The 115343-nt window shown below is 36.0% G+C and carries 105 protein-coding genes, 1 tRNA gene and 1 pseudogene (1 of these 107 running past the window's edge); 53 read left to right on the top strand and 54 right to left on the bottom strand.

Annotated features, from left to right (window positions below):
* From FW781_RS00520 to FW781_RS00455, 14 genes are all read right to left on the bottom strand, one after another.
* Positions 1 to 453, bottom strand: partial view of a GNAT family N-acetyltransferase gene (locus FW781_RS00520; RefSeq protein WP_149385630.1) — the 5' portion only. 39 nt of this gene lie to the left of the window's left edge; the window shows 453 of its 492 coding nt (coding positions 1-453); the start codon lies at positions 451 to 453; its stop codon lies off the left edge, out of view.
* 151 nt (positions 454 to 604) lie between these two features.
* A complete protein-coding gene (locus FW781_RS00515) occupies positions 605 to 2020 on the bottom strand; it encodes an efflux transporter outer membrane subunit (protein WP_149385629.1) in 1416 nt (471 codons plus the stop codon).
* 91 nt (positions 2021 to 2111) lie between these two features.
* Positions 2112 to 5258: an efflux RND transporter permease subunit gene (locus FW781_RS00510; RefSeq protein ID WP_149385628.1), complete on the bottom strand. Its 3147-nt coding sequence runs from the start codon at positions 5256 to 5258 to the stop codon at positions 2112 to 2114.
* The gene (locus FW781_RS00505; RefSeq protein WP_149385627.1) at positions 5258 to 6445 is read right to left on the bottom strand and encodes an efflux RND transporter periplasmic adaptor subunit; all 1188 of its coding nucleotides are present in this window, start codon (positions 6443 to 6445) and stop codon (positions 5258 to 5260) included. The genes FW781_RS00510 and FW781_RS00505 overlap by 1 nt, the downstream gene beginning before the upstream one ends.
* Position 6446: 1 nt before the next feature.
* Positions 6447 to 6902, bottom strand: coding sequence for a transcriptional regulator (locus FW781_RS00500; protein ID WP_149385626.1), 456 nt, complete (start codon positions 6900 to 6902; stop codon positions 6447 to 6449).
* Positions 6903 to 7017: 115 nt separating this feature from the next.
* The gene (locus FW781_RS00495) at positions 7018 to 7530 is read right to left on the bottom strand and encodes a GNAT family N-acetyltransferase (protein ID WP_149385625.1); all 513 of its coding nucleotides are present in this window, start codon (positions 7528 to 7530) and stop codon (positions 7018 to 7020) included.
* Positions 7531 to 7698: 168 nt separating this feature from the next.
* Complete coding sequence (locus FW781_RS00490) at positions 7699 to 7929, bottom strand: DUF2007 domain-containing protein (protein WP_149385624.1); 231 nt, start codon at positions 7927 to 7929, stop codon at positions 7699 to 7701.
* A gap of 61 nt (positions 7930 to 7990) precedes the next feature.
* The gene (gene lat / locus FW781_RS00485) at positions 7991 to 9316 is read right to left on the bottom strand and encodes an L-lysine 6-transaminase (protein WP_149385623.1); all 1326 of its coding nucleotides are present in this window, start codon (positions 9314 to 9316) and stop codon (positions 7991 to 7993) included.
* Between the two features lie 113 nt (positions 9317 to 9429).
* Positions 9430 to 10980: an L-piperidine-6-carboxylate dehydrogenase gene (gene amaB, locus FW781_RS00480; RefSeq protein WP_047422806.1), complete on the bottom strand. Its 1551-nt coding sequence runs from the start codon at positions 10978 to 10980 to the stop codon at positions 9430 to 9432.
* 474 nt (positions 10981 to 11454) lie between these two features.
* The gene (locus FW781_RS00475) at positions 11455 to 11643 is read right to left on the bottom strand and encodes an Arc family DNA binding domain-containing protein (protein WP_149385622.1); all 189 of its coding nucleotides are present in this window, start codon (positions 11641 to 11643) and stop codon (positions 11455 to 11457) included.
* 86 nt (positions 11644 to 11729) lie between these two features.
* Positions 11730 to 12596: an SPFH domain-containing protein gene (locus tag FW781_RS00470; RefSeq protein ID WP_149385621.1), complete on the bottom strand. Its 867-nt coding sequence runs from the start codon at positions 12594 to 12596 to the stop codon at positions 11730 to 11732.
* A 354-nt stretch (positions 12597 to 12950) separates the two neighbouring features.
* A complete protein-coding gene (ccsA, locus tag FW781_RS00465; protein ID WP_149385620.1) occupies positions 12951 to 16226 on the bottom strand; it encodes a cytochrome c biogenesis protein CcsA in 3276 nt (1091 codons plus the stop codon).
* 293 nt (positions 16227 to 16519) lie between these two features.
* A complete protein-coding gene (locus FW781_RS00460; protein ID WP_149385619.1) occupies positions 16520 to 17095 on the bottom strand; it encodes a Crp/Fnr family transcriptional regulator in 576 nt (191 codons plus the stop codon).
* Positions 17096 to 17382: 287 nt separating this feature from the next.
* On the bottom strand, positions 17383 to 18021 hold the full coding sequence (locus FW781_RS00455) for a cysteine hydrolase family protein (protein WP_149385618.1): 639 nt from the start codon (positions 18019 to 18021) through the stop codon (positions 17383 to 17385).
* Positions 18022 to 18396: 375 nt separating this feature from the next.
* Here FW781_RS00455 and FW781_RS00450 point away from each other — a divergent pair, with 375 nt between their 5' ends.
* The 5 genes from FW781_RS00450 (at position 18397) to FW781_RS00430 (ending at position 24579) form a co-directional block, all read left to right on the top strand.
* On the top strand, positions 18397 to 20958 hold the full coding sequence (locus FW781_RS00450; protein ID WP_149385617.1) for an FtsK/SpoIIIE family DNA translocase: 2562 nt from the start codon (positions 18397 to 18399) through the stop codon (positions 20956 to 20958).
* An 18-nt stretch (positions 20959 to 20976) separates the two neighbouring features.
* Entirely contained in the window at positions 20977 to 21438 is a 462-nt protein-coding gene (locus FW781_RS00445; RefSeq protein ID WP_149385616.1) for a hypothetical protein, read from the top strand.
* Between the two features lie 141 nt (positions 21439 to 21579).
* The gene (locus tag FW781_RS00440) at positions 21580 to 22248 is read left to right on the top strand and encodes a LolA family protein (protein WP_172625632.1); all 669 of its coding nucleotides are present in this window, start codon (positions 21580 to 21582) and stop codon (positions 22246 to 22248) included.
* A 110-nt stretch (positions 22249 to 22358) separates the two neighbouring features.
* Positions 22359 to 23816, top strand: a complete 1458-nt coding sequence (locus FW781_RS00435) for an LptF/LptG family permease (protein WP_149385615.1) — start codon at positions 22359 to 22361, stop codon at positions 23814 to 23816.
* Positions 23817 to 23937: 121 nt separating this feature from the next.
* A complete protein-coding gene (locus FW781_RS00430; protein ID WP_149385614.1) occupies positions 23938 to 24579 on the top strand; it encodes a hypothetical protein in 642 nt (213 codons plus the stop codon).
* 88 nt (positions 24580 to 24667) lie between these two features.
* On the opposite strand, the gene FW781_RS00425 is transcribed toward FW781_RS00430, so the two are convergent.
* From FW781_RS00425 to FW781_RS00395, 7 genes are all read right to left on the bottom strand, one after another.
* The gene (locus FW781_RS00425) at positions 24668 to 25729 is read right to left on the bottom strand and encodes a 3-oxoacyl-ACP synthase III family protein (protein ID WP_149385613.1); all 1062 of its coding nucleotides are present in this window, start codon (positions 25727 to 25729) and stop codon (positions 24668 to 24670) included.
* Positions 25730 to 25956: 227 nt separating this feature from the next.
* Positions 25957 to 26511 carry a ribosome recycling factor gene (frr, locus tag FW781_RS00420; RefSeq protein ID WP_047422796.1) on the bottom strand — a complete coding sequence of 185 codons (555 nt, stop codon included), beginning with the start codon at positions 26509 to 26511 and terminating at the stop codon, positions 25957 to 25959.
* A 272-nt stretch (positions 26512 to 26783) separates the two neighbouring features.
* Positions 26784 to 26966, bottom strand: coding sequence for a hypothetical protein (locus FW781_RS00415; RefSeq protein WP_149385612.1), 183 nt, complete (start codon positions 26964 to 26966; stop codon positions 26784 to 26786).
* 191 nt (positions 26967 to 27157) lie between these two features.
* Positions 27158 to 27397: a hypothetical protein gene (locus FW781_RS00410; protein WP_149385611.1), complete on the bottom strand. Its 240-nt coding sequence runs from the start codon at positions 27395 to 27397 to the stop codon at positions 27158 to 27160.
* Positions 27398 to 27557: 160 nt separating this feature from the next.
* Positions 27558 to 27932, bottom strand: coding sequence for a hypothetical protein (locus FW781_RS00405; protein WP_149385610.1), 375 nt, complete (start codon positions 27930 to 27932; stop codon positions 27558 to 27560).
* Positions 27933 to 28031: 99 nt separating this feature from the next.
* Complete coding sequence (locus FW781_RS00400; protein WP_149385609.1) at positions 28032 to 29123, bottom strand: nucleotide-binding protein; 1092 nt, start codon at positions 29121 to 29123, stop codon at positions 28032 to 28034.
* Between the two features lie 56 nt (positions 29124 to 29179).
* Positions 29180 to 29431 (bottom strand): hypothetical protein, encoded by a 252-nt coding sequence (locus tag FW781_RS00395; protein WP_149385608.1) that lies wholly within the window; start codon positions 29429 to 29431, stop codon positions 29180 to 29182.
* Positions 29432 to 29889: 458 nt separating this feature from the next.
* Here FW781_RS00395 and FW781_RS00390 point away from each other — a divergent pair, with 458 nt between their 5' ends.
* Positions 29890 to 31248 (top strand): lipase family protein, encoded by a 1359-nt coding sequence (locus tag FW781_RS00390; RefSeq protein WP_149385607.1) that lies wholly within the window; start codon positions 29890 to 29892, stop codon positions 31246 to 31248.
* An 81-nt stretch (positions 31249 to 31329) separates the two neighbouring features.
* Here the strand turns inward: FW781_RS00390 and pyrH are convergent, their stop codons facing one another.
* Positions 31330 to 32037, bottom strand: coding sequence for a UMP kinase (pyrH, locus tag FW781_RS00385; protein WP_047375127.1), 708 nt, complete (start codon positions 32035 to 32037; stop codon positions 31330 to 31332).
* Positions 32038 to 32203: 166 nt separating this feature from the next.
* Here pyrH and porQ point away from each other — a divergent pair, with 166 nt between their 5' ends.
* The 5 genes from porQ (at position 32204) to FW781_RS00360 (ending at position 35294) form a co-directional block, all read left to right on the top strand.
* On the top strand, positions 32204 to 33196 hold the full coding sequence (gene porQ / locus FW781_RS00380; RefSeq protein ID WP_149385606.1) for a type IX secretion system protein PorQ: 993 nt from the start codon (positions 32204 to 32206) through the stop codon (positions 33194 to 33196).
* A gap of 85 nt (positions 33197 to 33281) precedes the next feature.
* Positions 33282 to 33956 carry a (d)CMP kinase gene (gene cmk, locus FW781_RS00375; protein WP_149385605.1) on the top strand — a complete coding sequence of 225 codons (675 nt, stop codon included), beginning with the start codon at positions 33282 to 33284 and terminating at the stop codon, positions 33954 to 33956.
* Between the two features lie 95 nt (positions 33957 to 34051).
* Complete coding sequence (locus tag FW781_RS00370; RefSeq protein ID WP_149385604.1) at positions 34052 to 34402, top strand: YtxH domain-containing protein; 351 nt, start codon at positions 34052 to 34054, stop codon at positions 34400 to 34402.
* A 79-nt stretch (positions 34403 to 34481) separates the two neighbouring features.
* Entirely contained in the window at positions 34482 to 34790 is a 309-nt protein-coding gene (locus FW781_RS00365) for a phage holin family protein (RefSeq protein WP_034694332.1), read from the top strand.
* Between the two features lie 3 nt (positions 34791 to 34793).
* Positions 34794 to 35294, top strand: a complete 501-nt coding sequence (locus tag FW781_RS00360) for a phosphoribosyl-ATP pyrophosphatase (protein ID WP_149385603.1) — start codon at positions 34794 to 34796, stop codon at positions 35292 to 35294.
* 79 nt (positions 35295 to 35373) lie between these two features.
* Here the strand turns inward: FW781_RS00360 and FW781_RS00355 are convergent, their stop codons facing one another.
* On the bottom strand, positions 35374 to 36099 hold the full coding sequence (locus FW781_RS00355; RefSeq protein ID WP_149385602.1) for a TrmH family RNA methyltransferase: 726 nt from the start codon (positions 36097 to 36099) through the stop codon (positions 35374 to 35376).
* Here FW781_RS00355 and tamL point away from each other — a divergent pair.
* Positions 36085 to 38694: a translocation and assembly module lipoprotein TamL gene (tamL, locus tag FW781_RS00350; protein WP_149385601.1), complete on the top strand. Its 2610-nt coding sequence runs from the start codon at positions 36085 to 36087 to the stop codon at positions 38692 to 38694. The genes FW781_RS00355 and tamL overlap by 15 nt on opposite strands.
* Here tamL and FW781_RS00345 read toward each other — a convergent pair.
* Positions 38691 to 39248, bottom strand: coding sequence for a SanA/YdcF family protein (locus tag FW781_RS00345; RefSeq protein ID WP_149385600.1), 558 nt, complete (start codon positions 39246 to 39248; stop codon positions 38691 to 38693). The two genes, tamL and FW781_RS00345, sit on opposite strands and share 4 nt — an antisense overlap.
* 56 nt (positions 39249 to 39304) lie before the next feature.
* Positions 39305 to 40429: a ferredoxin--NADP reductase gene (locus FW781_RS00340; RefSeq protein ID WP_149385599.1), complete on the bottom strand. Its 1125-nt coding sequence runs from the start codon at positions 40427 to 40429 to the stop codon at positions 39305 to 39307.
* Between the two features lie 33 nt (positions 40430 to 40462).
* Between FW781_RS00340 and FW781_RS00335 the strand changes: the two genes are divergently transcribed.
* The 15 genes and pseudogenes from FW781_RS00335 (at position 40463) to FW781_RS22595 (ending at position 53743) form a co-directional block, all read left to right on the top strand.
* Complete coding sequence (locus FW781_RS00335) at positions 40463 to 41023, top strand: TlpA family protein disulfide reductase (protein ID WP_149385598.1); 561 nt, start codon at positions 40463 to 40465, stop codon at positions 41021 to 41023.
* Between the two features lie 25 nt (positions 41024 to 41048).
* Positions 41049 to 42020 (top strand): FecCD family ABC transporter permease, encoded by a 972-nt coding sequence (locus tag FW781_RS00330; protein WP_172625631.1) that lies wholly within the window; start codon positions 41049 to 41051, stop codon positions 42018 to 42020.
* A 416-nt stretch (positions 42021 to 42436) separates the two neighbouring features.
* Positions 42437 to 42814, top strand: a complete 378-nt coding sequence (locus FW781_RS00325; RefSeq protein WP_149385596.1) for a GxxExxY protein — start codon at positions 42437 to 42439, stop codon at positions 42812 to 42814.
* A gap of 88 nt (positions 42815 to 42902) precedes the next feature.
* The gene (locus tag FW781_RS00320; RefSeq protein ID WP_149385595.1) at positions 42903 to 43826 is read left to right on the top strand and encodes an ABC transporter ATP-binding protein; all 924 of its coding nucleotides are present in this window, start codon (positions 42903 to 42905) and stop codon (positions 43824 to 43826) included.
* A 165-nt stretch (positions 43827 to 43991) separates the two neighbouring features.
* A complete protein-coding gene (locus FW781_RS00315) occupies positions 43992 to 44444 on the top strand; it encodes a MarR family winged helix-turn-helix transcriptional regulator (protein WP_105703816.1) in 453 nt (150 codons plus the stop codon).
* A gap of 54 nt (positions 44445 to 44498) precedes the next feature.
* Complete coding sequence (locus tag FW781_RS00310) at positions 44499 to 46892, top strand: 3-hydroxyacyl-CoA dehydrogenase/enoyl-CoA hydratase family protein (RefSeq protein WP_149385594.1); 2394 nt, start codon at positions 44499 to 44501, stop codon at positions 46890 to 46892.
* Positions 46893 to 46974: 82 nt separating this feature from the next.
* Positions 46975 to 47439 carry an IS200/IS605 family transposase gene (gene tnpA, locus FW781_RS00305; RefSeq protein WP_149385593.1) on the top strand — a complete coding sequence of 155 codons (465 nt, stop codon included), beginning with the start codon at positions 46975 to 46977 and terminating at the stop codon, positions 47437 to 47439.
* Between the two features lie 102 nt (positions 47440 to 47541).
* Positions 47542 to 48720 (top strand): acetyl-CoA C-acyltransferase, encoded by a 1179-nt coding sequence (locus tag FW781_RS00300; protein ID WP_149385592.1) that lies wholly within the window; start codon positions 47542 to 47544, stop codon positions 48718 to 48720.
* Between the two features lie 36 nt (positions 48721 to 48756).
* Positions 48757 to 49114, top strand: a pseudogene (locus FW781_RS00295) (four helix bundle protein).
* A gap of 50 nt (positions 49115 to 49164) precedes the next feature.
* A complete protein-coding gene (locus FW781_RS00290; protein WP_149385591.1) occupies positions 49165 to 50943 on the top strand; it encodes an acyl-CoA dehydrogenase family protein in 1779 nt (592 codons plus the stop codon).
* 149 nt (positions 50944 to 51092) lie between these two features.
* Positions 51093 to 51407, top strand: a complete 315-nt coding sequence (locus FW781_RS00285) for a hypothetical protein (RefSeq protein WP_149385590.1) — start codon at positions 51093 to 51095, stop codon at positions 51405 to 51407.
* Positions 51408 to 51436: 29 nt separating this feature from the next.
* Positions 51437 to 51772, top strand: coding sequence for a YegP family protein (locus FW781_RS00280; protein ID WP_149385589.1), 336 nt, complete (start codon positions 51437 to 51439; stop codon positions 51770 to 51772).
* 80 nt (positions 51773 to 51852) lie between these two features.
* The gene (locus FW781_RS00275) at positions 51853 to 52299 is read left to right on the top strand and encodes a phosphohydrolase (RefSeq protein WP_149387324.1); all 447 of its coding nucleotides are present in this window, start codon (positions 51853 to 51855) and stop codon (positions 52297 to 52299) included.
* A gap of 11 nt (positions 52300 to 52310) precedes the next feature.
* Complete coding sequence (locus FW781_RS22600; RefSeq protein WP_228720100.1) at positions 52311 to 53096, top strand: M48 family metallopeptidase; 786 nt, start codon at positions 52311 to 52313, stop codon at positions 53094 to 53096.
* A 329-nt stretch (positions 53097 to 53425) separates the two neighbouring features.
* Positions 53426 to 53743, top strand: coding sequence for a hypothetical protein (locus FW781_RS22595; protein ID WP_228720099.1), 318 nt, complete (start codon positions 53426 to 53428; stop codon positions 53741 to 53743).
* On the opposite strand, the gene FW781_RS00265 is transcribed toward FW781_RS22595, so the two are convergent.
* Together FW781_RS00265 and FW781_RS00260 are read right to left on the bottom strand one after the other, a co-directional pair.
* Positions 53740 to 54456 carry a DUF2490 domain-containing protein gene (locus tag FW781_RS00265; RefSeq protein ID WP_149385588.1) on the bottom strand — a complete coding sequence of 239 codons (717 nt, stop codon included), beginning with the start codon at positions 54454 to 54456 and terminating at the stop codon, positions 53740 to 53742. The genes FW781_RS22595 and FW781_RS00265 overlap by 4 nt on opposite strands.
* A 71-nt stretch (positions 54457 to 54527) precedes the next feature.
* The gene (locus FW781_RS00260; protein WP_149385587.1) at positions 54528 to 56339 is read right to left on the bottom strand and encodes a TonB-dependent receptor plug domain-containing protein; all 1812 of its coding nucleotides are present in this window, start codon (positions 56337 to 56339) and stop codon (positions 54528 to 54530) included.
* Between the two features lie 598 nt (positions 56340 to 56937).
* Here FW781_RS00260 and uvrA point away from each other — a divergent pair.
* Positions 56938 to 59730 (top strand): excinuclease ABC subunit UvrA, encoded by a 2793-nt coding sequence (gene uvrA / locus FW781_RS00255; RefSeq protein WP_149385586.1) that lies wholly within the window; start codon positions 56938 to 56940, stop codon positions 59728 to 59730.
* A gap of 126 nt (positions 59731 to 59856) precedes the next feature.
* Positions 59857 to 60624, top strand: a complete 768-nt coding sequence (locus tag FW781_RS00250) for a methyltransferase domain-containing protein (protein WP_149385585.1) — start codon at positions 59857 to 59859, stop codon at positions 60622 to 60624.
* 169 nt (positions 60625 to 60793) lie between these two features.
* Here FW781_RS00250 and FW781_RS00245 read toward each other — a convergent pair whose 3' ends face one another.
* Complete coding sequence (locus FW781_RS00245) at positions 60794 to 61435, bottom strand: NAD(P)-dependent oxidoreductase (RefSeq protein ID WP_149385584.1); 642 nt, start codon at positions 61433 to 61435, stop codon at positions 60794 to 60796.
* 341 nt (positions 61436 to 61776) lie between these two features.
* Here FW781_RS00245 and FW781_RS00240 point away from each other — a divergent pair, with 341 nt between their 5' ends.
* From FW781_RS00240 to FW781_RS00225, 4 genes are all read left to right on the top strand, one after another.
* A complete protein-coding gene (locus tag FW781_RS00240; RefSeq protein ID WP_149385583.1) occupies positions 61777 to 62886 on the top strand; it encodes an epoxide hydrolase family protein in 1110 nt (369 codons plus the stop codon).
* Between the two features lie 9 nt (positions 62887 to 62895).
* Positions 62896 to 63666, top strand: coding sequence for an alpha/beta hydrolase (locus FW781_RS00235; RefSeq protein ID WP_149385582.1), 771 nt, complete (start codon positions 62896 to 62898; stop codon positions 63664 to 63666).
* 117 nt (positions 63667 to 63783) lie between these two features.
* The gene (locus FW781_RS00230) at positions 63784 to 65214 is read left to right on the top strand and encodes a S41 family peptidase (RefSeq protein ID WP_149385581.1); all 1431 of its coding nucleotides are present in this window, start codon (positions 63784 to 63786) and stop codon (positions 65212 to 65214) included.
* Positions 65215 to 65645: 431 nt separating this feature from the next.
* Positions 65646 to 65720: transfer RNA gene (locus FW781_RS00225), tRNA-Arg, on the top strand.
* On the opposite strand, the gene FW781_RS00220 is transcribed toward FW781_RS00225, so the two are convergent.
* Entirely contained in the window at positions 65680 to 67251 is a 1572-nt protein-coding gene (locus FW781_RS00220) for a recombinase family protein (protein ID WP_149387323.1), read from the bottom strand. The two genes, FW781_RS00225 and FW781_RS00220, sit on opposite strands and share 41 nt — an antisense overlap.
* A gap of 96 nt (positions 67252 to 67347) precedes the next feature.
* Complete coding sequence (locus tag FW781_RS22240) at positions 67348 to 67521, bottom strand: hypothetical protein (RefSeq protein WP_167498790.1); 174 nt, start codon at positions 67519 to 67521, stop codon at positions 67348 to 67350.
* A gap of 749 nt (positions 67522 to 68270) precedes the next feature.
* Between FW781_RS22240 and FW781_RS00215 the strand changes: the two genes are divergently transcribed.
* Positions 68271 to 68714: a JAB domain-containing protein gene (locus FW781_RS00215; RefSeq protein WP_149385580.1), complete on the top strand. Its 444-nt coding sequence runs from the start codon at positions 68271 to 68273 to the stop codon at positions 68712 to 68714.
* Positions 68715 to 68899: 185 nt separating this feature from the next.
* On the opposite strand, the gene FW781_RS00210 is transcribed toward FW781_RS00215, so the two are convergent.
* The 11 genes from FW781_RS00210 to FW781_RS00160 are packed head-to-tail and all read right to left on the bottom strand — an operon-like array spanning position 68900 to position 77847.
* Complete coding sequence (locus tag FW781_RS00210; RefSeq protein ID WP_149385579.1) at positions 68900 to 69346, bottom strand: DUF3872 domain-containing protein; 447 nt, start codon at positions 69344 to 69346, stop codon at positions 68900 to 68902.
* 12 nt (positions 69347 to 69358) lie between these two features.
* The gene (locus FW781_RS00205; protein ID WP_149385578.1) at positions 69359 to 69919 is read right to left on the bottom strand and encodes a conjugal transfer protein TraO; all 561 of its coding nucleotides are present in this window, start codon (positions 69917 to 69919) and stop codon (positions 69359 to 69361) included.
* Position 69920: 1 nt separating this feature from the next.
* Positions 69921 to 70820, bottom strand: coding sequence for a conjugative transposon protein TraN (traN, locus tag FW781_RS00200; protein ID WP_149385577.1), 900 nt, complete (start codon positions 70818 to 70820; stop codon positions 69921 to 69923).
* Positions 70821 to 70835: 15 nt separating this feature from the next.
* Positions 70836 to 72125 carry a conjugative transposon protein TraM gene (gene traM / locus FW781_RS00195; RefSeq protein WP_149385576.1) on the bottom strand — a complete coding sequence of 430 codons (1290 nt, stop codon included), beginning with the start codon at positions 72123 to 72125 and terminating at the stop codon, positions 70836 to 70838.
* Positions 72126 to 72128: 3 nt separating this feature from the next.
* On the bottom strand, positions 72129 to 72398 hold the full coding sequence (locus FW781_RS00190) for a hypothetical protein (RefSeq protein ID WP_228720098.1): 270 nt from the start codon (positions 72396 to 72398) through the stop codon (positions 72129 to 72131).
* A 10-nt stretch (positions 72399 to 72408) separates the two neighbouring features.
* Positions 72409 to 73032 (bottom strand): conjugative transposon protein TraK, encoded by a 624-nt coding sequence (traK, locus tag FW781_RS00185; RefSeq protein ID WP_149385574.1) that lies wholly within the window; start codon positions 73030 to 73032, stop codon positions 72409 to 72411.
* A 12-nt stretch (positions 73033 to 73044) separates the two neighbouring features.
* Complete coding sequence (traJ, locus tag FW781_RS00180) at positions 73045 to 74037, bottom strand: conjugative transposon protein TraJ (RefSeq protein ID WP_149385573.1); 993 nt, start codon at positions 74035 to 74037, stop codon at positions 73045 to 73047.
* Between the two features lies 1 nt (position 74038).
* Positions 74039 to 74671, bottom strand: a complete 633-nt coding sequence (locus FW781_RS00175; RefSeq protein WP_149385572.1) for a DUF4141 domain-containing protein — start codon at positions 74669 to 74671, stop codon at positions 74039 to 74041.
* Between the two features lie 21 nt (positions 74672 to 74692).
* On the bottom strand, positions 74693 to 77203 hold the full coding sequence (locus FW781_RS00170; RefSeq protein WP_149385571.1) for a TraG family conjugative transposon ATPase: 2511 nt from the start codon (positions 77201 to 77203) through the stop codon (positions 74693 to 74695).
* Entirely contained in the window at positions 77200 to 77532 is a 333-nt protein-coding gene (locus tag FW781_RS00165) for a DUF4133 domain-containing protein (protein WP_077416207.1), read from the bottom strand. Before FW781_RS00165 ends, FW781_RS00170 begins: the two co-directional genes overlap by 4 nt.
* Positions 77533 to 77541: 9 nt before the next feature.
* Positions 77542 to 77847 (bottom strand): DUF4134 domain-containing protein, encoded by a 306-nt coding sequence (locus tag FW781_RS00160; protein ID WP_077416170.1) that lies wholly within the window; start codon positions 77845 to 77847, stop codon positions 77542 to 77544.
* 187 nt (positions 77848 to 78034) lie between these two features.
* On the opposite strand from FW781_RS00160, the gene FW781_RS00155 reads away from it, so the two are divergent.
* Complete coding sequence (locus FW781_RS00155; protein WP_149385570.1) at positions 78035 to 79009, top strand: PDDEXK nuclease domain-containing protein; 975 nt, start codon at positions 78035 to 78037, stop codon at positions 79007 to 79009.
* 33 nt (positions 79010 to 79042) lie between these two features.
* Here FW781_RS00155 and FW781_RS00150 read toward each other — a convergent pair whose 3' ends face one another.
* The 3 genes from FW781_RS00150 to FW781_RS00140 are packed head-to-tail and all read right to left on the bottom strand — an operon-like array spanning position 79043 to position 80821.
* Positions 79043 to 79648, bottom strand: coding sequence for a hypothetical protein (locus FW781_RS00150; protein WP_149385569.1), 606 nt, complete (start codon positions 79646 to 79648; stop codon positions 79043 to 79045).
* 9 nt (positions 79649 to 79657) lie between these two features.
* Positions 79658 to 80050, bottom strand: coding sequence for a DUF3408 domain-containing protein (locus tag FW781_RS00145; RefSeq protein ID WP_149385568.1), 393 nt, complete (start codon positions 80048 to 80050; stop codon positions 79658 to 79660).
* Between the two features lie 3 nt (positions 80051 to 80053).
* On the bottom strand, positions 80054 to 80821 hold the full coding sequence (locus FW781_RS00140; protein WP_149385567.1) for a ParA family protein: 768 nt from the start codon (positions 80819 to 80821) through the stop codon (positions 80054 to 80056).
* Positions 80822 to 81001: 180 nt separating this feature from the next.
* Here FW781_RS00140 and FW781_RS00135 point away from each other — a divergent pair, with 180 nt between their 5' ends.
* The 4 genes from FW781_RS00135 to mobC all read left to right on the top strand — a co-directional run bounded on the left by FW781_RS00135 (position 81002) and on the right by mobC (position 85236).
* Positions 81002 to 81226 carry a hypothetical protein gene (locus tag FW781_RS00135; protein ID WP_149385566.1) on the top strand — a complete coding sequence of 75 codons (225 nt, stop codon included), beginning with the start codon at positions 81002 to 81004 and terminating at the stop codon, positions 81224 to 81226.
* A gap of 200 nt (positions 81227 to 81426) precedes the next feature.
* Entirely contained in the window at positions 81427 to 81861 is a 435-nt protein-coding gene (gene mobA / locus FW781_RS00130; protein WP_077416162.1) for a conjugal transfer protein MobA, read from the top strand.
* Positions 81858 to 83111, top strand: a complete 1254-nt coding sequence (gene mobB / locus FW781_RS00125) for a conjugal transfer protein MobB (RefSeq protein WP_149385565.1) — start codon at positions 81858 to 81860, stop codon at positions 83109 to 83111. The genes mobA and mobB overlap by 4 nt, the downstream gene beginning before the upstream one ends.
* A 124-nt stretch (positions 83112 to 83235) precedes the next feature.
* Entirely contained in the window at positions 83236 to 85236 is a 2001-nt protein-coding gene (mobC, locus tag FW781_RS00120; RefSeq protein ID WP_149387322.1) for a conjugal transfer protein MobC, read from the top strand.
* 51 nt (positions 85237 to 85287) lie between these two features.
* On the opposite strand, the gene FW781_RS00115 is transcribed toward mobC, so the two are convergent.
* Positions 85288 to 86133, bottom strand: coding sequence for an RteC domain-containing protein (locus FW781_RS00115; protein ID WP_149385564.1), 846 nt, complete (start codon positions 86131 to 86133; stop codon positions 85288 to 85290).
* 46 nt (positions 86134 to 86179) lie between these two features.
* The gene (locus tag FW781_RS00110) at positions 86180 to 87883 is read right to left on the bottom strand and encodes a helix-turn-helix domain-containing protein (protein ID WP_149385563.1); all 1704 of its coding nucleotides are present in this window, start codon (positions 87881 to 87883) and stop codon (positions 86180 to 86182) included.
* A 277-nt stretch (positions 87884 to 88160) separates the two neighbouring features.
* Here FW781_RS00110 and FW781_RS00105 point away from each other — a divergent pair, with 277 nt between their 5' ends.
* Genes FW781_RS00105 through FW781_RS00095 form a run of 4 tightly spaced genes read left to right on the top strand, consistent with a single transcriptional unit; the run spans position 88161 to position 90398 of the window.
* The gene (locus FW781_RS00105; protein WP_149385562.1) at positions 88161 to 88397 is read left to right on the top strand and encodes a hypothetical protein; all 237 of its coding nucleotides are present in this window, start codon (positions 88161 to 88163) and stop codon (positions 88395 to 88397) included.
* Between the two features lie 12 nt (positions 88398 to 88409).
* The gene (locus FW781_RS22235; RefSeq protein ID WP_172625630.1) at positions 88410 to 88577 is read left to right on the top strand and encodes a hypothetical protein; all 168 of its coding nucleotides are present in this window, start codon (positions 88410 to 88412) and stop codon (positions 88575 to 88577) included.
* Between the two features lie 18 nt (positions 88578 to 88595).
* Positions 88596 to 90116 (top strand): MauE/DoxX family redox-associated membrane protein, encoded by a 1521-nt coding sequence (locus tag FW781_RS00100; protein WP_228720097.1) that lies wholly within the window; start codon positions 88596 to 88598, stop codon positions 90114 to 90116.
* A gap of 12 nt (positions 90117 to 90128) precedes the next feature.
* The gene (locus FW781_RS00095) at positions 90129 to 90398 is read left to right on the top strand and encodes a DUF6520 family protein (RefSeq protein ID WP_076597476.1); all 270 of its coding nucleotides are present in this window, start codon (positions 90129 to 90131) and stop codon (positions 90396 to 90398) included.
* A 14-nt stretch (positions 90399 to 90412) separates the two neighbouring features.
* Here the strand turns inward: FW781_RS00095 and FW781_RS00090 are convergent, their stop codons facing one another.
* From FW781_RS00090 to FW781_RS00080, 3 genes are all read right to left on the bottom strand, one after another.
* The gene (locus FW781_RS00090) at positions 90413 to 92905 is read right to left on the bottom strand and encodes an alpha/beta hydrolase family protein (RefSeq protein WP_149385561.1); all 2493 of its coding nucleotides are present in this window, start codon (positions 92903 to 92905) and stop codon (positions 90413 to 90415) included.
* Positions 92892 to 94211: a RagB/SusD family nutrient uptake outer membrane protein gene (locus FW781_RS00085; RefSeq protein WP_228720096.1), complete on the bottom strand. Its 1320-nt coding sequence runs from the start codon at positions 94209 to 94211 to the stop codon at positions 92892 to 92894. The genes FW781_RS00090 and FW781_RS00085 overlap by 14 nt, the downstream gene beginning before the upstream one ends.
* 64 nt (positions 94212 to 94275) lie before the next feature.
* Complete coding sequence (locus FW781_RS00080; protein WP_149385559.1) at positions 94276 to 97266, bottom strand: SusC/RagA family TonB-linked outer membrane protein; 2991 nt, start codon at positions 97264 to 97266, stop codon at positions 94276 to 94278.
* A 643-nt stretch (positions 97267 to 97909) separates the two neighbouring features.
* Between FW781_RS00080 and FW781_RS00075 the strand changes: the two genes are divergently transcribed.
* The 9 genes from FW781_RS00075 (at position 97910) to FW781_RS00035 (ending at position 109500) form a co-directional block, all read left to right on the top strand.
* Positions 97910 to 98218, top strand: a complete 309-nt coding sequence (locus FW781_RS00075; protein ID WP_149385558.1) for a helix-turn-helix domain-containing protein — start codon at positions 97910 to 97912, stop codon at positions 98216 to 98218.
* A gap of 116 nt (positions 98219 to 98334) precedes the next feature.
* A complete protein-coding gene (locus tag FW781_RS00070) occupies positions 98335 to 101283 on the top strand; it encodes an HsdM family class I SAM-dependent methyltransferase (RefSeq protein ID WP_149385557.1) in 2949 nt (982 codons plus the stop codon).
* The gene (locus FW781_RS00065) at positions 101283 to 101906 is read left to right on the top strand and encodes a hypothetical protein (RefSeq protein WP_149385556.1); all 624 of its coding nucleotides are present in this window, start codon (positions 101283 to 101285) and stop codon (positions 101904 to 101906) included. Before FW781_RS00070 ends, FW781_RS00065 begins: the two co-directional genes overlap by 1 nt.
* 1350 nt (positions 101907 to 103256) lie before the next feature.
* Positions 103257 to 104099, top strand: a complete 843-nt coding sequence (locus tag FW781_RS00060; RefSeq protein WP_149385555.1) for a DUF4868 domain-containing protein — start codon at positions 103257 to 103259, stop codon at positions 104097 to 104099.
* A 41-nt stretch (positions 104100 to 104140) separates the two neighbouring features.
* Positions 104141 to 105343 (top strand): phospholipase D family protein, encoded by a 1203-nt coding sequence (locus FW781_RS00055; protein ID WP_149385554.1) that lies wholly within the window; start codon positions 104141 to 104143, stop codon positions 105341 to 105343.
* 42 nt (positions 105344 to 105385) lie between these two features.
* Positions 105386 to 106531 (top strand): hypothetical protein, encoded by a 1146-nt coding sequence (locus tag FW781_RS00050; RefSeq protein WP_149385553.1) that lies wholly within the window; start codon positions 105386 to 105388, stop codon positions 106529 to 106531.
* An 82-nt stretch (positions 106532 to 106613) separates the two neighbouring features.
* Complete coding sequence (locus tag FW781_RS00045) at positions 106614 to 107699, top strand: phosphoribosyltransferase-like protein (protein ID WP_149385552.1); 1086 nt, start codon at positions 106614 to 106616, stop codon at positions 107697 to 107699.
* A 116-nt stretch (positions 107700 to 107815) separates the two neighbouring features.
* A complete protein-coding gene (locus FW781_RS00040) occupies positions 107816 to 108859 on the top strand; it encodes a phosphoribosyltransferase-like protein (protein ID WP_149385551.1) in 1044 nt (347 codons plus the stop codon).
* A 23-nt stretch (positions 108860 to 108882) separates the two neighbouring features.
* Positions 108883 to 109500, top strand: coding sequence for an NADAR family protein (locus FW781_RS00035; protein ID WP_149385550.1), 618 nt, complete (start codon positions 108883 to 108885; stop codon positions 109498 to 109500).
* Between the two features lie 152 nt (positions 109501 to 109652).
* On the opposite strand, the gene FW781_RS00030 is transcribed toward FW781_RS00035, so the two are convergent.
* From FW781_RS00030 to FW781_RS00020, 3 genes are all read right to left on the bottom strand, one after another.
* Positions 109653 to 111737, bottom strand: a complete 2085-nt coding sequence (locus tag FW781_RS00030) for a type IA DNA topoisomerase (protein WP_149385549.1) — start codon at positions 111735 to 111737, stop codon at positions 109653 to 109655.
* A gap of 20 nt (positions 111738 to 111757) precedes the next feature.
* A complete protein-coding gene (locus tag FW781_RS00025) occupies positions 111758 to 113209 on the bottom strand; it encodes a DUF3945 domain-containing protein (RefSeq protein ID WP_149385548.1) in 1452 nt (483 codons plus the stop codon).
* Positions 113210 to 113307: 98 nt separating this feature from the next.
* Positions 113308 to 113589: a helix-turn-helix domain-containing protein gene (locus FW781_RS00020; protein ID WP_002980966.1), complete on the bottom strand. Its 282-nt coding sequence runs from the start codon at positions 113587 to 113589 to the stop codon at positions 113308 to 113310.
* 152 nt (positions 113590 to 113741) lie between these two features.
* Between FW781_RS00020 and FW781_RS00015 the strand changes: the two genes are divergently transcribed.
* A complete protein-coding gene (locus FW781_RS00015; protein WP_149385547.1) occupies positions 113742 to 114008 on the top strand; it encodes a hypothetical protein in 267 nt (88 codons plus the stop codon).
* 23 nt (positions 114009 to 114031) lie between these two features.
* On the opposite strand, the gene FW781_RS00010 is transcribed toward FW781_RS00015, so the two are convergent.
* Together FW781_RS00010 and FW781_RS00005 are read right to left on the bottom strand one after the other, a co-directional pair.
* Positions 114032 to 114637 (bottom strand): alpha-ketoglutarate-dependent dioxygenase AlkB family protein, encoded by a 606-nt coding sequence (locus FW781_RS00010; protein WP_149385546.1) that lies wholly within the window; start codon positions 114635 to 114637, stop codon positions 114032 to 114034.
* A gap of 124 nt (positions 114638 to 114761) precedes the next feature.
* On the bottom strand, positions 114762 to 115343 hold a 582-nt coding region (locus tag FW781_RS00005; RefSeq protein ID WP_149385545.1), incomplete at its 5' end, for a S24 family peptidase.

The raw sequence follows: 115343 nt of genomic DNA, 5'->3' as shown, positions 1-115343 counted from the left end.
ACCCATCAATGGAAATTGAGCCGGAAGTTTTTCTTTCTCAATCTTTTCAAAATCGTTCCGTTCGTAAAACCGTTGAGCAGCTTTCAATACTGTGATGGTTCCCAAATATAAATCATCTATTCCGTTTTCTCGACAGAAAGAAATTAAAACATCCAGCAATTCCTGTGCGATATTCAGTTCTTTTCCCCGGAATTCTTTTTTCACAAACATTTTTCTGATCGCTCCTGCCCTTTCATCAAATTTGACCAAAGCAATAGTTCCTACCAGTTCTCCGTCTATAAAAGCTCCCCAAAAGTTACCTCCTGCTTCCTTATAAAAACTTTCAATCTGTAAAAGATCCGGTTGGTCATGGATTGTAAGCGGAACATTAAACTCTTTTTGCTGAATCGTAAGAATGAGATCGATAGCCTGCTCCGAATAAGAATTTCCTATAGAATGTATTTGCAATTTCATAGTGTTTAAATTTTAAAGTACAAAACTACGTAGTTGAATACATATATACAAATTGATTTTACCTATTAAATTATTTTAGCATGATCAATAATTAAAAAAAACGTATGCCATTACTGACATACGTTTTTATGATATTAGATTACAAAATACATTACTTCCAGCCTCCGCCTAAAGCCTGATAAAGCTCTACAGCTGCTTTCATTTTACTGTATCTTGCATTAGAGATGTTCAGTTCTGCATTCAATGAATTCACACTTGCATTCAATACTTCAAGATAGTTTGCCATACCGTAGTTCACCAATTCTTGAGAGTAGTCAACTGATTTTTTGTAGGCATCCAGTTCTTTTTGTTTTAATTCAATAAATGAATCCTGTACAGAGAAAACTCTGATGGCATCCGAAACTTCTTTTCCGGCAGTAAGAACTGTTTTTCTGAAGTTCAGATAAGCTGTTTCCTGATTGGCAAGACTTACATCATAGTTGGTCTTGATCTGTCTTTTATTCAAAATCGGCTGAGCCAGTCCTGCTACTACATTCGCGAATAATGAATTTACACTGAATAAGTGATCAATATCCACAGACTGAAGACCACCGCTGCCTGTCAATTTTAAAGTTGGGTAAAACTGAGCTTTGGCAGAATTCGTCAGTTCAAAAGCATTCATTAAGCTGTATTCTGCTCTCATGACATCCGGACGGTTAGCCAGCAGCTGAGTCGGATATCCTAATTTTAAATCAATCGGAAGGTTCTGGCCTTCTAATGTAGATCTTTCAATAGAATGAGAAGGCTCTCCCATTAAAAGACTCATTGTATTTTCAAGAAGCTGGATCTGTGTATCAATATCAATCAGTAATGATTTCGCATTGAACACAAGAGCTTCACTTTGCTGTACAGCAACTTCAGTAACTGTTCCAGAAATTTTTAAAGCCTTTGTTGCTTCCAGGTTTTTCTCTCTTACCGCAATGGTTTCGGTAATAATTCTTTTCTGCGCGTCAAAAGTCAGCAATTGATAATAAGCAGAAGCAATGGAAGATACCAAACTGCTTTTAACCGCTTTATGTGCCGCAACAGTTCCTAAATAAGTAGCCAGCTGTGCTTTTTCCTGTGCTCTTAATTTCCCCCAGATATCTGCTTCCCATCCGATACTTGCCGTAATGTCAAACTGGTTTACATAACGTCTTTCTCCAATGATCTGTCCAAACTGGGTGTTGATAGACTGGGTCTGGAAGGTATAGTTGGGCCCGATAGAAAGTGTCGGCTGATAGGCAGCTTTACTTTGCTTCAGATATGCTTCTGCAGAATTAATGCTTTCAAGGGCAATTCTGATATCAAGATTGTTCTCTAGCGCCTTAGAAATATGCCCCTGCAGTATCGGATCTGTAAATATCTCTTTCCATGAAATATCTGCAATATTGGTACTGTCTGAAGGAAGCATATCTGTACGAAATAGTTTTTCGTCCACAACGTTCTTCGGTCTTTCATATTCTTTTCTGGCCATACAGGATGAAATGGCTCCGAGTATGAAAACTGAAAAAGTGATTCCTTTTATGATGTTTAATAAACTCTTCATTATTTTTAATTAGAAGTTAGAGTTTAGAAGTTAGAAGTTAGTTTTTAGACTCATCTCTAATTTCTAACTTCTAATTTCTTAAATCTTAATTTTATTCTGCTAAATTGATTTCTTCTTTTTTGATAGGTTTAATTTTTTCCTGCAGTGTTTCAAAGATCACATACAGAACCGGAATTACAAATAATCCCAAAACAGTTCCTATCAATAGTCCGATTGCCGCACCCGTAGCGATGGATCTGTTACCTACTGCACCAATTCCACTTGCCAGCACTAACGGCAATAAACCGAAGATAAAGGCGAATGATGTCATTAAGATAGGTCTCACTCTGGCTTTTGCTGCATTGATGGCTGACATTACAATGGTTTCTCCGTGATGTCTTCTCTGAACAGCAAATTCAACAATAAGAATCGCATTTTTCGCCAGTAATCCCACAAGCATGATCAGGGCAATCTGGAAGTAAATATTATTTTCCAGTCCCATGATCTTCTGTCCGAAATAAGCTCCCATTACCCCGAGAGGAAGAGAAATGATAACGATCAGCGGAAGGATGTAGCTTTCATACTGTGCAGAAAGGATGAAATAAACGAAGATCAAACTTAGCCCGAAAATCAGAAGGGTCTGAGATCCTGAATTTAATTCTTCTCTGGTCAGCCCTGTAAATTCTACAGCATAGTTTTGATTCAGGGTTTCATCAGCTACCTGCTGTACTGCAGCAATCGCATCCCCGGAGCTGTATCCGTCATTGTTTGCTCCTGTCACCTTTACTGAGGTAAACAGGTTATAACGGCTTACAGATTGTGGTCCGTATGCTTTTGTCAATGTTACAAACTGTGAAATCGGAGACATGATACCTGATCCTGTTCTGACATAAAGCTGGTTCAGATTTTCGATGTTCTTTCTGTTTTCAGGAAGAGCCTGAACCATCACTCTGAACTGTTTTCCATACTTGGTAAAGTCGGCAGTATAAATACCTCCGATATATCCCTGCATGGTAGACAGGATGTCATTTACAGAAACCCCAAGCTGCTTGCTCAGAGGAACATTAATTTCCATCTGATACTGAGGATATTTAGTATTGAATGAAGTCTGCGCAAACTGAATTTCCGGTCTCTGCATCAGCTTACCGATGAATTCATTGGTCTTAGCATCCAGATCAGCATATTCTCCACCTGACTTGTCCAGCAATACCATTTCAAAACCTGCACTGTTACCAAACCCAGGTACACTTGGCGGTTGGAAGAATACCACTTTAGCATCAGGAACAGATCCTACAATTCCAAATAATTTTTTGGTGATATCTTCAGAAGTCTGTCCGTCTTTTTTTCTTTCCTCAAATGGTTTCAGCTTAACAAAGGCAAGACCGTTGTTACTTCCGTTTCCGGATAAGAACCCTCTTCCCGTAGAAATCGTTACATTCTGTACTCCCGGAACTTTCAATGCCTTAGCCTGAAGTGTTTTCAAAGCGTTGTAAGTTCTTTCCATAGAAGCTCCCGGAGGAAGCTGGACATCGGTAAAGATAATCCCTCTGTCTTCTGTAGGTACAAACCCTTTCTTCATACTGCTGCTTGCCCAGAATAAGATTCCTCCTGTAATAGCAAAAATAATCAGGGTAACCCATTTATGTCTTAAAAGGAATACAAATCCTCTTCCGTAACGTTCAGTAGTTGTTTTAAAAGCAATATTAAACTTGTAGAAAAACTTCTGTAAAATATTTAAATTCTTATACTCTTTATGATGCTCGGCGTGAGGTTTCAGGAATAATGAACATAAAACCGGACTCAGCGTTAATGCATTAATAGCAGAAATGATAATGGCTATAATCAGCGTAATACCAAACTGCTGGTAGAATACCCCTGTAGGTCCTGTAATGAACGTTACCGGTATAAATACTGCTGCCATTACCAAAGTAATAGAAATAATAGCTCCCGTAATCTCATCCATCGCTTCTACCGTTGCTTTTTTAGCATCTGAAATACCATGCTCCATCTTGGCATGAACAGCCTCGACGACGACGATGGCATCATCCACTACAATACCAATCGCCAGCACCAGTGCAAATAAGGTTAAAAGGTTCAATGAATATCCGAAGAGATTCAGGAAGAAGAAAGCTCCCACAATAGATACCGGAACCGCGATGGCCGGAATCAGCGTAGATCTGAAGTCCTGTAGGAAAATATATACGACAATAAATACCAGAATGAAGGCTTCAATCAGGGTATGTACTACCTTTTCAATAGAAGCTTCCAGGAATTCGTTGGTATCAAAGTTGAAAGTATACTTTACGCCTTTTGGAAAAGTTCCCTCAGCTGATTTCAGATAGGCTTTGATATTTTTAATAATCTCCTGTGCATTGGATCCCGGAGTCTGGAAGATCCCCATACTGATGGAAGGATTGTTTCCGTTTTCCCCGATTCCTGTATAAGACTGTCCTGCCAGTTCTACTTTAGCAACGTCTTTCAGCATCAGGTTTTGCCCGTTTGCAAGAGATTTGATGATGATATTATCGTATTGTTCTTTATCGTTGAATTTACCTACATATTTGATGATATATTCAAAAGAACTACCGCTGTTTTGTCCGATAGAACCCGCTGCGGCTTCTCTACTCTGCTCGTTGATGGCATTGGTAACATCGGTAGGAGTTACGCTGTAAGCAGCCATTTTTGCAGGATCCAGCCAGATTCTCATCGAGTAGTTTTTACCTCCGAAAACGTTGGCATCCCCTACACCATTTACCCTTTTCAGGTTTGGAATAATATTAATATTCAAAAAGTTCTGAAGGTATACGTCATCAAGATCTTTATTTTCAGAATAGAAAGACATATACATCAGGGCACTCGTTTGCTGCTTCTGAGTTACAACCCCTGAACGCGTCACTTCAGACGGCAAAAGAGGTGTTGCTCTGGCCACACGGTTCTGTACGTTTACCGCTGCAATATCGGGATCTATTCCTTGTTTGAAGAAAACCTGGATCTGAGCAGAACCGTCATTTCCGGCACTGGAAGTAATATAATCCATACCTTCCACCCCGTTGATCTGTTCTTCCAAAGGTACTACTACACTTTTCATCACCGTCTCAGCATTGGCTCCCGTATAGTTTGTGGAGACACTTACTGTAGGTGGTGCAATATCCGGATACTGCGTAACCGGTAACGAGATCAGTCCCAACACACCGAGAATCACAATCAGGATTGAGATTACGGTAGATAAAACCGGTCTGTTAATAAAGTTTTTTATCATTAGAATTTCGGTTTTATTGATTGAACAAGACTATCCATTTTAATTGGTTTTGGTTTTACTGCTGTTCCCGGTTTCAAACTTCCGATACCAGCTGCGACAACTGTTTCACCTTTATTAACTCCAGATTTGATAAGCGCCAGATTGTCGATTCTGTCAATAACATTCACAACCACGTTTCTGGCAGTATCTCCTTTTTCTACTTTGTATACGTACACAATACCTTGCTGCTCATAAGTAGCACTTTCAGGAACTACAAGAACATTATCATAACGCTGAGGGAATCTGATGGTTCCACTGTTACCATTGCTTAATAATTTCTGAGCATTGGAAAACGCAACTCTGAACTGAATGGTCCCTGTTGTAGGATCAATCTGACCGGTAATGGCTTCAATTTTCCCTTTTTCAGGATAAAGACTTCCATTGGCCAGCTGAAGCTCCACCATTGGCAGGTTTTTGATTTTCTCAGGCATAGAAGCTCCCGGAGACTTTTCAAGGAAATCAAAATACTCTTTTTCATTCATTGCAAAGTAAGCATAGATCTCAGACGTATCAGAAATCGTTGTCAGAGCAGTCTGATCAGACGGTCCTACCAGACTTCCTACTTTTAACGGCAGTCTTCCGATCACCCCTGAAATAGGCGCACGAATGATAGAATATTCAATATTGGCTTCTACACCTTTATAATTGGCTTGTGCTTGTCTTTTGGAAGCATTGGCCTGTTGTAACTGAGCCTGCGCCTGAGCAAGCTGAGCCTGAGCAGTCTGCAGCTGTACGTTGCTGATAATATTTTTCTGAACCAGAGGCTTTAATTTGTTTACTTCAACCTGAGCAGCATTTACAGAAGCCTGAGCAGCGGCAATATTGGATTCCGCTGCACCGATTCCTGCTTTGGAAGCGGCAGCATTTTCGTTCAGGATATTGGTTTCCAAACGGAACAAAGGCTGTCCTTTTGTAACATATTGTCCCTCATCTACCAATACCTGGGTAATATATCCCTGTATTTTTGCACGTACATCATTGTTTACCCTACCTTGGATGGTAGCCGGAAACGTCTGATAACCCACTATATTTTTTGACTCCACGGAAACCACAGGATACGGCTTGGCACCATCCTGTTTCGGAGCTTCTTTTTTGCAGGCAGTCAGTGAAAGCGCTGCAATGGAAAGTATAACTAGCTTATTATTCATTTTATAGTTTATTAAGAGATTCCTGAATATTTTCTATGTTTTTGTTTAAGAGTGCTTTGTAAACTTCTATTCTTTCATTGTATCCATCGTCTTTACTTTTTTTAAAATTGTTTAAATCATCTAATAGTTTCAATTCGTCCTGCATTTTCTGGACAATTTTCTCGAATCGTATTTTTTTGTATTCATCATTGATGAAAAAATACCGTTTCCGTTCATCCATTTTGTTATGATCAACTATAAGCTGAGCATTTAACAATAATGAAATACTGGTAGAAACGGAGCTTTTGCTCGCGGAGAGCACTTCCACAAATTCGTCAAAAGTAATTCCTACTTTCTCATAGTCAAAAAGAAGGTAGGAATAGATTTTTGATGCTAAAGGAGGTAAGCTGAACACGGTGCCATAAAATCTTACGGCATCCTGAAAAATTTTCTCATCAATTTCTATACTCTGGTGCATATATAAAAATTTGAACAAAAGTAAAAATTAGTTCAGAACCAAACGAACAAACCCGATAGAGTTTATAAATACAGCCCGGTTTAAAAATTCAATGAAAGATGATTTAACTTTTTGCTTAAATTATAATCTTCTCAAAAGCTTTTCTCATTCCGTCTCTTAAAAGAACCTCTCCACAGTAGGAATACCCTCTGCCTTCAAGGATTTTCAACATGGCCATATTATCATGGTTGGTATCTACTTTAATACTCTGAATACCATGGGATTTGGTGAATTCTTCGATATGATCAAAAAACTTCTTCACCATTCCCTGTCCAGCAAATTTCTCATCCACAGCCACTCTATGAACCACTACGAATTCACCGTCGCTTAACCATGCTCCTTCAATGGTACTGTAAGCTGGTTCATCATTCAGAATAAGGGCTCCATATACCGCAATTTCTCCGTCTACGGTTAAAACATGTCCAAAACCTTTAGCAATATCACTTTCTACCGTCCCCAGATTAGGGTATCCGTTCTGCCATTGGGTGCTTCCGTCTTGTCTTCTTCTTTCAATAGATTGCTGGATAATTTCCCAAATCCTGTCTCTGTCTTCAATTTGCGATTGTCTTAATTTGATCTCTGGGTTCATTTTGTAACGTTTGATTTAAAAAATTAAAAGATTGAATGATTAAAAATTAGATAACTAATAATAATTGAATGGATAATCTTTTAATGGTTCGTAATTAATTAAAAAACCGAAAATTAATTAAGATTAATTTTCGGTTCGAAGTAGTAAAATTTAAAATTATGAAATTGTTTATTGATTTTCACTTTGTTGAAGGTAAGCATCAATAATTTCAAATGCTTTTGATTCATCTTCCAGATCTACCATTACCTTCAGCGAAGTTGCCGTGGGGGTTGTAGTAAACGTAAGATAATTATTTTCAACGGTGTTTGTAATTTGCGCATCATCCAATTTAGACTTAACCAACTGAATTTCTGAAGGGTTATCACTTACATAAACCGATACTCTCGTACTTCTTTCCATATCCTATTGTTTGAGTATCTAAATATACGATATTTTTTTTAAAATTACAAATTCCTGAGTTTTAAATTTTATTAATATTGCCTTCTATTTTGTCCAGAGCAAGTTGAATTTCTTCCTTTGTCACATTCAAATGAGGTCTGAAACGAAGAGACTGATCTCCACACGGAAGAATGATTAATCCATCTTTGAAAAGCTCATTCATAAGGTGATTTCTCTGTTCTGCAGATGGCAAGTCAACAGCACACATCAGGCCTCTTCCTCTTGCATTTGAAATTTTTTCAGGATATTTTTCAGCAAGCGCTTTCAGGCTTTCCAATAAGAAATCTCCAACAACTCTTGCATTTTCCACAAGGTTTTCTTTTTCAATAACCTCCATTACCAACTGGAAACGAAGCATATCTATAAAGTTTCCTCCGAATGTAGAATTGATTCTTGAGCTTTCTCTGAAAACGTTATTCGGAACTTCATCAAACTTTTCTTTATTGGCTAAAACACCACAAACCTGAGCTTTTTTCCCGAAAGAAATGATATCCGGTTTTGCTGTAAAGTGCTGGAATGCCCACATTTTTCCTGTAATGGCAATACCTGTCTGAACTTCATCAAAAATAAGTAAGATTTCGTTGTCATCGCAGATTTTTCTTAATCCCAATAGGAATTCGTCTCTGAAATGATTGTCACCTCCTTCGGCCTGAATAGGTTCTATGATGATACAAGCCACTTTATCAGGGTGCATCAGAATAGCCTCTTCAATCTGAAGTAAAGCAAGGTTTTCATTTTTGATTGTTTCTTCAAGGTTTTCTTCTGTAATCGGGAACTTTAATTTCGGATTTAAAATTCTCGGCCAGTTGAACATTGGGAAATATTGGTACTTTCTTGGATCCGAAGTATTGGTTAAGCTCAAAGTATAACCGCTTCTTCCATGGAAAGCCTGTTTGAAGTGAATACAGATTCCTGCTTCTGTTTCTAATCCTTTTGCAAAGTTTTTGCGGGTTTTCCAGTCGAAGCATGCTTTCATCGCATTTTCAACACCCATAGTTCCGCCTTCGATAAAGAAAGCGTATTGTAATTCTTCAGGAATCACTACTCTTTCAAATACTTCAAGGAAATGGGCGTATTCTTCTGAGTAAACGTCAGCCAAAGTAGGTTTATTTACAGCCATTCTTCCCAACCATTCTGATCTTTCCAGAAGATAAGGGTGATTGTATCCGATAGATGCTGATGCAAACATAGAGAACATATCCAGGTACTCTCTGTCTGTAAGTTTATCATAAAGCCATGATCCATGTGATTTTTCAATATCCATCACAAAATCGAAACCGTCTGCCAGCACATGTCTTCCTACTGTTTCTTTTACTTTATTTGCTTTTATATCTAATGTCTGTTCCATAATAAATTGTTGTGTGATTTAATAAATGAATGATTAAATGATCCAGAGAATGAGGCATTTAATCATTCAGGTTATTAAGTTTTTATGTTTTTTGAGTGCTTTAAGTAAAGCTTTTATAAATCGAATTTAATACCCTGTGCTAAAGGAAGTTGCGCGGTATAATTGATAGTATTGGTTTGTCTTCTCATATAGTATTTCCAAGCGTCTGATCCTGACTCTCTTCCTCCTCCGGTTTCTTTTTCACCACCGAAAGCTCCTCCAATTTCAGCACCGGAAGTTCCGATATTTACGTTGGCAATACCACAGTCTGAACCTGCATGAGAAAGGAATAATTCTGCTTCTCTTAAGTTCTGAGTCATGATCGCTGAAGATAGTCCTTGTGGAACATCATTCTGAATGGCGATGGCTTCTTCCAGTGTTTTGTATTTGATCAGATATAAGATCGGTGCAAATGTTTCATGCTGAACGATCTCATAAGAGTTCTTCACTTCTGCAACACAAGGCTTCACGTAGCATCCGGATTCGTATTCTTTTCCGGTTAAAACTCCGCCTTCAACAACGAATTTCCCGCCTTCTTTTTTACATTTCTTGATGGCTTCTTCGTATTGGTTTACAGCATCCGTATCAATCAGAGGACCTACGTGGTTGTTCTCATCCAATGGATTTCCGATTTTCAGCTGCCCGTAAGCTTTTGTTAATCTTGTTTTCACTTCGTTATATACACTTTCGTGGATAATCAGTCTTCTTGTTGAAGTACATCTCTGGCCTGCAGTTCCTACCGCTCCGAAAACAGCTCCAATGATAGACATATCAATATCAGCTTCTTTTGTAATGATAATTGCGTTGTTTCCGCCTAATTCAAGGATAGATTTCCCGAATCTTTCTGCTACTTTAGAAGAAACCATTCTTCCTACTCTTGTAGAACCTGTGAAAGATACCAGCGCTACTCTTTTATCATCCACTAATTTCTGTCCGATTTCGTGATCTGATACCAATACACTAGAAACCCCTTCAGGAAGATTGTTTTCCTTTATAACTTCCATCATGATATTCTGGCACGCAATGGCACAAAGCGGTGTTTTTTCAGATGGCTTCCAGATGGTAACGTTACCACAGATCCAAGCCAGTGCTGTATTCCAGGACCATACGGCTACCGGGAAGTTGAATGCAGTAATGATTCCTACTACTCCCAGCGGATGGTATTGCTCATACATTCTGTGACCAGGTCTTTCAGAGTGCATCGTGTACCCCTGAAGCTGTCTTGAAAGTCCTACAGCAAAGTCGCAGATGTCAATCATCTCCTGAACTTCTCCAAGTCCTTCCTGTAATGATTTACCCATTTCGTAAGAAACAAGTTTACCAAGATCATCTTTATATTCTCTTAATTTTAAGCCCAGCTGTCTTACGATCTCTCCTCTTTTGGGAGCCGGGATCAGTCTGAATTCCTGAAACGCCTTTTGAGCCGTTTCAATTACTTTGTCATAATCACTTTCTCCGGAAGTCTTCACTTTAGCGATCAACTTTCCGTCCACAGGAGAAATGCTTTCTATCACCTTTCCTGAAGCGAAATATTTGCCGCCTGTTGAGGTACCTTTGTTCTCTTCTTTAATACCTAAATTTTTCAGCGTTTTTTCGATTCCGAAATCCTTTACTTTTTTTGACATAAAATCTTACTTTTCGTTCTCTCTAAAGATAAAAATATTATGTGAACCTCAAAACTTTAATTTTTAATGTGTTTTTTATTTGGACTAATTATAAACATGCTTATCTTTGCAGGGTAATCATTTTGATAATCACCAATGGAAAATTCACAAGAAAATAACTCAAAGCTTAAGAAGTGGTTCAAGCGTGTGGGATGGGCAGGACTTGCTTTCTTTACCATTAAAGGCTTGATTTGGCTCGTCATATTCTACGTTGGAGCAGATAGTCTTCAGAGTTGTATAAAATAAAAAAGCAGAGAAAATTTCTCTGCTTTCTTTTTGGTATAAGGTTAATTGAATTGTTATTTATTTATTGAAAAGCTAAAAAAAGAATCCTTTTTTATATTTTCTGTAATTTAAAAAAGAGAAGGAGCAGTATCTTTTGACAGCTATATTCCCTGAAAAAAGCATTTATCCTCCCCGATTATTTTTTTTAAACTACTCTTTCTTCTTCCTCCCTGCGTTGACCAGCCCCTGATGCAACAGGTATTCTATCTGTCCGTTCACACTTCTGAAGTCATCATTGGCCCACTTTTCAAGGAGTTTATAAGTAGACTCATCTATCCTTATTACAAAAGATTTCTTGCTTTTGCTTTCTGAAGAGTTCTGAGCTTTTTCTGATTTCATTTTCTAAAATTCTCTAACATTATTTCTGACTATTCTAGCGCAAAGAAGACCTGCACTAAAATCTACTTGTTAATTTTTTTCACTTTTTAATTATAAAGTGTTCCTGCATTTAATATCGGTGTCGCTGCCTTTTCTCCGCAAAGAACCACCATTAAATTGCTTACCATTGCCGCTTTTCTTTCGTCATCAAGCTCAACGATATTCTCTTCTGAAAGTTTTTTCAAGGCAAGATCTACCATTCCTACAGCTCCTTCCACAATCTTGGTTCTTGCCGCTACAATAGCCGTTGCCTGCTGTCTCTGAAGCATAGCTCCTGCAATTTCCGAAGCATAAGCCAAATGCGAAATCCTTGCTTCCTGAATCACAATTCCTGCTTTTGAAAGACGGTCTGTAAGTTCCTGTTCCAAGATAGAATTGATCTTATCTCCTCCTTCTCTCAGGGTAATCGGAGCATGATCGTCTTCTAAATTATCATAAGGAAAGCTCATCGCCAAATGACGTACTGCCGCCTCACTCTGCATTTTTACGAAATCAGAGTAACGTTCCACATCAAAAGCAGCTTTGTAAGTATCACCTACTTTCCATACAATGACTACTGCAATTTCAATAGGATTACCCATTTTATCATTAACCTTCAAAGTCTGTCCCTGTAAATTTTCGGAACGCAAAGATATTTTCTGTGACGAATACAAAGGATTGATAAAGAATAATCCGTTCTCTTTTACACTCCCTACATATTTTCCAAAAAAGTTCAGTACTCTTGAGTGGTTGGGCTGAATAATCATTAGCCCCTTCAAGAAAAAGCATGAAACAAGAAAGCAAAGCATAGCGATCACCACATAAGCGATACTTTGATCTACTCCGCTAACAAAGAAGTAAACTGCTGCCACAAACAAGGCAAGGCAGATGACCAGTGTAAGATAACCCGACATGGGTTTTAATGTTTTTTCCATGATTTAATTTTAATTTGATATTGTTTTGATATCATAAAGATGGTGATAAATTTTGAATTATGAGTGATGAATTATGAATTTTTTAAAGGCTTCATGATTCGAGGTGATTAACTAAGCGCAAAATTCACGAAGTTCATTTATATTAGCGCTTTACTTTTATTTGCAAAGGCACTTCGTCTAGCTAAGGACATTATTTTATTTGCTGAGTGAAACGCCTTTGCGAACGATCAGTTACCACAATAAAAAAATCATTCCGAACTTACCGTTAAAACAGCTCATCCCAATACCAAAAACAATAGGAATAAAAAAATCCCGGAAGTGAATTCCAGGATTTTAATTTTTATGTTCAGATCTTTATTTCTTTGTTAAAGCTTTAAATTTCATAAAAGAAACAGCTGATAAGATGATCATTGTAGAGATTCCGATGTATACCCAAGCTGGTACCGGTACCGGATCTCCTGCTGCATAGGAGTGAAGTCCGCTTAAGTAGTAATTCACTCCAAAATAAGTCATTACCATTGAACAGAATGCAAACATCGTTGCTACGTGGAATGCCCATCTGCTTCTCAAACCTGGCACTAATCTCATGTGTAATACAAAGGCGTATACCATGATGGAAATGAAGGCCCATGTTTCTTTCGGGTCCCAGCTCCAGTATCTTCCCCATGATTCGTTTGCCCAGATTCCTCCTAAGAAGTTTCCTACTGTTAATGCAAACAATCCGATGGTTAGTGACATTTCAGAAACAATTACCAATTCTTTCAATGTCGTATCGTGGTGAATTTTATAAGTTTCTTTATTGGATATAATATAGAATACCAATGAGATTACAGCAATGATCATCGACAGTGCGAAGAATCCATAACTTGATGTAATAATCGCTACGTGAACAATTAACCAATAAGATTTCAGTACAGGTACAAGCGGAGTAATCTGCGGATCAAGAGCTGAACCACCGTGAGCAAATCCCATCATAATAACTGCCACCATAAATCCGGCTGCAGGAATTAATGCATTGGAATTTCTATATAATAATAAACCTGCTGTAATACCTACCCAAGAGATGAAGATAATGGCTTCATATCCGTTACTCCATGGTGCGTGTCCTGAGATATACCATCTTGCAACAAGGCCTAAGAAATGACAAAGGTATCCTACTAAACCAAGCGCTATAATTACTTTAATGATTTTATTTAAAACTTTGCTGGATTTAAACAGCTCAACAAATCCTAAGATTAAAAGAAGCCCTCCAATAAGAGTATAGAAAATTAATAGCTTAAAGTTAATATCTGCTTTATTCATGAAAACCTCAAGATCAACTTTAGATTTTGCAGGAACTACTGCTTTACCCCATTTCTGCTGGTATTCTGAAAGCTTCGCCAATTCTGTATCTGCTTTGCTCCAGTCTCCTGTTTTCTGTGCATTAAGCGCTTCAGCAAAATAAGGTCCCATCACCTGCTGAGATTCCATGTCCGGTTCAAATTTCTGATCTAACCATGAATGCCATGTGTGGTTGGCATCATTTTTCACAGGAACAATTCTCATAAACTGACCGCTGAAAAATTCATTGAAGATCTGTACCCTTTCGTTTACAGCAATTACTTCTTTATCGTAGTTCGTTTGTTCAGCCGGTTTTTTACGGAATGCCGTATTGTAATCATGCTCTAAGATATAGGCTAGATTTCCATTGGCATCTGCCGGGAAAAGGTTCATCAATGAAGTATACCCTTCTTCATCTGCCTTTGTTTTATTTTTCAGTTCATCACCTCCTTTTGTTCCTACTTTGATCATCGGAACCATAGTCCAGCTTGGTGTATCTGTATTGATTGAAAGAAACCATTGGTTGGCAGTCAGATACTTTCCGTCTGTACCTTTGAATTTATCTTTCTTGTATAATTTTCTCAGAACATCCAACGCTTCTGTATTGATAGGAACAATTCTTCCTTCAAAACTTTGAACCAAAAGATATCCGAATTTATCTGCATGTTCTTCACTGATCTTGTTTCTGGCAATGATTTCATCCGGAGAGATCGATCTCATTTTCCCCATCGGGGTAGCCACAGAGTTCTGCTTTGGAGCAGCACCATCAAGAGGCTGAACAGCCGGAGCCGGAGCGTGAGTATGATTATCACCTTCTACATGAATGTGTTCTCTGCTTCCGTCCGTAGTTCCGTGAGTTTCGATTTTTTGTGCATTTAAACCTAAGCTTAAAAACACTAAAAGTATTGCTGCTGCTTTTGTCTTCTTTTTGTTTGCATCAATCAGCATTTTATTTAATTTCCAGAAGTGAGTTCCTTTCCAGAAGAAGATCACAAACATTCCAAAGAATAAAAGTCCATATCCGATATAAGAAATCAAAGTTCCCCAGTAATCGTGGTTTACAGAAAGAACAGTTCCCATTCTGTCCGGATCAAAACTTGACTGGAAGAAACGGTATCCTTTATGGTTAAGAACGTGGTTCATATAGATTTTATAAGGAGTTTCTTTACCTTCATCAATGATTTTCACATGACTTTCGTAAGCACTTGGAGATGAACTTCCAGGATAAGTTTCCATCACGAAGTCATCCAGTTTCAAAGCGAAAGGAGTATTGTAAACTTTAGGTCCGAAACCTACCATGATATTTAAGCCATCCATAGTAACCTGCTTGTAAGCGTTAGGATTCCCCTTTTCCACAGAAAGATCTACAATTTGTTTAGTTTTGGGTCCCTGAAGCTCAATCTGAAGCATATCCGGAACATTAGCATCTTTCTTTCTGTCGCCTTCAATAGCCAACAGTCTTCCTTTTTTAAGACCTTCAGGAACTACAAGCTTCAGTTCATTGATGGTGTATAAACTTCTTAATGCCAAAGGTTGGAATTCATCTTTCACTGTGCTTCCCGTTGCCTGGGTAGCCATGGTCATATAGCTTGCATCTACAGGTGTTTTGATGAATAATTTTCCTCCTTCATTTTTGAATTCAACCGCTCCTTCAATCGCTCTGTTGAATGTCACCAAAGTCCCGTTGATCGATTTTGTCTCTCCCGGTTTGATGTAAATATTCTGTCTTCCTGTGTTTCCGGTAGATACCAAATGAAGATATTCTGCACCGTTGGGCTCAGCTACAAGGCTGTCTTTTTTTCTTTGAATGTATTCCTTAGCAAACACTTTCACTTCTTTTCCGTGGAAGTCATAAGTTGCATTGAAATCTTTGTGCAGTGGAGACATCATATAAGGAACATCCTGATAATTAAGAACATCCCCTTTTTCTTCGATCTGGATTTTAAAGAAATTTTTATCCGTTACGATTTCGTTGGAAGTTTCACCTTCTCTGATGTGCATCGTTCCTTCAAAACTGATGTATCTTGTGATGGCACCACCAATAAAAATAAAGATAAAGGCAAGGTGAAAAACAAGAACCGGCCATTTCTCTCTTTTCCATAGTCTGTATCTTCCGATATTTCCTATGAAATTAAGAATGAGCAGGACCATGATCAGTTCGAACCACTTGGCCTCATAAATTAGTGCTTTTGCTGTAGGAGTTCCGTAGTCGTTTTCTAAGAACGTTGCATAAGCCATCGCAAATGCGTACACCAGCAACAATACAGCCATTGTCCTGGTTGAGATAAGAATATCTTGGAGCTTCTTCATGATTTATTGTACTTGACATGCAAAAATAAGCATGATAAACTACAAAGAGCTTAAAAAAAGCTGTTTTTTGTCACTTTGGTCTCCGTTTTGCTTATTTTGAAAGATTCTTAATAAGCACGGAAATATTGGGAAAAATTCAATTTTAAAAATCGTCCAAATCCAGATTCATAATACCTATATCAGCAATTGAATCCTTCTATTTAAAAATACAAGAAAAGCAATCAATCATCTGATTTTCAACAAACAAAGTGAAATCACATTTCTAAGAAAAAGGAGAAATAATAAAATGATTTCTAAAATGATATTTTTTTCCTGATTTTACTTAAAAATTCATGAGTAATTCCTAAATAAGATGCAACCTGCTGCTGGGTAAGTCTCTGTTCCAATCCAGGGTATTTTTCAAGAAATTCAAGATAGCGTTTATCTGCCGTTTTACCTGTTAATGAAAGTATTCTTCTCTGCAATGCTACTGAAGACTTCTGGTTCATGATCCTGAAAAGCTTTTCTATCTGAGGCAAAGTCTCATACAAATGTTCTTTGTCTTTTTTGGAAATCATCAATACTTCGCTGTCTTCAAGGGCTTCAATATTCAGAATACTGGGTACATTATTGATCAAACTGTCAATATCTGTAATCCACCATCCTTCTACCGCGAAATATAAGGTTTGTTCAAACCCGTTTTCATTCAGGTAATAGATTTTAAAACATCCATTCAGAACAAATCCTTCAAATAAGCAGTACTCTCCTTCCTTGAGAACAATCTCTTTCTTTTTAAAATTTTTGTATTCAAATGGCTTTACAAACTGTTTAAAATCCTCCTGCGAAAGGTTTATATATTGACTGATATTTTTAATAAGTAAATCGGACATTGTTCTATTTAAGCAAAATAAAGGTATCAAAATTATTGACACCTTTATGGAATTAAGTTATGTTAAGTTATTTTGTTTCTAAGCATTGGAACTTCAATTTTTTGTTGGGTAAACGCAAAGGCGCAAAGAATTTTATAATCGTGCTGTTTTAAGGCGCAAGAAAATCGAAGATTTTCAGCAAGGTGAACCTAATAAATTTTATCGGAGATAAAATCCTTGCGCCTTATAGCACAATTTTTAATATCATTTTGCGCCCTTGCGTATCCAAAACACACTCACTTTTAAGCCTATTTATTTAAAAATTCATTGGTATTAACTACACGGGCATAAAGGTTTCCAAGAGCGGAAATCCCCGCTAAAAAGGATCTTTGAACTTCTGCAGCTTTTACTACTTCCCCATTCAGCTCACGGTTTCTGGTCGCCGTAGCATCTCCAATAATTGTATTATTAAACCCAAAATCGAAAGCGGCCCTCGTAGTTGCCTCTACACAAACATCAGTCATCATTCCTGTAATGACCAGATTTTTGATTTTATTTGACTGAAGATAGTTTATAAGATCCGTTTCCCTAAAGCTGTTGGGAAAATGTTTGGTAATTATTTTTTCATCTTTTTCAGATAAAACCAACTGATTGATCTTTGCTCCTTCTGTATCCGGCAGAAAAAAAGTGGCTCCTTCATTCGTTGAGATATGTTTGATATGAATAACAGGAAGATTGCTGCTCCTGAAATATTCTAAAATTTTCTTGGTATTTTTTCCAGCCTGCTCAGCATTTTCCAATGTCATTTTTCCTCCCGGGAAATAATCATTTTGTACGTCGATAATTAATAGTGCCGTGTTTTCCATTTTTTGTTTTTGTGCGTTCATTGTAATCAGTGAAATAAATATCAGACCTAAAGTCAGAATAGTTTTGAATCTGTTTTCCATGTGTGAAATTTTCTGAGACAAAATTATAACGGTTTTAAATCCTGACCTTTGAACTAGTTCAAAAAACACTTCTGATCTTAAATAATATCAATCATAATTATTAATATTATTATTTTTTTCATTCCTCTAAATTTAAATCAGAAATTTCATTATCTTTTTTAAAGAAAAACAAATATGATTAGTTAATATAATTTAACAGCATCAGATTTGCATAAACAAAAAAAATAGCCCTATTTTTATTTTATAATTGCAAACAATATTTTTTAATCAAATTTTTAAATAATCGTTGTAAAAAGCGGGATTTCCAAAATATTTTTTGGAGAAAAAAGATTCTTTTTAGTGTTGAAAAAACATTAAATTTGCGACATTGATATTATGGATAAAAAGACACAAAAAAAACAGACTGAATCGCCTGAAACAGGCAAAATTTTATCTAAGCCACGTATTTTTTCCGGGCTTACATTTATACTTTTATCGGCTGTTCTTGCATTCTCATTCATTTCTTATTTAATGAACTGGAAAGCAGATCAGAGCCAGGCAGGAACAATGTTGGACAAGAGTATAAAATCTTCCAATATCTTTGGCAAGGCAGGTGATTGGCTGGGGAATATTTTCATTTTCGAAAGTATTGGTATTGCTTCATTCATCATTGCATTTTTATTTCTTGTAGTCGGCACACTGATTCTTAAGAAGAAAACCTTCAAACCATGGAAAACCTTCGGCCACTCTTTATTTTTTATCTGCTGGCTTCCCATTTTTATGGGAGCCCTTACTAAAGGACAAGGTGTTTTAGGAGGAGTCTATGGATACCAGATCATGGATTACCTTAATTCTATTATTGGAACGGTAGGCCTATGGACTGTTTTAGTGGCAAGTATCCTTTTATATTTTATTCTTGAATTTAATCTTCGTCCAAGCTCTATCAAAGCAAAACTGGATAAGATCAATGAAAATACCATTGGAAAAGTAAAATCTATGATGCCGGACTCCAGCGATGATTTTGAAGCAGATGAGGAATTGAAGGAAGAGGCTGAAGAAATTGAAGAGACCACTGCATCCCGCGTTACGGTAAGTGATGTTAACAACAGCACTTCCAATAATTCAATCAATACAGTAAAAGAACCAGAACCTGTAAGTGTTCCAAAAGGATTTCCGGAAGTTCCGGTTTCAACCGGTATAGAAACCATCACCACTCCTAATCATACTTCTTTTGAAGCGGAGCCGGTAAGTTTAAATCTTTCTACAAAACCCATTGTTCCGGTTTCTACTCCTGAAGAAGCATTTGATATCAGACCATCTGCTCCATCTTCCGCTGTAAATACTGCACCCGCACAGGAAAATATTAAATTCAATGTAGAAGTAGCTCCTGTAATTGACATTCTTGACGATTCTGAGAAGCAATCACAGGAACTTGTAGAAAAACACGGTTTATATGATCACAAGCTTGATCTGGCTAAATTCCAGATGCCGCCTGTAGAGTTATTGAAAGATTATGGCAGTGAAGAAATTTCCATCAACAAAGAAGAATTAGAAGAAAATAAAAATAAGATCGTTGGACTTCTGAAAAACTTCAACGTAGGAATCGCAGAGATTAAGGCAACCATTGGTCCTACGGTTACATTGTATGAAATTGTACCGGAAGCAGGAATCAGAGTAGCCGCGATTAAAAAACTGCAGGATGATATTGCATTGAATCTTTCTGCATTAGGAATCAGGATTATTGCTCCGATGCCCGGAAAAGGAACCATCGGTATTGAGGTACCAAGAAAAAACCCTACCATGGTTTCTATGCGCTCTGTAATTGCGTCTCAGAAATTCCAGAATACAGATATGGATCTTCCCGTGGTTTTCGGAAAGACGATCTCTAATGAAATTTTCATGGCCGACCTTTCAAAGATGCCTCACTTACTGATGGCCGGAGCAACAGGTCAGGGTAAATCTGTAGGGATTAATGCAATCCTTACCTCACTTCTTTACAAAAAACACCCAAGTGAACTGAAGTTCGTCATGGTGGATCCTAAAAAAGTGGAGCTTTCATTATACTCAAAAATCGAAAGACATTATTTGGCTAAACTTCCGGATGCAGAAGAAGCAATCATTACCGACACCAATAAAGTAATCAATACCCTGAACTCTCTTTGTATTGAGATGGACACCCGATATGATCTTCTTAAAAATGCTTTCTGTAAAAACTTAAAAGAATATAATAAGAAATTTGCAGAAAGAAAATTAAACCCCGAAAACGGACACCGTTTCTTACCTTACATCGTATTGGTAGTAGACGAGTTTGCAGATTTGATCATGACCGCAGGAAAAGAGGTTGAATTACCGATTGCCAGACTGGCACAGCTTGCAAGAGCCGTAGGAATCCACCTTATTGTAGCCACACAGAGACCGTCTGTAAATGTAATTACAGGTATGATTAAGGCTAACTTCCCTGCGAGAGCAGCCTTCAGAGTAATCTCCAGTGTAGACTCCAGAACCATTCTTGATTCTCCGGGAGCAGATCAGCTGATTGGTAAAGGAGATATGCTTTATTTCAACGGAAACGAAATCCTGAGACTTCAGTGTGCTTTCGTAGATACACCAGAGGTGGAAAGACTTGCAGAATTCATCGGAGAACAGAAAGGATATGCTTCTGCATTCTTACTTCCTGAATATGTTTCTGAAGACTCTACAAGTACAGTAGGTGCTTTTGATCCGAACGAAAAAGATGCTCTTTTTGAAGATGCAGCAAGAATTATTGTTTCCACTCAACAGGGATCTACGTCAATGCTTCAGAGACAATTGAAACTGGGTTACAACAGAGCCGGAAGAATTATGGATCAGCTTGAAGCCAGCGGTATCGTAGGAGGTTTTAACGGAGCTAAAGCAAGAGAGGTCCTGATCAGTGACCTTCATTCTTTGGAACAATTCCTTGAAGATTTAAGAAACTAATCAATTATAAAAATTATCATGAAAATTACAATAAAACAAACTATTAAATTAGGACTTTTTGCATGTACACTTACATTGTCTTCATGTGCATTAAGAACTGTTCCCAGCGACTATGCTTCTGTAAAACTAGATGTCATTGATAACAATACTCTGGGAAATGGCAAAGTACTTATTTATAATGGTGCCGGAGTTCTCCATAAAATGGATAATACAGCAAGACTCAATATTGGACTTGATGGAAAATCATTAGGACAAATCAGACCAAAAGAATACGTTATTGTTGATTTAGAAAAAGGAAGACATGAATTTACTGCTCTTCATATAGATATGGTGAATATGAGAAGTAAACATCCCGTTGACATCAATGAAAACACAAAAGTGATTAAAATTGAACCCACTATCACATCTAATAAATTAACTATAACCAATATTCTTCCAGAAAAATTTGAACAGTATATTGAAAGACCGGAAACAAGATAATTTGTGAAACATGATCTTATATATCCAGCATTAAAAGGTGAATTTTTGGAACAGTTTTTGGAAGATCTGCGTAGTTAAGGGAAAAATTGAATGATTTAACCTTTCAAAAATTAAAATGTCTAAAGATTATTAAATAAAAAAATGAAAAATATTATTTCAAAAGTTATATTAGGAAGTTTTGTTGTAAGTGCAGTAGGTATGGCCAATGCTCAGAAGATTGATGCTAAGGCTCAGAAGATTGATGCTAAGGCTAAAAAGATATTGGATGATATTACAGCCAACTACAATTCTAAAAAGAATTCTTACTTCAAATTTTCTTTTGGAAGCGGCCTTAACGGGCAGGTGACGAAAACCGAACCGGGTATTTATTACGTTGCGGGAGAAAAATACAAACTGAAGATCATGGACACAGAACAGATCTTCGATGGAAGCAAAATTTACAATATCAATGCAGATGATATGGAAGTAACCGTTGCTAAGCCCAACGGAAGCGGCACCATGTTCTCCCCTATCAACTATCTTACGACTTACAGAAACGATTATAATGTAACTTATAATGGTAAGAAGATGATCAATGGCGTAAATGCTGATTTTATTAAACTGACACCGGTAAAAGCAAATGGAATACAGTTCGTATATCTTTTTGTAGATTCTGCGAAAAAGCAAATGGTAAAGCTAGAACAACACGGAAACAACAAAGATGTGGCCGTAATTGCGATAAAAGAATACAAAGAGAATCAGCAACTGGACCCTAATATGTTTGTTTTTGACAAGAATAAGTTTAAAAATTACGTAATTACAGAACTTTAAAAAGCTGAAAGTGAATTGGCAAATAAGCAAATTTACATTTTAAGTTAAAAAAATAACAAAATATAAAAAGCCACAAGTAAACTTTGTGGCTTTTTGATTAATTTTGGCGCATGTTAAAAATACTAGACCGATATATCATAAAAACCTTCTTTGGACCGTTTTTCTTTATATTCAGCGTATTGTTTTTTATTTTTATTGTAAACATTATCTGGGTTCAGTTAGGACAGTTTATGGGAAAAGGATTAAGCTACTGGCAAATCCTCAAACTTCTTTTTTATCTGGGGGTAAACGTCATCAGTATGGTGCTACCGCTTACTATTCTCCTTGCGAGCATTATGTCGTTCGGGGAATTTGGGGAACGGTATGAGCTTGCAGCCATGAAAGCGGCAGGTATTCCTTTGACCAGAGTAATGACTCCCCTGCTTGGAATTTCAACAATACTTGCAATTATGCTGTATTTTTTCTCAAGCAATATCATTCCCGACTTCCAGAAAAAGGCAAAGAATATGCTTTTCAACATAGCACAAACTAAGCCTGCCCTTAACTTTACACCGGGCCAGTTTATAGATCAGATTCCCGGCTATATGGTGAAATTTGATAAGATACATGGTGAAAGCGGAGAAAATATTGATGGTGTTTTTGTACATAAAAAGGCAAATGCTTATGAAAATCAACAATCTATTGTAGCTGAAAAAGGAAAGTTTGTTCCTGCTGCCAATAAAAATTTCCTAAAGCTTGTGTTATATAACGGATATGTATTTGAGGATGCTTTCGCCGGAAAAGGAGATAATGTAAGATTGAAACAACCTGATCAGGCTATTAAATTTGATACTCTGGTCTCCCACTTCGATATAAGTGAGATCATCAATAAAGCAATCGAAAAAGAGCAGATCACGGATGATTACCGTTTTGAAAATTATCCTCAATTGAATAAAACCATTGCCAAAACCAAGAAAGACAACAAACAGTTCTTTGATAATATCGGATCAGAAGTTCTTAATCAGACCAATTCTGTTGTTACGTACATGGACAAGGGTAATAAGCATAAGGTAGCCCCCAAAACCCAGATAAAACTGGATACCGTAAAAGGGGATAAAAAACTGGAAATCATTTACAACTCATACAACAGATTAGACAACCTGAAATCTACATTGGAGTCTAAAAAGAATGAATACAGCTCTAATGTAAAATATTTCAGCAAGGTTGTTATTTATCAGCAGAGAATGGTAGCTTATTCGGTGACCTGTATCATCTTTTTCCTGATTGGTTCCAGTTTAGGATCTATTATCAGAAAGGGAGGAATGGGACTTCCTGTAATCATCGCCATTGTAATTTTCATTATCTTTTATGTAATGAATGTAGGGGTAGAAAACATGTCCTGGAGCGGAAAAATGAATCCTTATCTTGCGGCCTGGCTTCCAAACCTGATCCTCCTTCCTTTTGGAGTATGGATGACATATAAAGCCCTTACAGATTCACAATTATTTGATGCGGAAAAATATAAAGCATTATTCAAACCTATTACCAAAAGGTTTACCAAAAGCAAAGAACATCAGAGATACCAATAATTCTGATACAGAAATAAAATGAAAGCTTCGGAGGAATTCCGGAGCTTTTTTATTACATGATAATATAAAAGAAATCTTACCTTAAAATTTTTGTATTTTTATCAAATACCAAATCATTATTATGAGAGCCTTACTTCTGACAGCGAGTCTGCTTCTTATTTTTTCCTGTAAAAATGAAAAAGACCAAACTCCCCATAAAGAATCTATTTCAAAAGATAGTTTAGTTATGAAAAAGGATTCAGTGAAGACCAGTACTTCAGAAGATCCCATTGATCAGATTAAAAAAGAATATGCTGCTCTTCAGACCCAACTGGAGGCTAAAAAGCTAGGTCAATCAAAATTTATTTATGATTGTAATGATGAACCTTCAGGTGAAGTTACTTTTCATTCAGATAAAAATGAGATCAAAGTGATAGAGCATTTTTACGCAGAGCACAGCCATTTCTCCGGATCTGAAAAATATTTTATAAAAGATGGAAAGCCTTTCTTTATATTCAGACAGGAAACTGTATGGAATTTTGACGGCGGTACTCCGGAAAAACCTGTTACTAAAGATGATATTACAGAAACCCGTATTTATCTTCAGAATGGCAAACCCCTGAAGTGCCTTGAAAAGAAATACAGCATAAAATCTGATCAAAAAGAAAAAACAGCGGATAATATTCCAAGTAAAGAAGTACAGTGCAATATTGATAAATTGCTTACAACGTATCAATCTCTGTTACAGCATAAAGATCAGAAAGGACAAATAAAATGTCTGTAAAAATAAAAGAGGTCTCCATTGGAAACCTCTTTTTATATTTTTAAAACTGAAGAATACGCTTCATGATTTCAGTTTTTTCATGCTCAGTTTAAAACTTATAAACAAAGGCATTAATATTCATTCCTGCCCCTACAGAAGCAAATAATACCACATCATCTTTCTGTATTTTATGATGTTCCAGCTCATCCTTTAAAATCATCGTCAGCAAAGACGGAATGGTAGCCACACTGCTGTTTCCCAGTTTATGAATGACCATTGGCATTATATTTTCAGGAACCGGTGTATTATACAATTGGTAAAACCTGCTAACAATAGCCTCATCCATTTTTTCATTAGCCTGATGAATGATAATTTTATTTAACTGACTGATGGAATATCCACTGCTGTCCAGACATTTTTTCATGGCATCAGGAACATTCACTAAGGCAAATTCATAGATTTTTCGCCCATCCATTTTGATGTATTTTGTATCAGGGCATTTTTCATTGTTGTAAGATTTCCCAAAATACAGATAATCTTTCTCCTCAAAAGTATAAGAAGCTGACAAATGGGCCTTTATACCGGAATCATCATCGTTGTTAACTTCCAGCACAGCCGCTCCTGCTCCATCAGCATAGATCATACTGTCCCTGTCATGAATATCCACTACACGGGAAAGAGTCTCTCCACCAATCACCAAACATCGTTTTGCAATACCGGCTTTAATAAATGCATTTGCCTGTATCACCCCTTCAATCCAGCCGGGACATCCAAAAAGAACATCGTACGCCACACAGAAATTATTTCTGATTCCTAATAAATGCTTTACCCTTGCCGCAAGACTTGGTACCGCATCGGATTGAATTGTTCCGAAACGAACATCTCCAAAATTATGGGCAAAAATAATATAGTCTAATGTTTCAGGATCTATTCCTGCATTTTCAATGGCAGCCTTAGCTGCAATAAATCCAAGATCTGAAGTAACCTCTGTACTATGAGCATATCTTCTTTCTTCAATACCCGTAATTTTTTTTAACTTATCTGTAATAGATGTATTATTTTCTTTTAATAATATACCCTTTTCATTAAGAAAAATATGCTTATCAAAAAATAGGTTGGTTATCATTTCAGATGGTATGTAGTTGCCTACACCAATAATCTTCGTCATCACTTTTAAAATGTTTAATTTCCTGTTTTAAGTTAAGTCTGCAGGAATAATTCTATAAATATAATGAATTAACGCAAATACTCATCAATATATTATGGAATGAGACCTCTTTATGATAAAGTTCTAAACAAAAACACCATATATAGTTCAAAAGCAATAGAATAAGCTTATCGAATAAAAAAAAGAGGCTTCCCACCGGAAACCTCTTTTTTATTTTCAACAACTGAAAATTATACTTTCATAATTTCAGCTTCTTTTGTCTTAAGATGCTCATCACAAAGCTTTACATATTTGTCTGTATAAGTCTGAATTTCTTCTTCCACTCCTTTTACAACATCTTCGGAAACACCATCTAACTTTTTAAGCTCTTTCAAACCGTCCTGTCTGGCATTTCTTACCGTTACTTTAGTGTTCTCAGTTTCTACTTTAGCCTGTTTTGCAAGTTCTTTTCTTCTTTCCTCTGTTAAAGGCGGAACATTCAGAATAATGTTTTCTCCGTTATTAGAAGGTGCAAAACCTAAGTTTGAATTGATGATCGCTTTTTCAATCGCATTAATTGCAGTTCTGTCCCAAGGTTGAATAGAGATTGTCATTGCATCCGGAACAGAAACATTCGCAACCTGGTTGATAGGAGTCATTGCTCCATAGTATTCTACCATTACATCCTGAACCATTGATGTAGAAGCACGTCCTGCTCTAATTCTTTGAAATGCGTGATCCAGGTGCTTTACAGCTGCATCCATGTCTTGTTTTACAGATTCTAATATAAGATCTAATTCTTCCATTATTATATTAAAGTTTGATAAATTACACATCTATTAATTGAACTGAATATCAATGAGTTAAAGTTCACAAATCCTGTAAACATCAGTGTTCTTTCACTGTTTTAAACTATTTTTTTCTATTCAGTGCTGCAAAAATAATGATTATTTCCATATTTTGGTAAGACTGCATTCTGTATTTTGTGAAAACATTGATATTTTTAAATGACACTATACAAAATTGTTTTGTTTTGTTGTATATACAGCGTTGAACTCAATGGAAAAAGAAAAGACAGCTATAAACCGTCTTTAAAATTCAAATAATCGATAATTAATACTTCTGGAATACCAATATCCATTAGACCCTCCGATTGGCATCTGTCAGCTAATGCATAAATTTTTGATAAACATTCAACAGCGGCAGAATCTGTTCTACCCTTTAAATACAAAATTAAATCCTCAAACATTTCTATTGTCATACTGTGCATTTTTTAATTTGTTATTCAATGCTTAATCTCTAATATCGGAAAAAATAATTAAAAAGCCAACAAATGAACAACTTTAATTTCTACAACTTCATAACAGAGAACGGATATCAAAAAGAGACTATCTGGGATGCGAATTGAACAACTTATAAAACAATGATCTATTATTGTTTTATAAACCTACATTAATAATAATTCTCCTCCATTTCTGTAAACTTATTTTCGGTTGCATTGAGAACATTATAACATTTTGTTAGGCATGCAACGATTGTTTTATCCCGGACATGCTTAAGCTCCATATTTATCTTTTCAATATGTCTTTCTTTCAAGTTATTGTATTGCTCATCATTTAAACTTATTAACGCAATACTATTTCTATCAGTTGGGTATTTACGTGAAATATTCAGTGGCGTTAGATTCTTCATGTAGTTCACATATTGATAAATTTGAGTAACGTATTTAAATCTATTACCAAAAATTATAAGTAGATCTGAATGGTTTAAATTGATAAAAATTTCATCATTGAGTTCTGGAAATGTGTTATACGTCAACAACTTTCGTGTTTCTCGGCCTTTAAAGTATTTTTCAATTTCTTTTTTTTAAAGATTCAAGGTTTGGAATTATGTTATGAGTAATGTCAAATTTTACCAAATCTTCAATATTTTTCAACCTTGTTTCCTCCTTTAGGTCTTCAGCATCAATTTGTTTTTTTAAAAGATTATTAGCTTTAAGCTGCTCTGTGAACGCTATATAAATAAGGACAGCATTTAAAATATTAATAAAAGGAGCTGTGATACCGCCTATAGTGTCTCCAATTTGACCTGTTTCAGTGAAATCAATAAAATTAAGCTTAAGTGTAAAAATTAATGGAGCAATAAAAGTGAACAGTATTGACGACGCTAAAATAATTAGAATATTTCTTTTAACCCACTCCAATAGTTGCTCTAATTTCTCTCTCATGTTATTTAGTTTTGGCAAATATATTAAACTATTTCCTAGTTGAAGGAAAAGAGTTAACAATTAAGAAATGATAAAGCCCCAATTAAAGGGCTGTTTTTTTTAGACATTATGACCATTCTTTATTTTCTCAGTTAATTGTTCCATAAGCTCCGTCAATTCTTTCCTATTCGGTAAATTATCCAGTTTCATAGCTAAATCAACTACATAATTATTTCTTTCCAAAGCTTCTGGAGTAATCTTACTGTATATCAAATCAGGAAAGTTATTCATTCTATCAAAAATAATTCTCGTCCATCCCTTTAAATACTGAGGAATACTTTCCATTCCCTCTCCTTCGGGTGGAAATACCGATTGTACTTCAGCCTCCCAATCAAAAAGGTGACTACATACCTCCTTAATTTTATCAATACTTGCTTTAATTGTATGCGCATCTCCTCGCACTCCCACCTCTCCCATTGCATCCTTCAATTCAACGTTAAAAGTATGTAGAAATATTGTTAATAGTTTTGAATAATCTGCAAATCTTTCAACCATATATGTTGCGTACTGCCGAGAACCTAAACTAGTAGATCTTTTAAAGTACAGATCTTTTTCAAGCTTTAAATAATCCTTATTTATGTCCTTTAATCGATCTTTTAACAGTTCTGCAGTTAGCTCAAATTCCCATAAATCCCCATTTGAGATAAGAATGTTTTTTATAGTAATATCTTCATTTTCAAAACCTGTTAAATTAGAATAGCTAAAATCCTTAATCTTTCTTCTAATTTGATTGCAAAATGGGCCTAATGCAGCTAGCATATTCTCATCATCTCTTTCTGCATTATATGTTCCATACGTAATTCCCGCCAAATCACTAGGTAAGTGAAAATCTTTAGATTTTTTTGGTGCTACAAAAAACACTTTATCTTTTCCTAATTTTCCTATAAAAAGCCCTAGTTCAAAAATAACGTTATCTCTAACTGTATTATAGTTTTTATCTCTGATAGTCGAAATGTCTTCTGGTTTAAAAATAAATATCGCATAGTCAAAACTATCTAAAGCTTTTATCAGATCCTCGAGAGCTGTATTTGAAAGTTCGAAAATACCTTGAGTCCACACTGTTGGATTCGCTTCATGTTCTAATAGCTCTTGTATATTATGAGCTATTTCCAAAGATTCTACAGACGATCCAATGAATATTCTTGGTTTCATTTAATTTGAGTTTCCACAAATATAACAAAAAGCCCTCTCAAAGAGAAGGCTGTAACTTATTTCATTTTTTGCATTGCATTTTTTGCTATTTCAACTTTATCCTCGGGTATTCCTTCACCTATAAGATTAGCTTTACCTCTTTGCATGTCAATCTCCACTAATAGATCTAACCCGTCAAGATCATCCTTAGCTCTTCGCAGTCTTTCTCTAATTTGGTTCTTAATCTCTTCCTCTGCTTTTTCGTACAACATTCTTTCAATTTCTGAACTATGTGACCTTTTATTTACTGTTCTAAATTTAACAATCATATTCAATATATAGCATTTGAGCTGTTATCTCTAATATAATGATTTACATTTGAAATATAGACATTTATATAGTTTTTTTTCTTTTGGAGAAACTGGAGTTTCTTTCTTAATTTCCTATTGCATCTTTTCCACGTCCCTTACCTCTGCTTTCTCCATTATTGCTCGGATTAATGATTATTTTCGAATAATAGCTATTTCCAACATGATTTTGTGTACTTGCCTTTTCTTTGAAACAAGAAATTTGTTTTTACCTAAAACTCAACAAAAGCAAAAAACTTCGGGTACAAATACCTATGAGGCATTTTGGTTATTTCTACTGATTTGCAGGCCGTTTTTTATAACTTATTTTACTTTATCATTTAGTAAAGTTCTCAATAGAGATTACAATATCACATAGGAGAGAATTTTATCTAAAAAATTCATAATTATTTTATAAACTAATTTAAACCCATCAAATCATGACAAATCCATCTTTAGATGCCTATCAACAAGTATTTGGTATGGCAGGTCTTGCCAACCGCGCCGGAGGCTACAACGGTTTTGGTATCCAGCTACAGCAACAGCTTCAGTATGATTTATCCTATTATTTTAACAATGTTCCTCCGGTTAAAATAATGGGCCAGGAAACACCTTCAACAACTGATCCTTCCGTTCTTCCGGTATTAGGAAACTGGGATCTTGTCTGGGGACCTGCCCTGATTGAAGAAAAAGATGAAAAGGGTGTTCCTACAGGAGTTGCTGACAATGCATTATATGTAGCTAAATGTGATGCTCTCGCATTTCCGGGAGGTCCTACACTGCCTGCTTATGTTGTAGCTATTGCAGCAACCAATCCATCATCACTTTACGATTGGGAAACAGAAGATTTCTCAGTTTCAGAAGTGGTGAACTGGACGACTTACAATCCTTCCAATTTCGTTCCAACAGCTTATAATGGCAGTGACCCTTATATTTCAAAAGGTACTGCGACTGGTGTAAGTATCCTTCTCGGACTTGAAAGTCCTCATTCTGCAGCTTCCCCTAATACGACACTGCAGCAGTTTCTTGCAGGCTTACATCCGGAACCCGGTACAGCTATTATATTTTGCGGACACAGTCTTGCAGGAGCATTATCACCTACTCTTGCCCTTTATCTGAAAGAAAATAAAGATCTGAATGCTTTCGGTGTAACGCTTGTATACCCTACCGCCGGACCAACTCCGGGTGAGGCCGCATTTGCAAGCCTGTTCAATAGTAAGTTTCCACCGTTACCACCTGGATGGCAGCAACAATCAGGTACTTACCAAAGCTGGAATACCATGCACTGGAATGATCTGGACGTAGTGCCTCATGCTTGGCCGGTATCAGAACTGGAAAAAATTGCAACAATATATGGTCAGGCTCCTACACATATGACGGCCGCCATATTAAATGCTTTACAGAAGATGGCTATTGATGATTCTTCAAAATCAGGAGCCAGCTATACAAGAATACAAAACCAATCGCTTCCAGGTCAGCTGCAACACTCAAGCAGTTCCTCAATTAGCATCAAAACACCTCCTGAAACTTTGCAAGACTATATGCTTCAGTTATCAGTACAACATGTGGGCATGTATAATGGTATTCCTGCAACAAAGTCTGCCCCTCAGGTAAACGGTCTTATTTTACAACAGCCATTACCCAAACCTGACGTTGTGAAACTGGTACCGGGAGTAACTGCTGTCACCGAACTTGAGATGATCATGAAAATAATAAATCAGATCATTGAATGGGTTTTCTCCCATTATACGTTGGTTGAAAAGGAAAATGCTACGCAAAATATTGAGGCAGATCAATAAATATTAAAATCAATATAAAACAAAAACACCTGCCACAATAATCATGGCAGGTGTTTTTATATTTTTTAGTTATAGGATTGATTATAAATCAACCAAAGTACCTACATTCTCTCCGTCTACAATTTTCGACAGGTTACCGTCTTTATTCATATCGAATACGATAATTGGCAACTTGTTTTCGTGGCTTAAAGTAAAGGCAGTCATATCCATTACCTTAAGGTTTTTTTCAAATACTTCATCGAAAGATAATGAATTGTATTTTACAGCATCAGCATTTTTTTCAGGATCACTGTCATAGATTCCGTCTACTCTTGTTCCTTTTAAGATCACATCAGCTCCAATTTCGATTGCTCTTAAAGTAGCCGCTGTATCTGTAGTAAAATAAGGGTTTCCTGTTCCTGCTCCGAAGATTACTACTCTTCCTTTTTCAAGGTGTCTTACTGCTCTTCTTTTGATGAAAGGTTCTGCTACTTTATCCATTTCGATAGCAGACTGAAGTCTTGTCTTTATTCCTGCATCTTCCAATGCTCCCTGCAACGCCATTCCGTTAATTACAGTTGCCAGCATTCCCATATAGTCTCCCTGTACCCTGTCCATACCTTTTGCAGCTCCTGCAACACCACGGAAAATATTTCCTCCTCCAATGACGATCGCAACTTCACAGCCTTTTTCGACTACTTTCTTGATCTCAACAGCATATTCCTGCAGTCTTTCGGTATCAATACCATATTGTCTGTTTCCCATTAAGGCCTCACCGCTTAGTTTCAGAAGGATTCTTTTATATTTCATCTTTTATTTTTAGTAACTTTTTATTTGTATGGGTTTCCCCGGAATTTGATTTTGCAAATATAATCATTAAAGATATTGATGAAAGAAAAATATTAAATAGAAATAATGTAAGAAATATTTTGAAAAGTACGAAAAAGGATTATTTTTGCATTAATTATAAATTGAGTTGAAGAAAATTATCATTTTTTCATTATTTCTATCAGGAATTGTTTCTTATGCGCAAACAGGAACAAATGTTTATCCGTTCTTAAATGTACCTGTATCTGCAAGACAGGCTGCTTTGGGTGGCGACGCAATTTCGATAAGAGATTATGATGTTTCCTTTGCTATTGCAAACCCTGCCCTGTTAAATAGAGATTCTGACAAACAGCTTTCTGTAAACGCAACAGCTTATCTTGCCGATTCAAAATACGGAACTATTGCTTATGCCAAAGACTTTGATAATGGCCATATGGCCACCATCAATGCCAGGTATATGAGCTATGGAAGTACACCAAGAACGGATGAAAGCGGTTTCGAAAACGGAGAATTCAAAGCTTCGGATGTAGCCATTGGTGCAGGCTATGCCTACCAGTTTGAAGAAGACTGGACGATTGGTGGAGGCCTTAATTTTGTTACCTCAAAAATTGACAACTATACTTCTTCCGCAATTTCAGGAACAGCGGGAGTTACCTATCATAACAAAAAGAACAAAGAAGTAGTTTCTTTGGTGATGAGAAATTTTGGTTTTCAGCTGAAATCATTCAATGGAACAAGAGAAAATCTTCCTTTCAGAATTGATCTTGGCTATACCAGAACAATCAAGAACTTCCCTCTTGCAATCACCATTACGGCACATGATCTGCAGAAGTTTGATATTTCTTCAGAATATAACCTGGACGGGCAGAAAGTGAATGCCGGCAGAAAAATTGCAGATCACTTTTCATTGGGAGCTGAATTGTTTCCGGAAAAGAATTTCAACATCCGATTGGGTTATAATGTAAAAAGAGGAAATGAGCTGGCGGTTGCAGATCAAAGAAACTTCTCAGGACTTTCTGCAGGATTTGGAGTAAAAGTGTCCAGATTCCGCATAGATTATGCTCACGTGAGATACCACAACTCTTCCAATGTCAATCAGATAGGAATTTCTATGGACCTTTCCAGCCACAGAGGAGAATAAATCTTTCCGGCTGAAATTTTCTTAATTATTCTGAAATTTTCTTACTTCCTCTTGATTTTTAAGAAAAAATCTTGAAATTTGCAGTATGAAAAAACCTGTAATTGCTATCGATGGGTACTCGTCTACCGGAAAAAGTTCTATCTCTAAAATCATTGCAGATAAACTGGGACTTATTCATATGGACACAGGAGCTCTCTACCGGGGAGTTACCTGGTATGCATTGCAGCATTGCCTGGACGAAAATGGGAGAATTGATCTGAATACACTATTCTCTTCCTTAGATCAGATCAGCCTTGAGTTTAAAAACAACAACGGAACACTTATCCTTTTCCTTAATGATACAGATATTTCCAAAGAAATCCGCACCAATATTGTATCTGACAATGTAAGCCTTGTTGCCAAACAGAAAGAAGTAAGAGATTTTTTACTGCAGTCACAGCGCACTTTGGCAGAAAAAGGAGGTGTCATTATGGACGGACGTGACATTGGGACAGTAGTTCTGCCAAATGCAGACTATAAGTTTTTTCTTACTGCCAGCATTGATGAAAGGACCAGCAGAAGATTTCTGGAACTGCAGGGCCTGGGAATTGAAGCAGATAAGGAGCAGGTAAAACAAAACCTTATAGAACGGGACAAGATTGACAGCGAGCGTGAAATAGCCCCTCTGAAGCAGGCTGAGGACGCTATCATTATTGATAACTCAGAATTGACCAAAGAAGAAACTATTGAACTTATTCTATCTCACATCGAAAAGATTTAACAATTTTTAATAGGCTTCAAGCCTCCTTTGGTATACAAATTGTAAGTTTTATTACTGTAAAAACTAATCTATTATTAATTATTAAAAAACTTAAAATGTCTAGAAAAGGAAATAATACAGCAGGTATATTGGCAGGACTTCTTGCAGGTGCTGCGGCAGGTGTAATCTTAGGAATGCTTTATGCACCGGAAGAAGGTAAAGAAACCAGAAAAAAGATAAAGGATAAGGCTAGTGATCTTAAAGATCAGGCCAAAAATAAATACGGAGAGGTTTCTGAAAAAGTAAAAGACCAATATGGCAATATTTCTTCTACTTTCAAAGAAACAGCAAGCAGCGTAGCACATACTGTGAAAGACGGATATGATAAATACAAAGATCAGATTGTTTCTAAAACTGCAGATTTGGCAAAAGATGTAGAAGCAGAACTGAATGATCTGAAAAAATAAGTAATTTATTCTTTTAAGTAAATTACAGAAAGGAACTTTTGTACGAAAGTTCCTTTTTTTGTAACTTTAAAAAAAAACGATGATAGAAACTATTAAAGAATATGCCTCCAAGAGAATAGATCTTCTGAAAATTGAAGCGACTGAAAAGTCGTCTCTTTCTGCCGGACTCATCACTTACTTTGTAGTACTGCTTGTTGCTTTTGCTTTTTTTATTATCCTTTTCAATTTTGGAATTGCTTTCCTTATCGGAAAAGCTCTGGATAATTACTCTTACGGATTCTTAATTGTTGCTGCATTCTATGCACTGGTAATGGCGTTTGTTGTTGCCTTCAAAACTAAGATCGTAAATACTGTTGCAGATCAGGTTATTAAATTTTTAAATCATTAAACTATGAGCAGACAATACGAGAGCATAGAAGAATTAAGAAGAAAGAAAAAACTGCTTCAGGGGGAAATAAGTGATCTGGAGAACCTTCTTACCTTCAAAAACACGAAGGAAAGCCTGAGTGCATTTACCAACGGATTAAGTGACCAGTACCTTCAGGAAAAGATAGATGAAGACGGTGATGAAAAAGTGGTTCTGAGAAAGGACGTCATCGCCAAACAGCTTACCTCAGAAGTAAAAGATCTACTGATCAACAAAAATACAGCTGTAGGAATTGCAAGCTCTGCTTTTAAAGGAGGGAATATTACAGACAGTCTTGTTAAACTAGGCGTTACCGCTATCGTAGGAAACTACGCCAAAAAGAATATGAAAAGCTCCAACTGGAAGAAAAAACTGATTGGTGCAGCATTGATCTACCTCGCTCCTATAGCCCTGAAGTATGTCAGAAAAAAAATGGAGGTTTATCAGAAAAATAAAAGTGTTTCCAGCATGGAACAATTGATATAGAAGTTAGGTGTTAGAAACTAGAAGTTAGCGTATATTTATAAGTAGTTTGTACTCAATTCTAACCTCTAGTTTCTAGCTTCTATTTTGAAAACAACTGTCCTAAAATAATCCCGGCAGCCATTGATACATTCAGGCTTTCTGTAGACTGGGATTTTCCAAATCTCGGAATACTGATACTTTTTTGTAAAAGCTTTTCAGTTTCCGGTCTCATTCCGTTTCCTTCATTTCCTAAAATCAGATTGATCTTTTCAGGTTTTTCAAACGTATAAATATTCTCCCCTTCCATATCCGTTCCGATATTTATATTTTCTGTTGCAGAAAGATATTCCACAAGATCAGTATACACAACATTAACTCTGGTAAAAGAGCCCATCGTAGCCTGAATCACCTTTGGGTTGTAGACATCTACGGTATCTTCACTACAGATGATCTGTTCTATTCCGAACCAGTCTGCCAATCGTATAATTGTTCCTAAATTTCCGGGATCCTGTATTCCATCCAAAACCAGCTGTATATTCTTATCCGTCAATTTTTCTTCCTCAGCAAGATAACATACCGCTACGGAATCTTTGGGCGTTTTAAGAAAACTAATTTTTTTTAATTCATTTTCAGAGATATGGGTAACAGGAATATCAGTACGGTCCAATTTTTGTGGATCGGTTGATAATATTTCTTTAACTTTAAAGTTAGAATTAAAAAGTTCACAAATGATTTTATTACCTTCAACCAAAAACAAATTGTATTTTTGTCTGAACTTCTTTTTATCTAAAGATTGTAAAACTTTTATTGTATGAGCTGTAAGCATTATAAGAATTCTCCTCAAAAATATTATAAAATTATCTCATTTGCAACATTTGTTGGTCTCCTTTATGCTTGTAGTACGACAAAAAAAGTTCCTGAAGGCGAATATCTGCTTACCAAGAATACATTAGGGTTCGAGGATAAGAAAGAATTTTTCGATGAGGAACTGAAAGATTACATTCAGCAAAAGCCCAATAAAAAGCAATTTCTTTTCATGCCATTAAGTCTTCTTCTGTACAATATGGCTGACACGAAATACGATACAATACTTAATGAATATATAACCTATCCCGGTGAAATGAGAAATCAAAAACTGAGAGACTCTTTATTCCTTAAATATAATATGAAAAGCAGTGTTGGAAAAAGCCTGCTGTTTGATCGTTTATTGCACAATTGGGGAACTCCGCCGGTGATTCTTGATCAGACCAGAAGTGAAAAAAGTGCTGAATCTATTAAAAAAAGACTTACTTACAGAGGATATTGGGATGCTGATGTAACATTTAAGCATACTCTGGATTCCGCTTCAAAAAAAGCAGCTGTAAATTATTCCATTAAACATAACGATCCTACCCGGATCAAGGATTATTTTTACAATATTCCGGATCAGGGGATTAAAGGTTACTACAATTATAATCTGAACAGAAGTCTTATAAGATCCGGACAGATACTTGATCAGACTGTTCTTGAAAGAGAAGTAACCCGGATTACTGATCTGATGAGGGAGTTTGGGTTCTACAGATTCAATGCCTCCAATGATGAAGTTTACTTTGTAGCGGATTCTCTTAAAAACAGAAAGCAGGTTCCTTTGACACTGGAAATTCATAAAGATTCTCTGGATACTCCTTATAAGATTTCAACTTTCGGAAATATAGATGTTGCGATTGTAGATGAACCGGGTGATTACCCTAAAAATACAAAAAAAGACAGCTTAAGAAGAATAAGATTCCATACGATGAATGACAAATATAAACTTTCATCCATTTGGAGAGCCATTATTCCCGATAATAAAAAGGTTTTCGACCAGACTAAACTTGACGTAACCAAGAGAAATCTTTTGGCGATGAACAATTTCAGCATCGTTAAAGCAAGAGACTCCCTGAGACAAGGAGGAATGGCTTCACCTAATGACAGTATTGTTGATGTTTTATATGTATTGAAACCACTTCCAAAGTATGAGTTTAAACTGGGAACTGATATTAATTATTCTCAGGTCTTAAACCTCGGAATTTCTCCTTCCGTAGACCTTACTACCCGAAACGTTTTCAGAGGGGCAGAAAACCTTTCTACAAGCCTTTCAGGGACATTTGGATCTATCAGAAGTACCAAGGATATTGATAAAAGAGTTGCCGCCTATGAAATATCTGCTCAGGCATCATTGAATTTCCCGAGGCTTTTGCTTCCGTTTAATTATTATAAATTTATTCCTAAACGATATACCCCTACTTCATCTATTTTATTGGGGGCATCTATACAGAACAATATCGGGTTGGGAAGATTGATTTTCAATACGGGGCTAAACTACCAGGCAAGTGTTAATGATCAGGTGTATCATAAACTTACTTTATTCAACACTCAGGTCAGTCTGACAAAAAATAAAGATGCTTATTACGATTACTTTGTGAATGACGGAAGGGTAAAAGATGAGGTTTTCGGGAATTATTTTATGTTTAACCCGGAAACTCAACAAACCGGACAAGATTATAAAGATGGAAAACTCAGCGTAGATGAAGTTTCAAAAAAGATTATCGAGAACGATGCTTACCGTGCGAGTCTTAATCAACAGGGAACTGATCTTTTGACAGCCTTCAGAGGAACATTGGTTAACAAAGACAGACAGACACAGGATGTTCTTATTTCTTCCATGATTTATAACTTTGTATACAGTGAAATCGGGAAAAAAGAATATCCAAACGCATTTTATTTTAATGGAAAAGTAGAACTCGCGGGTAACATTTTAAGCTTATTCAATAAAAAAGATAACGATGGCGGTGTTGTTACCGGTCCTCAAAAAACCATTTTCGGATTACCCTATGCACAGTTTGTAAAATTTGATATTGATGCCAGAAAGTATTTCAAATTCAATGGAAACCAGACGTTGGTACTTCGCCAGTTTATCGGGGTTGGAATACCGTATGGGAATTCTCAGGATATGCCGATCATTAAATCATATTTCAATGGAGGTTCCAACGATATCAGAGCCTGGGTGGCATTCGGAGGATTAGGCCCTGCAGATTCTCAGGTGGACGAAAGAGTACGTACTTATATGACAGATAATCTAAAGCTTACCACCAATATTGAATACCGAATTCCATTCAATAAGACCTATGAGGGTGCTTTATTTACAGATATAGGAAATACCTGGAGCCTTCGCAACTATAATGACGGATATGGAGATGAGTTTAAATTCAATAAATTTCTGAAGCAGGTGGGTATCGGAAGTGGATTCGGATTAAGGCTTAATATCGCTTATGTAACAGCCAGAATTGACCTTGCTTACAAGATCTATGACCCGAATAAACCTGATGGAGACCGATGGAGATTCAAATATTTCCAGCCTTTTAAGCCTACTGTTAATATCGCGTTCGGATATCCTTTCTAATCCGGAGAAACGCCTAAAATAAAATAGACTACAGCAATCACACGGGCGAGGATTTCCCTCGTCTGATTTCTGTAGAAGCTTTCAGATTTTGTGACATCCTGAGCATCAAATCCCAAAGCGTTCATATCATTATTTCTCGCAAAAAACAAGGCCCTCAGGTTATGATATCCCTGAGATACAATAATGACATTTTTCTTTTTATAAACGTCCTTACAACGGAGAATACTTTTATAGGTATTGAAACCTTTCGGGTCTTCCATAATAATATCTTCAGGAACACCTTCCAGATAAACCAGGTAATTTTTCATTGCTCTCGGTTCATTGTACCCTGTACTCTTCTCCCCACTCACTATAATTTTCTTGATTTTCCCATGGTGGTAAAGAAGAGCTGCAGCATCCATTCTTTTCGTAAAATACGGATTAGATTTTCCGGATCTCATTTTCGGAGATGTCCCGAGAACCAATGCGACTTCCCTTGGTGGAATTTTTGAGATTTTAGTATAGGTTCTCCCATTGGTAAGCCCAAAAACCCACACATTACAGAAACATATCATCAGAATTCCCAATTCCAATGATATAAAACCCAGGTTAAATATGTTCCTAATAGCTCTCAACTAAGATCAAAGTTAAGCTTTATTTTTTTACTTTTCACAATAGACATACAAGCTAATATATGTCCCTGCCCTTCCTCTTTTTCAGTAAGATACTCATTTTCCAGCAGTTCCACTTCACCCTCCTCTAAAGAACATTCACAGCTTCCACAGATTCCGGATTTGCATGAATAAGGAACCGGGAACTTCTGAATCAGAAGCTGCTGCAGGATTTTGTCCTTGTTATCAGGTAGATGAGTAGTATATTTTTTTCCGAACATGGTAAATTCAACCTCTATATTTTCAATCAGAGGAAATTCTTTTTCTACAGGATAAATATCATCATTAAATTCCTCAAAAAGTTCAAAATGGATATTCTTTTTCGGAATCCCGTGGTGATAGCAGGCATTGGCCAGTGTCTTGATCATTTCTCCTTTTCCGCAGATCAGCACTTCGTCCACAGCATCCCAGATCGTAGATTCTTCATCGGTATCATCCAAATGGAGAATCTGGTTGATGATAAGATTTAATTTCTTGGCATCCAATCTGCCATAAAAAAACTGATCTCCCGTTTTCTCCTGCGAAAAGAAGTAAAATATCTGAAGTCTGTCACCACATGTTCTTGCAAGATTATCAAGCTGATCCCGGTACACCAGATCTTCTGAGCTCTTATTTCCAAAAAATAAAAATAAACGGGTTCTGGGTTCTGTATGAAGGATATTTTTAAAATGGCTCAAGATCGGGGTTATCCCAATACCGGCAGCAAAGGCTACAATGGTTCTGAACTCACTGGGCTTGGAAACCAATGTAAATCTTCCTGCAGGTTCACTCACCCATAGAATATCATTCACATTATAGTTTTGAAATAACTGAGAGGCTGCACCTTCAAGAGAATTCATCTTTATTCCCAGACATATTTTTTCCTCATAAGGTGCCGAAGTCATTGAATAATCATTAATAACCTCTTTACCATGTGCTTGAAATTTTATACTGACGAACTGCCCGGCTTCAAACCTGAAATTTTCTTTTAAATTCTCAGGAATATCAAACTCCAGAGAAAAAGTATTTTTGGTCAGCTCTTCCTTTTTCGCTATTTTTAACGGATGAAACTGTATCAGTTTTCCTTTATAGATTTGTTGTTCCATAACTTCAATTCAAAAATAGATAAAAAATAATTTATGAAGAAGATAATTTTATCCACGTTACTCCTTACTGCATTGTACAGCTGTAAAAAAGAAGGCCAGAAAACTGAAAATACTGCAGCAGCAGATTCTCTTTCTGTAACTCAACCTACAGGTGCTGAAGAAAGTACATATATTCCCAAAGAACTTTCTCCTGAAAATGTAAGTCAGTATTTAGCAAAAAACAATGATACTCTATACGTCACCAATTTTTTTGCAACCTGGTGCGGTCCATGCATGAGAGAAATTCCAAGTTTTAAAAGTAAAATGGAGGAACTGAAGGGTAAACCGGTAAAATTTACTTTCATAAACCTTGATGATAAAGCTGATTGGGCTGGTGCTGTAAAGAATTTTGCAACAGAAAATAAGCTGGGAAAAAGTGTTATCTTACTTGATGGACAAAAACTAGATCAGAATTTCTTCACTTCCAATTTCAAACAATGGGACGGAGGTTCTATTCCCTTTACTTTCATGAGAAAAGGAGATAAAACCGATGAATATCTGGGAATGATGACGGAGGATGTATTAAATTCAAAAATCGATTCTTTCTTACAATAACAATAGACTGAACTCTTTCTGAATCATGTCAAAAAGATTTAAAATCCTGTGTTTGCTATTTGTGATTGCCATTATAATAAGTGCTGTCATCAATCTGAATACAGGATTTTTAAGTTTAAGCTTCCAGGATTTCTTTCTGGATTCTGGTCATAACCAAATTGCCGAAATCCGTATCAACCGTGTTTTAGTAATGATGCTGGCCGGAATATCAATTCCTACATCAGGTTTTCTGATGCAAGAATATTTTCAAAATCCGCTCGCAGGACCTGATATATTAGGAATTACTTCGGTTGCCAGCCTGTCTGTCGCCTTTTATATTTTCTTCTCCCACAATATTGTACTTCCCGAGTTTATACAGAACAGTTTTCTCAGTTTATCAGCTATTGGAGGGAGTTTGCTGTTAATGCTGATATTGCTGTCAATGTCTAACAGATTTCAGGACAAATCTTATCTCATTATTTTTGGGTTTCTTGTATCTGCTTTTGCCGGGGCCATTGTATCATTACTTCAGTTTTATGCGGAGAATCAAAGCTTGAAAAACTATATATTATGGTCTTTCGGAGCCAATAATATGGTGACCAGAAATCAGATCTATGTGTTGTTTGTTTTAGTTTTAATTGGAGTATTGATCTGTTTCAGGGCCATAAAACCACTTATTGGAAACTCTCTTGGAAATTCCTATGCACAAAGTTTAGGAGTAAATCTGAAACAGCTGAAACTTCTAATAATAGTTGCATCTTCTCTCCTATCAGCTTCTGTTACTGCATTTTTAGGACCTATTCTCTTTATAGGAATTATTGTCCCTCACTTCTGCAGACTTGTCTATAATCCATCCAGATTATGGCAGCAATGGATTCTTAATATGTTTCTGGGAATGCTTATCATGCTGCTTTTCTCAGTTATTGCAGAAAAAACACAGATCCCTCTGAATGTAATAAGCTCTGTATTTGGGATTCCTGTGATTCTGATGATGCTTTTAAAACAGAATAAAGTATAGTTTTTTGAGTAAGCGCAAAGACGCAAGGCTTTTTAAAAGATCTGTAAATTTAAGGCGCAAAGATTTTATCTACGATAAAATTGAAAACCAAATATTTAAATCACAATTATGTATGCCTGTTTGCTAAAAATTTTTGATTTTTTCGTAAAAATAGAAACCATATTTAACAACTCCTTCTCCATAAATGGTATCAAAATAATTTCTTCAACAAAACTCACTTTACCTACTTAAGTCATTAGAATAATATTCATACGCTTGCTGAAAATCTTTGATTTTCTTGCGCCTTAAAATATATACATATCACATTAAAAAACCTTGCGCCTTTGCGTTTACCCCACAACATACCTAAATAAATTATTACCCTTTTCCTGTACTTTCTTAACTATTCATATATTTATATTCAAAAAACACCACAAATGACAGAAAATGAAATTTCAAAAATTGTTTTTGAAACAGGATTAAAAATTCATAAAAAACTTGGAGCAGGATTATTTGAGCATGTATATGAAGAATGTCTGTTCTATGAACTAAAAAAAGCAGGTTTTCTAATAGAAAAGCAAAAACTTTTACCAATCGTTTATGAAGATTTGAAAATAGACAATGCTTTCAAACTTGACCTGATGATTGAAAACAAAGTAATTCTGGAAATAAAAACTGTTGAATATATATCACCTGTTCATAAAGCACAGCTTTTAACTTATTTAAAAATGTCCAACTGTAAATTAGGACTATTGCTCAATTTTCAATCTGATGTTTTCAAAAACGGTGTTACAAGAATTGTAAATAACTTATAAATAAAAATTAATAAAGTCAGATTCCTTGCACCTTAAAACCTTATTTTTGTAAAAACATTCTGCGCATTCGCGTATAATCAAATCAACTATGCATCTACAGATCAGACAGGCAAATATCGGCTACAATACAACTTTAATTTCCAATGCCAATGCGGACTTGAAGCTTGGTGATGTGTGTCTGCTGATTGGTAATAATGGTGTAGGAAAAACAACGCTGATCAAATCTATTCTGCACCAGATGCCTTTACTGAATGGGGAAATTTCTATGAATGGGAAAAATGTAAAAAGTCTTTCTGTAAAAGAAATTGCGGAGAATATTGCTATTGTTTTTTCAAAATCGGTTATTCCGCAGCATTATACGGTTGAGGATCTTATTTCTTTGGGGAAATACATCTACTACCCATTTTATTTTGAGTTAAAAAAAGAAGACCGTGAAGAAGTTGCCCACATCATTGAAGAACTGGATTTAAATCAATACAGATATACCTTACTGAAAAATCTCTCAGACGGAAACCTTCAGAAAGCTTTTATCGGGCGGGCAATAACTCAAAATTCCCCAATCATCATTCTGGATGAACCCACTACCCACCTGGACGAAAAAAACAAAATCATTATTCTGAAAACTTTGAGAAAACTGGCTAAAGAACAGAATAAACTGATCCTGTTTTCTTCCCATGATTGGAGGCTGGCCAAAGAATTTGCAGACAAGATATGGTATGTAAAGGACAATCAGCTGTATTCTGGAATTGTTGAGGATGTTCTTCTTCAGCATGAGGAACTCACCGATGCATCATTATTTCAAATCAATGAAACTTTTATTCCGCCTTTTATCTCGGCACCGCAGTTTCACAAGGAAATGCTGTATTCTCTGCTTCAAAAAAACTTCCAAAAAGACCTGTCTGCTCTAAATTTCGAGTTTCAGAATGATTTTTGGGTAATCACTAAAGATTCTTCTATTTACCAATGTGAATCCTTTGAAGAAATCATTAATTTAGTTCCAAACATTCATTAATACTAGGTTTTTTTTGATTAATCTACATACTATGCATGCATAGTATTATGCTAATCATACAATTTAATCTATTTATTCTCAGGTTATTAACAAAATTTAACGTTAATAAATACTATGCATGCATAATATTTACTAAATTTGGGTAAAACCATTGGCGCAAAAATGATGGATAATAATAAAGAAAAAATAGAAAACGTAGATTTAATTTTAAAACAGACCTGGTTGGCTGTTTCTAAAATGTACACAGAACTAGCTCAGGAACATGATTCCACAGCGGTACAGGCGCTTACTCTTCTTAAAATTGATCCAAAAGAAGGAACCCGAAGTACCAACCTTGGTCCAAAGATGGCCATTGAACCCACTTCATTAACGAGAATCATCAAACTTCTGGAAGACAACGGATATATCTATAAGGAGAAGACAACCACTGATAAAAGAGAGGTAATTATAAAGCTTACAGATAAAGGATTAAACTCCAGAAACATGTCAAAAGAAGTCGTTGTCAACTTCAACAAGAAGGTGATGGAGAAAATAGCTCCGGAAAAACTGGAGGCTTTCAAAGACGTGATGACTGAAATCATGAAAATAGCAAACGAATTATTAAACAACAGAAAATAAATTATGATGAAACCTTTGGGTATCATATAATCTTATAAAAATAAAAATTTACATATGAAAAGAAGAATCAAACATGTAACGGTTCTTGGTTCAGGAATTATGGGAAGCGGTATCGCTGCTCACTTCGCCAACATCGGTGTTGAAGTATCACTCTTGGATATTGTTCCTTTTGAACTTAATGAAGCTGAACAGAAAAAAGGTTTGACCAAAGATGACAAGGTAGTAAGAAACAGAATTGCTTCCGAAAACTTTGAAAAGCTTAAAAAAGCAAGTCCTGCACTTCTTTATTCACCAAAGTTTGCAGACAGAATTACAATCGGAAACTTCGATGATGATCTTCCGAAAATAAAAAACACAGACTGGATCATTGAAGTGGTAGTAGAAAGACTTGATATCAAGAAGTCTGTGTATGAAAAGATTGAACAGTTCAGAAAACCGGGAACATTGATTTCTTCTAATACATCCGGTATTCCTATTCATTTCCTTACTGAAGGAAGAAGCGAAGATTTCAAAAAGTACTTCGCAGGGACACACTTCTTCAACCCGGTAAGATATCTTCCTCTTCTAGAGATTATCCCTACCAATGATACAGCTCCTGAGATCATTGATTTTTATATGAACTACGGAGCAAAATTCTTAGGTAAAACAACTGTTTTAGCCAAAGATACTCCTGCTTTCATCGCCAACAGAATCGGAGTATTCTCTATGATGGACCTTCTTCACAATGTACAGAAATTAGGTCTTACCGTTTCTGATGTTGATAAATTAACAGGTCCGGTGATCGGACGTCCAAAATCTGCTACTTTCAGAACAGCTGATGTTGTAGGTCTTGATACTTTGGTAATGGTAGCCAACGGAGTTCGTCAAAGCGGTGCCGAAGCCAATGATTTCAATGATGTATTTGCTCTTCCTTCTTATATCCAGAAAATGATGGATAATAAATGGCTGGGTTCAAAAACAGAACAAGGTTTTTACAAAAAAGTAAAAAATGCAGAGGGAAAATCTGAAATTCATGGATTAAACCTTGACACTTTAGAGTATGAACTTCAAGGAAAATCATCATTCCCTACACTGGAATTAACAAAAGCGATTGATAAACCAATTGACAGATTTAAAGTTCTGATCGGAGGTAAAGATAAGGCAGGTGAATTATACAGAAAATCTTTAGGTGCATTATTCGCTTACGTTTCACATAAAGTTCCTGAAATTTCTGACGAAGTTTATAAAATTGACGATGCCATGAGAGCAGGTTTCGGATGGGAAAACGGACCATTTGAAATCTGGGATGCTGTAGGGGTTGCCAAAGGTATAGAACTGGCAAAAGATGCAGGATACGAAGTTTCTGACTGGGTGAAAAATGTAGAAACTTTCTATAAGGTAAATGATGAAGGACAAAGTATTTACGTTGATAAAAACTCAGGAGAATACAATAAAATTCCAGGCCAGGATGCATTCATTATCTTAGATAATATCAGAAAAAACAAAACACTCTGGAGCAATTCTGGTGCTGCAATTGAAGATTTAGGAGACGGAATCATCAACTTCGAGATCCGTTCAAAAATGAACTCTCTTGGAGGTGAAGTTCTTGACGGATTAAACAGAGCGGTTGATTTAGCAGAAAAAGAATATGACGGATTAGTTGTAGGAAACCAGGGAGCTAATTTCTCTGTAGGCGCCAACCTTGCAATGATCCTTATGATGGCTATTGAGCAGGATTGGGATGATTTGAATATGGCGATCGCTTACTTCCAGAAATCAATGATGAGAGTTCGCTACTCCTCTATTCCTGTAGTAGTTGCTCCTCACGGAATGACCTTAGGTGGAGGATGCGAAATGACAATGCACGCTGACAGAGTGGTTGCTGCCGCAGAAACGTATATCGGACTCGTAGAAACCGGAGTTGGGGTAATCCCTGGCGGTGGTGGTACTAAAGAACTTACTTTAAGAACTTCCAGAGAATTCCACAACGATGATGTTAAAAATAACAGACTTCGTGATGCATTCATGAATATCGCAATGGGTAAAGTAGCTACTTCTGCTTATGAAGCTTATGACATGGGAATCCTTGAAAAAGGGAAAGACATTGTTTCCGTAAGCAAAAACAGACAGATTGCTGAAGCTAAAAAAGTAGCGAAACTATTAGCAGAACAAGGATATACCCAACCCATCGAACAGAAAGTAAAAGTTCTTGGTAAAGATGCATTAGGAATGTTCTACGTAGGAACAGACCAGATGTTAACCGGAAACTTCATCTCTGCACACGACAAGAAAATTGCTGATAAACTAGCTAACGTAATGGTAGGTGGAAATCTATCCGAACCAACAGTTGTAACAGAACAGTATCTATTGAATCTTGAAAGAGAAACCTTCCTGCAGCTTTGTGGGGAAAGAAAAACTTTGGAAAGAATTCAGTACATGCTGCAAAACGGAAAACCATTAAGAAACTAACGGGAAGCTCCGTAGGAGCGAACTGTTAATAGATGAGTAATTTAAGAAATTGGAAAGCCTCGTAGAGGCGGCCTGTTAATTTATGGCAAACACATACACTCAGATTTATATTCAAATTGTTTTCGCTGTAAAAGGAAGACAAAATCTGATTTCAAAAGAAAACAGAGAAGAATTACATCAGTTTATTACAGGTATTGTGTCCAATAGAAACCAAAAATTATTCGCAGTTTTTGCAATGCCGGACCATGTCCATATTCTTGTAAGTATGAATCCTACACTTTCGGTTTCAGATTTAGTAAGGGATATTAAAGCGGGTTCTTCAAAATTCATCAATGAAAAAGGATGGATAGACGGAAAATTCAATTGGCAGGAAGGGTACGGAGCGTTTTCTTATTCTAAAAGCAGTGTTGATTCTGTTGTAAAATATATTTTAAATCAGGAAAAACATCATAAAAAGAAAACTTTTAGAGAAGAATATCTGGATTTTATGTCAAAATTTGAAATTGAATATGATCCAAAATATATATTTGAATGGATTAACAATTAACAGATCGCTCCTCCGGAGCTCCACAAAGAAAGCATAAACAAATACTATGAACAGTTTACCTCTACGAGGCAAAAAAGTCTAAAAATAATTTAATTAAACAAAATGAAAACAGCATATATAGTAAAAGGTTTCAGAACTGCCGTTGGAAAAGCTCCAAAAGGAAGTTTAAGATTTACAAGACCTGATGTCATGGCAGCTACCGTTATTGAAAAATTAATGGCAGAGCTACCACAATTGGATAAAAACAGAATTGATGACCTTATCGTAGGAAATGCAATGCCGGAAGCTGAACAAGGACTGAACGTTGCACGTCTGATCTCTTTGATGGGATTAAATACGGATAAAGTTCCGGGAGTTACCGTAAACAGATATTGCGCTTCAGGAAGTGAGGCCATTGCTATTGCTTCTGCAAAGATTCAGGCTGGTATGGCAGATTGTATTATCGCCGGTGGTACTGAATCTATGTCATACATTCCGATGGGAGGTTACAAACCTGTCCCTGAGACAGATATCGCAAAAACAAACCCGGATTACTATTGGGGAATGGGTTATACTGCGGAAGAAGTTGCAAAGCAGTATAATATTACGAGAGAAGAGCAGGATCAGTTTGCTTTTGAATCTCACATGAAGGCTTTAAAAGCAAATCAGGAAGGAAAATTTGCCAATCAGATTGTTCCGATTCCTGTAGAATATAATTTCCTTGACGAAAACCAGAAACTACAGACTAAAAAGTTTGATTTTTCAATAGATGAAGGTCCTAGAGCTGATACTTCATTACAAGGATTAGCAAAATTAAGACCTGTATTTGCCAACGGAGGAAGCGTAACAGCCGGAAACTCTTCTCAGATGAGTGACGGAGCAGCTTTTGTAATGGTAATGAGTGAGGAAATGGTAAAAGAATTAGGTTTGGAGCCTGAAGCAAGATTAGTTGCTTATGCTGCAGCCGGATTAGAGCCAAGAATCATGGGTATGGGACCAATCTACGCTATTCCAAAAGCATTGAAACAGGCAGGTTTAGAATTAAAAGATATTGAATTAATCGAATTAAACGAGGCATTCGCATCACAATCTGTTGCCATTAAGAAAGAATTAGGCTTAAATCCTGATATTCTAAATGTAAACGGAGGAGCCATCGCTTTGGGTCACCCTCTTGGCTGTACCGGAACAAAATTAACGGTTCAACTTCTTGACGAAATGAGAAGACGCGGCAACAAGTATGGAATGGTTTCTATGTGTGTAGGAACGGGACAGGGAGCGGCTTCAATCTTTGAACTTCTTTAATTAATTATAGATTTTAAATTATAAATTTTAGATGCTATGGGTTTCAAAGAAGACAATTTGATCCAAATAAAAAGTTTTGATTTTGCCTTAAGAATAATTTAAATTTTATACTAAGTGTAAATCTCAAAACGAGTTTATTTTATCAAAACAAATTCTTCGTTCTGGGACTTCCATTGGAGCAAATGTAGAAGAAGCCATAGCCGCTCAATCTAAAAAAGATTTTATATCAAAGCTCTCTATTGCAAATAAAGAAGCGAGAGAAACAAGATATTGGCTGAAACTTTATGATTCTTCAAATCTTGTTCAAATTGAGATCAATTCATATTTAAAAGACATTGAAATGATCATTAATATTTTGACTAAAATCATTAAAACATCATCTGAAAATTTATAACAACAAAATCTAATTTAAAATTTATAATCTAAAATTTAAAATAATAACAAATGAGCAATATACTTAAAGGTGGGGAATTCCTAATTAAACAAATTCCTGCAAACGAAATTTTCAGTCTTGAAGAACTGAGTGAAGAACAAAAAATGCTTCGTGATTCTGCTAAAGAATTTATTGACAGAGAAGTTATTCCACATCATGACCGTTTTGAGAAAAAAGATTATGAACTGACCGAAAAAACAATGCGTCAGTTGGGCGAAATGGGACTTTTGGGGATTACCGTTCCTGAAGAATATGGAGGTTTGGGAATGGGATTTGTGAGCACGATGTTGGCTTGTGATTATGTTTCTGGAGGAAACGGCTCATTGGCAACAGCTTATGGAGCTCATACCGGAATTGGAACCCTTCCTACTCTTCTTTACGGAAGCGAAGAATTAAAAAAGAAATATCTTCCTGATTTAGCTACCGGAACAAAATTCGGAGCATATTGTTTAACTGAGCCGGATGCAGGATCTGATGCCAATTCAGGGAAAACAAGAGCAAAATTATCTGAAGACGGAAAACATTACATCATCAACGGACAAAAAATGTGGATTTCCAATGCAGGTTTTGCAGATACTTTCACATTATTCGCAAAAATTGATGATGATAAAAACATTACAGGTTTTGTGATCAACCGTTCAGAATTAGAAAATCCAGACAGTTTAACATTTGGTGAAGAAGAACATAAATTAGGGATTCGTTCCTCTTCCACTCGTCAGGTTTTCTTCAATGATATGAAAGTTCCTGTTGAAAATATGTTAGGCGAAAGAAACAATGGTTTCAAAATCGCTTTGAATGCATTAAATGTTGGTAGAATTAAATTAGCTGCAGCAAATCTTGACGGACAAAGAAGAATTTTAAACCACTCTATTCAATATGCAAATGAAAGAAAGCAATTTGGTGTTTCTATTTCTACTTTCGGAGCAATCAGAAAGAAAATTGCAGAAATGTCAACCGGAGTTTTTGTGAGTGAAGCTGGTTCTTACCGTTTGGCAAAAAATGTTGAAGATAAAATTGCTGACTTAGTTGCTGGCGGAATGGATCACCAACAAGCTGAATTAAAAGGTGTTGAAGAATTTGCGGTAGAAGCTTCTATCCTTAAAGTTTTCGTTTCTGACCTTACGCAAAATACAGCGGATGAAGGAATCCAGATTTATGGAGGAATGGGATTCTCAGAAGACACACCAATGGAATCTGCATGGAGAGATGCCAGAATTGGTAGAATCTATGAAGGTACCAACGAAATCAACAGACTTTTGGCTGTAGGAATGCTTATCAAGAGAGCAATGAAAGGTGAATTAGATCTTTTATCTCCTGCAATGGCAATCAGCAAAGAATTGATGGGTATCCCTTCATTTGAAGTTCCTGATTACTCAGAATTCATGAGTGAAGAAAAAGCAATTATAGCAAATCTTAAGAAAGTATTCCTGATGGTTTCCGGAGCTGCTCTTCAGAAATTCATGATGGATATTGAAAAACAGCAGCACTTATTATTAAATGCTTCTGAAATTCTTAACCAGATCTATATGGCAGAATCTGCAGTATTAAGAGCAGAGAAACACTTCTCTCCTGAATCTGTAGAAGCAGCTATGGCACAGCTTAACCTTTACAAAGCTGTTGAAAAAATCATCTCTGCTGCTAAAGAAGGAATTGTTTCTTTCGCTGAAGGAGACGAGCAGAGAATGATGCTTTCCGGATTGAGAAGATTTACAAAGTATACCAACCATCCAAATGTAGTAGCTTTAACTGAAAAAGTGGCTGCTCACTATATCGAAAAAGGAGCTTATTAGTCTTTAATAACATAAATTTGATTTAGCGTCTCAGTTTCTGAGGCGCTTTTGTTTTTCAGTGTATTGATTCTTACTATCATTGAATTTACTGAAATTCAGTGCTTTTATTCAAAAAAAAATATTATTTTTATTTAAAAATTAAATAACACATGAAAATCATATTATTTCCCCTACTCCTTTTATCTGCTGCGCTGATGGCACAAAAAAAGGAAAACTTAATTCCCATTCCCAAAACAGATACCGTAAAAATTGCCAGCAAAGGGAAATTCCCCGGATACTCTGCGTTGAAGTCAAATCAGCCTCAGACAGGACTTTATAAAATGATGATTAAGAAGCCTAACGATACTATGATGTATCTGGCTTTAAAAGAACCTTCAAAGGACTACTCGCAATACAAAATTCTAAACGCTATCACACCTGACAAGCTTCAGGTAAGTTCAAAGAAGCTCATACCATCTAAATAATATAACACAAATCAAAAAAACAATAAAACATGGGAAAATTTATTATCTCTAAAAGAACAAACGGAGACTTTCAGTTTAACCTCAAAGCAGGAAACGGACAGGTTATTTTAACCAGCCAGGGCTACAGCACAAAGCCATCCTGCGAAAACGGAATAGGATCTGTAAAAACCTACTCACAGGAAGATTCAAAATTTGAAAGAAATACAGCCAAAGACGGCAGATGTTATTTCAATCTTAAGGCAGGAAACGGACAGATCATAGGAACCAGCCAGATGTATGAATCTGATAACGGCATGGAAAACGGAATAGAATCTGTAAAAAACAATGCTCCACACGCTCACGTAGAAGATGAAACAAGTATTTAAAATACATTGAAATAATCTTAATAAAAATGTCTTATTTTTTTAAGGCATTTTTTATTTTTGTACTCTATTTTTCATTAGAAATGACAAAAGAAGAATTACTGAACAGAGCAATCAAAATTGCTGACAAAGCCCATAAAGGACAAACCGATAAATACCATGCTCCCTATATTGGACACGTCATGCGTGTGATGAATTATGGTAAAACATTGGACGAAAAAATCGTTGGAGTACTGCATGATGTAGTAGAAGACCATCCGGAAGAATTCAGTCTGGATTATTTAAGGTCTGAAGGGTTTCCTGAATATATCATTTTTGCCATCAGCTGTCTTACCAAATTTGATCCGGAAGAAGATTACGATGATTTCATTAAAAGAACAGAAAGATCTCTGCTCTCTGTTGCCGTAAAGCTGAACGACCTTCGTGACAATATGGATCTCAGAAGAGTAAACAGAGAACTTACACCAAAGGATATTAAAAGATTCAACAAATATCTGAAAGCGTATCGTTATCTGATAGAGAAATATTAATAAAAAAACACATGACTAATAACCTGCCTAAAATTTCATCAGCTTATCAATCCAAGCTGATCTCTGCTATTGTATCTATTTCAGTTTTTTTTCTGATCTATCTGGTACTTATACTCGCTTCTCTCCTGATGATATTCTTATTGGGATACGGAGCAATAAAACTCTTAAGTATTTCTCTCAATTACTTTACAGTGTTTGGTGCAGCAGGATTATTGAGTGTTGGAGTTTTTGTATTTATATTTCTTGTTAAATTCATTTTCAAAAAGACACATTACAGCACGCGGCATCTGATAGAAGTCAACAGATCCCACCAGCCTGAGCTATTTGCCATTATTGATGAAATTGTAGCAGAAACCAGCGTAAAAGCTCCACAAAAAGTTTTTCTTTCACCTGATGTGAATGCCAGTGTAAGCTATAATTCTGTTTTCTGGAGTATGTTTTTGCCGGTAAAGAAAAATCTGACGATTGGGGTTGGACTTATCAATTCAACCAGTATAGGAGAATTAAGATCCATTTTAGCCCATGAGTTTGGGCATTTCTCTCAAAAAAGCATGAAGGTAGGCGGATATGTGAATCAGGCTGAAAAAATAATATTTGAAACCGTTTACAATAATAAAGAATATGAAAATTTTATATTGGAATTTTCGGGAGGCAATGCTGTTTTTAAAATTTTTGGCCTGATATCGGTCAGTTTCATCAATGCATTTCAATCAGTACTTAAAAGTATTTCAAATTTTCTTTTCAAAAATCATCTCATCAAACTACCGATTTTTTCAGTGACAAAAAAGTATCTTTAGTCTACGAGAAATCCGGAATAGAGAGTGATATACAGACTCTGCAATACCTGGCTTCCTATCCGAAAGAAATAAAAACCTTCAGATTCGATGGCAACCTTTACAAAGCAAAAGATGCCGGAAGACTTATTCCTGATCTTGAAAATGAACTGAAAAAAGTACAAGAAGAACTTCTGGAAAATGATAAAGCTATCTTTCAGCATTATTACCATACTTCTAATGAGGATCTGAAAAAAGACCTGCTTGCCAAGTATAAAAAACTGGCAGTCATAGACAGAGAATTTGACGATTTTCAGAAAAGTCTTAATGAGTTTACGGTATACCTGCAGTTTATGGCAGTCACTTTACCTTTTGAAGAAATCCATAAACACAGAGCCAAGCTATTAAAGGCAGAAGAACCTTTTAAACAAAAAACCAGGGAACTTCTCGAAAACTCAGCGTATAAGGAGGCCTTAACTGATGAAGATAAAAATCTTTTACAGGAATTTGTAAATTCTGAATATATCTATTTCAACAAAGACAAATATCTTGAGCATGAAGTAAGTGCTGTATCTTTGCTGATTGAAAAATACCGGGCATTACTCAGCGATCACTATCTTCATTCTAAGCTGGATTTATTAAATTTTCAGTCAAGCTTAAGTAAGAATTAATCTGCACCTGGAAAATCGTAGGTCTTCGTGTGATGATCTGTCCCGTCGATATTGATGTTTAACGCAAGGTAAATAAAATGTAGGTTTTTATTTCCTTTTGCTTCAAATTCACGCTGCCAGAGATATCCGCTCACGATTCCAAAGTAATCATCGATCTGATAGCCAAAACCGCCATAGACTCTGTTTCTGGCAAAACTGGGCTTCATTGGCGAGACAAAGAAAACTTCGTCATATGCATTAGCGAAGACAGTCCCTTTTTTAATGGTTTTGGCATTTAAAGGAACACTTACGTTCAGACGGTATCTGTAACGCATTCTCTGGGAAGTAAGATCTGTTTTAGGCTCATAGAACCAGCTTTTTTCAACACGAAAACGGTTTTCAAACTTTACGATGCCTTTTTTAATATCAATGACATCCTGAAGCCATACTCTGAACTCCTCTCTGCTTAAGCTGTGTTCTTTATAGTTGACATATCTTCCCAATCCTACGAAAGGCTTGTGGTTTTTGGTAAGATTATATCCTAAACCCCCTTTTATCTCATAATAATCAGGATAGGTATAATCTTCATTACCACGCATCTGTCCTTCTGCATAAAGGAAAAATTTTGGATGAAACTTATAGGTCAGAGTCACTGCATTGAAGCTGGAAATATGTTCCTGTGCTTTAAAAAAAGAAATTCCAAGTAGTAAACCTAGGCCTATAAGACGTTTCATAAAAAATTTTTGCAAATGTATATTTTTTAACAATTTGTTAATATTAACTTTCATTAATATTAAATTAACACCTACTTAATATTAATTGTATAAGAAAACCCAATGTGGAACCACCTTTGCGGCATTGCTACTCCAAACGCTTCCGTATAATTTGTATTGGTAATGTTGTTAATTAAAACATACACAGAATAGTCTTTTTTAGCAAAACTCAGCTTTTCATCAACAAGATTATAGGTTCCCAGATTTACCCTTTCATTGTAACGGTAAACAAGCTCATTGGTAAAGTTTTTCAGAAATTTCACCTCTAATTTGGAAACCAGCTGGTGCTTCAGATTATCCAGAATATATCTTGAAACCAAACCGTTTTTTTCTTCATATTTACTGTCGATATACGTATACCCAACCGTGTATTTCAGCCATTCTAACGGCCTGTGGCTCCACTCCGCCTCGATCCCTTTGGTTTTGATATCTCCTACATTTTGGGCAAACCATACTTTGTCACTCGGGTCATTCTTAACCCAGTCAATAGAATTGCTGGAGTTTCTTAAAAACCCGCTTATTTTAGCTAAAATTTTGTTATTCTGATATTGATATCCTACCTCAGATGAAAGCGCATTTTCAGGCTGTAAATCCGGGTTTCCCTGTTCCGTTTTACTTACATAAAAAAGTTCGGTAAAGGTGGGTATGCGGTGTACTTTTGCAATGTTTCCGTAGATTTTACTATTGGGATTAAAGTTATAACCGACATCCAGACCAGGATAAAAGAAATTTCCTTCTTTAGAATAGTTGGCCCATGAAATTCCCGGACTGATGTTCAGTTTTTTATCCAGTAATGAAAAATGGTGCTCAAAGAAAACCTGAGATACAAAACGGTTTCTATCACCCAGATTACTGCTCACTAAAAATTCTTTTCTAAGCTCCACTCCAATTCCGGTTGTACCCAATCCCCATTGATAGCTGGAATTCACTTCTCCGCCTACATTATTTCCAATATGCATATTTCTGTAAAAATCAGGATCCCATCTGTCATAAAGATACATATCCTGCCCTCTTCTCCAGTATACATTTGAATTAAGCTTTAGTTTCCCGAAAGTCTGCTGATGAGCCACACTTACAATAGATGCCTGTGTTTCCTCATATTGTTTTGTTGCAGCACTGGAAGCGTAAAAACCATTGGCCCCGAATTTTTTTCCCGAAAAACCTGCCTGTACTCTTACATCTCCGTTTTTAATATTCATTTTTCCCTGGTAAAAGACATTCCTGATCTCATAATCAGTATTGAACATATAGCCTTCCGAAGAAGCAGAATTGGCCTGAAGGGAGCTGGTAAACTTTTCATTTCCTATCTGAGCATTGAATCCAAGACCATACGTACTGAAATCCCCACCGTCTGCACTGATCTTTACTTTCTTTCCGGGAGTAGTTTTAGTAATAATATTAATAACACCGGCATAAGCATTCTGCCCAAAACGTCTGGCAGCAGGCCCTTTTATGATTTCTATCCTTTCCACATCATCAAGATCAACCGGGATATTCATATTGTTATGCCCGGTCTGGGAGTCATTCATCCTGATTCCGTTCAGGAGCAGAAGAACCTGTTCAAAAGAACTTCCGCGGAAACCTATATCACTCTGCACCCCATTGGCGCCCCTCCTTCTGATATCCATTCCGGGTACCTGCTGAAGAATTTCGTCTATACTTTTAGCCGGAGAATTTACAATATCTTCTCTGCTGATAACGCTGATATTCTGATTGGCACTTTTATAAGGTGTAGAGATAAATTTTCCCTGAAATTCAATGCTTTCAATATCTGTTGTCTTCTCCTGTGCATTTACCCAAAGTAAAGATCCCAGAAAAAAAGCACTTCCTATCTTTTTGATCATAATCGTTTCCGTAGTTTTCTTTTGTAACAGATCCCAAAAGTAAGGGAGTTCACCAAGACAGGCAAATGATAGTTGTCATAAAAAAAGATGCAGCGTAATGCTGCATCTTTGTGAGGGATTAATTCTATCTTTTCTTCATTAAATGTGTAACCAGATCTCTGAATAATTTTCTCATTTCTTATTACATATTTAAGGGTACAATTTTAAATAATTTTAAAATACAAAACAATAGTTCAGCAAAAAAAATATAACATAATTTATAAAATTTTATAAAATACTGTGAAATAAACAGTAAAACAGGAATAAATCACAAAACCACCCTCATTTTACCATTTCTCATTGATTATATTTTATTTTTATTTCCCTGATTTACCATTTATAATAATAATTTTTAACAATAATATATGCATAAAATTTTCGCTAAAAATTCGTAATTTTGTGGGTCTTAATTTTACGATGAAAGTATTCTTTTCAAAGGTAATTTTTGAGGAAAATATTTAAAAGTTCAATTGATGACAGCCTTGGAATATTCTGTGGCAAAACACCATTATACTGGCAGCCTTAATGCTGTACAGTCACTTTTATGAATAAACAAAATATGGCTAATACAACAGAAATAGACATAAAAAAACAGATTTTCGTTAAGAATGCACATCTTAACAATCTGAAACATATAGATGTCCTGATCCCGAAGAATAAACTGATTGTTATTACAGGAGTTTCAGGAAGCGGTAAGTCATCTCTGGCCTTTGATACTATTTATGCTGAAGGGCAGAGAAGATATGTTGAAAGTTTAAGTTCTTATGCGCGTCAGTTTTTGGGAAAATTAGAAAAACCAAAAGTAGATGATATCAAAGGACTTGCGCCGTCTATCGCAATCCAGCAGAAAGTAATTTCTTCCAATCCGCGTTCTACAGTAGGAACCTCTACGGAGATCTATGATTATATGAAACTTCTTTTTGCCAGAATCGGGAAAACGTTTTCTCCTGTTTCAGGGGAAGAAGTGAAAAAAGACTCCGTTTCTGATGTGGTAGATTTTATCAAAGCATCTAAAAAAGATACGTCTTTCTTATTGACAGCTCCTTTGGAATATGATGCTGATAATTTTAAAGAAACCCTGAATATTTTGAAGCTGGCAGGTTTCACAAGGCTTGAAATCAACGGAAACTTAGCAGGAATTGAGGATCTGGAAAGCTTCGGATTTGCTCCTGAAAAAGGAATGACGATCAATCTTGTCATTGACCGTTTCTCCTATGAAGAAGACGAAAGCTTTTTGCAGAGACTTGCGGATTCTATTCAGATGGCATTTTATGAAGGACGCGGATACTGTTCATTAAAAAATACAGATACTGAAAAAGTAAAAGAATTCTCCAATAAGTTTGAACTGGACGGAATGGAATTTCTAGAACCAAATGTTCATTTTTTCAGTTTTAATAATCCGTACGGAGCATGTCCTGCATGTGAAGGATACGGAAAAGTAATCGGAATAGATGAAGATCTTGTAGTTCCCAACAAAACATTATCCATCTACGAAGATGCCGTTGTAAGCTGGAGAGGTGAAACCATGAGTGAGTGGAAAAAAGATTTCATCAAAAAAGCAGGAGACTTCCCTATTCACAAACCTTATCACCAATTAACAAAAGAACAGAAAAGTTTCCTTTGGAAAGGTGACGGAAAAAGCAGCTTCCCATCCATCAATAATTTCTTCAAAATGCTTGAAGAAAACCTATATAAAATCCAGTACAGAGTAATGCTTTCACGGTACAGAGGAAAAACCCTCTGTCCTACGTGTGAAGGATTGAGGCTGCGTGAAGAAACCAGCTGGGTAAAAGTGGACGGACATAACATCCAGTCAATGATAGAACTTCCCTTGGATGAGCTGGCTCCGGTAATCAATGGATTAAAGCTTTCAGATCATGACAAAGAAGTTGCTAAAAGACTGATCTATGAGATCACAACCCGCCTGGAATTTTTATTAAAGGTAGGATTAGGCTATTTAACATTAAACAGGACTTCCAATACGCTGTCAGGAGGAGAAAGTCAGAGAATCAACCTAGCAACAAGCTTAGGGAGTTCTTTGGTAGGTTCTATTTATATTCTGGATGAACCTTCTATCGGTCTTCACTCCAAAGACACAGAAAACCTGATTGAAGTATTGAAAAATCTCCGTGATCTTGGAAACACTGTAATTGTGGTAGAACACGATGAAGATGTAATGAGAGCCGCAGATTATATTATTGATATTGGTCCGGAAGCAGGTTACCTTGGTGGTGAACTGGTATTTGCAGGAGATTATAAAGATCTGAAAAAAGCTAACACTCTTACTTCAGAATATCTTACAGGAAGACTGGAAATTGAAGTTCCGAAGAAACGGAGAAAAGGAAAAGAATGGATTCATATTAAAGGCGCCCGTCAGAATAATCTTAAAAATATAGATGTAGATGTTCCTTTGGAAAGCCTGGTTGTCATTTCCGGGGTTTCGGGGAGTGGAAAATCTACGTTGATGAAAGAAATCCTTACCAATGACATTCAGATCCAACTTGGAATGGGTGGTAAAAAAGGAGATTATGATTCCGTAGAGTTCCCGAAAAAGCTGATCAAAAATATTGAACTTATTGATCAGAATCCGATTGGAAAATCATCACGCTCAAACCCGGTAACCTATTTGAAAGCTTATGATGACATCCGTGATCTCTTTGCCAAGCAGAAAGTAGCGAAAATGATGGGCTACAAACCTAAACATTTCTCCTTCAACGTAGATGGCGGAAGATGTGATGAATGTAAAGGAGAAGGTGTGATCAACGTTTCCATGCAGTTTATGGCAGACATCGAGCTTGAATGCGAAGTTTGTAAAGGAACACGATTCAAAAATGAGATCCTTGAAGTAAAATTTGATGAGAAAAACATCTCGGATATCCTTCACATGACTGTAAATGAAGCGCTGGAATTCTTTAAAGATAATAATGAGGAGAAGATTGTAACAAAACTGAGACCTCTTCAGGAAGTCGGTTTAGGATATCTGCAGCTAGGGCAAAGCTCTTCTACCCTATCCGGTGGTGAGGCACAGCGTGTAAAACTGGCTTCATTCCTTGTAAAAGGGGTAACAACGGACAAAACCTTGTTTATCTTTGATGAACCTTCCACAGGACTTCACTTCCATGATATTCAGAAGCTGTTGAAATCACTGCAGGCATTGATTGACCTTGGACATTCCGTGATTGTTATTGAGCATCAACCTGATATCATCAAATCTGCCGATTATATTATTGATATTGGTCCGGAAGCAGGAAAACACGGGGGCGAAGTTGTTTTTGCAGGAACCCCTGAAGACCTCACAAAAAATAAAAAATCTTATACCGCAAAATACATCAAGGAAAAACTTGAACAATAAATTAAAAGCGACTGTTTCTGACAGTCGCTTTTTTGATACCAATTTTCAATAATAACCGGCAGCATTTTGAACCCTATTTTAAAATAGATTCTTTACCTTTATAATATCAATTCAAAAATTATTTTTATGCCCTGGAATCCTGAATTATATGATCAGTACAAGGATGTACGCTACAAACCCTTTTACGATTTAGCAGCATTAATCCAACCTGAAAACAATATAAAAGCTATTGACTTAGGCTGTGGAACCGGAGAACAAACCTCCATTTTAACCGAGAAACTGACAGGTTCCACATTTTTAGGAATCGATTCATCAGCAGAAATGCTTGAAAAATCGAAGAAATATGAAAATGAAAACCTACATTTTAAACTTCAAAGCATTGAAGATACTGCCCAGTCAGAACAAAAGTGGGATCTTGTTTTCAGTAATGCGGCTCTGCAATGGGCGGATGATCATGAAACTTTATTTCCGAAAATTATTGGACTGCTAGCACCTGAAGGACAGCTGGCTATTCAGATGCCCGTCCAGAAAGAAAATGTTCTGAATCAGATTCTGACAGCAATGGCAAATGAAGAGCCCTATGTATCACAGTTGAGTCATTTCAACCGTGATTCACCAGTACTGTCGATGGATGATTATGCTCAGATTCTGTTTGATAACGGAATTCAGGATATAGAAATTTTCCAGAAGGTTTATCCCATCATTGCAGATGATCATGAGGCCTTATATGAATTTATTTCAGGAACTGCACTGGTACCTTATCTGGAGCGTCTGGAAGGAAATCAAAAAGAAAGTTTCATTACCGAATTCAAATCGCGCATCGCACAAAGGTTTACAAAATATCCGGCCATCTATGCATTTAAGCGGATACTGATGTATGGCCGTAAGAAATAAAAGATATTAAAAACATAAACAGCCGTCTCAGATATGTCATTCTGAACGATATGAAATGTAGTGAAGAATCTCATATATTCGTTATCAATGAGATTCTTCCTTCGTCAGAATGACAAAACTCAGACTATTTGAATTCTGAGACGACTGCTTCTGTTTATTAATAAAATAGTTATTCTTTTAGATTATACAAAAACGGACTCTTTCTAAGGTATTCAGCATTATTAATTTGAGAAACTAAAAATGCTGCCAGATCTGAAGCGCTGATATTTTCACCTTGGCAATCAGTAAGACTTGCTTCAGTTGTAAAACTTTCTTCTGTAAGATGAATCAATGGTAACCTTACCAAAGTCCAGTCCAGGCTGCTTTCCATAAGAAGTTCGTATTCTTTTTGCTTATCAGCCGTAGTTTCAGGATAATTTTGGTACATCCAGTCTGTAGCCATTTTTACCTTTTCATTTTTTTGATCAGATAATGTATTCACACTCAAACCTGTGGTTACAATATAGCGGCTGATCCCATGATGATTCATCGCACTGATGATATTTTTCGCCGCATCACTGAATATAGATTTTTCTCCTTTTGGCTGGCCTAAAGTACTCATTACAATATCAGTCCCTTCAATCAATGAACGGACATCTGTTTTATCTCTTACATCTCCTTTTACCACTTCAACTAAGGAATTTTGAAGGATGAAATTTTCAGGATGTCTTAGTAAAAGTCTAAGGGAATGCCCTTTTTTCAAAAGATTTTGTACCAGATATTGGCCGGATTTTCCTGTTCCGCCGATGACGGCAATTTTATAGGTATTCATAATGATTTTTTTAATATTAAATATCAATAATCAATAGCAGATTAGCCGCTAATGACTGTTGATACAACAAATGACATATTGTCTTTGCTTTTGTTATTATATAATAAGGATATTGGGTTCAGAAATTGAACCTAAGATTTTCAGGTTTCAGAATGACTCCTGAATCAGTACTATGTATTACGAGATTTTAATGAATTAAAGTTACATTTTTTCACCATAAAAAAATCAAAAAATTTATGATTTTGACAACATTTATTAAAAGAGAAAGTGCTTAACTTTGATAACAATCTTATTATCAACAACTTTTAAAACAGCACTTTACACCAATATAATATATAGATATGGAACCATTTACTGTTAACATTCCCGAATCGGTGATAGCCGACCTGAAAAACCGTATCCAAAACACCCGATGGCCCGAAGAACCTGAAGGCTCTGGCTGGAACTACGGCACCAACGAAACTTATCTGAAAGAACTTACCAGCTACTGGGTAAACGATTACGACTGGAAAATGCATGAACAGCAGCTAAATCAACATCCGCAGTACACAACCCGCATCGACGGAATTCTGATTCATTTTCAATACATCAGAGGGAAAGGTCCCAATCCCAAACCATTGATTCTTACTCATGGCTGGCCGGACAGTTATTACCGTTTTCATAAGCTTATTCCTTTGCTTACCGAAGGCGAACAGAGTTTTGACCTGGTTATCCCTTCTATTCCCGGATTTGGCTTTTCTGATAAAACAGCGGTCAGCAGTGCAAAAGTCGCCGATCTTTGGAAAAAACTGATGACTGAAGTGCTTGGATATGAAAAATTCTGTGCCGCCGGAGGAGATATTGGGATGGGAGTAGTAAAATCATTGATTTCAAAGTACCCTGATGTCATGGAAGCGGTTCATCTTACAGACGTAGGATATCCAACCGGCCAGGAAGACCCTGCAACAATGAGTGAAGATGAAAAACAATTTGCACAGTTTGTACAGCACTGGTGGTATAGTGAAGGAGCTTATGCAATGGTACAGTCTACCAAACCCCAGTCTCTTGCTTATGGGCTGAACGACTCTCCTATCGGACTTGCAGGCTGGATCATAAGCTTTATCAACGCCGGATCGCCACCGGAATTAATAGAAACAGCCTTTGGAGGAAGGGATGAAATGCTCACCAATATTATGATTTACTGGGTAACTCAGACCATAGGATCTTCTGTAAGAATGTACAAAGAAGACGCTGCAGCTCTATGGAGTGGAACGTATGTTCATCAAAAAAGTAATGTTCCGGCCGGAGTGCTTGTATTTCCGCGTGAAGCTCAGTTCCCAAAAGAATGGGCAGAACGTTTCGTGAATGTAACCAGCTTTAAAAAGATGAATGAAGGAGGTCATTTTGCCGCACTGGAATTACCTCATATATTTGCAGATGAACTAAGAGCATTCTTTTATTCTGTCAAATAAAAACAATCCATGAGGTACTTCTTTTCTATTCTTTTTATCATTCCTCTTTTTATAACCAGCTGTGCTGTACAAAATAAAAATACTGAAAGTCATGATTACGAAGTAAAACTGGATACTCTAACCTTTTATGATCAAAGCAGAAACCGTAAGATTCCTGTAGCTTTTTATGAGCCGAAAACTGATAAAAAGATCCCCCGTCAACAGGTTATTATCTTCAATCATGGATATGGCTTCAATAAAGGCGGAGATTACTTTGTGTATTCTTATTTAACGGAAAAATTGGCTTCAAAGGGCTATTTCACGGTAAGTATTCAACATGAACTGGCGACAGATAATCTGTTGCCAACAGAAGGAAATTTACAGATGGTGAGAAGACCTTTCTGGCAAAATGGTTCGGATAACATTCTGTTTGTACTTAATGAACTTAAAAAGACAAAACCGGAACTTGATTATAAACATCTGACATTAATAGGACATTCCAATGGTGGTGATATGGCAGCGCTATTCGGTAATCAGCATCCTAATCTGGTGTATAAACTGATCACAATGGACAACCGGAGAATGTTTCTGCCAAGAACTTCTGTTCCTAAAATTTATACTTTACGTTCTAATGATTATCCGGCTGATGAAGGTGTACTTCCTGATGAAGCAGAACAAAAGAAGTATTCTATAACGGTACAGTCAACCTCCATCAATCATGGTCATATGGACAATAAGGGCAGTGATGAAGAGAAAAAATTCTTAAATGATTTTGTTTTAAAATATATTGATGAACAATAAATTCAAGGAATCGCATAGAAAGTCTAAATATGTTAATCCTTCTAAACCATTACTAAAATTTGTTAACAGCGCATAAATTTGTTGACAAGTTCTTTATTTTAGCCAAAATTAATAACTATGAAAAAAATGACCTACACTCTTATAGCAGCATTTCTGTTCTGCTCAGTGGAAGCTCAAATACAAAATGCGGGGTTTGAAAATATTACAGATGGATTACCTAATCAATGGAATATTAAAAAAACAGATTTATACGAAGGAAAGGTAGATTATACACAATACTTCGGAGGAAAAGCCTCGATGCAGTTAACAGGAAAGACTAATGATTCCAAAGATTTTCAATCTTTTTCCCAAAAAGTTCCTCTTGACATTCAGGAATTGCAGAAAATAGAAATCAGTGCTTATGTAAAATCTGAAAATACCAATGGAAAAATCAATCTATGGACTCAGGTAAAAGATGAAAATGGTAAGATGATTGACTTCGGAAATTCAGATTCACAGCAAAAGTCTATTGCTGTAAATAAAGAATGGACAAAATATTCTTTAATTTTCACGGTTGATAAAAATGTAAAAAGCCTGCTTCTTGGAGGTGTGTTTACAGGAAACGGAACAGTTTGGTTTGATCATTTTGAGCTTAATAAAATTGCGTTTTCAAAGGAAGAACCTTCAAAAGTTTCTGCAAAATACATTCAGGAGTTTAAAGATATTGTGAAAAAGAATTCTATTGTTTCAGATAAATTAGACTGGCAAAATATTGAAACAACCCTGGGCTATCTTTCAAAAGGGATGAAAACCGTTGATGATACAGATCCTGCTTTAAATTATATCCTCAAAAACCTGAGAGAGGCAGGCGATAATCATTCTTTCATTGATGGTAAAGAACGCACAGAGAAGCAAAAAATTGCCAATACTAATGATGCACAACCTGATTCCAGACTGATTGATCAGAACATCGGGTATATTTCAGTACCGGGTTTTGCTTCTTTAAATACGGAAGTTGGGAATACTTTTGCCTTAGAGATTCACAATATGATTAAAAAGCTGGACTCTGAAAATACGATTAAAGGCTGGATTGTAGACCTGAGAACCAATACCGGAGGAAATATGCATCCTATGATCAGTGGACTTGGCAGTCTGATTGGTGAAGGAACATTAGGGTATTTTGTTTACAATGGTAAAAAGAGTCCATGGATCTATAAAAACAGAAAATTTGGTCCGCATAAAATTGAGGAACCTTATGAGCTTAAGAGCGGTCAGTCAAAAATAGCGGTACTCATCGGTCCAAGTACAGCAAGCTCCGGAGAAGCCACTACCATTGCTTTTATTGGAAAGAACAATGTAAAATTATTTGGGCAGCCTTCAGCAGGATATACTTCAGCAAACAGACCTTATACATTAAGTGACGGTAAAAGCCTTGCTTTAGCAACTTCTTACGAAATGGACCGTAACGGAAAAGTATATTATGGAAAGATCGATCCGGACATTCCTGTAGAGCCCAAAGAAGGACAGGATATGGATATTGAGGCAGCAAAAACCTGGATTTTAAACTGACCACAAAGTTATCCACAACAAATTGTGGATAACTTGTGAATTTTAACATTAAATTCATATTTCGTATTAAAATTATTACTACATTTACTATGTAATAAACATCGAAGTGGAAACTTTATTTGCTTTTCTTACTACTATTGAAATTGCAATTAAATTTGAAATAAAAATTTAAGCACAGCATTGTCGGCTGTGCTTTTTATTGTTGTCTAATTAAAAAAATGAGATGTATTTATCTACTGGATCTGCCTCTAAAGGGCAGATTCTTTTACCCATATACCCCTTTTAAATAAAATTTTCTAAAATTTTTCCCTCTTAAAAAGCACAAAAATAAGCACAATATAAAGTATCCTCAAACATCTGTGTCCACATACAGCCAATCTGTGTAATCTATTGATCATGAAAATAATTTGTAATTTTATGATGCAAAAACAGGCCCCATAGTTCAATGGATAGAATAAAAGTTTCCTAAACTTTAGATTCAGGTTCGATCCCTGATGGGGCTACCAGACAGGGATAAGCTGTTTTCTTATCATTTTTTTTATTATTTGCATCACCTAACACATTGGTTACAAGAGATATACTTCTTAATACTGAATTTACTCTGGTAGTTCGATATTCAATTCCTGTAAATTCAAGATTTTCTGGATATATCGAACTAATTATTTTTCTTTTTGCTTCTACACTACTTGATTGGTATAATAATGATAAGTTAGATATAACTGATAGAGCCTTGTTTAAGCGATCATCAACTTTTTTGGGATTACGAGTCGCAACTAAACAAGTATGAAGTTCATTTTCAAGAATTTCAATTTTTTGCTTAGACTGTGCTTTAATGATCATATAATCGTCATCCTCAATCTTTTCCGCTAATAATTTTTCTCGTGCAAGAGCTATCTTAGCATTATAAGTCTCTATTTCAGAAATTATTCTTTTTCTTCTATCATCAGCTTTGTTATTATACTTTTTATAGGCTGTTAGTAGAATATTTTGTAAGATTTTTTGAACTGAAGGAAGAAACTCATATTTCTTTAATTCCTCAACAAAAAGATTATTGGTAAGTTCAGCACTTTGCCTAAATCCACAAGATGATTTACAATGATAGTAATAATATACTCTCTGACTTCCTTTTGAACCGCTGGCAGTTAAATTTTTTCCACATTTTGGACAAATCAAAAAACCTCTCAATGGGAAAACATCAGCAGAACTAAATTTTATATACTTTCGGTTTTTTCTTTTATTGCCTTCTAAAATTAACTGAACTTTATTAAATAGGGTCTCACTTACAAGAGGAACATGTAAAGATTTTACATAGTAAGCTTCTTCATCTCTATATTTCTTTATAAATATTTTACCACAATACACTGGATTTCTTATTGCAACATGAAAGGCTTGATTACTCAAAATTTTTACTCCCTTTTCTGAAAGCTGTCGTCGTATAGTTTCAGGAGCTTCAATTCCTTTTGCTATTTCATTAAAGAGATAGCGTATTATTGAAGCTTCGGGTTCTTTAGGCTCAATAAACTTATATTTGCCATCTTCTGTAATTTTATTTGTGTATCCGAAAGGAGCGCTAGCCATCCACCTTCCTTCCTTTCGAGCTCTTCGCATCCCATGAAATGTATTCAATGCTCGTCTGTCATTCTCTACCTCTGGTGCAGCAAGATAAATTGCTAACATCATTTTATTTTCTGGTATGAAAAGATCCAATGGCTGTTCTATAGCTTGGGCTTCTACTCCCAGTTTCTTAAGGATACTTATCATTTGATATGCATCACCTGCATTCCTGCTAAAACGGTCCCATTTAGTAAATAAGACTTTATCAATTTTAGATTTTTTTTTCTTTAGATAAATTAAAAGATCATTCCATGACGGGCGATTAAAATTTTTTGCTGAATGATCTTCAAAAAAAACATTATCAATTTTAAGATTATTAGTTTCGCAATACCTTTTTAAGCGTTCTTCCTGATCACGTTGAGAGTAACCTCTATCTGCCTGCTCATCAGTTGATACACGAATATATAAAGCAACATTACTCATAATAATTAGTTTAAAAATTTTCACCTAAAGATATCGAAAAAGTATTTACAAGGTTTGTAATCAACTTAATAGTAAAAACAAGATTTATTAAAGAAGTTAATCGACTAGTATTATTTCAAAATTGAATTTTTCACTAGTTACAAGACCGGCAATTAAATATAAAAATACTAAAATCATTTTTGCTTCCTCCAGAGTAATGTCCACGCCATCAGTTTTAAGGAGCTCGATTGTTTCTTCTGTTGTCATTGTACTTATTTGTAATCTTTCCATATTCACGTTTTTGTTTTGGAACATAAAATTGAATACATAATTTAAAAAAGGTGTCGTTATGAAAGTAAAAGCATCTGTTTGGCAGTAAATGACATATCTTTCAGGTTTAAGCAAAATACTTTTAAACCACCAAAACTTATAACAGGTTACTGTCTTTTAAATTATATACGAAACACCGTTGCGCATTTTGATAAGTTCCTATCATTTATGTTGGAAAATCAGTACAATTTGATTGTCCTGAAAAAATTACATAGTTAATCACTTATACTTAGTGATTTTATTTGGCAAATCATGTCCAAATAACCCCCACCTTAGATCTTATATTTCAATACCTTATTTTTATAACAAGACTTTATATTCATTGATCCCACTGGATTTTTATTGAGAGTTATAACATTTTCAAAAATAACCGGTAAAAAGGCAGCTAAGGTATTGTTGCCAGCCATCGTTTATTCAGCCAAAAGACTACGGCATAAACGGTTTCCTCCCTGAAGGTACCCTCCAATTATTCCGTTTCCTTTTGGCTTTTTTCATTGTCAACACTTCATATCTGCTTTCTTTTTTCCGGTTTTTCTTTTGAAAAATATTCAGCGAAGCCTGAAAAGCTTTTAAGAAATAGGACGGAGAAGAGATTGAAAAGGCTTTTGATCTAAAAAAGATACATAACATTTCAAAGATGTTTTAAATAAAATGCTTTTTTAACTTAAGTACGGGAAACAAAAGGCTCTGCCGTACTCAGAGCAATAACAATGAAATATAATATCGTAAATGAGATCAAATTGATCTACACAAGAAAAGGAAATACTGAAAAAAAAGTACTGAACTCCCAGGATGCTACAGATATTTTCAGGGAACATTTTGATGCAGATCAGATCGACTACAGAGAGTCATTTTACTCAATGTATATGAATCAGGCTAACAAGGTCTTAGGAATACAAAAAATATCAGAATCTGGAATTACCTCTTCTCTTATTGATATCAGAATCATCATGCAGGGAGCTTTATTATGTAATGCCGTATCATTTATTATAGCCCATAACCATCCTTCCGGAAACCTTACACCTTCTCGCGAAGACATAGGCATCACACAAAAAATAAAGGAGGCTGCCCAACTATTAAATATTAACCTGCTTGATCATTGTATAATAACTTCAACCGACTCCTTCTCTTTCTCCGATGAAGGTATTTTATAAGGGACTTAAATTTCTAAAAATAAGAATCCAGAGCCGGTTCCCGGTCTGGATTCTTGTGGCGTCGCGGAAAGGTGCTTGTCCTTTAGGGGGCCAACCATCTTTCCGCAAATACTAAACAATGCTTCTCAAATTAGATGGTTTTATTTGAAGTGGAAATATATATATGTAAGCTAAAGAAATAGTATTTATCCGTTTAGCTTTTTGTTGTTGAATTGAAATTCAATTTTATTCTCATTTCCAAAACTGTCTGAGAGCCATACCGTAAATGATTGTGAAACTTCAGAGGTTGAAGTATAATACAATCTGAACTCTTTCTCATACAGAGGATAAATATCATTGGGAAAATAGGGTTGAGTGTTATAATACTGCAGCTTTCCTGTTCCCTCAAACTGAAAATATCGAAGATAATATTTAGTGTCAGCAAAATTACCTTCAGGAAGAATTTTGATACGAATCTCCACATACTCATCTTTAACTATATCCTTAGGAACAGGCATAACCGACACCTTAAAAGGATAATTCTGCTGAATTTCCAAATCATCTTTTTCACATGATTGTACAAATAGTCCAATCACAAATAGTAGCAAGAAATACTTTAATTGTATTTTAGCTGTATTAATTATATTTTTCATTTTTCATTATTTTTAGAAATTATATCTTATTCCAACACCGAATAATGAGCTCAACTGAGCCATTTGGCTATTTTTCAAAAAGCGAAGTTGCCCGTTGACCAGGAAAACTAAATACTCAGTCAGATAGCTTTCAATAGATAGCTTACCATTTGCTCCATAAATAAAATTATCCGTTGCTGTTAACATTGAACTGTCATATAACAATTCATTGCCCCTATTAACTTGTTCATAACCAACAAGACCTCCAATTCCCAGATTAAGATTGACATTTCGCATGAAGTCTCCCCATACATAAAAACTGTAACCACCACTCAGTAGGAATGTATCTATCGGGATATCGCAGCTTGTGTATTTATAATATTTTCTGCTAAATTCTGTCAGTCCAAAAAAGTAATCACCATTCTTCGAGTAAGAAACAAGCCCCGTATTAAACATATAATTTTGCTTTTCTGGAGATTTTGGAAATACTGAATAGGTAAATTCAACACCAATTTGCTTAGGAATCATCTGTTGAGCAAATATTTTGCTACCCATTATCATCGTTAAGATGACTGTTAAAAATATTTTGTGCATCTTACTCCGTTTTAATGGTTAAATTATTTATCAATCTTGCATGAACCAGATCTTCATTTTCAAGCTGTACTTTCAGATGCCTTCCCCCATTCTTTTCCAGAATTTCAATTTCCAAAACCTGATCTTTTAAGAGCGTAAACTGATCAAGCATATAAATCCCTTTACTGTCTGAATGATCAGCTACTATCCTTTCCGGGAAATAGGTACGAATCTGCTCTAAAATCTTATCCTGAACAACCGTTCGCTTTAAGTTCTTTTTATCGACAATTTTAAAATTGACCAGTTCAATAGCATACCCCACATTACTTTGATTCTTAACCTGCAATGTGAAATAAAACTTGCTGTCATTCACATGCAGTGACCTGACTGAAAACTCAATTCCATAGCTTTTTGAAACAATATGTTTAATAGTCCTGTTGCTTTTATTGTAAAGACTTTCCATAATAAGCCAGGTTAGAGAAGTTGAGCTTCCTTTAAGATCTTCAAATAATACATCAGCATACTGTCGTTCAATACCTCTCTGAAGTTTTACTAAATTATAGCTGAGTATTTCCGGATAAGAACTGTAGGATGCATCAAAACTGTAAAATTTTCCATCTTCAGTAATGACCGAAAAATTAGTTTCCTCTTCAAAATCCCTGACAGCTGACTTAACCCGAAGAACGTTTCCTATAGGCTCTGCCTTATTGGCAACCAACAGGTCACTTCCCAGGTCAACATATCGTATTGATGTAGGAAATATCAAATGGCTGGTTTTATTGTAGGTAACTTGTATCCTGAAAGGCTCTAATTTTCCTTCTTCCAAGGAATAATAGGTTGTCACGGAATCCTGCCCAAATGCCTTGCTTACTAATAGAAGTAATAGCATAATGAGAATATAATGACTCTTTTGTGTATTCATTTTTAATTTTTTTGATTAGTTATTTTTGGGTAAGAGTAAGACTTGATGGCCAGCTTTTACAGTTACTTTCAATTGTCTGGCTCTCTTCTGAAAATAACCCGACAGTCCCTGTACTACTCCTCTGCTCAGATCAGCTGCAATCTGCTGTCCTGCAGATTGGGTCATCATAATATTGGTGCCTGAAGTCTGGCTAATATTAGCTACAATATCGCTTACCGCATTCTGCTCCGCTGAATAAGGAACATACAATCCCATCTGACCGTCAGTGTCATAAACATTGATTTCTACAGGATAGATATTACCTTGAGATTGAATGGAAGATATTTTTAACTGAAGCCTCCCGCCCTGAAATTTGCTTACTGCAATCAGTAAGCTCCCAATTGGAATTTCAGCTCGTCCGACTTTCATCGCTTCTGAAAGCCTTATAGATAATGTACTTTCGTTGACCAAAGTCTTAGTTTCATAGACCACACCTCTTATTGCGTTTTTTGTTTGAACTGAGTTTTCTGAATCATTTTGACTGTCATAAAATCTATTCTGATTCAAACCTGCGATAAAAGCACTATCCGACCGGTCTCTGTATAATGAGGAAACAACATTGGAACGTACCGGTATTGCTGAAGTCAGTTTAACCTTCTTTTCCGTTGACTTTTCGACCTCTTCTTTTTCTGCTGGTTTTTCCTGCTTTGGCGTCGTTGGAAGATACTTAGCAGCCATTTGATACGATTTTTCCATGAGCTCTAACTGGTCGTTCATTCCCAGACCCGCAGGAACAGCATGATTTTGCATTGACTCATTCTTTAACCTTGAAATTTCTTTCCTTAGGTTATTGACCTCCTGATTATCCCGATTATAGAATGAGCTTAAGGTCTGCTGTGCATTTCGATAACTGTTCAGAGCATTCTGATCGGATTGCTGAAGTACACTTCTAGTGGATGTTGAAGAAGGTGCGTTGCTATTATAGTTCTGGTCATTCCAGTAATCTGATAAAGTTGTTATTGAACTTCTCTTTTCTTCATTCTTTTGCTCTAATAACTGCTGCTCATAAGCCTTTTGCTTATCAGACTGCAATTGACCGTCTTCTGCCTGTGGAATAGCTGCATTAAAGCCAGCCTCTTCCATAATGGTATGATCGGTTTTGGGCTTAAAGATGAGATAAAAGCAAGATGCACATACAGCAGCCATCAAAAAGTAGATGAAAGGTTTCTTTAATCTTTCCCATTTAGCCTTGGGATGATCATTCACTCCGTTAGAATTTTGGGAGAGATCATTTTCTGTCACTCTAATTTTCTCTGAATCTTTCATATTCTATTTTTTAGTGGATGAGTTTACTATTTCATTATGCTTCGATCCTTTTTCGGTAGGTTTCTTAGAAATGCCGTCAATATGATTGATAGACATGGTATTACTTCTTTGACCTGTAGAAATACAGATATTGACAATGACGATGACGGTTATCAAAACATAACTACCAAAGAGAACCTTGGTCAGGAATTTTTGCTGCTCTACCGGAAGAGATTTCCAGTGTGTATCAATCTTTACAACATAATTTTCGAGTGTATCTCTTAGTTTTTTCATATCGGTCTTATTAGCGTTCAACAGTGTCGACATCTCTATTTTCAATCACGTTGAATTTTTCAATCGTAAATCCCTGCGGATTGCTGTCAGACCTTACAGAATTAACCAGTGAACAGTTGGTAACTAAATTTCTTATGGTAAGATTGCTGGATCTGATAATGAATTGTCTCGCATAAGTTTTTACGCCGTAAGGATAACTGTCAAAGTTGGCAACGACACTGTCTATCTCAACTCTCTGCTGGATATTACCGGAAATGATTCTGTTATAGTAGCCTTTTTCCTGAAGGTCTTTATAGTAATTGAATGCGGATTGATCAGCCAAATTAAAAGCCCTTTTTACATTACTTTCAATAGCATTCTTATCAGGGGCAATGGTGAAGAACAATTCATGAAATCGCCTCACATGCTCTCTTGCTTCTACAGGTCTGTTGATCGACATATCCTGTGAAAGGGCTACCATCAATGATTTGCCGTTATCCAGCACATAGATCTTTTGACGCTGCTCTTCGGCAAACTGATAGGATTTGAATACCACAATCCCTACAACTCCAAAACACAACACCGCAAAAACAAATGTAAACAAGCGGATCTGCTTGAAGCTGCTCTCAATATTTCTTAACGTTTTAAATTCCATAGAACTGTATTTTTATTTTAATAATCTTCCTGAAATATTCCCTGTAGCAGAACCTACTGCTGCTCCCGCTACATTGCCTGATTTCGTTGCAGTTTGGTTCACATTACGCATGAAATTACCTGCTCCTCCTGCCTGAATTACCCAGCCAGTCACCGTTGGCACCGTAAAATAACCTATGATCCCAATCACCATATAGATGACGTATACCGTATTGGAGGTATCAGGAATAAAGGTGGGATCTGCGAGCATTTCGATATCCCGTTCCAAGATCAAGGTTTGTATCTTGGCAAGAATGGCACTGAAAATATCAGCAACAGGCAGCCATAGGTAAACACTTATATATCTTGTCAGCCATTGACTTAAAGTGGTCTGAAATCCATCCCAAACTGAAATAGCGAATGCTATTGGTCCCAAGATTGAAAGCACTATCAGAAAGAATGTCCTTATCGTATCAATAACCAAGGCTGCCGATTGAAACAATATTTCAAGAAACTCCCGGAAACCATCTCTGATATCTTTTTTGATGGCAAACATCTCTCGTTCAATATACATTCCGGACATCGTGACCAGATCCGATGGTGACCATCCGAGCTCTTCCAGCTTTTTATCAAATTCTTCATTTGAAATCAGGTAAGCCATCTCCGGATTCCTGAGCATCGCTTCCCGTTCTAAAAGATCCTTTTTCTGCTGCAGTTCATTCATATCCAAGATCTGATTCTCCAGCATTGAATGACTTCCCTCAACGATGGGACTCATTACCCCATTAAGACTTCCTAGTACCAATGTCGAAAAAAACATAATGCAGATACCTATGGCAAAAGGTCTCAGCATGGGAAACAAATCAATCGATTCTGCACGGCTCAATGACTGCCAGACTTTTAGTGCTACATAGAATAAAGCACCTAATCCTGCGACTCCTTTTGCCACAGCAGCCATATCGGCGCACATCGGCATCATTTCCTCATAAACGGAACGAAGTACTTCGTGTAAGTTATTCGGTTCCATCTTACCAGTATTTTTGATTGGAGGTTCCGTAAAGATCTAACACCCTTTGGGTGTTGTTCTGTTTTTTTGCTCTGAGATAACTGACCGAAATATTTTTATTGGTATAGTATCGTACCAGATTATGATACGCTTTGACCTCTTTATACACCCGATCAACAACATCCATCCTTTCTTTATCATTCAGAGAAAGACCGTTAGAAGTGATGATCTCTTTGAGCTCTTTCAATAGCTCCGTACTCTCGGTAAGAAGCGCAGAATAACCATTGGCAATAGAAGCTAATTCCTGAGCATTAAAGTTGGGGTCATTCAGCATTTTACCGAAATTATTCACATACATCTCCGAAACATCACCTACCAAAAGAACAGTCTGCTGAACTTTTCTGGCATCTTTGACCAGATTATTGATAGCTTTCAGCTGGTCATAATACTCTTTACCTTGTTCATATACTTTCTTAACTTCATTGAAGTTCTTAACAACGTTAGATACCGTTGATGAAGTCTGCACGATTTCATTGGCTGAGTTCAAAATTCCTGAAGCCAGGTTTGCGGGGTCTGTTACGACAAATTGTGCTTTTGTATAGGTTACGGCAGCAAAAAATGCTACCATTAAGGTTTTAATGATTAAATTTTTCATTGTTGTCAATTTTTAAATGATTTAATTTTCTTTTGTATTCAATTTGATTCTCTTAAGAGAAATCCTCTTGATGGCATGTTCGACATTGCCGTCAAGTTCCGATGCAAGATTCATCACTTCCATCTTTTCCGTTTCTTCGGTGGTATAGGCCAGATATTCTTCGGTAGAAACTTCGGTCGCATAGACTGCAGAGTGTGTTCCACCCAATCCAATCCATACTTCTTTATACAATCTTCGCGGATCGTTGTTCATATTGATAGAAAGTACCTGAGATTTCTCCTTGTCAGTCAATCCCAGCATCGCCTGAATATCATCGAACTTATTCATATACTTTCGCTGGTCCAAAAGGATTTTACAGTCTGAATTGTTAATAATACTTTCTTTCACAATCGGTGACTGAATGATATCATCGACTTCCTGAGTTACTACGATGGCTTCCCCGAAGAATTTCCTCACCGTTTTGAACAAATACTTGATGTACTCAGCCATCCCCTCTTTGGCAATGGCTTTCCAGGCTTCTTCGATGAGGATCAGTTTTCTGATTCCTTTGAGTCTTCGCATCTTATTGATGAAGACTTCCATTATGATAATGGTCACAATAGGGAACAGAATTTTATGATCTTTAATGGCATCGATTTCAAAGACAATGAAACGCTTGGATAAAAGATCCAGCTGCTTCTCTGAATTGAGCAGATAATCATACTCCCCTCCTCTGTAATAAGGTTCCAGCACATTAAGAAAGTTGGCAATATCAAAGTCCTTTTCCCTGACTTTCTTCTGCTCCAGTACATTCTGGTAATCTTCTTTGACATACTCATAGAACCCATTAAAAGAAGAATGCTGTTCATTCGTTTTAATCCTTTCGATATATCCGCTGACTGCATTGGACAGGGCCACTTCCTCTGAACGGGTCGGTGGCTCATCATCTCTTTTCCACAGGGTCAGAATCAAGGTTTTAATACTCTCCCTTTTTTCGATGTCAAAAACGCCGTCATCAGTATAGAATGGATTGAAAGCAATAGGGTTGTCTTCTGTATAGGTGAAATATACTCCATCCTCTCCTTTGGTTTTACCTTTAATGAGTTCACATAATCCCTGGTAGGAATTTCCAGTATCAACCAACAATACATGCGCTCCCTGCTCATAATATTGCCGTACCATATGATTGGTAAAGAATGATTTACCACTGCCCGATGGACCAAGGATAAACTTATTTCTATTGGTGATAATCCCCTGTTTCATCGGCAGATCTGAAATATCCAGATGAATCGGTTTTCCGGTCAAACGGTCAGCCATTTTGATCCCAAAAGGTGAAGGTGAATCCTGGTAGTTGGTTTCCTCTGTAAAAAAACACACAGCAGGTTCGATGAATGTGTAGAAGCTTTCTTCACTCGGAAAATCACCTGCATTGCCCGGAATTCCTGACCAATACAAAGTGGCCGTATCAGTAGTATTGTGACGAGGTTTACATTCCATCAAGGCTAGAGCACTTCCCGTATCATTCTTTAACTGCTTGAGTTCAGTAGGATTGTCAGACCATGACATCACATTAAAATGAGCGCGGATAGATTGAAGACCATAAGAGTGTGCTTCATTTAAATACTTTTCAGTCCATTCTTTATTGATCTGATTGGCTCTGCTGTACCTTGCCAGAGAATGCATATTCCTAGCAGATTTTTCAAACTTGTTCAGATTCTCATCACTGTTGTCGATGAATAGATATTGGTTATAAATGTGATTACAACTGAGCAGAAGTCCCACCGGAGAAGCAAAAGACAGTAAACAGTCACTGCGGTCTGTGCTTAACTTCTCATAACGACTATGTGATGAGACAGTACTTGGTAAATCCTCAGTATCCGATAAGGTGTGCATAGTGATTCGGTTATTACCGATTCGCATTTCTTCAGATCCCAGCTTAATATCCTGCAATGATGGATTGGTTTCACGGGATAGAGTCAGATACTGTTCCAGTAGTCCTGACCTCTCTGAAGTTCCTGATATCTCATCTTCTGTCATCCTTTCCAAATGGATATAACCGCTGTCATTCATTATCCGCTCCAGCTGATCGACCGCTTCAAGAAAACGACTAATGACTTCTTTGTCTTTAATCTCTTTCGGAATCAGTTTTCCTTTACAGAGTGATGAAAAGTTGCTCTGCATACGCATTCTCTCCTTACTTGTTTTTGTGATAAACAGGTAGCAGTAATGATTTAAAAAGGGCCTCTCATTGAAATGCCTTTCAAATGATTTGGAAAGAAAACTCTGGTCTTCTTGTGACAAATCAGGATTGTAGTTTTCTTTGATAAACCAGTCCTGTTTGTGAACCACAGTGAAATCCGGGAGTGTTTTAATGGCTTTGAACCAAGCGGAATGCATGGCTTCATACTCAGCGGAAGCGACAGTAAAAAGTTCGGGGAGTCTGACCTTAAAGCAAACCGTAACATCAGCGTCTTTTGAAATGATACAATCATTTTCAATCGCCAACAGTGGAAATTTACTTTCCAGAGTGGCTGCCTTGGAAGAATTTCTCATATGTTTGTTCTTTTACGGTTAATTTTCAGATACCGGTAAATACTCTTACGACTGATGATATATTTCGGATGCTTTTTTTGAGCACCTATTTTCATCAGACCGTGCTCACCGTATTTTCTATTCAGTGCGAAAGTCTGCCAGGTAAGAAGTCCACTGCTGATTCCTCCAAGAATTAAACACAGATACGTATTGACGCCTGCCATATACATAATCATTACACAGATCAATATTCCTAAGAGTCCTCCACTGAAGATAAAGAGGTATTGCGCTTTTAACCCTTTAAATTCTACTGTCCTCCCTATTCCTTTATTAATATGATAGGTATTCATAGTCTTCATTTAAAGGAAGAATGAGCGAAGAATTGTCGCTGCAACAATGAGGAAGATACATGCTCCAAACCAGCTTGCAGCGGTTTTACTGGTGTCAGGATCACCACTGCTGAACTTGTTGTAAACCTTGACTCCTCCAATCAATCCTACTACTGCACCTATGGCGTAAATTAATTGGGTAGCCGGCTCAAAATAAGAGGTGACCATCTGTGTAGCTTCGTTAATTCCGGCTGAACCATTGCCTTGGCCGAATACCGAATTAATTGTTACCAATGTTAAAACAGCATACAGAATTTTTTTTCTTTGTTTTTTCATAATGAATAGATTTTTTGATTATGAAACCCGCACTTTACGGGCTTGATGACAAAGATGTCCGAGTCTAGGTACTCAGTAACAGGAATGGCAGTGGATGGACTCTTTTGGCTGTTAAAGAACCGTGCGCCAGTCAGAATTCCTGTATAAATAATTGTAAATTTGTAAGGAATTTCAAAAAAAAGAAATCATGGATAAAAGGTTCACAGATATTATTGAGCTCATCAAACAGTCTCGTAATAATGCGATAAGAAAAGTCAATGAGGAACTCATCGATCTATACTGGAATATTGGTGAGTATATCAGCAAAAAGGTAGAGCTGAGTGAATGGGGACAATCTGTGGTTAAAGAACTTTCTCAGTTTATCCAGACTCATGAACCTGAACTAAAAGGTTTTTCGGATAAGAATCTTTGGAGAATGAAGCAGTTTTATGAGACTTACAAGGAATTTCCAAGAATCTCAACACTGTTGAGAGAAATCAGCTGGTCTCATAATCTGTCCATATTCTCCAGATGTAAATCAATCGAGGAAAGGGAATTTTATATCAAGTTGACCAAACAGGAAAATTATAGCTTCCGGGAGTTAGAGAGACAGATATCCAGCAGCCTTTTTGAAAGAACGATGATTGGAAATTCAAAACTCTCAACAGTGTTGAGAGAAACTAACGATGATATAGCCAATACATTTAAAGACAGCTATGTATTTGACTTTTTAAATCTGCCTGAAACATTCAATGAAAACGATCTCCAAAAAGGTTTGATCGAGCAGATGAAAAATTTTATCCTGGAATTAGGACGGGATTTCCTTTTTATCAGCGAAGAGTACAAAGTGCAGGTAGGAAACTCTGATTTTTATATCGATCTTTTATTCTTCCACAGGGGGCTGCAATGCCTTGTCGCTTTTGAACTGAAAGCAGATAAATTCAAACCCGAACATCTGGGTCAGCTTAACTTTTATCTGGAAGCGCTGGACAGGGATGTTAAACGTCAGAACGAAAATCCAAGCATCGGCGTACTGCTTTGTAAAGACAAAGACAGCGAAGTAGTAGAATATGCGCTGAGTAGAAGTCTTTCTCCGACAATGGTTTCTGAATACAAAATGCAGCTTCCCGACAAAAAGGTTCTGCAGAAAAAACTGCACGAATTGTTTGATAACAGATCTTAGTTTAAACTTCTTAATAACAAAAGGGGAATTTGCCTAAACAAACTCCCCAATATCGAAACCTTCAAGACCATCTTTGTAACTGGAAGATATGCCTTCAACATTCTGACTTAACAAATTTGAAATACGCTTCGAAGCCTCCCCCAACGAATTCTCCAAAAGATCAAAAAGCTCCGTCCCATGAATTTTTTGAATTATAGCAACTGCTTGCTGTTCTAAATCAGGTTCCAGCATTTTCCGCTGTAACAGCTGACCCGCAGTACTCAATTCCTGAAAGGTAACCCCTGTAGCAAACCCGCTTTCGATATTAGAGTCCTGATACTTCCAATCTTCTTCCTCCTGCCCCCAATTATCCATGATTAGAATATCATCAAGATTTTTATTCTCGGTTACATCTTCAGCTTTCCCGTTCCTGGTTTCTGATTCAAAATTATCTTCTGCTAATGAAGTAAATTCAAGGTGGCTTTCAGTGGCTTCAACTGGCAAACCTTTTCTTTTTGTTTGCTTACTATCTCCCATTATAGATGGAGAATTTTTCTTAGTATTACCCCTATCTTTCGCACGGACATTGACTGGGAATCTTCTGTCGAGAAGAATTAGAATGATAGCGATTAATAAACCTATAATGATTATTTTTTCCATAAAATGATATTAAAAAATGGGACGGTATTTTTTATTGAAATCATCAGTAATTTCTTTTTCAAACATTTCGAAATGATATGCCAGTATATTATCCAGATAAGCATACAGAGAAATCTGGTCATCGGCAATGATTTGAATAATGCGTGAGAGGCGCTCGTGATATTCAGGACGGATATAGATACTTTTATCACCCCGCTTAGTCATGGTATGATGAGTAAGAAACTGCTCCATATAGCTTATATCTGAGGATTTCTTAGTATTCAACTTATTTTTTGTTACAACTCTCTGCTTTTGGGAATCTGCATTTTTAACAGGAACTTCTTTCTGGGAACTTCCTGCCATAATGGACATCAGATATTGTTCATCGATAACGTTATCTTCATTGTTATTGTCCTGTTCCATAATTTATAGTTTTACAATTCTTAAAAATTCTTCTACAAATTGATCCAGCCTGCATTGAGTCAGCAGCTTAAGATCCGCAGGCAGTAATGTTGATCTGAAAACCGTTTTTGATGTCGACTCTCCTTCTTTCCGAAATCTTTTACTGTCTGTAATACTTGTTTCCATAAGTGGCAGTCTTAAATCTGAAATCACTTTACTGTAGTTTTTGTAGAGCAACGTCCGTTCTCTTCCATCCACCTGATTCCAGAATAGATATACAGCCCGAATTCCCGTTTGAGTTTCTTTCATCAATACATTGGTCAGAACATGGGTGAAACTTAACGTACTTTCCAGCACAACACGATCCGCAGTAATGGGAGAAAAAATATAATGGACTTTCGTCAAAGTTTTTAAAATCCCGGCGGTATTCACAGTTCCCGGTAGATCTAAAAATATAACATCAGGAATTGTTTCAGATCCTTCAACATAAGCATCTATATCCTCTAAAACTTGGTCGGCTTTACTCTGGAAAATGGGATACGCTTTTTTATTAATACTCGTAAATTGTTTGTGAGCGATCTTTTTTAAAATCTCATTCTGCATCACCATTTTTAAATCCCGCTCTCTCATCTGGAGTAAACTGTACTGAGGAAAGTCACAGTCAAATACAGCGACCTGGTACCCCATCCGGTAATGAAGGAGACTTGCCATAAGTGTGGTAAATGTACTTTTTCCTACCCCTCCTTTTTGAGTGGAAAATGCAATAATTGTGGGTTGGTTCTTTGTTTTCATTTTGCTTAAATTGTTAAACATAATTTGATAGAATGATTGAAAAAAGGCTGTCAGCAATGCTCTCAGTAATACCGACCGGGATTCCTGATTTCTGTATTGACTTCTATCAACATTCACTGAATACCGCCCGTCCGTCCTGAAAAACGGATTTCCTGATCCCTGCCTCTCAAAAATGTTATCATGACGGCTGGAATTCCGGAAAGCTGGCATGCAGGGGTTCTGCTGTTCAAGATTTCTGTCAAATCTGCAGTTGGGAAGTCCCGCTTTCAATCTGATACAAATGAATACGATTTCTTCTTCGAAATATTCTTAATGGTAGTTTTTGGCGTAAAGTGTCAGTCTATGGCTTTGTCTAACATTCTGTTTTTCTATATCATACAAGCTTACTTTGTGTTGGAAGACTAAGGAGTTTTTTGGAGTTGGACTGTTTTTAATGCTTTAAAGCATTAAATATATATTCTTGCTGAAATTTCCTTTCACCCGAAAGGAGCAAGTTATGTTTTGAGTGCCTCATAACTTTTTTCGTGCCTCAAAACAACTTGCCCTGGCTGGGGCTTTAAAAATCACTCCGAAGTCATGATTTTACTAATATTAAATTAAATGCGATGGACCTAAATAAAAAAAGCAAAGGCGGGCGTAAGCCCAAGCTTAATCCAAGTAAAAACAGGCATGTATTTAGACTTACGGATGAGGAAAATATAAAGTTTTTAAATTTATATGAGGCTTCCGGAATGAGTAACAAAGCGAAATTTATTACAACAATTTTATTTCAGAAAGAATTAAAAATTGTAAAAGTGGATATTTCAACAATAGATTATCATACCCAATTGACCAAATTCTTCTACCAATTCCAGTCGATTGGAAACAATTATAATCAGATTGTAAAAATTTTATACCGAAACTTTTCTGAGAAAAAAGCGTCTTTCTATCTCTTTAAACTGGAAAATCATACCAGAGAACTAGCTTTAATTTGTAAGCAGATTATAGAACTCACCAATGAATTTGAACAAAACCATATTCAAAAAAATTATGAAAAATGATCGCTAAAATTGGAAAAGGTGAAAACCTATGGGGTGCTCTTATCTACAATCAACAGAAGGTGGACAACGAAAAAGGAACGGTTTTATTCACTAATAAGATTCCTGATTTGTGGGATCGACCTTATTCGGTTAATTTTTTTCATCAGTACTTTGAACCCTACTTGATTGCCAATAACAAAACTGAAAAACCGGTAAGACATATCTCACTTAATCCTGATCCTGAAGATAAGGTTAATGACAAAGATTATCGGGAAATGGCTCAGCAATATATGCAGGAAATGGGTTATGGAAATCAACCGTATGTTGTTTTTAAACATACTGATATTGACAGGACTCACATTCATATCGTTACCACCTGCGTCCAGATCGATGGAAAGAAAATATCAGATCGATATGATCACCCCCAATCAATGGAAGTCTGCAGGAAATTGGAAAAACAATACAACCTGAAGGTTGCTGGTGAGAATGGAAGTTTAAATCAAAACTCTATTTTTAAACCTGTAGATTATACTAAGGGGAATATCAAAACACAATTATCATCAGTAATAAGACACATGCCTCAAACCTACAGCTTTCAAAGTATAGGTGCATATAACGCTTTACTCTCTCAATTCAATATCACCGTTGAAGAAATTAACGGAGAACTGCATGGTAAAATGAGAAAAGGAATGGTCTATTTTGCTACAGATAAAAATGGAAAAAAAATAAGTTCCCCTTTTAAATCATCCCTTTTTGGCAAACAGGCAGGGTTGGAAAATATTCAGGTCCTCATTGAGAAGTCAAAAGTGAAAATGAAAAATGATGCTTCAAAACTCATACTTAAAAGAACTATAGAAACCGCCCTCAGCACAAGTAAATCGGAAGCTTCTTTTAAGATTCAACTTTTGGAACAGGGAATCGCTACAGTCATACGAAAGAATGATGATGGAAGAATATACGGAATTACATTCATAGACCATAACTCCAAATCTGTTTGGAATGGTTCACAGTTGAGTAAAGAGCTTTCAGCCAACGCATTCAACAAACTATGGAATGAGATAGAAACAAAGCCTGAAACCAATTCATATAATAGTTCTAACAATCATATATCGCTTGAAAAATCTTCAGAACATTTCTTCAACAATAACAGCTACGAAGTATTTGACGGATTTTTTAGCGGTTTATTATCTTCGGATAACCAGCGGGATCAGGAGGAACAAATTTTTGAATCACAAATGAAAAAGCGACAAAGAAAAAGAAGAAAAAAATAACCTCGTTTTGATAAACTATCTTTATAATTATACTCTCAGAACCATAGTCAGCCAATATATGCCTGCAACGGCGCATTTATAATTGAGAATACCTGATCCTGTATTTATGCTTCTAAAATGTGATATGCAGGGTGAAGACGATTTAAGAGGACTTGCCAAAATCATGGCATTTATGAGAGCGGTCAGTATTATTATGGTACTAATGCATTTGTATTGGTTTTGTTATGGATTTTTTGCACAGCAACAATGGACACTGGAACTCATCAATAAGATACTTTATAATTTTAACAAAACAGCAGGGTTATTTTCTCATACCATCTACTCTAAACTCTTCGCAATTGTTTTGTTGGGTTTGAGTTGTCTTGGTAACAAAGGCGTAAAAAATGAAAAGATCACTTGGAAAAAAATTAGTATTGCTTTTTCTATTGGTTTTGTATTATTCTTTTTAAACTCAATTATTTTACAACTGAGTACCAGCTTTACAGCTCTACTTTATATTCTATCTACCGGCTCCGGATACATCTTCTTGATGCAGGCAGGAGTCTGGATAAGCCGTTTACTCAAAACAAACTTAATGACCGATGTTTTTAACAATGAGAATGAAAGTTTTCAACAGGAAACCCAATTACTCTATAATGAATATTCTGTTAACCTTCCTACACAGTTCTATTATCAGGGGAAGTGGCATCAGGGATGGATTAATGTGGTTAATCCTTTTCGTGCCACCATTGTTTTAGGAACTCCAGGCTCAGGAAAATCCTATGCTGTTGTCAACAACTATATAAGACAACATATCGAAAAAGGATTTTCCATGTATATCTATGATTTTAAATTCGATGATTTGTCTACTATTGCATACAACCATCTTCTCAATCATTCTGATGCTTATACCGTAAAGCCGAAATTCTATATCATCAACTTTGACGACCCCGAAAAAAGCCATCGATGTAATCCTTTAAACCCCGATTTTATGACGGATATATCGGATGCATACGAAGCTGCCTACACCATTATGTTAAACCTGAACAGAAGCTGGATACAAAAACAGGGCGATTTCTTTGTTGAGAGTCCTATCATACTGCTAGCTGCCATCATATGGTTTCTTAAGATATACAAGAACGGCAAATACTGCACTTTTCCACACGCTATTGAACTGTTGAACAAAAAATATGAAGAGGTCTTTACGATATTAACCTCTTATTCTGAATTAGAAAACTACCTATCTCCTTTTATGGATGCATGGCAAGGCGGTGCACAGGATCAGTTGCAGGGGCAAATCGCTTCCGCAAAGATTCCTTTGTCAAGAATGATCTCACCACAATTATACTGGGTAATGACCGGAGACGATTTTTCTTTGGATATCAATAACCCCAATGAGCCTAAAATTCTGTGTGTTGGAAATAATCCTGATCGTCAGAATATTTATTCTGCTGCTCTTGGGCTGTACAATTCGAGAATTGTTAAACTAATCAATAAAAAAGGACAGTTGAAGAGTTCAGTGATTATTGATGAATTGCCTACCATTTATTTCAGAGGACTGGATAATTTAATTGCTACCGCCAGAAGTAATAAAGTTTCCGTATGTCTCGGATTCCAGGATTTTTCTCAGTTGACAAGAGATTATGGAGATAAGGAAAGTAAAGTCATTCAGAATACGGTCGGCAATATTTTCAGCGGTCAGGTGGTTGGGGAAACAGCCAAAACCTTATCTGACCGTTTTGGAAAAATACTGCAGAAAAGACAGAGTATATCCATCAACAGGAATGATACTTCCACCTCTATTTCTACTCAATTGGACAGTCTTATTCCTGCTTCGAAGATCTCTACCCTGACCCAGGGATTTTTTGTGGGTGCTGTATCTGATAACTTTGATGAAAGGATTCAGCAGAAGATTTTTCATTCCGAGATCGTCGTAGACAATGCTAAGCTTTCTGAAGAAACGAAAAGCTTTCAGCAGATACCGCCGATCCGATCCTTTATTGATGAAGACGGGAATGATTCTATGACCAGGCAGATTCAGGATAATTACAGAGAAATTAAGTCAGATATTCTAAATATCATCACAGATGAAATGGATCGAATAAAAAATGATCCTGATTTGCAACATTTATTGAAATCGGATTAAAGAATGAAACCTCAAATACCATACGAATTGAGGTTTCTATTTATATGTATGTTACTCAGCATCACTGTTCATAAAATATTGATTCAAATTGTCACTCACCAATTGAAGGAATTTGGTTGGCCCCTGTTTTCGGTTACGGATTTCAAAGATGGTTTTATGAAAGTTACCTAAATCACAATCCAATGACTTTTCTGTAAATTTTATGACTTCGCTTAACTCTATATTACCGCCGTTAAAACAACGCATCTGGTAGAGCGCATAGATAAGCTCTATAAGTCCGACCTTTGATCCCGACCAGCTCAAAGGAGAAAATACTTTTGTGGTAAAGTTATCATTTGAATTTTCGATTTGCATCTTTAAATACTGATCGAATTGCTCATTGGAAATAAATCTGGCGATCATATGATCGTGGGAAGTTGTAAAACTTGGATCATAATTATAAAATCCGGATGATAACTTCATTTTTAGGTCGTAGGAATTGCGAACAAATATTTTATGATCAAGATAGGTCGCTTCCCGTTTATAATAACTGTAAAATTCAGAATGCTCTACATAAAAGCTTTTTAACTTCTCCTGCTCTGCCTCATAATATTTTTTCAATGCCTTATTTCCGGCAGCCGGTTTATGAGATTCAATATCCAGTACTGCAGAATAATAAATAAATTTTGCAATAAACTGCGGTTTCAGTTTTTTAAAAAATAATACTTCTTCAGCAATATGATCAAAATGGTGGTTGGAAACTAGAAGTTTTAATTTCCTTATCGACTCATCAATAATAAGTAATGCCTTTTCTGAAATTTTGATCAGATTATTTCCGTCAGCATTGACTTCGTTAATCTTTAGGTCCAGATCCTCCAATAACTTTGAAGTTCTTTTAAAAATAGTTTTTGTTACCATGTCCTTTTTTAAGGAATTTACAAAAATTACCTAAAGCATGACTTAATCAACTAATACCCAGCTCCTTTTTCCGATTCTTTATATAATCGGTAGGTCTGATCCCATTGATATCAAAGAACAGATTTGAAAAGTTCTGGCGTGCCGCTATACCGCATTCGTCAGCCAGAGCCTCGATGGTATAATTTAAATATTTACTGTTGGTATTAAGTAGGTTAGTGATATAATTAATTCTCAGTTCAGCCATGTATTTATTAAAATTCATCCCTTTTTGTTCATTGATGTAAACCGAAAGATAGTGGGAATTGGTTCCCAGCTTTAAAGCAATACTTTTCTGCGTAATTCCTTTCTTTTTGAAATGTTGCTCCTGCTCAAACTTCTGAAGTTTTTCTTTTATTTCTAAGGCTATTTCCGGGGTAAGAGAAGTCTTTCTTACAGGCAGTTGTATCATTTCTTCTCTTAAAATATCATTCATATTATATTTTCCTTCAGCAATTCTCTTTTGGAGAAGCTGATATTGTTTTTTTATCTTTTGATCTCTTCGATACCGGACAACAAAAAAACCAAGAACTACACTTCCTGAAACAATCAGTATCTGAGCCAATACTATTTTTTTACTACTGGATCTCTCGATTTCTTCTTTTGCATCCATCAGTGTACGCCGGTCAAAATCTTTATGAAGTTTCAAAGATAAATAGGGAAAATCTTTACTAATTAAACTGTCAGATTTTAAAAGCTGATTGGTATAATAAAGCTGTTTTTTGACATCCTTATCTTTATAATGATCGATAAGATAGTGATAACTCTTATAGACCTCTGGAAGTATAAAATCATGTCTATTGAAAATAGAGTCTATTTTGTTATAACATCCTACAGCCCTATTTATACTATCCTGCGCTTCATACGTTTTACCCAAATAATAATATACTACAGAAGCCCAGGCGAAATCGTTTCTCTTTAGAATATTGGGTAAAGATTTTTGTAAGTGATCCTGAGCACCAACATAATCTTTATGATGAAATCTGGAAATTCCGATGCATTTTAGGAAATAGCTTTTTTCAAGTACAAAATCACTATTATTGGCAGTTAGCCGATAACCTAAATTGCTTAAACTATCACTCTTGGCAAAATGATGCAGATATCTGTTAAGTACAGTCAATTGATGTAAGCAGTTGAGATACGCCTTCTCATAGTTAAACTGTTCATTTTCATGATGGTTTTCATTCAGCTTTGACCTATAAAATGAAATACATTCAAGAAAATGCTTCATGGCATCATCATAATAGCCCAAATGACTTTTTACAATTCCTAAATGATAAAGGACTTTATACCTATGGTACTCATCTTTTGAGCCTTTTGAATGCGTATAGGCTTTAATGTATTCATTTAAAGCCAGCTTAATTTTTTTTTGATAAAAATAATAGATGATTCCCTTGCTTAAATATTCTTTACTGATGTCATCTTGGCTTCCATGCTGCAAACTGACAGTAAGTGCGCTGTCAGCATACTTCATCTTGTTTTTATAATCAAACTGTCTTGCATCTCTATACCCTTGAATCAGCTTTGAAAAATTATTTTCGTTTTTTGCTTTCTCAATGTACAGTTTTACATAAGGCATTGCATGAATGTCATCTATTGCCATTTTTTCATAAGGCTTTCTAATTTCACTGAAAGTTTTTTCTTCTTTCTTTTGTGAAAATAAAAATTGTGAAAAAACAGGAAATAAGATGAGAAAGCAATAAAACTTTTTCATAGACTGATATTTAGAACCTCACCATCTCAAAAATAAACATTTATGTTTTAAATAAATCAAATTTCAATGAATTAAATAATAGAAACATAAAAATCCTGTAAAACATGCAAATACAGCCACTTAAACTCTGATGTTCTTATGTATTAATTTTAAAATTGAGACGTAACAATTTTAAAATAGAGCCATATAACAGTTTTTTTTAGCTCATAAGCCGGATAATTTTGACATCAGAATTCTAATATAATCCGGCCGGGATAACCCAATTAAAATTATCAAAATGAAAAAGTTTATCCCATTTTTTAGCATAATCATCGCAGCAGTTTGTCTACAAAACTGCACCCATCGAGATGAAGATATGATTTCAGATAGTGAATATATTGAAAAATCAGAGCCCACAATAAATGGTTTAGTAATGAAACAGGATTCTGCTAAATCCATAGAAATCATTGAAGATCCTGGAACAAAAGATCCTCCTGTCAGAGACGGTGATAATTGGCGGCTTACTCAGGATTAAAAACAAAAAAATATGATTCCCCATATCTCCATATCAGTTGTTACAGGCTTACCATGTCCAAAGAGTGGCATCTGGGAAAGTATGGGGAATTTCAAAACAACTGTGACCCTCTTTAAGGGTGAACCGATGCCTGAATATTGCGGATGGAAGATTAAATGGAGACTGGTTCAAATCTGTTAAACATAATAACAACAAAGCATGAAAAATTTTTCCAACATATTCCCTACTATTGTAAGTTACTTTTTTATTGTATTATTTGTGTACGCGAGTGTAAGTAAACTTTTTGAATTTGAAAGATTTCAGATTCAATTAGCACAATCACCACTTCTCAGCGCTTATGCAGGTTTTGTTTCTTACAGCGTCATTATAATAGAATGGATTGCTTTCATCTTATTGTTGGTTCCCATCTGCAGACGATCTGGCTTATACCTCTCACTTTTTTTAATGTCAGCATTTACAGCCTATATTTTCATCATTCTCAACTATAGTGACTTTGTTCCCTGTTCCTGTGGAGGAATTCTCGAAAAACTGGGCTGGACTGAACATTTAGTTTTTAATGCAATATGTGTATTACTTATAATTATTGCCTTATTCTTAATAGAAAAGAATATTCCTGTCCGGAAATCAAAAACTGCTATAACGGTATCAACATCAATCGTACTGAGCATTATTTTGATAATAGGTATGTTTCTTTCCTCGGAGCATGTCATTAAAAAAGAAAATAATTTTACAAGGCGGTTTATCAAGCACCCTGTCATCCGACATCAATCAGTACATTTGGACAATGGTTTCTATTATTTTGCTGGGTTTGATGATCATAACATTTATCTGTCTAACCAGAAATATCCGCAGCAGCTCCTCACAATCGACTCGTCAATGCATCGAACAGCGGTTACCTCTGCCCGAATAGAAACAGATCATCCTTATAAAAATATCAGGCAAATAGTATCGGACAATCATTTCTATATTTATGACGGGTCGGTACCTATCTTATTTAAAGGTAAACTTGGGACCGAATCTACTACAAGAATAAGTTACAAAGACGCGTATTTTAATGATCTCAAGGTCATTGACTCTTCCCGTTTTGCCATTAGGACACAGATACGTCCAAGCAATCATCTGGTTCTGGGACTACTTGATATTGACAGTCCTGAGAAATTACAATTAAAAACAACTGTTTTAAAGAAACAGACCGATGGTCTGTTCGACGTCGACGGAAGCATGGCCTACGAATCGCATACGAAAAAACTGTTATATACCTATACTTACAGAAATCAGACAATTGTCATGAACAGCAGTATGCAGGTGCAACAGTTTGTAAAAACCATTGATACCGTAAAAACTGTCCAGATTAAAACTACGAAGCTTTCTGACGGCACTTACAAGATGAAAGCACCGGCACTAAAGGTCAATATCAGATCCGTGGTGTACAAAAATTTACTTTTCGTCCAATCCAGCCTGATGGGCAGACACGAATCGAGAAAAGCCTGGAAAAAATCAGATGTATTGGATGTCTACGACATTGATTCCCAAAGTTATGTAGGCAGCGTCTATATTTTCAAGAAAGATGATCATACACTCAATGATATCATTGTAACCGAAAAATATCTGTATACCATCCATAATAATGAACTCACCCAATATAAAATGACAAAAGCATTATCTCAATATATTAAATCGGGGAAGCCGAAAACCGATCAACAGAGTAGGCAGCACTAAATATTTCATTTTATGAAAAAAATCCTTTTCCCTGCTTTACTAGTGGTACTAGGAACAGGAACAGCATTTGCCACTAAGATGGCAAATCAGACAAACAAAGCTATTGTACCGGGATACGTAATGGTTCCGGATGGTAATGGAAATTTCACTTGTGAGCAAGCAGGTAAAAACTGTAGTGACATTCCGACAGGACCGATCTGTGAACTGTCAGACGGCACCCAGCTGAAAGAACAGGTCTCGGAAACCTTCTGCGATAATGTTCTCAGAGAAATTCCACAGTAAAAGAAGAGGATGCCTTACAGGGCATCCTTTTTCATTTCTTTATCAATCCAGGGAATATCTTTTTTATCTTTCAGAAAGTAATCCCACCATTCCAGGATTCTCAAATGCAGATCTATGCTCTCAGCACTGTTTTTTGCCAGGTCATGATCCTGATTTTTATAATACAGTACTACCGCCTTTTTTTGATTCCGCAGCAAACCCGTATACAATTCTTCGGTATGAGTATAAGGAACGTTTCCGTCTTTCAGTCCTGTCCAGAGAAGGATCGGCTTATTAACTTTCTCTACATTGGCAATAGGGCTGTTATCATAGTAAAGCATTTTATTCTTAGAAAACGGCACCTTCATATCAAACTGTCCGTTTTCAAAGCGCGGATAATTGGGAAGATTTCTTTCCTGACTGAAGGAAAAATAAAATTTAACAAGGTCGGTAACGGCTGCTCCGGATATATAGGCCGCAAAACGATGGGAACGGGTCGCTATAAAACTGGTTCCGAACCCGCCAAATGAATGCCCCATGAGTCCTACTCTATTGCTGTCAATATTGGCATATCCTTTTAGGGCATCCAGTCCTGAGTGCACACAATCCAACGCAGCAAACCCAGGTCCCCGGCTATCCAAAACCACATCGGGAAGAAAAACAAAATAGCCATTATCAATGAGTGACCGGATATTAATCCCTATCCCCGAAAAATAAGGATAGGGATATACCGATGCCCTTTTATTCTGAACTTCATAGATCGACAAAATCAAGGGATATCTCTTTCGGACATCAAAGTTAAGGGGATAATACAATACACCTTTGATTTGTACTCCCAAACTATTCTTGTATGAAAGTATTTCCTGCCTGGCCGTAGTGATCTCATGATCATGCCTATTGCTTTGATACACTTCTTTCTTATGACCGCTATGATATTGATAAATTGTCTGAGGGCTGTTAAAATTCTCTTCCAGACTGAAAACCGCCTGGCTCAGGAGATTTATTTTGAAATCACTTACCTTGTTTTTAGTGGCCGGAAGAAGCACCTTGATTTTATCATGAAACCATTGAACATATGATGTTTCATTGTTGTTTTGATCATACTGCTCAAGGATAATAGGCTTCTTGGCATTAATACTGCGGATTCTAAAGTCTGCGCCTAACGTTCCGTAGATCACATCTTCTTTAACATTGAGAATAGTAACTTTTTTATTCGCTGTTAAGGGCAGTTCTTCCAAATTTTTCGTCCGTACATTAAACCTGTATATTCCATTCTCGCTCTCAAAAAAAACATAATGATTGTCATCACTAAAAGTTGGCCTCCCAATATGAGGGTTTTCAATCGTCATTTTTCCGGATAATAAAGTATTATACAGAATCCATCGCTTTTCTTCTTCACTGAATCCTACTATATATTTACCCTGTCGGCTAACTACAAGGTTGGAGATCTGAGAGAGTATCTTTTTTGAAGTTTTACTATGGCGGTCATACAAATAAATGTCAAACCAAGAAACAGAACTGACGTAGGCATTCCTTTCCTTTCGGTCAAAGCTCAGAAAATATCGTTCATGATCCATAGCAGCCATAAACGCAAAACCAGTATCTACCTTTTGAGACTGCTCTGACTTTATATCATACACCCAGTACTCATGATACTGCTCTCCCATTCTATAAAGCCATAAATCGGGATCGGTACCATATTTTACTTCCGGCTGGGCGGTAGGAGCAGGTTTTGGCCGGCTATTAAAATCCAGAAAAAAAGCAAGTCCGTTTTTGATCTCACGCACCTCAATATAATCAGACTTAATAAAACCATTGCCAACTCTTGAAACTTTGAGTGATTTGGTATCGAGTAATACAAGCTGTAATCCATCAGAAGATTTCTCCTGCTCTGTAACTGCAAGATATTTCTGTGAGGGTGCGAGCATGATTTTTTTTATATTCTGTTCAGAGGTATAGACTTTATTAAATTCTTTGGATTGCAAAGACCAAACCGATGAGAGATTGTTTCGATTAACCATTACATATAATTTATCCTGTTTATTACTGACCAACTGTGTCACATCAGAAACTGAGGCAACAAGTTTGTTTTTGCTGTCAAATACTTCCAGAAAACGGTTTTTGTACCAAACAGCATAATATCCCAGAGCGGGCAGTATTTCTATTTTGCTGACTTCCTTAAAATCTTTCTTATCTCCGTTTCGAAGATTGATAAGTTGTGCCTTGCCACTACCCAGCCAGAAAAAATGATTATCCTTCAAAAAGTAGCTTTCAGAAACACCAGTCAAAACAGCTTTGACAGATTGCTGTTTGTCAGTAGTGGCAATAATGGTGGTATCTGCATTTTTCTTGTAAATCTTAGAAAAAGAAACCCATCGGTTATCATCTGATACTTTTAAATGAGCAATAGTATAGAATGCAGCATATCTCTGTTGTATAGAATCAATATTATATTGTCCCAACAATCCTTGGCTGCACATACAGATAATCATTATGCATAATAGCGCTTTGATTTTAATAGCCTTCATTTTGAGGTTTTAAATTGGGATTTAACAAAATATCCTGCTGGGGAATTGGCCATAGTTTATGAAAAAACTTCCAGTTAGGCTTTCCCTGTATAGATGTATCCAGCTTTCCGACTCTTTTCAAATCGAAGAAACGATGTCCCATTTCTGTAAAAAACTCTCGTCGGTTTTCCCGTGTGATCTCACTGAGTGCTTCTTCTTTTGATGAAGGCAAAGCTAATGGTGCCATTCCTGCCCTCTGTCTGGTTTTATTGAGGTAAAAAAGGGCTTCATCTATTTTATTTTGCTGTACCAAAGTCTCGGCTAAAAGAAGATAGACTTCTTCCAGCCGGGCAATAATTGAATACTCCGTTGTATTGGCTGTCCTGTTTTTATATTTCTCAGCTCTGTACCAGGTTGTTCCGTTAAATGTTACCGGTGCCATCCAGTATTGTTTTCTGAGATCTGCGGGATAAAATGCATTGACAAGGCCAGTACTGAGAGCCGTCATCGAAGGTGCTGAGTTGTTAAAATAATAGATTCCGGACTCTTTGGTGCCGTCACCGGAATTTTTAGGTTTCAGCTGCCAGAGAATATGCGTGCCGGATTTGATAAAGACCTTGGTAATATCATTCTGAAACTGGTACATAGGACTTTGAATAATGCCCTTTAACAGAAGCTCAGCCTCTACCCATCTTCCCTCTAGCAGATAGACTTTAGCCAATAGCAGTTCCGCCATTTTACGGTTAGGGAAAATCCTCTCCGTATTTCTGTAGCTGTCCTGAAGCAGGCTGATGGATTCTTTAAGATCTTCACTCAGCTGTTTAAGTACCTGTGCCTTATCAGTTTTTGAAATTGTCTGGTTAACCTGATAATCGGTCGTTGTCGGATAAGGAATATCTCCATATACCTGCTGAAGGTATAACAGCAGCATGGATCTGACCATTAATGCCTCTCCTTTGATTCGGTTGCGGTCTGCCTGGGAAATGGACTTTGACTTTTCAATGCCTTCCAGTATGGCATTGGCCACATAGATCTGCTTATATGAAGTTGACCAGTCTGTATAAATACTGGCATTGGAATCGTTCTGAAGGTTTTGGGATATCTCCGGTAGTCCATTGGTTGCCGTAGTGGAATAAAAATCCAGGTCATCGGTGTAAAGCCCTAACAGTCTGCCCGATTGATCTCCTGCAAACGGCGAGTTGTCGCGCAGTCCTGAATATAATCCAGCCAGAGCAGCATCTGCCGTCTGTACATCTACAAATACCTGATCTGAAGCAATCTGATTGGAAGGCAGTTCTACTTCGATCAGTTTTTCACAGGAACTCATATTGTTTAGTATTAAAAATCCTGTTATGATATAGAATTGTTTATAAAGTTTCATTGTACTGGTTTTAAAAGTTAATCTGCATGCCGAAAGAATACGTTTTTAGAGGCGGCAGAAATCCTAAAGATGAAAACTCCGGATCCAGCCCGAAATACTTGGTCCAGGTATAGAGATTCTGACCCTGAAAATAGATCTTGGCTTCTCTGATGAGCTTCCCCTGCAGAGGAATCCGATAGCTAAGCTGAATATTTTTCAACCGGATGAACGATCCATCGGACACCGTCGCATCACTCATCTGAAATAAACTATGCAGTGGTGATGCGGCAGCGTGATACGGCATATACAGTCCATTCGGATTATCCGGTGACCACACATTAAGGGCCTCTACCGGAAGATTCCGCATCAGTCCGGGGGAAGACATCTGGTAATTAAAATTGCGGCTTTGCTGTTTGACAAACTGAACAAGCATTGACAATGACCAGTTTTTATAGCTGAAATTATTGCTCCAGCCCCCGAAAAACTCTACGCCTATATTTTTAATAATCTGCCTATCATCAGGGGAACTGATCCTGCCGTCACCATTGTAATCCGTAAAGATATACTGACCGTTCTGAGGATTGATACCTTCCAGATGATACAATTTTATAATATTAACGGATTGCCCTATTGCGTAAGAGTTGGCATAGGTTGATCCTTCCAGTCCTGGGAAAGACAGAAGTTTATTCTTCGGAAAGCTTACATTGGCTGATGTTTCCCATTTAAAAGCTCCGTTAAACGGACGCCCTACGATCTCAAATTCCCAACCCGTATTTTGAATGGTGGCATCCAGATTGGCCAGCACTGAAGTAAACCCTGTTACTGATGGAAGCTGATAGCCTACCAGTTGATTCGATGAACGGTTGCGGTAATGGGATGCCGTAACATGAAATCTATCCTTAAAGAATCCCATTTCCAGTGCGGCTTCTAATTTTATGGTTTTCTCCCAGCTGAAATTAGGATTGAACAGTTTGGAAGGAACCAGTCCTGTTACATTATTATATCCTAAGGTAGAAGTGATAAACGTATCGTTATACTGGTAGTTCCCAATATTATCAGTTCCGGATGAGCCATAACTTCCTCTCAGCTTTCCAAAGGAGAGCCAGGACAGTTCTTTCATAAAGCTTTCGTTGGAGAACAGCCAGGCCGCTCCCACCGCACCGAAGTTCGCAAACTTACGGTTGGTTCCCAAACGGCTGCTTCCGTCTCTTCTGCCCGTAATATTAATGATATAGCGATGGTCAAACTGATAATTAAGTCTTCCGAAGACGGCTGTATACTTATATTCTGTTTTGATCTGGTCCGAAATCAGCTTGGTAGTAGCTGCGGAAATATTTTCAATAAATGCATTACTGGTAAAACCATATCCCTGTATGGCAGCCTGAGTATTCAGATCGCTCTGATAGGTACCTCCTGCCAGGACATCCACCTGATGACTACCTTTTTTAAAGCTCCAGTTCAATTGTGGTTCCAAAGTATAGGACAGCCTGCTTTTATTGCTTTGTAGCGCCCTGGAATTGGCAGGACCTATCCCTAATGACGGATTATAGATCGTACTGGGCTGTAAGGAAAGTTCATCAAAGGTCTGATAACTGATTCCTCCATTGAGTCTGATCTGTACATTTTTCAACAATTCGTAACCCGCCGTGAAATTATTCATGAACTGAATATTGTTGTTGGAATAGGTACTGTTATAGGCAGCCAAAGGATTATCAAAAGTATTGTTCTGCCAGTTGATATTTCCTCCTGAATCGTACAGAGCGGGAGCATTGGGAGCCAGAAACAAAGCGCTGCTGGTATTGTCAAGACTGATTACATTATGTTCCAGCTTTGAAAAGAGTGTTGACATGGTAAAGTTCAGACGGTTGTCTGCTGAGCGGTGTGACAGGTTACCCAGTAAGGTATTGGTTTTATACCGGAAATCTTTGGCAAAGACCGTAGTCTGCTCATTGTGTCCGTAACTTACCAGAAAAGAGGTCTTCTCCCCGCCTCCCGATAAAGACAGCTGGACATTGGAGCTAACCGATGTATTACCGAGAAGTGTTTTGAACCAATCCGTATAACGGCCTTGGTCCCATGTTCCGTTGATATCATACGCAGTGGCCGGATATACGGTAATTCCATCATTCGCATAAGCCTGTCTTCGCATTCCCAGATATTGCTCCGTATTCATCATGGTAAGATTGGAAAGGCTGTTGCTTAAAGCATAGGATGTATTGATAGAAAGTCCTAAAGTTCCTTTCCTAGCCCGTTTAGTCGTTACCAGTACAACTCCGTTAGCTCCTCTTGAACCATAAATAGCGGTGGCATCTGCATCTTTTAATACTTCAATGCTTTCGATATCATTGGGGCTGATATTGCTTAAAGGATTTAGGTTGGCATCTGACAAGATATTGGCACCATAAGTAGCAGTCATTCCGCTTCCCGCTGGTACACCATCCACTATATATAAGGGCTGGCTTCCATCAATTTCACTGTTGGCATAAGTTCTCAGACTGTTACGCCCTCGGATCTGGATGCTGTAGCCGCCTCCCGGAACTCCTGAATTCTGGGTGATACTGACTCCTGCCATTCTTCCCTGCACGGTTGATAAAACATTGGTGACAGGCTGGTTTTCTATATCTTTTGCTGAAACTTTGGCGATACTACCGGTTCTTTCTTTGTCTTTAACCTTGTAGTAGCCAGCGTTGAGAATAACTTCTTCGATTCCCTTTACTTTTTGTTCTAAGCTAATATTAACGACGGTCTGATTAGTGACTGTGAATTTCTTTTCTGTATAATCAGTGTGTCTGAACAATAGGATGGGATTTTCTTCTGAAACCTGTAAGGTATAGGTTCCGTTGTTGCCGGTCATGGTTACCTGGTCACTGCCCTCTTGGGAGATGATGACTCCCTGTAAAGGTTTGTCGAATGAGGTTACGGTACCGGAAATGGTGCCTGTTTGTGCTTTTGTACCAATGCTTACAGCGGTAAACATGAGCCCAAAGAAAATGCCTCCTATATGGTAATAGGAATTTTTCATAGATTTGTAAAGGTTTTTTAATTTTTAAAGATTAATTACTGAACTACGCTCTTTCCCGTTGGTCTCCAAACTGCATGGGAAGGGGCTTTTTTCTTTCTTCTGATTTTAAGTTGAGTAGTTTTTTGATTCATTTTTTAGATAAAGACTTTCCTGATGCCCTTTGGTATGAAAAAGGACTGGTGAGGTTCTGTAAGCAGTGACCGCAAGGCACCGGAAAGAATTTAATATGAATGAAATCTGTGTTCCCGTGTAAGCTTTTTAAAGCCGCAATAGGTTGTACCCTCCTATTGTATCGTGTCTGATACTATTTTTAGGAAGCGGGCTTAGATTTATTAGGTAGAGATAAAGCGAACTGCATTGAAAAAAAACGGCATGGGACTCTACATTATCCGTATTAGGGGTACTGGTATACCTTTGCACAAGATAAGAGAGCCCACGCCTAGGTCGTGAGCTTTCTGCTTATCGTCTTGTGCATTCTAAAATTACCAGTTTTCTAATACAAGATTCTAAGCAATAGCTTCTATTTTTTTTGAAGTATCGCAAAGTTACATTTTCTGTAACCTATTTTACAAATATAGTAAAAAAATAACAATAACACATATATGTGTTTATGAAAAATCTAAGAAAGCCCAAAATTTACTAAATGTATATATGGGAAGTAGACGAATTAAAATTTCAAATTGGAAAAATATTTCAATTTCATAGATTGAAGGGTAAACTTTCGCAATTACAACTTGGCAATGAGATTAATCTTTCAAGTAATCAAGTTGGTAGAATTGAAAGAGCAGAAACTAATCCAACAATAGAAAGTATCGTCAAATTTTGTAATTACTTCAAAATTGACATCTTGATTTTATTTACTAAGTTGACTGACATTGAATATGAAAAACTTCAAATTGAAATTATAGAGTTACAAAAAGAATTTAAAAATCATAATAGAAGAAAATCCTAATTCAAAAGAATTAGGATTTTATTTTACTTTTCAATTTATCAAACAGAACACGAGAATAGTGTTCGAATTATTGAGATATTTGATTAAATTTGTATCATATCGCTTTAGTACAACAGATGCCCATAGATAAAGACATTTCTATATTTGATAATCTTGACTTAACAGAATATAAAAATAATTTATATTCTGTAAGTATTTTATTCACTGACAACCTTTTAGAATATTACAGAAAACAAGCAGAAGTTGTCAATGCAGATTATTTCTATTGTTTTAGCGATACGGTAGAAAGCAAGCCAGTTCCATTTATATATATTTACGATCAGCGATATGCTACAGACAAAAAAACAATAGATTTAGTTGAAGTTAATAGGCAACTATGGACAATGGGCGAGATAGCTTTAGCTATAATAATTTATTCTGATGGATTCAAAATTATAGATACTAGAAATCCAATAGTTAATGAAAAACAGCCATATTACCTTGACGGCCTTACACATACGATAAAGTACATTGACAATAAACTTAAAAAAAGAATTTTTGAAGGATATATTTTAGAGGAATCTCCTGCGGATTATGTAAGTGTTTCACCCTATCAAAAACTTTTAAACCATATTGAAGTGCAGATTTTAAATAGGCACACAGCAATTGGCTGCGAGTTAACACTTTTAAAAAAAATTCTTGTCAAATTTATACTAATCAAATATTTAGAGGAGCAACTTGACGAATTTGGAAATAGTGTATTTGAAAAAAATTTCTTTGACACATATATTATTAGTTCTACGAAGAGCACTGTTGAGAAAAATAATTTTTGTGATGTTCTACGTGGTAATGACATAATAGGACTACTGAATTTTCTAAATGACAAATTTAAAGGCGGAATTTTTAATCTTTCTGAAAAGGAGTTAGATACTCTTAAAAAAGCTGATTTTAATATTATTGCCGATGCATTAGATGGCAATAAGGAATTAAACGGCCAAATGTCTATATGGAGATATTATGACTTTAATCTGCTACCGATTGAATTTATAAGCCGTCTATATGAAAGATTTGTTGTAGCAATAGATGACAAGCAAAAAAGTACTGGAGCATTTTATACCCCACCACATTTAGCTAGACTCCTTATTAATGAATTATTGCCATTTGATAAAGATTTAGACTTCAATACATTTAAGTTATTAGATCCGTCATGTGGTTCTGGAATTTTTTTGGTTTTAGCATACAAAAGGCTAATAACCTTGTGGATGATAAAAAATAAAAAATCATCTATTCGAGGTGAAAGAGACATAACTGCTATCAAATCCATTCTTTCAAATTGTATTTTTGGTGTAGACATTAATGAAGATGCGTTATCAATTACAGCTACCTCACTTCAAATCGAATTATCAAGTCATATTAGGCCTAAAGAGATTTGGGAAAATTTGACATTTGATAGTTTAGAGTCTTTAGGAAATTTAACAAATCAAGGTTTTGCAAAATGGTACAAAATAAATGATAATAAATTTGATATTATTGCAGGCAATCCACCTTTTAACATTTCAAAGTCAGAAATGCTTAAAAATGTTAAAAAAAATATAGATGATGATTTTGCAAAAGAAACTTTCATTGACTATAAAAATAAAAAACAACCTTTTCCTGATAGCAACCCTGCTATAATTTTCTTACATAAAAGCTTAGAAAAACTATTGAAACCAGAAGGAATAATTTACATGATTATGCCTGCGGCTACATTTCTACATACAACAAAATCTTTTGAATATAGAAAATCATTAATGACCAGATGGAACTTAGAAAGAGTGTACGACTTCACTCCTTTACGCGAACATCTATGGGGAAAAACAAAAGTTGCGACAGTAGCTGTTAAATTAAATAATTCTAGTCATAATAAGCAGAAAACTGTAGAACATATAATTATAAGAAATTCGTCAGCTAACGAAAAAGGTGCTATACGCTTTCAAGTTGACAAATACGACAAATTTCGAATCCCGTACAGTTTGATTTTTACAAAAAAAAATATTTGGAAATTAAATTTATTAGGAGGAGGAAGACTTCATTCATTTGTTGAAAAATTTAACAATTATTCATCTATAGAAGACTATTTAAAACATCACAATTTCACAGCAAATATAGGATATACCCGTGATAATGATGTAATCGACAATCCAGAACATCGCGCCGCTGGAAAAGTTGTAAATCTAGCAGGAAAGAAAAACCTAGATTCAACAGCATTTTCTAGTGACAGCATTGCAGAAGCAATAACAGTAGTAGACAAGGAAGATTGGGTAAGAATACCTAAAAATGGTTTTTACCCTCCCAACATTCTTATACGTCTAAATGTAAATGTAAATTTACCGATAGTACTTAACACATCTGATATAATGATTCCTAATGGAGTCTTGAATCTGAAATCAGAAAATTTGGATGTAATGAAAAATTTCGTTCAGATTTTTAAGGCTAACAGAGAATTATATATATTTTTAATAAAAATACTATCACCAAAAGCATATATACAACAAGGTGGTGCATACTCCATTAATAGACAAGATATTTTAAGATTACCTTTAATTTTTGATCAAAATAATAACTTAAAATCATTTAAAATTTTAGATGATTTCGACAAAATATTGATAGAAGATTCTGAATTAATAGCCGATTCATTGTATAAGTCTGATAGCATAATATATAGTAAAATTGATCAAGAAAAAGTTACTAGTTATGCAAAAATATTTTGTGAAATTTTAAATTTCACCTACCAACAAGAAGACTTTATGTTTAGAACAGTTAGGCAAATTATCAATGAGTCTTATATTTGGGTGACTTTTGAGCATTCAGACAAAAATAAGTCAATACAGAATAATCTAACTACAGCTACAGGTTTATTATTTAATCAAATATTACAAGACAATTCATCGGACAACGCTTTAATAATTAATAATGTTATTGTCTACTTTGGATTTAATAATCAGATTAGTTTTATAAAACCTAATAAGTTAAAATATTGGATGAGAAGTATTGCTTTTCGAGACGCTGAAAATGTTAAAAGTGAAATGTTTAAAAATGGTTATTAATGAAATTTGATTTTATTTCACCTAGTCATAAATATTTAAATGACGTATTATACATAATACGTCAAGGTATCACTGAAAAAAAAACACATTTAAAGAAAGGTTTACGTGAAGGACTTAACACTCAAACATTAGTTGATACTTTTAATATAATTGGAACTAGTAGACTTGATAATAAAAAATGGATTGGAGTTCAAAAAGAACATGAAAATATTAGTAGTACTGCCAGAGAAGATATATATTTTTATCTAAATGACGATAACTACACTAGGATATTTTACGCTGAAGCTAAGAGACTTCCGAAATATAAAACATTGAAAGATGAGGAGTACGTTATAAGTGATAACTTGGGTCCTAATAATAAAACTTCCGGGGGAATAGAGCGATATAAAGTTGCAATTCATGGTAGGGATGATATAAAAAAAAATGGTATGATTGCGTTTGTAGAAAATCAGTCAATTATTGAATGGCTAAAGCTTGTAAATGACAAAATTTCAAAATTCTACCCAGATGATTCACTGCTACTAAAATGTGATAACGAGCATGAATTTATATCGACGCATAAGTACGATGATGAAAGCAAAGGTATATTTGAAATGCATCATTTCTGGATACCATTATTTTAAATACTTAAGGGACATTATAATAGAAATTTGATTATATAAAATGATAGTGAATTACAAACTCTTATAGATATTACTACTTCAAATTCTCAATTTTTCCAACAATATCATATTCTTTTTTATTAGTTTAATCAATTTCAACGTTTTCAATAAATTCCTTAAAATCATTGCCAATTTTTTCATGGTTTTAAAAATCTAGGCTCTTCTCATATTTCTCAAGAATAATGATGTATGAAGAATGTAGATCATTAAGGTCAAGCTAAACTCATTTTGATTTCGAATGAATATAAAAACAAATGAATTCACAACAACAGCATGAATTCATTAATCTCTTGCTTCCAGCCTTCCATTTGATAATATCATCCTATCTTATCAGGAAGGACCCAGTCTCCAAATTATTTTTTTACTAGAAATATTATGTTTGATGGTTTTGGCATAGCAGTTTAAATGATAATAGACTAAATAGATCAGATATTTATGATGATCCTTTTCTAAAATATTAAATTCATTTTCTTCAATAGCGGAAAAACTCTAGAATTGTATCTTCATATTCTTCCAGTAAAATAGTAGTTTCATCAAGAATAGAATTATTAAAATCAGGTTTTTCCCGATTATATTTTAGCTCAAATATTATTAAAAAAAAGATACTTTTACGGATAACCGTATTTATCAAAGTGTTATTTAATATAGCTTTACTTTTCGTAATTTTTAGATATGATTCATTTGAAAATTGCACTAACAACATTTTATAGAATTAAATTTTATATTTGTAATTAAAACTGATAACCAACAACTTAATGTTTTCAAATTTTATAAAAATTTTATTTGTTATTTCTGCTTATTCTCCAGTCCTTCTAATTGTTGGAGTGGTTGAAATACTTAACCTTAATAAAGAAGGATATTCAATTACGTTCGTGGATTCTTGGAAAGAAGTTTTCAATCGTATCAACTTTATTTTCTGCTTTTTGATTGCATTTCCATTCAGTATCCTAATTATAAAATGGGCAGAAAATAATCTGACTAAAAATAAGATTGATATCAAGGCAATCAAAAGTGCTGATTTTAATTTGCCTACTTTCATATTAAGTTATTTTTTACCCTGTATTGAGCTGGTCAAGAAGGACTCAACATATTTAACAGTATGGTGCATCATATTGGCGGTCATTGTTTTAATTAATTTAAAAACTTATTTCTACAATCCGTGTCTGAAAATTTTTGGATACCGATATTATGAGATTTCGACCAAGAAGGATGTGACCTATACCATGATATCTAAAAATAAATTGATCAATGCTAATCAAATAAGTACTTATTCTCAATTGACGGATTACGTGATTATTAAAAACTAAAATTATGGCTAGAAACGCTACACCTTGCAATTTTTTTGCAATTCTTAAAGATGATTCCGTAAGAAAGATTGACTTATTACAATCTATTACCGAAAATATTAAAAACGTTTTTATCAACAATGCAAGTTCAATAATGACTTCTGATACGGAGGAGATTCTATTTGACGGAAACTTTAAGATCGATGGGGACGAAGTGTTATATGTAGAAATGGATTTGCCCGAAAATGTCATTGAAGCGAATTCTAATGCAATCGGTTTGGAAGTTTTGGATATTACCAAAGATGATATTAAAACTCTTTTTTGGATTGAAGATGACATTTATTATTTTCAAAATTTTGATAAAAGAAAATTACTTCAGAACAAAAATGTTATTTTTTACAGTGGAACAACTTATCACAAATTAAAGGAAGATGCGCTCATTGTAGAAAATATGGTTAATGCCATCTACCAGGACGGTAAATTTTATTTTAAATCGTACGCTAACGCTAACAAAATTATTTCCTTAAGCGATTTCTTCGAAGAGGCATCCAATGAAACAATTGAAGAGTTCGCTGGCAATACGATCTTTGAATTAGATTTAGATTGGCTTAAAGAAAATAGTGATACCATGATCAGAAAGCAAATCACATTGATTCAAAAAAGTCAGATCATAGTCTCTGCTTCTCCTAGAAAAATTAAGGCCTCAGCCAAAAAATTCAATCTTGATATTGAAATGGAAAACGGTAAACTAAAATTACCTAATGATAAAAAAGCTTGTAAGAATATCTTAAGCTTTTTAAATGAACAGTATTACTTTGGTCTTATTTCCGGTAAAAAATTTATTACCAATTCTAAAAGAGATGTGTAATTAAGAGCTAATATACTTGTTCAAAAACATAATATTTTTCAATGAAATTATTGATTAAACAGTCAGACCTTACAAAAGAATTTAAAAGGTTGATAAAACAATATAGCAATTTCCATTGGGCAACGGCATGGGCAAGTGCAGGAAATGAAGTTTTTGGAGAGTTGATTGAAAATAGATACAAAATTCATAACATAACGGTTGGAATACATTTTTATCAAACTCATCCTGATTTTATCAAAGAGTTTATTGATGATGAAAATGTTCGTTTCATAGAGCAGCCTAAAGGAACTTTTCATCCAAAAGTTTATTTGTTTACCAATGATGAAAATTATTGGGAACTCATCATAGGTAGCGCCAATTTTACAGCAAGTGCATTTACGAAAAATACTGAAGTTTGCATTCTTATGAATGCCAAAGACATTAATTCCAAAGAAGTGTACGAGTCTACACTAGAAATTATCAGATCATCTTTCGAATTGGGAAAGACTTTTACTGAATCAGACTGGGAGAACTATAGAAAGATATGGGATATTCAGCAGCCAAAGATTCAGAGTTTATCTGGCCAGTACGGAAGTACAAAAGGTATGTCCATCCCTTCACATAAAATTGAACTGCAAATAAAATCTTGGGACGAATTTATGGATGATGTCTTCGGTGAAGGTAAAAGCATTATTGAAAGAAGAATCAGAGTAATTGAAATCGCTAAAGAACTATTTCAAAAGGTACGACACTTTAAAGAACTTGACAAAAGTGAAAGAAAATTTATCGCCGGTCTACCCACTGATCTGGAGCGTACAATTCCAGGAGCTAAAGATTGGGCTTTTTTTGGCAGCATGAGAGGTGCCGGTAAGTTTAGCAAATTGATAAATGACAATAATGAACTAATATCATTTGCCTTAGATGAAATTCCTCTTAATGGACCAGTTACAAAAACAAACTATGATTGTTTTCTAGATCATTTTAAAATGGTCTTGCCAGGAAATTATCTAGCGACGAGTACAAGGTTGCTTGCCATGAAAAGACCGGATGTTTTTATTTGTTACGACAACAAGAACAAAGACGCGCTCTGCAGAGATTTTGGGATCATCAGAAATGATATGGACCACGAGAGATACTGGAATGAGATCATTCTGCGAATTATGGATAGTGAATGGTACCAGAAACCAGATCCCAAAGATGAAATGGAAAGGAAGATCAGTATGGCGCGTTCCGCTTTTCTTGACAGTTTGTGTTATAACGCTTAAAACTTTGTTCTCAAACTATTTGTTAATAGAAAATTTGAAGAAATGAATGATAAAGAAAGAGAAGTCAATTCGGTTTTTAATATCGCGGTCTATTTAAAGCTGATGGCTTCATTTATACCAGATGCGGATTTTGAGCAGGTGAGCAAGATGGTCGGAAATATTCATGATTTTTTTAAATTTTCCGATAGGGAGGAAATACTGGAAAAACTTCCTTACATAAAGTCAAATTTGGAACAAATGGCAGCTCCTCTCTTAAAAAGATTTCCAGTCAGGAAAAGTTTGGATGAAATTGTTGCTGATTGGGATCAGTTTTTCAAAGATGATTCTGAAATTTATTCCTATGGACTGGAATACGGATGGCTGGAGGATAGAATAAATATTCAGGGGTTTATACCATATAATCATATTCCGTATCACTTTAGAATTGGATTGTATGTACACAGAGGAAATTTGGGAATTGAAGAAGAATTTCTGATTAAAGATTCATTTAATTGTCTTGTCAAAGCCCAAAAAGCTTACGATCAGCTAAAGGAATACGGAGATTTCAAACAAAAGGTTATTCAGCAGGAAGGAACAAAGGATTTTGACCATGAAACCGTCCGAAAAATAACCGATTTGAAATATGAAGTGTCTGCTAATTCCAGATTAGCTGTGATTTCATTTTATGCATTTGTTGAATGCTTCGTCAACAGCCTCGGTTTCAGTCATGCCAAAAGAAATGCTGAAACATTATCTGAATCTGACTCTGAAATACTTTATGGCAAGAAGAATGGTAGATTTTTACAGTTAAAATCGAAGATTGAACGATTTCATCAATTGATAAGAAATGATAGAAAAACCGTCATCATTACATCTGATGAGAGTCAGATCCAGGAGCCTTTTGTTTCTTTTTTCAATATTTATGAGAATATCAGGAACTCGGCTGTTCATTTCTCTCCAACGAAGGAGCAGATTTGGCTAAAGCCTGCCGATTGGATTGAAAAGGCAGAACAATTTTCAAGACTGGCCCTCGAAGTGGCTCTTGTAATTTGGAAGTCCTGTTATCCGGAACTGCCATATCCAGACTATATTGGAAGATTGGATTATGATACCTTTATGGATAAAGCAATCAGTTATATTCAGAGTCTTGAACAAGTCGCTGAAGAATTGAAAACTATCGATTATAGTAATCTCATTTCTAAACATTAGTTTTCCGTAAAAATACTGAATACACTATGTATGAACATTTATATATTTGAATTTATCAAATAATAAAATAATTTATTGACAGATGGAAGAAAAAATTGATAAGATCATTTCGATAATCGGTGGATATAGAAATGAAGATATTGGAAGAGGTTACCGCACGAAAATTGATGCTGATCATTTCAACAAATGGTTGGAACAATTCGAAGAATCAGACAGAGAATTTTTGGTTGATGAATTGTTACATTTGATCCCAAAATCTTACCTTACCAAAGATTACACCTTGGAAATGATTTCCACAGAATTTGATATCATCAGTAAGCATCTTGGATATGATGATATCGGTCAATTTTTTGATGAAACGGAATTTTTAGATTGTCAACCTTCAGGTAAAAGTCAAAAAGTTTTTTTGGGTTTTATCGATGAACTTTTGAAAGAGAAATATGGAAGATCGCTTGAAGACTGCGGTACCAAGAATATCAAACAATGGTACTATGCCGATGATGTCCTTGCTTCAGGTGGAACGTTCAAAAGTGATATTCTTGAAAAGATAGCTGACTACGGAAACGAAGAGTTTATAGAAAGTAATATCAAAATAATTGGCTCATTCGTTATTTTACACAATTGGGCATCTAAAAATGTGAGTTACTCTATAGGTAAAAAGCTGGGAGCAGACCTTCAGAATAGATTTAAATTTTACCGTGTTTCGGAAATAGAAAATAATCCAAAGATCAACTACTATAATCCCAACCCCAAGTTTAACCACATCTATCCTCTTCGCTCAGAAGTTGGTGAGCAAGTACTTCAATTCGTAGAGGATAATCTCAATAACGATTACGACTATTACAATGAAGATTTTGCTTTTAGAGATGCAAACTATCCCAAAAAAGAAGATTTCTTTTCATCTGCTGAAAATAGAATGCGATACGAGCAAATATTGCTCGGAAAAGGGTTTGAAATTATGAAATCGATCGATCACATTTCCGCTTATGGTCTTCGTCCACTCGGAATGACAAATCCTACCAATAAGACCCTTGGAACGGGAACGCATTTTTTTACTTGGCGGAATGTCTCTAATACCTGCCCACTAGTATTTTGGTGGGGTTCAAATGATTGGTATCCATTATTTCCAGCAATAAGAAATAACAGTGCCGCCTCTGACTTTGACTAGGGAATGTTGCATAATAGTTTCAATTAACACATTGGCTAGATTAGAAATTTTAAAGAATCAAAAGAATTTTAGTTATTACTTTTTTATTTATTTTTGGACAAAAGAAATTTCAGTATATGCAAGAGGTCGCAGATCGAATTTATGAAGTTGTAAAAGATTATCGAAATCACGATGATATTAATATCACTCCGAAAAAAATTTTGGAATGGGCGGAGCAATTTGAGGATAACAGTGCCCTAATACTGACGGAACTTGACAATTTTATTTCTGAAGTATATATCTCTCGGGATAAGGCTAAAAAATATGTTAAAGGTCATATTGGAAAATACATCAAATTATTTGGCTATTCCAATGTGACACAGTTTTTAATGGACACTGAGTTTTTGGATCTTCAACAGTCCCATAAGAGCCAGCCAGCTATCTTGGAGTTGCTTGATGAAATACTTGATGAAAACTTTTCTGTGTCCTACAGAGATTACCTGACTTTCCCTAAGAAACACTACATCTACTTCGATGACATTTTAGCTTCAGGAAGTACAATTGGACGACATATTTTAGAATTTTTAGGGCAAAAGGATGCCCATGATAAAACGTTCGCTGAGAAAGTTTCGTTAAACGAGATAACCTTATCTATAAGTGTTTTTTGCCTGCACCAATGGGGCTTTTCTTTTCAGAATTTTAGAATTATTAAAACGTTTGGAGATAAAGTGAGTAAAAAAGTTAACTGGTACTCTAATTATGATATTGAAAATCACGCAAAATTTGCTGACCAAAAACTCAACATTGCTAAACCTATTAAAGGCAATAATATTAAGATCAACAGCTATCTGGAGAATCTTAAGGCTACTAAGTACGAGGATTATGCATACAGAAGCAAAACGGATCCGGCAGACGAAACTTTTTTTACAAATCCGAGTAATAGAATCAAATATGAAAATATTATTACTGAAACAGGAATCGATATTATCAATAGGATAGACGGAGTAATCAAGCCAAATCTGAGGCCACTGGGACTTATTAATCCAGCTTATAAAATTTTTGGTCTGGGAACTCATTTTTTCACCTGGAGGAATATTCCCAATAACTGTCCATTAGTATATTGGTGGGAAGTTCCAGGTCACAAATGGAAACCACTTTTTCCTGTAACCAATAGAGGATAAAAAAAAATACTTAATTTAGCAATATGAATACAAGCATTAGAGAATATAATACAAAAGAAATTGTAACTTTTGCTAAAACTGAGAATAAGTTTGGAGGACTTTCCAATATGGCCCCAGGTTATTCTTTGTTTATTAATGAAGTCAATATTCAAAGTTCCGAAATTATTTATCAGGCTTGTAGATTTCCATTATTTCCCTTAATACAAAAGGAAATCATTGAAACCAAAAATCCCATGGACGCAAAAGCTGTAAGTAGAAAATACCAGCAATACAGTCGACAGGATTGGGATCAAGTAAAGTTCAAAGTGATGAAGTGGTGTCTTGAAGTTAAACTCATTCAAAACTTTGATGCATTTTCTAAGTTGTTATTGAGTACGGGAGACAAGACTATTGTAGAGTTTTCAAAAAAAGATACCGTTTGGGGAGCTTCACCAGTAGCACCTAATGTTTTAAAAGGTAAAAATGCTTTAGGTAGACTTCTTATGCAATTAAGAGAACAAGTTAAATTAAATATTATCACAAAAGATAGCATTATTCTTGAGCCCGAAATCAAAGCATTCTTACTTTACGACAATCCAATTAAAGAGATTCATAATGAAGGTTATTTTATTGATGACCTAGATGACATTTATGCGTATTAATTACTTTCTTAATTTACCATTCTATTCAATTAGAAGTTTAATTTGAAACGTTCAAAAATCTTAAATATTACAACTTTGGATATAAAAAATAATCAATTTTATTACAACAAAAGTAAAAGACTGTATCAATTGGCTACAGTCTTTCTTTTATATTAATGTTTTGAAAATTCAAATGTTGTAGTGAAATTATCTTTCAACAATAAGTAAGTATCAAACTTTTTACCGTTTTTGCTTTTCATGTTTTTGATGAGTGATGTTTTATTTTGAGTTAATAGTAAAGTAAGATCTTTTATGCTAAGTTGTATTCCGCATATGGTTCTAAAGAGGATCCAGTTGCATTGCTCATCTGGGCATTTGACAATTTTATCCTTGATAATAACATTATGTTGTTGGCATTTGGGGCATTTGAGTTGGGGAATATTTTCTTGAGGAATATGGAGTGATAAAAGTTCGCTGGTGATTTCTGCTGTGTAGTGTTGGATGTCGTTGATGAATTGAGTTTTATTGAGTTCACCTCTTTCAATTCTATCCAGTGCTATTTCCCATTCTGCGGTCATTTGGACATTGGCTATTTTTTTGTCTTTGACCAGGTTGTAAACCTGTAAGCCTTTATCAGTGGGATGCAGGGTTTTGCTTTTTCTGACGATATAGTTTCTGCTGAGCAGCGTTTCGATAATAGAAGCTCTGGTGGCTGGGGTTCCGATACCGATATTGGATAGCGCTTTCTGTTCATCTTTGTTCTCCATAGATCTGCCAGCATTTTCCATCGCTGATAAGAGGTCAGCTTCTGTATAAAGCTTGGGAGGTTGCGTTACTTTTTCCAATAATTCTATTTTTGATATTTTCAGTTCATCCCCTATTTTGAATTCTGGAAGTTCAGTAAGGACTTCATTTTTATTATTAGAATTTTCATTGTCAGAAAGAATCCCTTTGATGGCTCGCCAGCCTTGATTAAGTATTTTTGATCCCTTGATCTGGAATTCATAATGATGTACTTTTATCTGGATTTGGGTGACTTGTTTTATACAGGTATGGGATAGGGATTCCAATAAGCGGTAAGCAATCATCTGGTAAATGGCTTTTTCCGTAGCGCTAAGTGCAGAAGGTGTTTTGGTTGTTATGAGTAATCCGTGATGGTCGGTAACTTTTAGATCATTAACGATCCGCTTGTTGAAGTTTCCGAATTTTAAATGGGTTATGGCTGTTTTGAAGGGTTCGGTCTGATTCAGTATTCTGACCAGCTCAGGAATATCACTCCATACATCTTCAGGAATATACTTGCTGCCGGTTCTGGGGTAAGTGATGAACTGTTTCTCATAGAGGCTTTGGGCTGTTTGTAAAACCTCATCAGCAGAAAGCCCCAGTTTTCTGTTGGCTTCTTTCTGTAATTCAGTGAGGTCGAAAAGTAAGGGAGATTGCTCCTGTACTGTTTTAACAGATACATCTTCTACAATAGCTCTTCCCTCTCGCTCTATAATCTTTTGGATTTGTTCTGCCTGCTTTTTTTCTTCCCATTGTAATAGCGAAAGACTGGTGAAGTCTGTATATTCTTTTCTGTGGCTCAGCTGAATCTGAAAGTATTTTTGCTTGGTGAAGTTTTGATGCTGAAGAAACCGTTGACAGATTAAAGCCAGGGTTGGCGTCTGCACTCTGCCTAATGAATAAACATCTTGGTTCCCTGCGATGGTTAATGCCTGAGTAGCATTGATTCCTACCAGCCAGTCCGCTTCACTTCTGGCTTTAGCAGCTTGATACAAACCGTCAAAGGCATCGCCTGGCTGAAGGCTTTTAAAACCGTCCTGTATTGCTTTTTCTGTCAGGGAACTGATCCAGAGTCTTTCAAAAGGTTTGTTGCATTGTAGGTAATGATAGATATAACGGAAGATCAGCTCTCCTTCCCTTCCTGCATCTGTGGCGACAATAATACTGCTGCATTGATTGATGACTTGTTGTATGGTGTTGAGCTGTTTTAAAGCGAGAGGATCAGGCTCATAGCCTTTTGTTTTCTTTAGCTTTTTGGGAGTCAGAATAAAGGGCTTGGGAAAGATAGGCAAAGAGGCTTTGTTAAAGCCTCTTATACCATAATCTTCCGGCATTCCTAGCGCGATCAAATGTCCCAATGCCCAGGTGACACAGTATCCGTTACCGCACAGATAGCCGTCTTTTTTTTCATGGACTCCTAATAATTGTGCAATTTCTCTTGCGACACTCGGTTTTTCTGCGATGATTGCTTTCATATGATGGATTTAGATGATTACTATAGTTTTCGTCCTCTTGGTTTTCTAATCTTTTTTTGCTGGTGTTCCTGCTGTTGACTGGCAGGCTGCTGCTGTTTGGATTCTAAAGGCTCCTTCACATTTTTAGTAGCTTCATTGGTTTTACCCTGCGTATTAACCGCAGTTTGGGTTTTATGATCTTCTGTAGGCTTTGCCTCTTCTTTGAGCTTATTAGGATGATTGAAGGAGAAATCGGTTTTGGAAGTCTCTTTATTGAAGGTAATATAACCTTGATAGGCTTTACCTTTAGCATCAGTAAGACCATCAACATACACGGTTTGCCCGACTTTGAATTTTTCATACTGTGAATCGTCCAGTTCTTTTCCTCTGAATATTTTGGGTGCTTCTTTATCCGTATGCTGAGTTTGCTGTTGGTTATGATGATATTGACTTTGTTGTTGATTCTGATTATTATTGAACAGAAATTCCACATACCGCTTATCCGCATTGAACTGTACGGTAGCATTGAACAATTCTCCTTTTTTAGAAGTCATCCCTTCAAGATACAATGGTCCTCCTTCCAATAAGGTTTGTTTCTGATGTTCATCAAGCCTAATTCCTTTGATTTCATCAGGGATTTTCATGTACTCCGCCCTGTAAGCAACCAATTCATTGGTTAAACGGTCACGGCTGATCACTGATGGAATGATTTCATCAGTTTTAGGATTGACAAGATCTACTACCCGACCCATATTCCCGGTTTCTTTCAGATTCTTTTTGTCTTCATCCGTGAACTGGTGACCTAAGAATGTATTATTGAGGTTGGGTTCCTTTCGGATACCATGCAGGTGAACGGCAACCTGTCCTGTATCCCCTGTCTGAAGGGATAATCGGACATCCATCTTACTGACCGCCGTTCCCAGATTAATAGTGATGGGAATTAGTGTATTGGTTTTAAAACCTCTGAGTAATGCATCCATCGCATTCATTTTTTCAAGCTTCTCCTGATTAAGTCCGAATTTTTCCATCGTTTTCCAGTCGATTTGTTCCGGCTGAAAACGGTACTCCTGATTGTCTGTGTTGTTGTCCATTGTATTTTTATTTTTTGGATTGTTGTTATGTTGAGGTAAAACTTCGTAGTCTTTCAGCTTTTCTTTTTCTTCAGGTGATGCCTGATCGACATATTTCTGAAGATCCTTGGCGGTATTGATGGCATTGTATTCCGATACTTTGAAAAAGTTGAAATGCGTGGGATTTTTAAGCTGTCGGTAGAAATTAGAAAAGAAGTTGGAGAAAATATCGCCATGTTTATCTACCCTGATCAGCTGTTCATTATCCTTTTTTTCTTTTGGAGGAACCTTTTGAAGATTCCCATCTTGATCAATTCCTTTGACCATCTCAACCTGATTGGTATGAATGTTCAGGACAAGGAGTGTATCTGTTGCCGGTTTAAGTTCATTGGGTTCCTGATGGTTTATCAATTCATTTTCCATTGTATTTCATTTAATGGAACCAAGGTATAAGCTCAATTATGATGCTCTAAAAGATTGGAATGGTGATGAATGATTTGGCTGTGGATGTCTTGTTACTATCAAGAATTTAAACATTCTCTGATCAATTGATGGACATCAGAAAGCTTATAGTACAGCTTTCCGCTGATGGTATAGTAAGGCAGCTTTTTATCAGTCCTATACCGCTGTAATGATCGGGAACTTATTTTTAAAAGCTGCAAAACATCCTGGTTATCCAGAAGCTGTTCCCCGTCTACTTCTATAAATCTGGACTGGTTCTTAAGCATTTGCTCTTTCAGTAGGTCAAATCTTTCCATGATTCTCTCCATCCAGGCTATAAATTCTGTTCTTTCGATATTCATAACTGTGATTTTTATGATTATTGGTGATGTAAAATTGGACAACAGAAATCATATAAAATCACTACTTTTTCGTAGTAATGAAAAGAATTTTGCTTTAAGTGATAAATATTTACTTAGAAAATATCGATATTTACAATAAAATATGAAAGACTATGGGCTTAACTGAAAAGCTTTTTGGAAATGGTGCTGAAAGATTTTCAGACTGTGTTGAAATTAAAATAGCAGAACTTAATGAAAAACATAAAGATTTTCTTTATGAAGAAAAAATCGATCTTTCAACAGCGTATATGATTACGTTCGGACAGTCTGGAAGCGGTAGCCTCGGATTTGGCAGGACACAAGATATCTCCCCTGAGATTGATTCGGAAATTGATAGGATTTTACATGAATGCGCCGAAAAGCATTTGCAAAAATTATAGCATGCCCTCAAGCAGGTCTATTCTTAAGACTTTATTAATCGAAAAGTCAGATTAATTCGTTCTTTCATTGGTATAGTTGATTTCGCAATCCTGTGTTCCCAATGCTCCTGTAAATCGCCTTTCATAATAAGTAAGGAACCGTGAGGAAGCGGAAGACTGTATTTGCTTGAATGATGATCTTTCTTCCTGAAATCAAAGTTTCTGGTTTGTCCAAGACTGATGGATGCAATGACAGGACGTTTGCCATATCTGCTTTCTTTATCTCGGTGCCAGGCGACGGAGTCATTATGGTCTCGGTATAAGTTTAATAAAACACCATTGAATTGACAGCCAAATTCCTTTTCGATTCTTTGTTTTAATGTAAACAATTCAGGAGTCCATGGATTCGTTGGCTTTTTATCTTCTTCTGAATCGTTATATTTTGAATCTCCATACCAAGCGGTCAACCGTGGAGTTAGCACCATCTTATCGTACATCTTCTGTGTACGCTGTTCCCAGGGAGCAGTATCCAATAATTTATTTTTTAGCAAATCTGCTTCTTCCCTGTTCAGGAAATTCTCTTTGTATTCCAAAAGGTCTTTTGGAAACTCATACAACTCTTCTGCATCAAATAAACTCAGCTGGGTCATTTAACTTTAAATTAAAATATTTATCTTAGAAACATCCCGTTACTTCGGGATGTTTTTTCATCATTTGTGTTTTTTACTTCCCTTCGGAGAAGTTTTTTAATTATGCCATGTACTCAAAATAGTTTCAATTCCTATCTCCCATTTTTTCTTTGATCTGTTTGATATCGGTTTTAATTTCTGTGATAAAATTTTGAATATGATGTTCTGAAAATTCATCAGGCTCATATTCTTTGGTATTAATACTACAGGCAAATTCCCAGATTTCTTTAATTTCAGGCAATGGAATTTTATAAGGCTCATAAAATTGATTGTCAGCCTTAACCCATATACCATCAGCTTCATGAAACTGAAATCTTTTATAACTGATACCATCATTGGTGGTAATGAAAACATACGTTCTGTCCGTTTTCAAATCCGAAAGATTTTCTACATATTTTCCTACAATATAGGTTCCGTTCTTATAAGGAGGCATTGAATCTCCATCGGCTGGAAATGCCCTGAACTTACCACCTTTTAAAAAAGGTAATGATATGGTCTCCAGACTTTCTATGTATTCCGGATCTCCATAGCCATTCAGGTAGCCCATAGAAGCTTTTTGGGGAATAATCTCAATTTGATTGTTTCCATCCTGATCAACCCTTATAGGCAGAACAATCCTGTTCTCAGGAAGCTCCATTATTTCATCGATTGAAAATTTTCTGACATC

This window comes from Chryseobacterium panacisoli (assembly GCF_008274625.1).
Lineage (GTDB): Bacteria > Bacteroidota > Bacteroidia > Flavobacteriales > Weeksellaceae > Chryseobacterium > Chryseobacterium panacisoli.
The sequence above is the reverse complement of the archived record's forward strand: the minus strand, read 5'-3'. Positions and strand labels throughout refer to the sequence as shown.

Bases quoted from the DNA above. Each gene is read 5' to 3' on its own strand.
- FW781_RS00450 (WP_149385617.1), top strand. From the start codon at position 18,397: ATGGATAAAAAGACACAAAAAAAACAGACTGAATCGCCTGAAACAGGC.
- traJ (WP_149385573.1), bottom strand. From the start codon at position 74,037: ATGGAACCGAATAACTTACACGAAGTACTTCGTTCCGTTTATGAGGAA.
- FW781_RS00230 (WP_149385581.1), top strand. From the start codon at position 63,784: ATGAAAAAAATGACCTACACTCTTATAGCAGCATTTCTGTTCTGCTCA.
- FW781_RS00020 (WP_002980966.1), bottom strand. From the start codon at position 113,589: ATGAATATCGAAAGAACAGAATTTATAGCCTGGATGGAGAGAATCATG.
- ccsA (WP_149385620.1), bottom strand. From the start codon at position 16,226: ATGAAGAAGCTCCAAGATATTCTTATCTCAACCAGGACAATGGCTGTA.
- FW781_RS00170 (WP_149385571.1), bottom strand. From the start codon at position 77,203: ATGAGAAATTCTTCCAAGGCAGCCACTCTGGAAAGTAAATTTCCACTG.
- FW781_RS00140 (WP_149385567.1), bottom strand. From the start codon at position 80,821: ATGAAAACAAAGAACCAACCCACAATTATTGCATTTTCCACTCAAAAA.
- FW781_RS00145 (WP_149385568.1), bottom strand. From the start codon at position 80,050: ATGGAACAGGACAATAACAATGAAGATAACGTTATCGATGAACAATAT.
- FW781_RS00285 (WP_149385590.1), top strand. From the start codon at position 51,093: ATGAAAATCATATTATTTCCCCTACTCCTTTTATCTGCTGCGCTGATG.
- FW781_RS00515 (WP_149385629.1), bottom strand. From the start codon at position 2,020: ATGAAGAGTTTATTAAACATCATAAAAGGAATCACTTTTTCAGTTTTC.
- FW781_RS00340 (WP_149385599.1), bottom strand. From the start codon at position 40,429: ATGGAACAACAAATCTATAAAGGAAAACTGATACAGTTTCATCCGTTA.
- FW781_RS00065 (WP_149385556.1), top strand. From the start codon at position 101,283: ATGAAATTTGATTTTATTTCACCTAGTCATAAATATTTAAATGACGTA.
- FW781_RS00090 (WP_149385561.1), bottom strand. From the start codon at position 92,905: ATGAAGGCTATTAAAATCAAAGCGCTATTATGCATAATGATTATCTGT.
- FW781_RS00410 (WP_149385611.1), bottom strand. From the start codon at position 27,397: ATGAAGAATCTAACGCCACTGAATATTTCACGTAAATACCCAACTGAT.
- FW781_RS00040 (WP_149385551.1), top strand. From the start codon at position 107,816: ATGCAAGAGGTCGCAGATCGAATTTATGAAGTTGTAAAAGATTATCGA.
- uvrA (WP_149385586.1), top strand. From the start codon at position 56,938: ATGGCTAATACAACAGAAATAGACATAAAAAAACAGATTTTCGTTAAG.
- traM (WP_149385576.1), bottom strand. From the start codon at position 72,125: ATGAAAGATTCAGAGAAAATTAGAGTGACAGAAAATGATCTCTCCCAA.
- FW781_RS00025 (WP_149385548.1), bottom strand. From the start codon at position 113,209: ATGGAAAATGAATTGATAAACCATCAGGAACCCAATGAACTTAAACCG.
- FW781_RS00115 (WP_149385564.1), bottom strand. From the start codon at position 86,133: ATGGTAACAAAAACTATTTTTAAAAGAACTTCAAAGTTATTGGAGGAT.
- lat (WP_149385623.1), bottom strand. From the start codon at position 9,316: ATGGAACAGACATTAGATATAAAAGCAAATAAAGTAAAAGAAACAGTA.
- mobA (WP_077416162.1), top strand. From the start codon at position 81,427: ATGGACCTAAATAAAAAAAGCAAAGGCGGGCGTAAGCCCAAGCTTAAT.
- FW781_RS00150 (WP_149385569.1), bottom strand. From the start codon at position 79,648: ATGGAAAAAATAATCATTATAGGTTTATTAATCGCTATCATTCTAATT.
- FW781_RS00205 (WP_149385578.1), bottom strand. From the start codon at position 69,919: ATGCACAAAATATTTTTAACAGTCATCTTAACGATGATAATGGGTAGC.
- FW781_RS00460 (WP_149385619.1), bottom strand. From the start codon at position 17,095: ATGTCCGATTTACTTATTAAAAATATCAGTCAATATATAAACCTTTCG.
- FW781_RS00245 (WP_149385584.1), bottom strand. From the start codon at position 61,435: ATGAATACCTATAAAATTGCCGTCATCGGCGGAACAGGAAAATCCGGC.
- FW781_RS00175 (WP_149385572.1), bottom strand. From the start codon at position 74,671: ATGAAAAATTTAATCATTAAAACCTTAATGGTAGCATTTTTTGCTGCC.
- FW781_RS00430 (WP_149385614.1), top strand. From the start codon at position 23,938: ATGAGAGCCTTACTTCTGACAGCGAGTCTGCTTCTTATTTTTTCCTGT.
- FW781_RS00110 (WP_149385563.1), bottom strand. From the start codon at position 87,883: ATGAAAAAGTTTTATTGCTTTCTCATCTTATTTCCTGTTTTTTCACAA.
- FW781_RS00300 (WP_149385592.1), top strand. From the start codon at position 47,542: ATGAAAACAGCATATATAGTAAAAGGTTTCAGAACTGCCGTTGGAAAA.
- FW781_RS00100 (WP_228720097.1), top strand. From the start codon at position 88,596: ATGAAAAATTTTTCCAACATATTCCCTACTATTGTAAGTTACTTTTTT.
- FW781_RS00035 (WP_149385550.1), top strand. From the start codon at position 108,883: ATGAATACAAGCATTAGAGAATATAATACAAAAGAAATTGTAACTTTT.
- FW781_RS00135 (WP_149385566.1), top strand. From the start codon at position 81,002: ATGACGGCTGGAATTCCGGAAAGCTGGCATGCAGGGGTTCTGCTGTTC.
- FW781_RS00055 (WP_149385554.1), top strand. From the start codon at position 104,141: ATGAAATTATTGATTAAACAGTCAGACCTTACAAAAGAATTTAAAAGG.
- mobB (WP_149385565.1), top strand. From the start codon at position 81,858: ATGATCGCTAAAATTGGAAAAGGTGAAAACCTATGGGGTGCTCTTATC.
- FW781_RS00070 (WP_149385557.1), top strand. From the start codon at position 98,335: ATGCCCATAGATAAAGACATTTCTATATTTGATAATCTTGACTTAACA.
- FW781_RS00490 (WP_149385624.1), bottom strand. From the start codon at position 7,929: ATGGAAAGAAGTACGAGAGTATCGGTTTATGTAAGTGATAACCCTTCA.
- FW781_RS00265 (WP_149385588.1), bottom strand. From the start codon at position 54,456: ATGAAACGTCTTATAGGCCTAGGTTTACTACTTGGAATTTCTTTTTTT.
- FW781_RS00095 (WP_076597476.1), top strand. From the start codon at position 90,129: ATGAAAAAAATCCTTTTCCCTGCTTTACTAGTGGTACTAGGAACAGGA.
- FW781_RS22595 (WP_228720099.1), top strand. From the start codon at position 53,426: ATGGCAGTCACTTTACCTTTTGAAGAAATCCATAAACACAGAGCCAAG.
- FW781_RS22235 (WP_172625630.1), top strand. From the start codon at position 88,410: ATGATTCCCCATATCTCCATATCAGTTGTTACAGGCTTACCATGTCCA.
- FW781_RS00345 (WP_149385600.1), bottom strand. From the start codon at position 39,248: ATGATATGTTTCTGTAATGTGTGGGTTTTTGGGCTTACCAATGGGAGA.
- FW781_RS00105 (WP_149385562.1), top strand. From the start codon at position 88,161: ATGAAAAAGTTTATCCCATTTTTTAGCATAATCATCGCAGCAGTTTGT.
- FW781_RS00235 (WP_149385582.1), top strand. From the start codon at position 62,896: ATGAGGTACTTCTTTTCTATTCTTTTTATCATTCCTCTTTTTATAACC.
- frr (WP_047422796.1), bottom strand. From the start codon at position 26,511: ATGGAAGAATTAGATCTTATATTAGAATCTGTAAAACAAGACATGGAT.
- FW781_RS00010 (WP_149385546.1), bottom strand. From the start codon at position 114,637: ATGACCCAGCTGAGTTTATTTGATGCAGAAGAGTTGTATGAGTTTCCA.
- FW781_RS00260 (WP_149385587.1), bottom strand. From the start codon at position 56,339: ATGATCAAAAAGATAGGAAGTGCTTTTTTTCTGGGATCTTTACTTTGG.
- FW781_RS00160 (WP_077416170.1), bottom strand. From the start codon at position 77,847: ATGAAAAAACAAAGAAAAAAAATTCTGTATGCTGTTTTAACATTGGTA.
- FW781_RS00085 (WP_228720096.1), bottom strand. From the start codon at position 94,211: ATGAGTTCCTGTGAAAAACTGATCGAAGTAGAACTGCCTTCCAATCAG.
- FW781_RS00310 (WP_149385594.1), top strand. From the start codon at position 44,499: ATGAAAAGAAGAATCAAACATGTAACGGTTCTTGGTTCAGGAATTATG.
- FW781_RS22600 (WP_228720100.1), top strand. From the start codon at position 52,311: ATGACTAATAACCTGCCTAAAATTTCATCAGCTTATCAATCCAAGCTG.
- FW781_RS00075 (WP_149385558.1), top strand. From the start codon at position 97,910: ATGTATATATGGGAAGTAGACGAATTAAAATTTCAAATTGGAAAAATA.
- FW781_RS00495 (WP_149385625.1), bottom strand. From the start codon at position 7,530: ATGAACCCAGAGATCAAATTAAGACAATCGCAAATTGAAGACAGAGAC.
- FW781_RS00050 (WP_149385553.1), top strand. From the start codon at position 105,386: ATGAATGATAAAGAAAGAGAAGTCAATTCGGTTTTTAATATCGCGGTC.
- FW781_RS00325 (WP_149385596.1), top strand. From the start codon at position 42,437: ATGACAGAAAATGAAATTTCAAAAATTGTTTTTGAAACAGGATTAAAA.
- tnpA (WP_149385593.1), top strand. From the start codon at position 46,975: ATGGCAAACACATACACTCAGATTTATATTCAAATTGTTTTCGCTGTA.
- FW781_RS00320 (WP_149385595.1), top strand. From the start codon at position 42,903: ATGCATCTACAGATCAGACAGGCAAATATCGGCTACAATACAACTTTA.
- FW781_RS00360 (WP_149385603.1), top strand. From the start codon at position 34,794: ATGAGCAGACAATACGAGAGCATAGAAGAATTAAGAAGAAAGAAAAAA.
- FW781_RS00445 (WP_149385616.1), top strand. From the start codon at position 20,977: ATGAAAATTACAATAAAACAAACTATTAAATTAGGACTTTTTGCATGT.
- FW781_RS00275 (WP_149387324.1), top strand. From the start codon at position 51,853: ATGACAAAAGAAGAATTACTGAACAGAGCAATCAAAATTGCTGACAAA.
- FW781_RS00015 (WP_149385547.1), top strand. From the start codon at position 113,742: ATGGGCTTAACTGAAAAGCTTTTTGGAAATGGTGCTGAAAGATTTTCA.
- FW781_RS00210 (WP_149385579.1), bottom strand. From the start codon at position 69,346: ATGAAAAATATAATTAATACAGCTAAAATACAATTAAAGTATTTCTTG.
- FW781_RS00030 (WP_149385549.1), bottom strand. From the start codon at position 111,737: ATGAAAGCAATCATCGCAGAAAAACCGAGTGTCGCAAGAGAAATTGCA.
- FW781_RS00355 (WP_149385602.1), bottom strand. From the start codon at position 36,099: ATGCTTACAGCTCATACAATAAAAGTTTTACAATCTTTAGATAAAAAG.
- FW781_RS00280 (WP_149385589.1), top strand. From the start codon at position 51,437: ATGGGAAAATTTATTATCTCTAAAAGAACAAACGGAGACTTTCAGTTT.
- FW781_RS00190 (WP_228720098.1), bottom strand. From the start codon at position 72,398: ATGAAAAAACTAAGAGATACACTCGAAAATTATGTTGTAAAGATTGAT.
- tamL (WP_149385601.1), top strand. From the start codon at position 36,085: ATGAGCTGTAAGCATTATAAGAATTCTCCTCAAAAATATTATAAAATT.
- FW781_RS00250 (WP_149385585.1), top strand. From the start codon at position 59,857: ATGCCCTGGAATCCTGAATTATATGATCAGTACAAGGATGTACGCTAC.
- FW781_RS00335 (WP_149385598.1), top strand. From the start codon at position 40,463: ATGAAGAAGATAATTTTATCCACGTTACTCCTTACTGCATTGTACAGC.
- FW781_RS00165 (WP_077416207.1), bottom strand. From the start codon at position 77,532: ATGAATACCTATCATATTAATAAAGGAATAGGGAGGACAGTAGAATTT.
- FW781_RS00415 (WP_149385612.1), bottom strand. From the start codon at position 26,966: ATGACAATAGAAATGTTTGAGGATTTAATTTTGTATTTAAAGGGTAGA.
- pyrH (WP_047375127.1), bottom strand. From the start codon at position 32,037: ATGAAATATAAAAGAATCCTTCTGAAACTAAGCGGTGAGGCCTTAATG.
- FW781_RS00390 (WP_149385607.1), top strand. From the start codon at position 29,890: ATGACAAATCCATCTTTAGATGCCTATCAACAAGTATTTGGTATGGCA.
- FW781_RS00155 (WP_149385570.1), top strand. From the start codon at position 78,035: ATGGATAAAAGGTTCACAGATATTATTGAGCTCATCAAACAGTCTCGT.
- FW781_RS00470 (WP_149385621.1), bottom strand. From the start codon at position 12,596: ATGGAAAAAACATTAAAACCCATGTCGGGTTATCTTACACTGGTCATC.
- FW781_RS00290 (WP_149385591.1), top strand. From the start codon at position 49,165: ATGAGCAATATACTTAAAGGTGGGGAATTCCTAATTAAACAAATTCCT.
- FW781_RS00455 (WP_149385618.1), bottom strand. From the start codon at position 18,021: ATGGAAAACAGATTCAAAACTATTCTGACTTTAGGTCTGATATTTATT.
- FW781_RS00505 (WP_149385627.1), bottom strand. From the start codon at position 6,445: ATGAATAATAAGCTAGTTATACTTTCCATTGCAGCGCTTTCACTGACT.
- FW781_RS00220 (WP_149387323.1), bottom strand. From the start codon at position 67,251: ATGAGTAATGTTGCTTTATATATTCGTGTATCAACTGATGAGCAGGCA.
- FW781_RS00510 (WP_149385628.1), bottom strand. From the start codon at position 5,258: ATGATAAAAAACTTTATTAACAGACCGGTTTTATCTACCGTAATCTCA.
- FW781_RS22240 (WP_167498790.1), bottom strand. From the start codon at position 67,521: ATGGAAAGATTACAAATAAGTACAATGACAACAGAAGAAACAATCGAG.
- FW781_RS00475 (WP_149385622.1), bottom strand. From the start codon at position 11,643: ATGAAATCAGAAAAAGCTCAGAACTCTTCAGAAAGCAAAAGCAAGAAA.
- FW781_RS00370 (WP_149385604.1), top strand. From the start codon at position 34,052: ATGTCTAGAAAAGGAAATAATACAGCAGGTATATTGGCAGGACTTCTT.
- FW781_RS00060 (WP_149385555.1), top strand. From the start codon at position 103,257: ATGGCTAGAAACGCTACACCTTGCAATTTTTTTGCAATTCTTAAAGAT.
- amaB (WP_047422806.1), bottom strand. From the start codon at position 10,980: ATGTCAAAAAAAGTAAAGGATTTCGGAATCGAAAAAACGCTGAAAAAT.
- mobC (WP_149387322.1), top strand. From the start codon at position 83,236: ATGCAGGGTGAAGACGATTTAAGAGGACTTGCCAAAATCATGGCATTT.
- FW781_RS00215 (WP_149385580.1), top strand. From the start codon at position 68,271: ATGAAATATAATATCGTAAATGAGATCAAATTGATCTACACAAGAAAA.
- FW781_RS00365 (WP_034694332.1), top strand. From the start codon at position 34,482: ATGATAGAAACTATTAAAGAATATGCCTCCAAGAGAATAGATCTTCTG.
- FW781_RS00400 (WP_149385609.1), bottom strand. From the start codon at position 29,123: ATGAAACCAAGAATATTCATTGGATCGTCTGTAGAATCTTTGGAAATA.
- cmk (WP_149385605.1), top strand. From the start codon at position 33,282: ATGAAAAAACCTGTAATTGCTATCGATGGGTACTCGTCTACCGGAAAA.
- FW781_RS00240 (WP_149385583.1), top strand. From the start codon at position 61,777: ATGGAACCATTTACTGTTAACATTCCCGAATCGGTGATAGCCGACCTG.
- FW781_RS00330 (WP_172625631.1), top strand. From the start codon at position 41,049: ATGTCAAAAAGATTTAAAATCCTGTGTTTGCTATTTGTGATTGCCATT.
- traK (WP_149385574.1), bottom strand. From the start codon at position 73,032: ATGGAATTTAAAACGTTAAGAAATATTGAGAGCAGCTTCAAGCAGATC.
- FW781_RS00405 (WP_149385610.1), bottom strand. From the start codon at position 27,932: ATGAGAGAGAAATTAGAGCAACTATTGGAGTGGGTTAAAAGAAATATT.
- FW781_RS00440 (WP_172625632.1), top strand. From the start codon at position 21,580: ATGAAAAATATTATTTCAAAAGTTATATTAGGAAGTTTTGTTGTAAGT.
- FW781_RS00395 (WP_149385608.1), bottom strand. From the start codon at position 29,431: ATGATTGTTAAATTTAGAACAGTAAATAAAAGGTCACATAGTTCAGAA.
- FW781_RS00080 (WP_149385559.1), bottom strand. From the start codon at position 97,266: ATGAAAAATTCCTATTACCATATAGGAGGCATTTTCTTTGGGCTCATG.
- FW781_RS00315 (WP_105703816.1), top strand. From the start codon at position 43,992: ATGGATAATAATAAAGAAAAAATAGAAAACGTAGATTTAATTTTAAAA.
- FW781_RS00435 (WP_149385615.1), top strand. From the start codon at position 22,359: ATGTTAAAAATACTAGACCGATATATCATAAAAACCTTCTTTGGACCG.
- FW781_RS00500 (WP_149385626.1), bottom strand. From the start codon at position 6,902: ATGCACCAGAGTATAGAAATTGATGAGAAAATTTTTCAGGATGCCGTA.
- FW781_RS00045 (WP_149385552.1), top strand. From the start codon at position 106,614: ATGGAAGAAAAAATTGATAAGATCATTTCGATAATCGGTGGATATAGA.
- traN (WP_149385577.1), bottom strand. From the start codon at position 70,820: ATGAATACACAAAAGAGTCATTATATTCTCATTATGCTATTACTTCTA.